At 49.4% G+C, this 115343-nt stretch carries 103 protein-coding genes and 1 pseudogene (2 of these 104 cut by a window edge); 73 read left to right on the forward strand and 31 right to left on the reverse strand.

Features of this window, described 5'->3' with window-relative positions:
* From AC15IQ_RS13440 to AC15IQ_RS13450, 3 genes are all read left to right on the forward strand, one after another.
* Positions 1–1157, forward strand: the 3' portion of a protein-coding gene (locus AC15IQ_RS13440) for an iron-sulfur cluster carrier protein MrpORP (protein WP_483179710.1). Its footprint begins 43 nt before the window's first position; 1157 of the gene's 1200 nt are visible here — the last part of the coding sequence; its start codon lies off the left edge, out of view; the stop codon is at positions 1155–1157.
* Between the two features lie 143 nt (positions 1158–1300).
* Positions 1301–1828, forward strand: coding sequence for a gamma carbonic anhydrase family protein (locus tag AC15IQ_RS13445; protein ID WP_483179712.1), 528 nt, complete (start codon positions 1301–1303; stop codon positions 1826–1828).
* Positions 1829–1870: 42 nt separating this feature from the next.
* On the forward strand, positions 1871–2560 hold the full coding sequence (locus AC15IQ_RS13450) for a nucleotide-binding protein (RefSeq protein ID WP_483179714.1): 690 nt from the start codon (positions 1871–1873) through the stop codon (positions 2558–2560).
* Between the two features lie 263 nt (positions 2561–2823).
* Here the strand turns inward: AC15IQ_RS13450 and AC15IQ_RS13455 are convergent.
* Positions 2824–3731 (reverse strand): annotated as a pseudogene (locus AC15IQ_RS13455) (IS256 family transposase); the annotation flags it as partial.
* 135 nt (positions 3732–3866) lie between these two features.
* Here AC15IQ_RS13455 and AC15IQ_RS13460 point away from each other — a divergent pair.
* The 3 genes from AC15IQ_RS13460 (at position 3867) to AC15IQ_RS13470 (ending at position 5457) form a co-directional block, all read left to right on the forward strand.
* Positions 3867–4322 carry a hypothetical protein gene (locus AC15IQ_RS13460; RefSeq protein WP_483179715.1) on the forward strand — a complete coding sequence of 152 codons (456 nt, stop codon included), beginning with the start codon at positions 3867–3869 and terminating at the stop codon, positions 4320–4322.
* Between the two features lie 99 nt (positions 4323–4421).
* Entirely contained in the window at positions 4422–4937 is a 516-nt protein-coding gene (locus AC15IQ_RS13465) for an IS1634 family transposase (protein ID WP_483179717.1), read from the forward strand.
* Between the two features lie 199 nt (positions 4938–5136).
* Positions 5137–5457 (forward strand): hypothetical protein, encoded by a 321-nt coding sequence (locus tag AC15IQ_RS13470; RefSeq protein WP_483179719.1) that lies wholly within the window; start codon positions 5137–5139, stop codon positions 5455–5457.
* A 59-nt stretch (positions 5458–5516) separates the two neighbouring features.
* On the opposite strand, the gene AC15IQ_RS13475 is transcribed toward AC15IQ_RS13470, so the two are convergent.
* From AC15IQ_RS13475 to AC15IQ_RS13495, 5 genes are all read right to left on the reverse strand, one after another.
* A complete protein-coding gene (locus tag AC15IQ_RS13475) occupies positions 5517–5924 on the reverse strand; it encodes a DUF4363 family protein (protein ID WP_483179721.1) in 408 nt (135 codons plus the stop codon).
* Between the two features lie 26 nt (positions 5925–5950).
* Positions 5951–6625, reverse strand: a complete 675-nt coding sequence (locus tag AC15IQ_RS13480) for a YetF domain-containing protein (RefSeq protein ID WP_483179722.1) — start codon at positions 6623–6625, stop codon at positions 5951–5953.
* Between the two features lie 142 nt (positions 6626–6767).
* Entirely contained in the window at positions 6768–8036 is a 1269-nt protein-coding gene (locus AC15IQ_RS13485; protein WP_483179724.1) for an MFS transporter, read from the reverse strand.
* Positions 8037–8252: 216 nt separating this feature from the next.
* Positions 8253–8561 carry a ferritin family protein gene (locus tag AC15IQ_RS13490; protein ID WP_483179725.1) on the reverse strand — a complete coding sequence of 103 codons (309 nt, stop codon included), beginning with the start codon at positions 8559–8561 and terminating at the stop codon, positions 8253–8255.
* 308 nt (positions 8562–8869) lie between these two features.
* On the reverse strand, positions 8870–9232 hold the full coding sequence (locus tag AC15IQ_RS13495) for a TSUP family transporter (protein WP_483179726.1): 363 nt from the start codon (positions 9230–9232) through the stop codon (positions 8870–8872).
* A gap of 442 nt (positions 9233–9674) precedes the next feature.
* Between AC15IQ_RS13495 and AC15IQ_RS13500 the strand changes: the two genes are divergently transcribed.
* Together AC15IQ_RS13500 and AC15IQ_RS13505 are read left to right on the forward strand one after the other, a co-directional pair.
* Complete coding sequence (locus AC15IQ_RS13500; protein WP_483179728.1) at positions 9675–11276, forward strand: ABC1 kinase family protein; 1602 nt, start codon at positions 9675–9677, stop codon at positions 11274–11276.
* A gap of 578 nt (positions 11277–11854) precedes the next feature.
* Positions 11855–12322, forward strand: coding sequence for a hypothetical protein (locus AC15IQ_RS13505; protein ID WP_483179729.1), 468 nt, complete (start codon positions 11855–11857; stop codon positions 12320–12322).
* A gap of 47 nt (positions 12323–12369) precedes the next feature.
* On the opposite strand, the gene AC15IQ_RS13510 is transcribed toward AC15IQ_RS13505, so the two are convergent.
* Both AC15IQ_RS13510 and AC15IQ_RS13515 read right to left on the reverse strand, forming a co-directional pair.
* Positions 12370–12963, reverse strand: a complete 594-nt coding sequence (locus AC15IQ_RS13510; RefSeq protein ID WP_483179731.1) for a TetR/AcrR family transcriptional regulator — start codon at positions 12961–12963, stop codon at positions 12370–12372.
* A gap of 80 nt (positions 12964–13043) precedes the next feature.
* Positions 13044–14558 carry a DEAD/DEAH box helicase gene (locus AC15IQ_RS13515; protein ID WP_483179733.1) on the reverse strand — a complete coding sequence of 505 codons (1515 nt, stop codon included), beginning with the start codon at positions 14556–14558 and terminating at the stop codon, positions 13044–13046.
* 416 nt (positions 14559–14974) lie between these two features.
* Here AC15IQ_RS13515 and AC15IQ_RS13520 point away from each other — a divergent pair, with 416 nt between their 5' ends.
* From AC15IQ_RS13520 to AC15IQ_RS13540, 5 genes are read left to right on the forward strand one after another with little or no spacing between them, the layout of a single operon-like run.
* Complete coding sequence (locus tag AC15IQ_RS13520) at positions 14975–16465, forward strand: ABC transporter substrate-binding protein (RefSeq protein ID WP_483179736.1); 1491 nt, start codon at positions 14975–14977, stop codon at positions 16463–16465.
* Between the two features lie 33 nt (positions 16466–16498).
* On the forward strand, positions 16499–17455 hold the full coding sequence (locus AC15IQ_RS13525) for an ABC transporter permease (RefSeq protein ID WP_483179737.1): 957 nt from the start codon (positions 16499–16501) through the stop codon (positions 17453–17455).
* 4 nt (positions 17456–17459) lie between these two features.
* Positions 17460–18296: an ABC transporter permease gene (locus AC15IQ_RS13530; protein ID WP_483179738.1), complete on the forward strand. Its 837-nt coding sequence runs from the start codon at positions 17460–17462 to the stop codon at positions 18294–18296.
* A gap of 6 nt (positions 18297–18302) precedes the next feature.
* The gene (locus tag AC15IQ_RS13535) at positions 18303–19262 is read left to right on the forward strand and encodes an ABC transporter ATP-binding protein (protein ID WP_483179740.1); all 960 of its coding nucleotides are present in this window, start codon (positions 18303–18305) and stop codon (positions 19260–19262) included.
* Between the two features lie 16 nt (positions 19263–19278).
* Positions 19279–20085: an ABC transporter ATP-binding protein gene (locus tag AC15IQ_RS13540; RefSeq protein ID WP_483179741.1), complete on the forward strand. Its 807-nt coding sequence runs from the start codon at positions 19279–19281 to the stop codon at positions 20083–20085.
* A gap of 40 nt (positions 20086–20125) precedes the next feature.
* On the opposite strand, the gene AC15IQ_RS13545 is transcribed toward AC15IQ_RS13540, so the two are convergent.
* Positions 20126–20464 carry a DUF6954 family protein gene (locus AC15IQ_RS13545; protein ID WP_483179742.1) on the reverse strand — a complete coding sequence of 113 codons (339 nt, stop codon included), beginning with the start codon at positions 20462–20464 and terminating at the stop codon, positions 20126–20128.
* Positions 20465–20695: 231 nt separating this feature from the next.
* Here AC15IQ_RS13545 and AC15IQ_RS13550 point away from each other — a divergent pair, with 231 nt between their 5' ends.
* The 5 genes from AC15IQ_RS13550 to ltrA all read left to right on the forward strand — a co-directional run bounded on the left by AC15IQ_RS13550 (position 20696) and on the right by ltrA (position 26041).
* Positions 20696–21994: a hypothetical protein gene (locus AC15IQ_RS13550; protein WP_483179744.1), complete on the forward strand. Its 1299-nt coding sequence runs from the start codon at positions 20696–20698 to the stop codon at positions 21992–21994.
* A gap of 293 nt (positions 21995–22287) precedes the next feature.
* A complete protein-coding gene (locus AC15IQ_RS13555) occupies positions 22288–22755 on the forward strand; it encodes a methylated-DNA--[protein]-cysteine S-methyltransferase (protein WP_483179746.1) in 468 nt (155 codons plus the stop codon).
* Between the two features lie 388 nt (positions 22756–23143).
* Positions 23144–23917 (forward strand): AzlC family ABC transporter permease, encoded by a 774-nt coding sequence (locus AC15IQ_RS13560; protein ID WP_483179747.1) that lies wholly within the window; start codon positions 23144–23146, stop codon positions 23915–23917.
* On the forward strand, positions 23914–24225 hold the full coding sequence (locus tag AC15IQ_RS13565; RefSeq protein WP_483179749.1) for an AzlD domain-containing protein: 312 nt from the start codon (positions 23914–23916) through the stop codon (positions 24223–24225). Before AC15IQ_RS13560 ends, AC15IQ_RS13565 begins: the two co-directional genes overlap by 4 nt.
* A gap of 493 nt (positions 24226–24718) precedes the next feature.
* On the forward strand, positions 24719–26041 hold the full coding sequence (ltrA, locus tag AC15IQ_RS13570) for a group II intron reverse transcriptase/maturase (protein WP_483177505.1): 1323 nt from the start codon (positions 24719–24721) through the stop codon (positions 26039–26041).
* 313 nt (positions 26042–26354) lie between these two features.
* Here ltrA and AC15IQ_RS13575 read toward each other — a convergent pair whose 3' ends face one another.
* Together AC15IQ_RS13575 and AC15IQ_RS13580 are read right to left on the reverse strand one after the other, a co-directional pair.
* A complete protein-coding gene (locus AC15IQ_RS13575; protein WP_483179751.1) occupies positions 26355–27041 on the reverse strand; it encodes a phosphoribosylaminoimidazolesuccinocarboxamide synthase in 687 nt (228 codons plus the stop codon).
* 107 nt (positions 27042–27148) lie between these two features.
* On the reverse strand, positions 27149–28381 hold the full coding sequence (locus AC15IQ_RS13580) for an alpha/beta fold hydrolase (RefSeq protein WP_483179753.1): 1233 nt from the start codon (positions 28379–28381) through the stop codon (positions 27149–27151).
* Between the two features lie 106 nt (positions 28382–28487).
* Here AC15IQ_RS13580 and AC15IQ_RS13585 point away from each other — a divergent pair, with 106 nt between their 5' ends.
* The 25 genes from AC15IQ_RS13585 (at position 28488) to glnA (ending at position 54876) form a co-directional block, all read left to right on the forward strand.
* Positions 28488–28847, forward strand: coding sequence for a metallopeptidase family protein (locus tag AC15IQ_RS13585; RefSeq protein WP_483179755.1), 360 nt, complete (start codon positions 28488–28490; stop codon positions 28845–28847).
* Positions 28848–29093: 246 nt separating this feature from the next.
* Complete coding sequence (locus AC15IQ_RS13590) at positions 29094–29987, forward strand: peptidylprolyl isomerase (RefSeq protein ID WP_483179758.1); 894 nt, start codon at positions 29094–29096, stop codon at positions 29985–29987.
* A gap of 544 nt (positions 29988–30531) precedes the next feature.
* Positions 30532–30882 (forward strand): PadR family transcriptional regulator, encoded by a 351-nt coding sequence (locus tag AC15IQ_RS13595; RefSeq protein WP_483179760.1) that lies wholly within the window; start codon positions 30532–30534, stop codon positions 30880–30882.
* Positions 30875–31531 (forward strand): permease prefix domain 1-containing protein, encoded by a 657-nt coding sequence (locus tag AC15IQ_RS13600; protein WP_483179955.1) that lies wholly within the window; start codon positions 30875–30877, stop codon positions 31529–31531. The genes AC15IQ_RS13595 and AC15IQ_RS13600 overlap by 8 nt, the downstream gene beginning before the upstream one ends.
* Before the next feature lie 78 nt (positions 31532–31609).
* The gene (locus tag AC15IQ_RS13605) at positions 31610–32209 is read left to right on the forward strand and encodes a DUF2269 domain-containing protein (RefSeq protein WP_483179762.1); all 600 of its coding nucleotides are present in this window, start codon (positions 31610–31612) and stop codon (positions 32207–32209) included.
* 238 nt (positions 32210–32447) lie between these two features.
* On the forward strand, positions 32448–33035 hold the full coding sequence (locus tag AC15IQ_RS13610) for an RNA polymerase sigma factor (RefSeq protein ID WP_483179763.1): 588 nt from the start codon (positions 32448–32450) through the stop codon (positions 33033–33035).
* Positions 33036–33051: 16 nt separating this feature from the next.
* Positions 33052–34626, forward strand: coding sequence for a LolA family protein (locus AC15IQ_RS13615; protein ID WP_483179765.1), 1575 nt, complete (start codon positions 33052–33054; stop codon positions 34624–34626).
* Positions 34627–35056: 430 nt separating this feature from the next.
* Positions 35057–36349 (forward strand): S-layer homology domain-containing protein, encoded by a 1293-nt coding sequence (locus AC15IQ_RS13620; protein WP_483179768.1) that lies wholly within the window; start codon positions 35057–35059, stop codon positions 36347–36349.
* A gap of 108 nt (positions 36350–36457) precedes the next feature.
* Entirely contained in the window at positions 36458–36916 is a 459-nt protein-coding gene (locus tag AC15IQ_RS13625; RefSeq protein ID WP_483179770.1) for a GyrI-like domain-containing protein, read from the forward strand.
* A gap of 267 nt (positions 36917–37183) precedes the next feature.
* A complete protein-coding gene (locus AC15IQ_RS13630; RefSeq protein WP_483179772.1) occupies positions 37184–37534 on the forward strand; it encodes a hypothetical protein in 351 nt (116 codons plus the stop codon).
* 62 nt (positions 37535–37596) lie between these two features.
* Positions 37597–38940: a tRNA (N6-isopentenyl adenosine(37)-C2)-methylthiotransferase MiaB gene (miaB, locus tag AC15IQ_RS13635; RefSeq protein ID WP_483179773.1), complete on the forward strand. Its 1344-nt coding sequence runs from the start codon at positions 37597–37599 to the stop codon at positions 38938–38940.
* Positions 38941–38969: 29 nt separating this feature from the next.
* Positions 38970–39353 (forward strand): YlbF/YmcA family competence regulator, encoded by a 384-nt coding sequence (locus tag AC15IQ_RS13640; RefSeq protein WP_483179775.1) that lies wholly within the window; start codon positions 38970–38972, stop codon positions 39351–39353.
* A 106-nt stretch (positions 39354–39459) separates the two neighbouring features.
* A complete protein-coding gene (mutS, locus tag AC15IQ_RS13645) occupies positions 39460–42036 on the forward strand; it encodes a DNA mismatch repair protein MutS (protein WP_483179776.1) in 2577 nt (858 codons plus the stop codon).
* 31 nt (positions 42037–42067) lie between these two features.
* Positions 42068–43750, forward strand: a complete 1683-nt coding sequence (locus AC15IQ_RS13650; RefSeq protein WP_483179778.1) for a hydantoinase/oxoprolinase family protein — start codon at positions 42068–42070, stop codon at positions 43748–43750.
* Positions 43747–45093, forward strand: a complete 1347-nt coding sequence (locus tag AC15IQ_RS13655) for a histone deacetylase family protein (RefSeq protein ID WP_483179780.1) — start codon at positions 43747–43749, stop codon at positions 45091–45093. Before AC15IQ_RS13650 ends, AC15IQ_RS13655 begins: the two co-directional genes overlap by 4 nt.
* Before the next feature lies 1 nt (position 45094).
* Positions 45095–46825 carry a DNA mismatch repair endonuclease MutL gene (gene mutL / locus AC15IQ_RS13660; protein WP_483179781.1) on the forward strand — a complete coding sequence of 577 codons (1731 nt, stop codon included), beginning with the start codon at positions 45095–45097 and terminating at the stop codon, positions 46823–46825.
* 8 nt (positions 46826–46833) lie between these two features.
* Positions 46834–47637, forward strand: a complete 804-nt coding sequence (locus AC15IQ_RS13665) for a class I SAM-dependent methyltransferase (RefSeq protein WP_483179782.1) — start codon at positions 46834–46836, stop codon at positions 47635–47637.
* A complete protein-coding gene (gene miaA / locus AC15IQ_RS13670; protein ID WP_483179784.1) occupies positions 47630–48553 on the forward strand; it encodes a tRNA (adenosine(37)-N6)-dimethylallyltransferase MiaA in 924 nt (307 codons plus the stop codon). The genes AC15IQ_RS13665 and miaA overlap by 8 nt, the downstream gene beginning before the upstream one ends.
* A gap of 72 nt (positions 48554–48625) precedes the next feature.
* The gene (gene hfq, locus AC15IQ_RS13675; RefSeq protein WP_483179786.1) at positions 48626–48877 is read left to right on the forward strand and encodes an RNA chaperone Hfq; all 252 of its coding nucleotides are present in this window, start codon (positions 48626–48628) and stop codon (positions 48875–48877) included.
* A 220-nt stretch (positions 48878–49097) separates the two neighbouring features.
* Positions 49098–49994 (forward strand): AAA family ATPase, encoded by an 897-nt coding sequence (locus AC15IQ_RS13680; RefSeq protein WP_483179789.1) that lies wholly within the window; start codon positions 49098–49100, stop codon positions 49992–49994.
* Between the two features lie 634 nt (positions 49995–50628).
* Positions 50629–51201, forward strand: coding sequence for a transposase (locus AC15IQ_RS13685; protein WP_483179791.1), 573 nt, complete (start codon positions 50629–50631; stop codon positions 51199–51201).
* 30 nt (positions 51202–51231) lie between these two features.
* Complete coding sequence (locus AC15IQ_RS13690) at positions 51232–51456, forward strand: hypothetical protein (RefSeq protein WP_483179792.1); 225 nt, start codon at positions 51232–51234, stop codon at positions 51454–51456.
* A 277-nt stretch (positions 51457–51733) separates the two neighbouring features.
* Complete coding sequence (locus tag AC15IQ_RS13695; protein WP_483179794.1) at positions 51734–52957, forward strand: methionine gamma-lyase family protein; 1224 nt, start codon at positions 51734–51736, stop codon at positions 52955–52957.
* A gap of 30 nt (positions 52958–52987) precedes the next feature.
* Positions 52988–53470 carry a DUF456 domain-containing protein gene (locus tag AC15IQ_RS13700; protein ID WP_483179796.1) on the forward strand — a complete coding sequence of 161 codons (483 nt, stop codon included), beginning with the start codon at positions 52988–52990 and terminating at the stop codon, positions 53468–53470.
* Positions 53471–53547: 77 nt separating this feature from the next.
* Positions 53548–54876 carry a type I glutamate--ammonia ligase gene (gene glnA / locus AC15IQ_RS13705; protein WP_483179798.1) on the forward strand — a complete coding sequence of 443 codons (1329 nt, stop codon included), beginning with the start codon at positions 53548–53550 and terminating at the stop codon, positions 54874–54876.
* A 165-nt stretch (positions 54877–55041) separates the two neighbouring features.
* Here the strand turns inward: glnA and lexA are convergent, their stop codons facing one another.
* The 4 genes from lexA to AC15IQ_RS13725 form a co-directional block, all read right to left on the reverse strand.
* Positions 55042–55653, reverse strand: coding sequence for a transcriptional repressor LexA (gene lexA, locus AC15IQ_RS13710; protein WP_483179799.1), 612 nt, complete (start codon positions 55651–55653; stop codon positions 55042–55044).
* A 389-nt stretch (positions 55654–56042) separates the two neighbouring features.
* A complete protein-coding gene (locus tag AC15IQ_RS13715; protein WP_483179801.1) occupies positions 56043–56768 on the reverse strand; it encodes a tRNA 2-thiocytidine biosynthesis TtcA family protein in 726 nt (241 codons plus the stop codon).
* A gap of 372 nt (positions 56769–57140) precedes the next feature.
* On the reverse strand, positions 57141–58430 hold the full coding sequence (locus AC15IQ_RS13720) for a (Fe-S)-binding protein (RefSeq protein ID WP_483179803.1): 1290 nt from the start codon (positions 58428–58430) through the stop codon (positions 57141–57143).
* A gap of 35 nt (positions 58431–58465) precedes the next feature.
* On the reverse strand, positions 58466–59866 hold the full coding sequence (locus AC15IQ_RS13725; protein ID WP_483179804.1) for an FAD-binding oxidoreductase: 1401 nt from the start codon (positions 59864–59866) through the stop codon (positions 58466–58468).
* A 272-nt stretch (positions 59867–60138) separates the two neighbouring features.
* Between AC15IQ_RS13725 and larAH6 the strand changes: the two genes are divergently transcribed.
* From larAH6 to AC15IQ_RS13750, 5 genes are all read left to right on the forward strand, one after another.
* Positions 60139–61416, forward strand: a complete 1278-nt coding sequence (larAH6, locus tag AC15IQ_RS13730; protein ID WP_483179806.1) for a nickel-dependent malate racemase, LarAH6 family — start codon at positions 60139–60141, stop codon at positions 61414–61416.
* A 74-nt stretch (positions 61417–61490) separates the two neighbouring features.
* Positions 61491–62390: a UDP-N-acetylmuramate dehydrogenase gene (gene murB / locus AC15IQ_RS13735; RefSeq protein ID WP_483179808.1), complete on the forward strand. Its 900-nt coding sequence runs from the start codon at positions 61491–61493 to the stop codon at positions 62388–62390.
* A gap of 67 nt (positions 62391–62457) precedes the next feature.
* Positions 62458–64185: a B12-binding domain-containing radical SAM protein gene (locus AC15IQ_RS13740; RefSeq protein ID WP_483179811.1), complete on the forward strand. Its 1728-nt coding sequence runs from the start codon at positions 62458–62460 to the stop codon at positions 64183–64185.
* Positions 64186–64344: 159 nt separating this feature from the next.
* The gene (locus AC15IQ_RS13745) at positions 64345–65250 is read left to right on the forward strand and encodes a diaminopimelate dehydrogenase (protein WP_483179814.1); all 906 of its coding nucleotides are present in this window, start codon (positions 64345–64347) and stop codon (positions 65248–65250) included.
* Positions 65251–65409: 159 nt separating this feature from the next.
* Positions 65410–66201: a S1C family serine protease gene (locus AC15IQ_RS13750; RefSeq protein WP_483179816.1), complete on the forward strand. Its 792-nt coding sequence runs from the start codon at positions 65410–65412 to the stop codon at positions 66199–66201.
* A 10-nt stretch (positions 66202–66211) separates the two neighbouring features.
* Here AC15IQ_RS13750 and AC15IQ_RS13755 read toward each other — a convergent pair whose 3' ends face one another.
* The gene (locus tag AC15IQ_RS13755) at positions 66212–66424 is read right to left on the reverse strand and encodes a TOBE domain-containing protein (RefSeq protein ID WP_483179818.1); all 213 of its coding nucleotides are present in this window, start codon (positions 66422–66424) and stop codon (positions 66212–66214) included.
* Positions 66425–66771: 347 nt separating this feature from the next.
* Here AC15IQ_RS13755 and AC15IQ_RS13760 point away from each other — a divergent pair, with 347 nt between their 5' ends.
* The 4 genes from AC15IQ_RS13760 (at position 66772) to AC15IQ_RS13775 (ending at position 72810) form a co-directional block, all read left to right on the forward strand.
* Complete coding sequence (locus tag AC15IQ_RS13760; RefSeq protein ID WP_483179820.1) at positions 66772–68454, forward strand: ABC1 kinase family protein; 1683 nt, start codon at positions 66772–66774, stop codon at positions 68452–68454.
* A 346-nt stretch (positions 68455–68800) separates the two neighbouring features.
* Positions 68801–70774, forward strand: a complete 1974-nt coding sequence (locus tag AC15IQ_RS13765; protein ID WP_483179821.1) for an oxidoreductase — start codon at positions 68801–68803, stop codon at positions 70772–70774.
* A gap of 39 nt (positions 70775–70813) precedes the next feature.
* Positions 70814–71467: a potassium channel family protein gene (locus AC15IQ_RS13770; protein ID WP_483179823.1), complete on the forward strand. Its 654-nt coding sequence runs from the start codon at positions 70814–70816 to the stop codon at positions 71465–71467.
* A gap of 23 nt (positions 71468–71490) precedes the next feature.
* Positions 71491–72810: a TrkH family potassium uptake protein gene (locus AC15IQ_RS13775; RefSeq protein ID WP_483179824.1), complete on the forward strand. Its 1320-nt coding sequence runs from the start codon at positions 71491–71493 to the stop codon at positions 72808–72810.
* Positions 72811–72848: 38 nt separating this feature from the next.
* Here the strand turns inward: AC15IQ_RS13775 and AC15IQ_RS13780 are convergent, their stop codons facing one another.
* From AC15IQ_RS13780 to AC15IQ_RS13790, 3 genes are all read right to left on the reverse strand, one after another.
* Positions 72849–73418, reverse strand: a complete 570-nt coding sequence (locus tag AC15IQ_RS13780; RefSeq protein ID WP_483179826.1) for a nitroreductase family protein — start codon at positions 73416–73418, stop codon at positions 72849–72851.
* Positions 73419–73496: 78 nt separating this feature from the next.
* Positions 73497–74399: an SMODS domain-containing nucleotidyltransferase gene (locus AC15IQ_RS13785; protein WP_483179828.1), complete on the reverse strand. Its 903-nt coding sequence runs from the start codon at positions 74397–74399 to the stop codon at positions 73497–73499.
* 123 nt (positions 74400–74522) lie between these two features.
* Positions 74523–75353, reverse strand: a complete 831-nt coding sequence (locus tag AC15IQ_RS13790; protein ID WP_483179830.1) for an SDH family Clp fold serine proteinase — start codon at positions 75351–75353, stop codon at positions 74523–74525.
* A 438-nt stretch (positions 75354–75791) separates the two neighbouring features.
* Here AC15IQ_RS13790 and AC15IQ_RS13795 point away from each other — a divergent pair, with 438 nt between their 5' ends.
* The 7 genes from AC15IQ_RS13795 (at position 75792) to AC15IQ_RS13825 (ending at position 85015) form a co-directional block, all read left to right on the forward strand.
* Entirely contained in the window at positions 75792–78230 is a 2439-nt protein-coding gene (locus AC15IQ_RS13795) for a sodium-translocating pyrophosphatase (RefSeq protein WP_483179831.1), read from the forward strand.
* A 195-nt stretch (positions 78231–78425) separates the two neighbouring features.
* Complete coding sequence (locus AC15IQ_RS13800; RefSeq protein WP_483179833.1) at positions 78426–80615, forward strand: nitrogenase component 1; 2190 nt, start codon at positions 78426–78428, stop codon at positions 80613–80615.
* The gene (locus AC15IQ_RS13805; RefSeq protein ID WP_483179834.1) at positions 80584–81888 is read left to right on the forward strand and encodes a nitrogenase component 1; all 1305 of its coding nucleotides are present in this window, start codon (positions 80584–80586) and stop codon (positions 81886–81888) included. The genes AC15IQ_RS13800 and AC15IQ_RS13805 overlap by 32 nt, the downstream gene beginning before the upstream one ends.
* A gap of 93 nt (positions 81889–81981) precedes the next feature.
* Complete coding sequence (locus AC15IQ_RS13810) at positions 81982–82419, forward strand: Fur family transcriptional regulator (protein WP_483179836.1); 438 nt, start codon at positions 81982–81984, stop codon at positions 82417–82419.
* A complete protein-coding gene (locus tag AC15IQ_RS13815) occupies positions 82416–83375 on the forward strand; it encodes a metal ABC transporter substrate-binding protein (RefSeq protein ID WP_483179837.1) in 960 nt (319 codons plus the stop codon). The genes AC15IQ_RS13810 and AC15IQ_RS13815 overlap by 4 nt, the downstream gene beginning before the upstream one ends.
* On the forward strand, positions 83372–84139 hold the full coding sequence (locus AC15IQ_RS13820; RefSeq protein ID WP_483179839.1) for a metal ABC transporter ATP-binding protein: 768 nt from the start codon (positions 83372–83374) through the stop codon (positions 84137–84139). The genes AC15IQ_RS13815 and AC15IQ_RS13820 overlap by 4 nt, the downstream gene beginning before the upstream one ends.
* A 36-nt stretch (positions 84140–84175) precedes the next feature.
* A complete protein-coding gene (locus tag AC15IQ_RS13825) occupies positions 84176–85015 on the forward strand; it encodes a metal ABC transporter permease (protein ID WP_483179840.1) in 840 nt (279 codons plus the stop codon).
* Between the two features lie 11 nt (positions 85016–85026).
* On the opposite strand, the gene AC15IQ_RS13830 is transcribed toward AC15IQ_RS13825, so the two are convergent.
* The gene (locus AC15IQ_RS13830; RefSeq protein ID WP_483179842.1) at positions 85027–85686 is read right to left on the reverse strand and encodes a PIG-L deacetylase family protein; all 660 of its coding nucleotides are present in this window, start codon (positions 85684–85686) and stop codon (positions 85027–85029) included.
* 331 nt (positions 85687–86017) lie between these two features.
* Here AC15IQ_RS13830 and larE point away from each other — a divergent pair, with 331 nt between their 5' ends.
* The 3 genes from larE (at position 86018) to larC (ending at position 89007) form a co-directional block, all read left to right on the forward strand.
* Positions 86018–86818, forward strand: coding sequence for an ATP-dependent sacrificial sulfur transferase LarE (gene larE / locus AC15IQ_RS13835; RefSeq protein WP_483179844.1), 801 nt, complete (start codon positions 86018–86020; stop codon positions 86816–86818).
* A 70-nt stretch (positions 86819–86888) separates the two neighbouring features.
* Positions 86889–87659: a nickel pincer cofactor biosynthesis protein LarB gene (gene larB, locus AC15IQ_RS13840; protein WP_483179845.1), complete on the forward strand. Its 771-nt coding sequence runs from the start codon at positions 86889–86891 to the stop codon at positions 87657–87659.
* Between the two features lie 13 nt (positions 87660–87672).
* A complete protein-coding gene (gene larC / locus AC15IQ_RS13845) occupies positions 87673–89007 on the forward strand; it encodes a nickel pincer cofactor biosynthesis protein LarC (RefSeq protein ID WP_483179847.1) in 1335 nt (444 codons plus the stop codon).
* A gap of 2 nt (positions 89008–89009) precedes the next feature.
* Here the strand turns inward: larC and AC15IQ_RS13850 are convergent, their stop codons facing one another.
* Positions 89010–89237, reverse strand: coding sequence for a hypothetical protein (locus AC15IQ_RS13850; RefSeq protein ID WP_483179849.1), 228 nt, complete (start codon positions 89235–89237; stop codon positions 89010–89012).
* Positions 89238–89572: 335 nt separating this feature from the next.
* Here AC15IQ_RS13850 and fusA point away from each other — a divergent pair, with 335 nt between their 5' ends.
* The gene (gene fusA, locus AC15IQ_RS13855) at positions 89573–91594 is read left to right on the forward strand and encodes an elongation factor G (protein ID WP_483179851.1); all 2022 of its coding nucleotides are present in this window, start codon (positions 89573–89575) and stop codon (positions 91592–91594) included.
* An 88-nt stretch (positions 91595–91682) separates the two neighbouring features.
* On the opposite strand, the gene htpX is transcribed toward fusA, so the two are convergent.
* Together htpX and AC15IQ_RS13865 are read right to left on the reverse strand one after the other, a co-directional pair.
* Positions 91683–92567 (reverse strand): protease HtpX, encoded by an 885-nt coding sequence (gene htpX, locus AC15IQ_RS13860; protein WP_483179852.1) that lies wholly within the window; start codon positions 92565–92567, stop codon positions 91683–91685.
* 161 nt (positions 92568–92728) lie between these two features.
* Complete coding sequence (locus AC15IQ_RS13865; RefSeq protein WP_483179854.1) at positions 92729–93901, reverse strand: DUF8173 domain-containing protein; 1173 nt, start codon at positions 93899–93901, stop codon at positions 92729–92731.
* 248 nt (positions 93902–94149) lie between these two features.
* On the opposite strand from AC15IQ_RS13865, the gene AC15IQ_RS13870 reads away from it, so the two are divergent.
* Entirely contained in the window at positions 94150–94893 is a 744-nt protein-coding gene (locus AC15IQ_RS13870) for a hypothetical protein (protein WP_483179857.1), read from the forward strand.
* Here AC15IQ_RS13870 and AC15IQ_RS13875 read toward each other — a convergent pair.
* The 3 genes from AC15IQ_RS13875 to AC15IQ_RS13885 all read right to left on the reverse strand — a co-directional run bounded on the left by AC15IQ_RS13875 (position 94879) and on the right by AC15IQ_RS13885 (position 99506).
* Complete coding sequence (locus AC15IQ_RS13875; protein ID WP_483179862.1) at positions 94879–96720, reverse strand: YgiQ family radical SAM protein; 1842 nt, start codon at positions 96718–96720, stop codon at positions 94879–94881. The genes AC15IQ_RS13870 and AC15IQ_RS13875 overlap by 15 nt on opposite strands.
* Positions 96721–96827: 107 nt before the next feature.
* Positions 96828–98261: a glycosyltransferase family 2 protein gene (locus tag AC15IQ_RS13880; protein ID WP_483179864.1), complete on the reverse strand. Its 1434-nt coding sequence runs from the start codon at positions 98259–98261 to the stop codon at positions 96828–96830.
* Positions 98262–99179: 918 nt separating this feature from the next.
* Positions 99180–99506: a hypothetical protein gene (locus tag AC15IQ_RS13885; RefSeq protein ID WP_483179866.1), complete on the reverse strand. Its 327-nt coding sequence runs from the start codon at positions 99504–99506 to the stop codon at positions 99180–99182.
* Positions 99507–99740: 234 nt separating this feature from the next.
* On the opposite strand from AC15IQ_RS13885, the gene typA reads away from it, so the two are divergent.
* The 4 genes from typA to AC15IQ_RS13905 all read left to right on the forward strand — a co-directional run bounded on the left by typA (position 99741) and on the right by AC15IQ_RS13905 (position 106310).
* Positions 99741–101552, forward strand: a complete 1812-nt coding sequence (gene typA / locus AC15IQ_RS13890) for a translational GTPase TypA (protein WP_483179956.1) — start codon at positions 99741–99743, stop codon at positions 101550–101552.
* Between the two features lie 159 nt (positions 101553–101711).
* On the forward strand, positions 101712–103613 hold the full coding sequence (locus AC15IQ_RS13895; protein ID WP_483179867.1) for a PAS domain S-box protein: 1902 nt from the start codon (positions 101712–101714) through the stop codon (positions 103611–103613).
* An 86-nt stretch (positions 103614–103699) separates the two neighbouring features.
* Entirely contained in the window at positions 103700–105493 is a 1794-nt protein-coding gene (locus AC15IQ_RS13900) for a DUF4153 domain-containing protein (RefSeq protein WP_483179868.1), read from the forward strand.
* A gap of 115 nt (positions 105494–105608) precedes the next feature.
* Entirely contained in the window at positions 105609–106310 is a 702-nt protein-coding gene (locus AC15IQ_RS13905) for a LiaF domain-containing protein (RefSeq protein WP_483179869.1), read from the forward strand.
* Between the two features lie 114 nt (positions 106311–106424).
* On the opposite strand, the gene AC15IQ_RS13910 is transcribed toward AC15IQ_RS13905, so the two are convergent.
* Positions 106425–106829: a hypothetical protein gene (locus tag AC15IQ_RS13910; RefSeq protein ID WP_483179871.1), complete on the reverse strand. Its 405-nt coding sequence runs from the start codon at positions 106827–106829 to the stop codon at positions 106425–106427.
* A gap of 407 nt (positions 106830–107236) precedes the next feature.
* On the opposite strand from AC15IQ_RS13910, the gene AC15IQ_RS13915 reads away from it, so the two are divergent.
* Positions 107237–107752, forward strand: a complete 516-nt coding sequence (locus tag AC15IQ_RS13915) for a hypothetical protein (protein ID WP_483179873.1) — start codon at positions 107237–107239, stop codon at positions 107750–107752.
* A 30-nt stretch (positions 107753–107782) separates the two neighbouring features.
* Here the strand turns inward: AC15IQ_RS13915 and AC15IQ_RS13920 are convergent, their stop codons facing one another.
* From AC15IQ_RS13920 to tlp, 3 genes are all read right to left on the reverse strand, one after another.
* Complete coding sequence (locus AC15IQ_RS13920; RefSeq protein WP_483179874.1) at positions 107783–108955, reverse strand: iron-containing alcohol dehydrogenase; 1173 nt, start codon at positions 108953–108955, stop codon at positions 107783–107785.
* Between the two features lie 109 nt (positions 108956–109064).
* Positions 109065–111302 carry a DUF4855 domain-containing protein gene (locus AC15IQ_RS13925; RefSeq protein ID WP_483179876.1) on the reverse strand — a complete coding sequence of 746 codons (2238 nt, stop codon included), beginning with the start codon at positions 111300–111302 and terminating at the stop codon, positions 109065–109067.
* A 311-nt stretch (positions 111303–111613) separates the two neighbouring features.
* Entirely contained in the window at positions 111614–111841 is a 228-nt protein-coding gene (tlp, locus tag AC15IQ_RS13930) for a small acid-soluble spore protein Tlp (RefSeq protein WP_483179877.1), read from the reverse strand.
* A 195-nt stretch (positions 111842–112036) separates the two neighbouring features.
* Between tlp and AC15IQ_RS13935 the strand changes: the two genes are divergently transcribed.
* The gene (locus AC15IQ_RS13935) at positions 112037–112645 is read left to right on the forward strand and encodes a TetR/AcrR family transcriptional regulator (RefSeq protein ID WP_483179878.1); all 609 of its coding nucleotides are present in this window, start codon (positions 112037–112039) and stop codon (positions 112643–112645) included.
* 96 nt (positions 112646–112741) lie between these two features.
* A complete protein-coding gene (locus AC15IQ_RS13940) occupies positions 112742–113227 on the forward strand; it encodes a PaaI family thioesterase (RefSeq protein WP_483179880.1) in 486 nt (161 codons plus the stop codon).
* A gap of 270 nt (positions 113228–113497) precedes the next feature.
* On the opposite strand, the gene AC15IQ_RS13945 is transcribed toward AC15IQ_RS13940, so the two are convergent.
* Positions 113498–114601 (reverse strand): lactonase family protein, encoded by a 1104-nt coding sequence (locus AC15IQ_RS13945; RefSeq protein ID WP_483179882.1) that lies wholly within the window; start codon positions 114599–114601, stop codon positions 113498–113500.
* Positions 114602–114758: 157 nt separating this feature from the next.
* Between AC15IQ_RS13945 and AC15IQ_RS13950 the strand changes: the two genes are divergently transcribed.
* Positions 114759–115127 (forward strand): YccF domain-containing protein, encoded by a 369-nt coding sequence (locus AC15IQ_RS13950; protein WP_483179958.1) that lies wholly within the window; start codon positions 114759–114761, stop codon positions 115125–115127.
* Positions 115128–115211: 84 nt separating this feature from the next.
* On the forward strand, positions 115212–115343 hold the 5' end (the start) of the coding sequence (locus AC15IQ_RS13955) for a PAS domain S-box protein (protein ID WP_483179884.1). 1917 nt of this gene lie beyond the right edge of the window; only the first 132 of its 2049 coding nucleotides appear in the window; the start codon lies at positions 115212–115214; its stop codon lies beyond the right edge, outside the window.

The raw sequence follows: 115343 nt of genomic DNA on the forward strand, positions 1-115343 counted from the left end.
ACTGTGCCGAGAGAAAAGAATCGAGAACCAATTTTTTAGAACAGCCCCACGAACTGAGCAGTATAAAAAAGGTTATCGGAGTAGTCAGCGGCAAAGGCGGGGTAGGCAAGTCATTAGTCACCTCCATGCTGGCGGCAAGCATAAACCGGAAGGGATATAATACCGCCATACTGGATGCTGATGTGACCGGTCCATCTATACCAAAGGCATTCGGAATAACGAGTAAAGCAGGTAGTAATGCGCTTGGCTTGTTGCCGACTAAAAGTAAAGCCGGGATCGAAATCATGTCCATCAATATGCTGTTGAATAACGAAACCGATCCTGTAGTATGGAGAGGGCCTATGCTGGCGGGAGCGGTCAAACAATTCTGGACCGATGTTATCTGGCATGATATCGACTTCATGTTTATCGATATGCCTCCAGGCACCAGCGATGTGCCTCTCACGGTATTCCAGTCCATAGCAGTCGATGGAATTATCATCGTTACTTCTCCCCAGGAGCTGGTTTCGATGATCGTGTCCAAAGCGGTCAAAATGGCCCAGATGATGAAAATCCCTATTATAGGTTTGGTGGAAAACATGTCATATTTCACCTGCCCTGATAATGGCAAAGATTATAAGATTTTTGGCGATAGCCACATCGACGAGATTGCCAGGCAGCACAATTTGAAAGTGCTAGCCAAGCTGCCAATTGATCCTGAAATTTCAGTTGCCTGCGACCGCGGTGATATTGAATTATACGACGCCAAATGGATTGAACCTGCGGCTAATGAGCTAACCAGACTGGGGGTAAGAAAGATGTTGAAAATCGCTGTTGCAAGTGAAAATGGCAAAGTAACGGAACACTTCGGCCATTGTGAGAGTTTTATGGTATTCGATACTGAGAACAACCAGATAATCAATTCTGAAACCATTGCCAACCCCGGACACCGGCCGGGATTTTTGCCCAACTTCCTATACGACAAAGGTGTCAACGTGATTATTTCCGGGGGAATGGGCAGTGGAGCTATAGATATTTTCAATGAGAAAGGGATACAGGTTATCGTAGGTGCGAGCGGCGATGCTCAAGCTGCGGTTACAGCGTATCTGCAAGGTGATTTGGTCTCCACCGGTTCAATATGCCAGCAACACCAGCATCATGGGGAATGCGGGCATTGATTCCCATTACCCGGAAAAATATCAAAAGTCCCTTGTAGAGCAATTTAAATAAGATGCGTTGTGAACGTATAATAAACTATCTAACTGCATGATTTTGTAAGAATGCAATTGATTAATTTTAGTGATACAGGCGGAGGTATTGAATGATTTATGCTTTTGATGGCAACACCCCCGAAATCGGGGAAGGTACTTATGTAAGTGAAACCGCGACCGTGATCGGAAATGTTAAAATAGGCGAGAGGTGTTATATCGGGCACGGGGCCATATTGCGCGGCGATTATGGTCGTATCGAGATCGGTTCGGAAACGGCGGTGGAAGAAGGGGTTATTATCCACGTTCCCCCGAATCTGATAAGCAGAATCGGAAACCGGGTTACATTTGGTCATGGTGCGATAGTCCATTCGGAAGAGATCGGTGATTGGGCTGTTATCGGCATGGGAGCCATAGTCAGTATCGGAACGCGTATAGGTATGGGAGCTATTGTGGCCGAAGGCGCGGTTGTTAAGATGAATCAGATGATCCCGGACAGGGTGATGGCAGCTGGCAACCCGGCCAGGGTCATAAGAGAAATTGGGGAAAAGGATCTTAAGTTTTGGACCTGGGGAAAACAACTCTATGTCGATCTGGCCGAAAAGTACTTGCGCATCGGGATGCAGAAAATATCCGATTAAAATCATAGTCCAATAATCATGTATTCGGGGGGAGCAGTGCCCATGAAATTGGTTGCGGTTTTATCCAATCATACGGGCTGTGGCATTACAACCATACTGGTTAATCTGGCTTACGGATTGACAAAACAAGGTTGTCGGATTTTGATAATGGATCTGGCAAGAGACGAAAAGCTTCCTAAATGGTTGAAAACTTACGCAGATGATCAGAAGACTAATAATCAAGCTTTGGACCGACACGGCAATGCCATATTCCATTCAAGGCTCGGTATCGATTTTATCAGTGGTGATATAGACTCTCTTGGGGAAGTGGCTTCTTCACAACTACAGGAGTACTCCGTATACGATTATATTTTTGCCAATTCCATATATTTGTTCGATAATCCGCTGTTTAGCCAGCGGGTGGATTATGTCATGGTATGTACCGATCTTAATCATGGCGATGAACTAGAGGAACTACAGGGTTTGGAAGAACATCTATCAGCATGGAGCGGGAAGTCTGATCTGATTAAGCTCTTAATCCCAAATAAAATCAACACCAAGGAATGGGAGCACAACAGTCAGTATTTATTCTCCATGGCAGATCGGTACGGCTTTGAAAAGATAGCAGATCCGATTCCACATTGTGAAAGAATACATGATTTGCCCCTGCAGGGGCATACCGTTTGGGACTTGAAACAAAAGAATCTACAGGAGGCGTTTAACCGGCTGGTTGAAACGGTGCAGCAGATTTGAGGAGCAAGTCGAGGGGAGCAGTTGTCAGAAGCTTCATCCGATAGTGGGGCGATGTCGCCTTAGGTTGTGAACATCCTTCAGTGTAAATGGAATAATCATCCTAAAATTTGACCATAATATTATTGCAGCATAAATCGGGCAACGCTGAGGAGCGACCTAACGCTCGCTGTGGCTTATACGGTGAGACGGCGGGCAATGAGTCTGCCGTTTTCACCACCGGTAAGCCCTGAGCGGGTAAACTCGGGAGTTTGAGGGCAGAGCCCTCAAACCGCCTTATCCACTAACCTGTCTGCAAAGAATATCATAATCTGGCTGTACGCCATTGCCCAGTCCCTTGAAACGCGGAACAGTCCATTTCGTGATTTCCTTAGTCGAAAGAAATACCACTTTCCGGATTGAGTCATCTGTGGGGAAGATGGATTTTGTCTTCGTAAATTTCCGCACCATCCTGGTGGCACGCTTCCACTGCATTTGTCGTATAAATCAAATGCCGGATTCAAAGTTCAGGATAATTGAAAAACGTGGATGAGTAGGTAGCCCAATTAGCATCCCAGGCCTAAAAATGGAGGAGTCTATCCCATTTTTCCCGGATTCTTCCTTGGCATACCATGCGTCGTCTAAATTTACTGCACCGTAGATTTTTTTTATGTCAGCGCAAAATGCTTTTTGGATCCTTATACTGCAAATTTAGTGGAATTGCGAATTGTGATGGACTATGCAAAGCTGTTGCTTTGTCCTTGGGAAAACATGGGGCATTTATGGCTTCGCCAAGTCCTCCATGGCCGGTTATGACAGGCGATAAAAATGTCTTGCACGCAATAATTTTTTCAGGTCGGAACAGATGGATGCGCAAAAAGCTTGATAGCCGGGCTCGCTGATCCAGATGCCCAGGATGTCTTTGGCCGCTCATAATGGCCAAGCACCGAGTAGACGCATTTGTTGATGATCTGACAGGATTGCGCTTTTGAATACGATCCCGTCAAATAGATGATCGGGTAACACGACTCCAGCGGCCGATTCTGCCCATGTTCACTTCCGGGGAGGATTTGGTTATCTTAGAAATCAAATGGCCCAGATATGCCACAAGCCCCGTAAAATCCGGTCAGATTAAGGCCAATGTCGCGCATCATTCCTTTGAATACATCGCCATGATTTTATGTTCGATTTCATCTAAGCTGAAAAGAATACCCGTGTAAATGCTGTAATATTAGTATTTATCGGGTATTTTTATATCCTCTACTGTATATCTAACGTATGTATGTTATAATATGGTTATACTATACTTGGTTCATACGAGGGTGCAGGCATGAGCAGTCTACAGGTATATAACAGCCGAGGGATCAAATATGTGAGAATCGTGGAGTCTTATCGGGATCCAGTTAATAAGAAGCCCAAGACCAGGGTACTTAAGGTATTAGGGCGTGCAGACGAATTGGAAGCGCAGGAGCCTGGAATTCTGAATCGTTTGCGCAGAGAATGCCGGGAGTCCAGGGCTTTCAACGAGAGTCTTAAACAAGAAGCAATATTTAAAGATATCCAGCATTACCTGGAAGGATCTGATAACGACGCTGCTAAAGGCTTTCCTATTCGTAATTACGGCGTTAAGGTATACGAGAGTATCTGGGATGAATTGAAACTTGATTACTTCTTCGATTATCGCCAGAAGCGTGATTCCAACCTTAAGTTCAAAGTCAAAGATACGACATCTATGCTCGTTTACTTCCGGTTGCTAAAACCGGCATCAAAGAAAAAGAGCTTTTGAACAAAAGGAGTTCTTTATCAACTCCAAGGAAATGAATTTAGAACAAATATACCGGAGTCTTTCTTTTCTTGCCAATGAAAAGAAATCTCTGAAAGGCACTTGAACAAGCAGCTATCACTTAAAATGACACGCAACCTTGGAGTTGCTTTCTACGATGTTACCACTTATTACTTTGAGTCAGTCAGAGCCGATGAACTTAAGAAGTTCGGTTATTCTAAAGACAACAAAGTAAATCAGGTCCAAGTCGTAATGGGGCTCTTAATTGACGATGAGGGCATCCCAATTAGCTATGAACTGTTCCCCGGAAATACCAATGATTTTAAGACGCTGGTGCCAGTTATGGAATACTTACGGGAAACCTATGGCATAAAGAAGATTATAATAACCGCTGATCGTGGGCTAAATTCTAAACAGAACCTGGCCTACCTCAGGTCAAAAGGTTTTGATTATGTCATGGCATACAAAATCCGATCTGCAAGTAAAGCAATTAAGAACCTAGTTCTTGGGGACGAGGGCTACACTGTGGAGAGCCCGCAATTTAAATGGAAGGTCTGCAATTTTCAGAACAGTGTTAAGATTAATGGCGAAAAGTCTTGCTCGATGACAATATGGTGATAACTTGGTCAGCTAAACGTGCTGAGAAAGACCGTAGAGACCGCGAACGATTGATAGAGAAGTCCCGGCGCCTTGTGGACTCCAAATCCAGTCTCAAAGCAGAAATGAAAAGGGTGGCAAAAAGTATGTGCAACTGGCCATTTTGATGACGATCACGTTTCATTCAACGAAAATCAGGTTGAAATGGATGCACAATTCGATGGATATTATGGAATTCAAAGCTCGGACAAAGCCTGTCAGCGGCGCAGGTGATAGGATCTATCAAGGCCTTTGGAAGATTGAGGAGAGCTTCAGGGTTATGAAAAGCAATTTAGAGGCCAGACCCATCTTTGTTTGGACAGAATCGAGTATTCGCGGCCATTTCGTAATGTGCTACCTGGCTTTGGTAATCCAGCGGTATCTAGAATACAAACTCAGAAAAGAAAACTTGAGTTGTCTACCGAAAAGATCCAAGATGCTCTTCGAAGTGCTAATCTTACTGTTATTGATGATGCAAAAAGCAACAGCTCATATTATCTAAAGAACCAATCAAATGAAGACTTTTCGGCAATCCTAAGTACTTTACAACTTCCTGAAATCTTACCGTATGGTAAACTGAAAGACATCCGCAAAGCTTAGATATACAATCCTACAATTAAAAAGGGGCAGGTGTTCGATCATTAGCTTGATTTCTGACAGTTGTCCCAAAGCTAGAGCGGTATTTTGGCATTCCACATATTCTTTAAATTTAGCCATGGAAAATTCAATATTATCCATCTCAGAATGCTCTATATATATCGGCCACCAACCGGATTGCTGCTCCCAAACCTGTTCTAGTCTATCGGTTTCCCCGGCCGCGACCGCCCAATCATTTTGACTTATTGCCCCGCTAACCAGTTCGATCTGCTCCAAGAGATGCTCGGAAGAAAGTTGCAGCTGCTGGTTGATGTACAGGCCACCTGAGATAATCAATGCCACTGTTACAATTATGCCTACCAATAATTTCATTTTCCGGTTCTCCTTGTTGCTGCCTGCTAACTGGATTTAAGCTGATAGTAAAACTTGCCTTTAGAATCGAGCATGGCGAATAATACCTGCCGGGGTGAATCAATTCCGGATTGGCGGAGCTCGTTTTCCAGCCAGTCCGAATCTATATTAGTCTTGGTCAGGTTCTGCTGCAGCACCTGGCCATCAATGATAAGGGTGGTGGGCAGTTGCTCCGCTTCAGGCTGAATATTTAGATCCTCTGGCCGCACCGCTCGTTTTTCTGATTTGAGGATAACGCTGATCTGGCCGCTGGTTTCCAAAATGGCATATTCGACGTCATCGATATCAGCTACGTCTTTCAGCCGCAACTGTTCCAAAAGGTCATTTATATTGTAGCGCGCCCTTCTGAGTTCGCTCTCCACAATTTTGGAATTCTGTATAAGGACGCTGGGCTTGCTGCTGATCAATTCACGAGCCCGGGCGCTCTTTAGTGACGCGAAGGAGAGTACCACTTCAGTAGCCACCAGTATAATGATCGGCACTATGCCGCTGTAGAGGGGAATTCCTGTATTCTGCATGGGTATGGCGGCCAGCTCTGAGATCATTATTATTACCACCAGTTCATAAGGCTGCAACTGTCCAATTTGCCTTTTACCCATAATGCGTAGTAACAGCATCACAACGAAATACAGAATTAAGGTACGGATGATGATCAGTATCAAGATGATTTCTCCTCATACAAAAAATATCCGTTTATTGTCCGGAGAGACGCAAAAAAAGGCACATTTTAGTGTGCCTTAGTCAGAGAGCTAATATTCTGCTGGGTCATCTCCTTATTATGACTCGGTCGCTAGGTCAATAAGGTCAAGCTTCGCCTTTTAGAGGACTTCTGCTCTCAGCATAGACATCTCTCATCAACCAGGCAGTGTAGCATACCGCCATGATGCCAACTATGCCGCTGATGATCAGACAATTCTGCACACCCGCATATTCTGCAATATTTCCTGCTATTAAACTGCCGATTGGAGTGACTCCCAGGAATACCAATGAAAACACGCTCATTACCCGACCCCGCATATGGTCGGCCGAATTGAGCTGAACCATGGAATTGACCAGGGCGGTAAAAAGTGTCATACAGAAACCCATTATCAGCAGGGTTATACAGACCAGTACATACTGATCTTCGAAACCGAGTACCAGGGTGAAAAATGATAGACCGAGCGCACCTCCCAGCAAATATTTAAGGCTTGGGCCGGCCTGACTGCGCACCGCAATGACGATCGCACCGGTAAACGAGCCTATGCCCATAGCGGTCATGAGCAAACCGTACCCGGCAGCGTTCTGTCCCAGGTCTTGCTGTGCCAATACCGGTATCAGTACATTTTGGTTCATCACAAAAGTGCTTATCAGAGCCAACAAAATGAGGGGCAGGCGGATCAGTTTTACCGAGCCTATATAACTCAGCCCCTGGCGTACATCTTGAAAGAGATCTGAAAACGAACCGGCTTTGTCCGCCACCCCCTCAGATCGAGTCTGTATCAGCCATAAGCCGGTGATAACCGCTAGATAACTTAACGCATTCAGATAAAAACAAATGGCTATACCAAAAATCCCAATTAAGAATCCGGCTAGCGCAGGTCCAACTATTCTGGCCAGATTAAAGATGCTTGAATTGAGTCCAATAGCATTCATTAAATCAGATTTTCCTACCAGCTCAATAAAAAAGGACTGCCGCGTCGGAATATCTAGCGTGTTGACCAATCCCAGCAGCGAGGCCAGTATCAAAATATGCCAGTACTGCACTACCTGGAAATAAGTCAAACTGCCCAGTATGGCCGCCAGAACCGCCAGGCTGGTTTGCGTGAAAATCAGCAGGTGGCGTTTGGGGAATCTGTCCACCAGGGTTCCGGCATAAAGCGATAACAGCATCAAGGGCAAAAACTGTACTGCGCTGACCAGACTGAGTTTAAGAGCTGAATGGGTAAGCTCCAGGACCAGCCAGGACTGACCAATAGTTTGCATCCAGGTTCCTATCAGAGATATGCATTGTCCAAAAAAGAAGAGCCGGTAATCACGGTGCCTGAGTGCCGGTAAACGAGAAAACATGTAATTGTGATCTGCGCTGGTTGTCATCTCATTATTACCGCCAGGTAAAATTCATAACCTGATTATAACCTTTTTCAGACCTGGTAATGGTCATAGAACTCACTCTTCTTTCGCATCAACAGCATTGATACACTGAGCCGCAAATATCAATTCATTGATTAATCAAAACAGGGCTGCCCCTTACGAGACAGCCCTTTATCATTAGATTCACGCCACTGAAAACAGGTTAAGCTTTGAAAAGAATTACCTTTGTTTCAGTTTCTCGATCTCTTCTTCAACTTCTTCAAACCCTTCTTTATAAAAGGACTCTTCATCTGGATCGAGTTCATACAATAGCCTGAGAAACTCCCCGGCATGTACTCGTTCCTCATCGGCGATGTCTTTCAATACGGCTATAGCAAGTTCATTGTCAGTCGACTCAGCCAATTGCATATAGATCTGAATAGCCTCATATTCCGCAGCTATCATGAAACGTATGGCCCTGATCAACTCTGCCTCAGTCAGTTTTCGGTCTTTGGCCAGACCGGAAAAAGAATTGCCAAAATCCGGCATTAAGATCCCTCCTTATAATCAAATCTTCTATTTGTGCGGCATACAACTGCCAGGAACAAACCTATTTCTATTATACCCATTCGAGCAGTCAGTTTCCAAAGCAGTGGAAGGCAACATATGACCTAACTAGAGCCTAAGGTTTAAATAGCGTAAGACCATAGTGATAAAAAGCCCCCTATCCCTGAATGACTTCCCCATCATACAGTATAAGCAAATATGTCGGTTTCAGGACGAATAGGCTTAAAATAATCTAATTATCTAGAATAATAAAACTAAATAAATGCTTAGGCATTCTGGTTCAGGGATATTCACCGGGAAAAAAACATCTTAATGGACACCATTAAAAGTGCCAGGGCAAAAACCTTTTGCAAAGTTGCGTTAGGCAAGCCTACAGCGATTTTTCCTCCTACCAGGCCTCCAACAAAAAATCCCAGGGCTATTAAACCGGCAATTCTCAGGTCGACCAGTCCCCGCTCATAATATGACCAGGCCGCTAACAGGCCAACCGGGAGCACCATCATGGCCAGGGTAGTGCCTTGGGCTTGTTGTTGCGTCATACTAAAAATGAAAACCAGGGCTGGCACTATGATGATTCCGCCGCCTATTCCGATAAGGCCGCTCAAGATTCCTGCTAATAGGCCTAGCAATATATAGGGCAGGAGGTCTGTCATGTTTATCACTCCCAATGCTATCAATGGTAGACTCAACAACTCGAGGCGGGATGCTGCAGATAACCGGCGAATCGGCGTCTATACACATTAAGTATTATACTTTACACCGAGATGTATCGTATACTGCAATTATTTTGTCCCACAGGAGTGGATTAGCAAACCAGAAAGTTTCAATCGGTTTGACAATGCCGAAATTTAGCACCTAAAATTGATATAATTCTTCTAAAGGCTGCCCCCTTGGTGCAAGTGAGGCTTCCCCATCAGCAGACCGTGGATCCTTGATTGTACAGCACTTTTGCATCTTTGGGACAGCCGAACAACGGTTTTATCAGTAAGTTTTTTTTGCCGGGTATGGCTTCGGGAAAGGACATTTAAAATGGGAAAAGGCACCTTACACCATTTAAAACACTTCAGGCGCTACCGTAATATACTCAGGGTACTGATGAAGAACAATTTAGGCTCGTTGATCAAGCGCGCCGGCCTGGATTTGCTGTTATCCCGCCGCCACCGTCAGGAGGTCACCATTACCGGCCCAGAATCTGATTATGCTATGGCTGAAGGCCTTTGCCGGGCCCTCACCGAGCTGGGTCCTACTTTTATCAAGCTCGGTCAGATTTTCAGCACCCGCACAGATATGTTCGCACCAGCCTTCATTGAGAATTTGGAAAAAATGCAGGATAAAGTAGAACCGTTTTCATATCAGGAAGTCCTCCAGCAGTTGATAACAGAGATTGGGCACCCTGACGAGATTTTTGCTGAGTTTGACCCTGATCCCCTGGCTGCCGCGTCTATCGGGCAGGTACACAAGGGACGACTGAAGAGTGGGGAACAGGTGATTATCAAGATTCAGAGGCCAGATATTGAGCAGTTGATCGAAGACGATCTGGAAATACTGGCTGAATTGGCCGCGCTTTCTGAGTGGAGGTCGGAGGAGGCCAGGCGCTTCGGGGTTGTGGAAATACTGCAGGAATATGGGAGAATATTGATGCGGGAGATCGACTATGACCGGGAGGCTCGCAATACCGAGAGGATGTATCAGAACTTCCGCAACGACCCCAGAGTAGTCATACCAAGAGTCTACTGGCAGTACACCACCCGCAAAATCCTTACCCAGGACTATATCGAAGGGGTCAAGATAAGCGATCTGGAAGAGATTAAAACCCGTGGATGGGACAGAGCCAAGATATCGCGGCTGGGAACGGAAGCTTTCTTGACCCAGATAATGCTGCATGGGCTGTTTCAGGCCGACCCCCATCCGGGCAATATACTGGTCATTGATGAGGAGCATATCTCTTTCATTGATTTCGGGCAAGTCAGCGCCTTAAGCCCCAGCAGGGTCGACCACCTGTGTCGGTTTATCCTGGCAGTGCAGCGCACTGACCTGGATATGGCCGTCGCAGCTCTCGAAGAAATAAAAATACTTACCCATGAGGTAGACATGGACGCTTTCCAGGAAGATCTGGCAGATTTGATGGAACTGATGACTGCCTCCAGCATTGGCAGTCTGGATATGAAGCGCATTCGCAAGGACTTGCTGGCATTCGCTTACCGGTACCAGATGCGTATTCCCAATTACCTTACGTCTCTGATGAAAGCCTTGATCACTGTGGAAGGAGTCGGCAAAAAATTGGACCCCCATTTCAATTTTGTTGAAGTTGCCGGGCCTATAACTAACAAGGCTATGCAAAGCCGGTTGAGCAGTGAGCATTTCATGGCCACCTTGCGCCGCTGGTACTACCGGGATTGGCGTCCACTGCGCTCCCTTCCCGCTAACATCAATCAAATGCTCATCGACACCAATCAAGGCCGACTGCATATGAACAATCAAATCGTATTCAGTCCCAGTGCTAAACGGACCATGGTTACCCTGGCAAACCGCATCAGTACAAGTCTTATCATTGCCGGAGGACTGGTTGGGTCTTCCCTTATCATACAATCCGGCCAGGGCGACTTTTCCGCCAGCCATACCCTGATCGGCACTATCGGTTTTTCCATTTCTCTTTTGGCAGTGGTGGTATTCATCATATCTTTTTTTAGATCATAGAGGTTTTTGATGTATTGGTAATATCAAGTCTCCACCAGACCCAACGCATATCACTCAGGCATGGAGTAATACTCTATGCGGGGAAGTATCTATCCCTGGGCCATCTTTGAAGAGAATATTGTTTAGACTAGCGGTATCTGCTCAAAGGGACGGTTCTTGAAGTGCGTAAAGACACAATTCGAGCAACCGTCTCTTGCTTACTTCATATCCATTTTGAACGTATAAGTCAGCCCTGTTTTATTCCAGGGTTACGTAATGGTAGGGGAACGGAGTGGATTTAATATGTGGGATTTACAATACCAGCAACAAGATGCGGCTATAGACTGGTATCAGCAACACGCAAGAGTATCAAAACAACGGATATTGGCAGTGTGGCTGAGAGATAATATAAAAAATGCGATGTTTTTTGAATCAAATGCCAGCAACCACTGGTTCTGAGAGAACTAAGCGAGACGACAGTTGCGCATAGCGCTCGCCTGACCGCCGCAGATTCTCGATCGAGAGGCATTGTCGCACTATCAACTTTAAGCCAGTTTGGGGCTTACTACCAGTTACTACAGTGGAAAGTTGGTTGTCCAGTGAAAATCAACCGCTCGCCAGCAGTGGCTTTGTTATGGTCGGTATGCATTCCTGGTTTTGGGCAGCTTTATAACCGGGACTACATAATTGGTCTGCTTTTGGTCGTCTTGGAAATAGCCATAAACGTTAAGGCCAGTCTAAATCTGGCTATATTGTATTCCTTTCGTGGAGAAATTTCGCTGGCTGCTCAGGTGGCTGACCATCAATGGCTGCTTTTCTATCCTTGTGTTTATGCCTATTCGATGTGGCAAGCTTATCATCAGGCGCAGATACTGAATCTGGAAACACAGAATGATAATTACACAGTCAGCCCACACAGCGGGCCGCTGATAGGAGCAGCCATGGGGGGGACACTGGGTATCATTTATTTAATTGTATTAGGGCCGATATTTGGAGGCATCCTGGGGATGTTACTGGGGACAGGGCTGGGTTGGGTGATTGAACAGTTGCTGGCAAGGAGCCGATAACACGTTCGGCTATATTAAAATGGACCAGCTCCAGCCTAAAGGCAGGGCTAGGGCCTTCTGATATCCAGGCCCAGAGTGCGCTCTATCATTTCATAAAGAGCCTGCAGGCATCTGGACTGCTCCTGCTGATTGCGCACAAAAAGATCAGAATCAAGCATAAACTGACTTGCGGCCAATAGGAATTGGCTGGTTTCCAAAGGCTGCGCAACCTGTAATATGCCCTCCGCCTGTCCCTCAGCAATCACTTCTGCCAATATGGGGGCAAGGCGGTTTATGGTTTCAACATTGATGCGTTCCTGAAGCTGGCGATTGTCGGGCAGGGATATACTGCCCGCAAAATTCCCCTGCTCCTGGTCGGGTCTGACCAGTATCTGCCACACCTTGGGCATAATCGCAACATCTCCCCGGATGGCGATATTCCGGCATTGCTGGCACCGCTTTGCTACCACCCGTTCTACCATGGCATCTAGAATGTCTTCCTTGGCTTTGAAATAATAATAAAAACTGCCCTTGGCAATACCAACCTCCTGCATAATGTTCTCGACCGAGGTGTTAGCGTAACCCTGAGATTTAAAGAGCTTTATTGCAGTGGTCATAATCTGTTTGCGCCTCAGGTTAGATGGTTTAACTTGATTTTTCACTATTTGTAACCCTCACCACAGCCCGACGATCAGCCTGGGTTAACTGACTGTCTGATATTCTGGTCAAAAAATTAACTGGCTTAATTATTGCCGCCCCTGCCGAAAAAACGATTCAACAGTCGTTTGAGCATTGGTACTTTCTGATCCTGCTGTAGGGCAGACGTTTCGTGAGCAGGCTGCACGGCTGCAGTTTCTACGCGCACAACTGTATCAATAACCGGTTGGGGAGTACCAGGTTCGGGTCTTTTTCTCTTGGGACGCTCGGTCTTGGTATTATTAGTGAAGTTTGGGGCCTCGCTGTTAGCGCTAACCGGAGCGGGCTTGCGTTTACGGCGGTGGCGTGGTGGCCTATTCTTGTTTGCAGTGGAGCGATTTGAAGATGGCACACTTTCCTCAGAAGCGGAACGCGGCTGCCTGATTTTTTGCTGATTAGCCTGTTTCCACTTCTCAGCCTCAGCTCGTTGTTCCCGCAGATCTCCATCTGAGGGCAGTTCCGCTTCGGGAATCATTACCCCGATGTGTTCTTCGATCTCATACAAGGTCATGATATCTTCCCCGGTTACCAGGGAGATGGCTTTACCGGAGTGTCCCGCCCGGCCGGTGCGACCGATGCGGTGCACATAACTGTCTTTCTCATTGGGCACATCATAGTTTATCACCAGGCTGAGCTCATCCACATGGATTCCGCGGGCTGCCACATCGGTGGCTACTAACAAAGGAAAGCCACCGCGCTTAAAGTTGTCTATAGTCTTCATCCGGCGGGTCTGAGGTATATCCCCATGCAGGGCCATCGAGGCGTAGCCTTTCCTGGCCAAAAACTTCTGTACTTGATCGACCTTGGCCCGGGTATTACAGAATATCATGCAGCTGTCAGGGCGTTCCATCAGCAGGATGCGGTTCAACTGAGTGTTTTTCTCGTTGTAATTGACCCGGTAATATACCTGTTCAGTGGTTTCCACCGTGCTGATGGGTGATTCGATCTCTATGGCAACCGGGTTTCTCATAAAATCGCGACAGATTCTGCCGACCTCAGGAGGTATAGTGGCGGAGAACAACAGGGTCACTCGCTCCCGGGGCACGGTTTTGATTATTCTTACCACCTGGTCCAAAAATCCCATGTCCAGCATGCGGTCGGCCTCATCCAAAACCAAAAAGCGGATATGTTTTGTGACTAAATTCCCTTGGCGGATATGGTCATATACCCGGCCCGGTGTACCGGTCACAATCGAGACCCCTTTGTTTAAAGCTTCAATTTCAGTGTTCATGTTGTGCTGCCCGTAGACCGCGGTGGTCTTATGCTTAACATACTTGGACATAAGTTTGATATCGCGATCAACTTGAACAGCCAGTTCACGGGTAGGGGTTAGGATAAGCCCTTGGGGCTGCTCAACCGCGGGTTCGGTCAACTGCAGCATGGTTACGCCAAAAACAGCCGTTTTGCCGCTGCCAGTCTTGGCTTTCACAATCAAATCTTCTTTGTTTAGAGCGTGGGGGATAGCCTGGCTCTGTATTTCGGTGGGCTCTTCAAAACCCATGGCTTCAAGCGCTTTTAGAAGGGGAGGGGAGATACCCAAATCCACAAAACTAGTTTTCATGCTCGATACTTCTTTCATTTTGGTGTTTTGAACAGGATTATTTCCTTGTCCGAAGAATAAAAACAGCATAGGATACAATTAGTAGCCGCTTTGGGCAATAATTGACATAGCGGGGTGTTTATAATAATTCTGGCAAATCACATAAAACCAGCACTTTATCTATATTGCCATACGACTGACCGTCAGTCAACATCCCCGGTTCGAGCCGGTTTGTACTGGGGAGCAGGAACGCTGTCATTATGATGGGTAAGGCATCGAAGGAGGCGACTACTGAGGAAAAAACACCGATTCCTGTCTAAATTATGTTTTCTTATGTGAGTTGGGCTATAATCATTGCATGGGACTGATAATTACAGCGAGATTGTCAGTAATCAGAAGGAGAATCATGGTATAACTGATCGAAAGGGGTAGAGGACTTGAGAAAGAGAATCGCTTTCTTGTTGATTGTGGTGCTAATGCTGGGTAACCTGACAGGTTGCACCAAGACTGAACCGGTTCAAGATGTTTTAAGAGTGGCTTATTCCACTGATCCACAAGGTCTTGACCCGCAAAAAACTGCAGCGGTGGCTACGTTTAATATTACTGGCAGTATTTATGACACACTGTTGGCCATAACCCCTGATTGGAAAATTGAAAACCGTCTAGCTGAAGACTATACCATTTCTCCGGACGGTATGGAAATAACCTTCAACCTGAAAAAAGGCGTAAAATTCCACAATGGCAGGGAAATGAAAGCTGAGGACGTCAAGTATAGTTTCGACCGTTTGAAGGGCGAGGGCAGTCCCAAGGCCGGAGACTACAAGAACATTACCAAGATCGAAGTAACCGGCGACTACAGCGTGAAATTCACCACCGCTAATCTGGATGTAGAACTGGTCAAGGCCTTTACCTATCCTTGGACAGCTATTGTCCCGGCTGAGGCGGCTGATACCTTGCAGACCAATCCGATAGGCACCGGGGCTTATAAATTCGTAGAGTGGATACCCCAGCAACAGGTGATTCTGACTAGAAACGATGACTACTTCGGAGAAAAAGCCAAGATCAAAGACCTGGGCTTCGTGCTCATCCCTGATGCTACTTCTCAGTTTGCCGCCCTGCAGGTTGGAGACATCCATATTACTGAAATAACCGGTAATCAGGTCAAGAGCCTGGAGCAGAGCGCCAACCTCAAGGTGTATACCGAGCCTATGAACGCAGTTCAGATTCTGGCATTGAATAACAATAATAAGGCATTATCCGACATCCGGGTGAGACAGGCCATTGCCAAGGCCATCAATAAGGATGCCTTGATTGAAACCGTGGTGTGGGGATACGGCGATAAGGTCGGAGCCCATCTGCCGATTAATTACCCGGATTATGTTGATACTAACAATGTAATGCCCTACGATCCCGAGGGGGCCAAAAACCTGCTGGCTGAAGCCGGTTACGCCAATGGCTTAAAATTGGAACTGATCCTGCCCAAGAGCTATCAGATACATGTTGATGCAGGACAGATCATAGCCGACCAACTGAGCAAGATAGGCATCACCACCGATATCAAAATCATCGAATGGGGGCAGTGGCTGGCTGATGTCTACAATGGTAAGCAATATGAAATGACCGTAGTGGCTCTGTCCGGACGTCTAGATTCTTACTACTTCTTGAAGCGTTATCATTCCCAGAGTAAGGATTTCATTAGCATTCCTACTGGTGATATCGACCAACTTCTGGAACAGTCGGTAAAAGAAAGGGATGCTGCCAAGAGGCAGGAAATCTTCAAACAGATCCAGCAGACCCTGGCGGAAAAGGTTCCGGTGGTGTATATCCAAACCCCTCATAAGACCTTTGGGCTGGCTAAAAATGTCGAGGGTTTCAGGATTTACCCCATAGACATTTACGAGTATAAGAATGTATACTTCGCTAAGTAATCAATCGGAATCTTAAGCTGCGAGGCAGAGCCGATGTTCGGATACATTTACAAAAGAACCTCCCATGCAATCGAAGTGCTGCTTATCGTGTCCATAATTACTTTTGCGGTGCTGCAGTGGATACCCGGGGACGCAGCTCAGCTTATACTGGGTGCTGAGGCCACCCCCGAGAAGGTAGCCGCCCTGCGCACCGCTATGGGGCTGGACCGGCCCTGGTATATTCAATACTGGGATTGGCTCAAGGGACTATTCCAACTTGATCTGGGCCGGTCATATCTATTCGGACAGGAAGTAGTAACACTGATTCAACAGAGACTGCCGGTGACTATGTCGCTGGCAGCTTTTTCCATGATTCTGGCTTCCGTTACGGCAATAATCCTAGGTTCAATGGCTGCCATTAAAAAGAACACCACAGTCGATTATATCTCTACCAGCCTGATGCAGTTGGGCTCGTCGGTTCCGGCCTTCTGGCTGGGCATGTTGTTCATAGTCTACTTTGGCCTGGAATTGAAATGGTTTCCGGTGGCCGGATATGTATCCCCAGACCACGGGCTGGGACCTTATTTACACAGTATCGCGTTGCCCAGCATCGTCCTCGCTATTGGAGAAGTTGGTATGCTGTTAAGAACGGTCAGGACTTCTATGCTGGATTCGCTGAGCCAGGACTTTATGGATATGGCCAAGGCTAAAGGTCTGGCCAGTTCAACCATGTATTTAAAATATGCACTGCGCAGTGCCATGATAGCCCCCATCAATGTAATGGGGCTGCAGTTTGCCAAGATGGTCGGCGGCACTGTGGTCGTGGAATCTGTTTTCGGCCTGCCAGGGGTGGGCCGATTGGTTTTGGTAGCGGTAGAGCAGAGGGATATATTTCTTTTTCAGGGATTGGTTATGTTCATAACCATGCTGGTCATTCTGATTTCGCTCTTGGTTGACATCGCGGTGATGTTTATCAACCCGCGTATCAGGATAGAAATGCAAGGCGAGTGATACTATGGCGGCTAACAGAAGGAGAATTCAAGAGCGATTCCAACTTATTGGGGGATCAGTGTTGACCGCCCTGGTGGTCTTACTCTGTCTTTTGTCCTTCGTGTGGGTCCCGCATGATCCGAATGCCATGCAGCTATCTATGAGGTTCATTGGACCCGGCGAGAATCCTCAATTTATATTGGGAACCGATTATTTCGGCCGGGACATATTGAGCCGCATTATATATGGTTCCCGCAGCATATTGCTGGTCTGTGTGCTGGCAGTGACGGCCGGCTCGGTTATCGGATCTCTTTTAGGGGCGATCGCCGGTATAGTCAAGAAGGGTCCCATATCAGGATTGATAATGCGTTCTATCGATGGTCTGATGGCTTTTCCCGGCATTCTATTGGCGATGATGATGGTGGCTGCGGTAGGTAAAGGCAGGGAGGGTGCCATTGTGGCAATCAGCGTCTTCATGATCCCCCCGTTTGCCAGGCTGGTCTATTCACTGATTTTGGACAGTGAGAATTCGCTTTTCATTAAGGCTGCCCGCAGCTATAACATCAGCAAGACACGTTTGTTGCGCAAGCATTATCTGCCCCTGCTCTTGCCCCGGCTGATAACCTTGTTTACTGCTTGTATCGGCTCAGCCATCATGATCGAAACCTCGCTGTCATTCCTGGGCCTGGGGATACAACCTCCTAATGCCAGTTGGGGACTTATGCTGAATGAGGCCAGGCAGCATTTCCTGCAGTTTCCTTATTTGGCCATGGCACCAGGCATCGCCATCGCGCTTTCGGTTCTGGGTTTCAACCTTTTAGGGGACGGGCTCAATGATGCCTTGAGCAGAAGGAGGTCCTGATATTCCATGTCCGCAGAAAAGGCCATCGATATTAAGAATCTTACCATCACAACTCAGGGGGGGCGCACCCTGGTGGATAACATCTCCCTGCATCTGAACAAAGGAGAAATTCTGGGGGTGGTGGGCGAATCGGGCAGCGGCAAAACCCTAACCGCGAAGACTATAATGAATCTGCTGCCGGAAAACCTGGTGTGCAAGGCCCAAAGTTTCTGCGTTCTGGGTGCTGATTATCTTACTATGGAAAAAAAGGCAAAAAAGGCCCTGGTAGGGTCCAAAGTTGGCTATGTGCCACAGAATACCGGCTCTTATCTGCACCCTATGATAAAAATCAAGGATCAGATCGCTGACGGTTACTTGCTATACACCAAAAACAACCTGGAGGAAGCCTTGCAAAGGGCCAGGCGTTTGGTAAGCGCGGTCGGCATCCGCGATACCGAGAGGCTTTTGAAATCATACCCCTGGCAGCTCAGCGGAGGCATGCGCCAGCGGGTAAACATCGCCATGTCACTGATGAACAAGCCCCGCCTTATTGTGGCCGATGAGCCCACCACCGCTTTAGACAGCACCGTACAGATGCAGGTGGTGGATTTATTAAAAGCGGTCAACGCCCAGCATGAGACCCCGGTTTTAATGATTTCCCACGATCTGGGCCTGGTCAAATATTACTGCCAGCGCATCGTAGTTATGTATGCCGGGCAGATAATGGAAGAGGCTCCGGTAGATGAGGTTTTCGCCAATCCTAAGCACCCTTATACCCGAGCACTAATAAAAGTGATACCCTCGCTGAATATGAAAAAAGGGGAACGACTAGCAGAGATACCTGGGCAGATCACAGCCAAGCGCAGTGCCGGCCCGGGCTGTGTTTTTAAAGAAAGATGCAGCTATTGCCAATCGGCCTGCGAACGTGATATTGAAGTGAAAAAGGTTAATGATAAACATTTTTACCGTTGCGCACTAGACTTATGAAAGTGAGAGAACGTCCATGGCTATTGAAACCCGCCATCACCTTCTGTACGGGGAGGACATAAGCAAGCAGTTCGTGGTGGAACGATGGCCTTTGATCGGCAAACCGAGAAAGCAATTCACTGCCTTAGAGAAGGTGTCGTTCTATATCGATGAGGCTGAGACCGTAGGTCTGGTAGGTGAATCAGGCAGCGGCAAGAGCACTCTGGGAGAGATCCTGGGAGGATTGCGTCTCTGCTCCGGAGGGTCGGTGTATTATAAGGGTTTAAATATCAGGGAAATGAACCCTACACAGTTTCAGGCTTTTCGTCGCAATGTGCAATTTATCTTTCAGGATCCCAAAGGTTCGATGCATCCCCATTTTAAAATCCGGGAAGTCATCGGCGAACCTCTGAAAACCCTGCGCCTCTGCTGTGACAGTAATGCAATGTCCCGGTTGGTAGAAGCAATGATCGCTCAGGTGGGTCTGGAGACGGATACCGCCGACAAATATCCCGGGCAGCTGAGTGGGGGCCAGTGCCAGCGGGTGGCCATCGCCCGTGCTCTGGTGGTTAATCCTCAGATAATAATATGTGACGAAGCGGTCTCTGCCCTGGATGTATCGGTACAAGCCCAGATTCTCAATCTGCTCAAGGATGTGCAGAAACAGCACCGTATCGCTTATATCTTCATTTCCCATGACATCGGGGTGGTCAACTATATGGCAGACCGCATAGTGGTCATGAATCGCGGCAAGATAGTAGAAACCGGCACAGCTCAACAGGTATTCATGAATCCGGTCGACCCCTATACTCAAAAATTGGTGGCCAGCTCATTCGCCAGTTAAAAGTAATAGCCGTATTCCGCTCGGGAATAGTCTCGGGCGTTTATTTTTTTCTGCGCCATTTGCTGATGGCGTAGGAACTGAAACATGCTGCAGTCACTATCAACAGGGCATAAATGATATTTAGATATTGGCTTTCATTGACCATGTATAGCATCAAAATAATTACACCGGGCAATCCCAAAATTATGCCCCACCAACCTGAATAGCGCGGCTGCCAGTAGCCCCACACTATACCCAGCACAGCATAAACCATCAAGATAATAAGAATTGTTACTAAACGTTCACCTAATGTACCATCAGCAAAAACCGACACAAAAACCCCGAATATTCCAATCATTACCCCTGTTGCCAGGGCCAGCCACAGGCTTAGGTTCTTCATTGTCCTCCCTCTATTCACACCTATTTTATAGAATAATATTAACATAGTAGACAAATGGGCATTAAGGACATTTATGAATTATCCCGCTGTTAAAGGACGCATTCAAGAGAAATAACGTTGTCATTAAGGGAAATTAGTCCTAATTTGAATAGTATAACAAAACTATGTACCAGATAGTCCTAATATGGTAAAATATTTTCAGCAAATTCGGATGCAGAGGAGGTTGAAGTGATGCCGGATGATATCGCTGCCTTCAATGAAGCAGAGATCAAAGCCAATAATGAAGAGGTAACCCCCCTGTATGATCAGGGCCCATCTGATCTGCTCCAGGTGGTGAGCCCGGACTTCGATCAGTTAAGGGCTAATGTAGAAGCCCTTACCATAGTATCAGAATTGCGCCGTCAAATAATCGGAGGCATCAGTGAAGATGATGTTAAACAGTGTATTAACACCATTCAACATCATTATCAGGGTGCTGAAAAAACCCTATTAGACAAGATAGAGGCACTCGAATCAAATAAACGCAAGCTTATCCGTGAACTCGAATTGCTCAGACAGGAATCTGATAGGGAAAAAGCGGTGCTTCAAGACCAACTCGATAAAGCCATGATGGACCTCAGTAAATACAAGAGCCGCTGTGATGAGGCGGAAGCAGAGTATTTGGCCATTGACGATAAATATGCGGCGGAAATCGAACGGTTGGATAGTGACAGAAACCACTTAAAGGTTCGATGCAGCGAATTGAGCCGGCAGGTGGAAGAGTTAGAAGAACACAGCAAACAACTCGCTGAAGAAAAGCTGGATTTAGAAAACAAGCACCGCACCCAGAAGTTTCGTATTGCGGTCCTGGAGCAAGAGATTAGCCTTTCAAAGAGCGAACTGGACGAACGCATTAAACAGTGTGAGGAATTAAAGCAACACAACAGCGAACTGGTACAGTCCCTGGAGGATTATGAAGGCAGAGCCGACAAGGAGATAAGAGCCAAGCGGATTGAACTGGCCAATAGTCTGGAAATGCGGGAAATGCTCGAGGCCAGGGTTGAAGACCTGCAGGAACAATTAGCGCTCAGTAAAAAAAGAGCAGACGAACTGTATCAAGCCTATCAGGAAATGGAACGCAAGGTTCAGCTTTTGGAAAGGCAGAATGCTGAACATACCAAACCGATAAGTTATAAGGTGGAAATTGAGGCCATATACAACCAACTCAACTCCCTGAATGAACAATTGATCGCAAATGAAACCCTGCAACGGGAACTGGATATCGAAAGAAAGCGGGCAGATGAAGCCGAACAAGATCTGGCTGAACTGGTCGAATGCGTGGCCGAATTAAAAAACCGGCTTTATGCTGATCAGATTCAACTAGAGGGATATTTCATGCATCTTGAAGAGAAACAAAAAGAAGTGCAAAACGATGTTGACGAATTCCGTTCCAATCTAAAGAAATTCTGCGGTGACACCGGAGAAGAAATAAACGGTTTGTATGAGACGGTTAAAACCCGCTATGATCTTTTGAAGAAAGCCAGCAGTTAGCAGCGTGGACCTGGTAAACCAAGCTAAGATGCCAATTGGGATGAATGGCAATAAGTTTATATTATATAAAAGTTGAATACCTAAAAAGTATGATAAGGCCTTTCGCTGGAGGGGCCTTTTCCATTTTTCGAAAAGTCCAATAAACAGACTCAGCTGTTGGGGTTGATGTATCAGCCGCTGCCAGTCCTATTATATAATGAGTAGTAGGTAAAAAGCGAAAACTCACTCCTTCCAATGCGTACTACAATAAGACTAATGAGCGGGAGGCCTTAGCTCACAGGAGATAAAAATTTATGAAGAGTGTGTATTATTATCAAACCGACCTCGGCATAATAGGCATCGCTGATGACGGTGAAGCTATAACCGAGGTTTTTTTTGCCAATGATGAGTCTCAGGACGATACGCCTCAAAAGGAAACCAGGCTGATACAACAGGCCGCAAGGCAGCTGATTGAATACCTAAAAGGCCAGCGGCGGAAATTTGACTTACCGCTGCGACTGATGGGCACAGAGATGCAGCAAGAAGTGTGGCAGGCGCTCTTAACCATCCCTTATGGGCAGACTCGTAGTTATAAACAGATCGCTGAACAAATCGGCAGGCCGAGAGCATACCGGGCAGTCGGCATGGCCAATAACCGCAATCCGGTCGCCATCATAGTGCCCTGCCATCGGGTAATTGGAGCTGATGGCAGCCTGGTCGGATATGGCGGCGGTCTGCATATTAAAGAACATCTGCTAAAATTGGAGCGGCATCACTTGTAAGGCTAAAGCGGTAGGTTTTCTGCAGCAGTTGACAAAAGCTCCAAACAGGCCATAGTGACAGAAATAGTATCAGCTAAAGCATCCATTATTTCATCTTGGACCTTGCTAAAAACCAGCATCTGATCTCGGAAAATACAGCAGCTAAAGCAATTATAAATTCTTCTTGGACGGTCTTCACTTGTAAGGCCTAAAGGCCGTGGTTTCATCAGACGATGTTTTTAAAGCATAACAGACCGAGGTTGCCGGTTGTGATTATTAGCAACCTGCAATAACTGCAGCTTAGGCATCGATTAGGTAATCAGCCGGATTCCTTTGTGAATCTATTATTTTATTCAAAGCACCTACATTTCTCATCCTGCGATTTTGTTAGTATGGTAGACTGTTATTTATGGACAAAAGCGAGACGACAATTAAAACAGCCGTAGAGCAGTGCGCTACTGCGTTGGCGGACAGTTCCGAAGAAAGCAGCACTTTCTTCCAAGGACTCAAAGCAGGCCTGCCCATAGCCATTGGTTATCTGCCGATCGCGGTGGCTTTCGGTCTTCTGGCCCGATCGGCAGGGCTTTCACTATTTATTGCAGTTTTGATGTCCTTGCTGGTATTTGCTGGAGCCAGCCAGTTTATTGCCGTAAATCTTATAGCCCTGGGAACACAGGCCTGGGAAATAGTACTGACCACTTTGGTGATCAACCTGCGCCATTTTCTGATGAGCGCTTCACTTTCGCAGCGCCTGGCGGTGAGTCTCGCCAAGCCCTGGCGTAGTCTCTTGGCCTTTGGCATAACTGATGAGACCTTTACGGTGGCATCGTTGCAATCCCAGTCGATACTGCGGGGCCCTTTCATATTAGGCCTCAATTTCATTGCCTACGCTTCCTGGGTGTTAGGGAGCGGTTTAGGGGTGCTCCTGGCAGGTGGACTGCCTGCGTCTCTTCAAGCCAGCATGGGAATAACCTTATATGCCATGTTTATCGGGCTGTTAGTGCCTTCGCTGCGAAAAGGCTGGCCGGTAGTAATAGTAGTGGTAGCGGCGGTCGTATTGCAGTCGGTAATGAACTGGGTGCCTGCTTTGAGTGCTCTGGCGACCGGGTGGAAACTGGTGTTGTCTGCCAGTCTGGCGGCCATGTTGGGTGCTGCGCTTTACCCACAGGGGGTGGAAAATTGAACCAGACCGAGCTGATTTTAATAGTGGTTTTTATGGCAGTGGTCACTTATCTGCCCCGCATGCTACCCCTGGTTCTGCTGCGCGACATCAATATGCCGCCTTTTCTCAAAACCTGCCTGCAGTTCGTCCCGTATGCCATACTGGGGGCATTGATCTTTCCAGGCGCATTGTATTCGACGGGGAGTATTCCGACTGCCATAGCCGGTATTTGCGGCTCAGCCTTATTGGCCTATCTGCGCCTCAACCTGGTGATCGTGGTGGTGGGAGGAATTCTCTGCGCTTACCTGTTCGGTTATACCGGGACGTGAGCGACCGAGCAAGGTCGTGACATATAGTGGGTGAGAAGCCCACCGAGAAAGGACTAGCCAACCACTCGTAGCCAGCCTTGGAGCGCAACTGGCAACAGAAGCGTTTAAGCGTAGGCAGGCGAGGTAATGGGCCGAAAGCCAGAGGCTGAAGGGAATGAGCCCCGAAATGTGTGTGGATGAGGAGGCCGATGCCGTACGTCCAGCAGAAGGCAACACCTCAGCGGTCGATAGGGCGAGAACGCTGAGGCTCCTCCGGGGTCAGAGACCTTGGCACGTTACACATTGTTAAGTCACGGTAACTCGGGAGACCCTGACAGTTCTTCCGCAGGGGAGTATGGCCGACAAGCAATACAAAGCAAGGGAGCCAAAAGTCTGTCAGGGAGTCGGATTGCTGCATAGTACTGATGAACAGGGTAATGCCTGGGGAGGAAAGGCGGCAACGTATTATAGCCCTTAGTCAAGGAAACATTGTCCTACTGGAGAGGAGAAGACAGTGGAAACGCAACTGGCAAGGATAGCCGAACGAGCAAGAGAAAATCCCAAGTACAAATTCATGACCCTAATCCATCTCATCAACGAGGATACGCTAAGTGCTGCACATAACCAGATGGCAGCACGAAAAGCACCAGGAGTGGATGGGGTAACCAGAAAAGACTACGGCGAAAACCTGGAAGAAAACATCAAAAACCTGGTGTCAAGAATGAAGAAACAAGCCTACAAACCGCAAGAGGTCAGGCGGGTTCGCATCCCCAAGCCAGGAACAGACAAAACGCGTCCGCTCGGAATACCCGCCTATGAAGACAAACTTGTACAGGCAGTAGCAGCACAGATACTAAACGCCATCTATGAACAGGACTTCATGGGTTTCTCCTATGGATTTCGACCCAAGCGGAGTGCGCACGATGCATTAAAGCACCTTAACAAGCTCATAGAGGATCATCGAGTAAACTACATCGTGGACGCTGACATCAAGGGATTCTTTGACCATGTGGATCACAAATGGGTAATGGAATTTCTAAAGGAACGCATAGCAGACACGAACATGCTACGACTCATCTACCGATTCCTCAGAGCAGGGGTGATAGAAGCCGGGGTAAGATATGATACCCCCGAGGGAACTCCCCAGGGCGGGGTAATATCACCAATACTGGCAAATGTGTACTTACACTATGTATTGGATCTATGGTTTCAGAAAGTAGTGCGAAAGCATTGCCGTGGTTCGGCCCATATGGTAAGGTACGCAGACGACTTTGTATGCTGTTTTGAATTTGAGGAAGACGCCCGAAGATTCTACGTCGCACTAGAGAAGAGACTGGCGAAATTCAACCTCGAGCTGGCCGCTGACAAAAGCCAGATCATAGCATTCGGAAAGAAGGCGGAGGCAGAGGCTAAAGCAAACGGGCTGCCCAAACCCGGGACTTTCGACTTTCTAGGTTTCACACACTATTGCGGAAAGAGCAGGCATGGTAAATTTCGTGTAAAGCGGAAAACCTGTCGCAAGAAATTCAAAATTAGTGTAGCCAAGGCAAAGGAATGGATAAAGTCACATCGACACATTCCGGTGCCGGATATTATGGAGGTGCTGAAGAGGAAGCTGCAGGGCTACTATCAGTACTATGCAGTGACGGATAACAGCGACGCGCTCTATCGGTACAAGGAACAGATAGAGAGACTCCTATTCAAGTGGCTAAACCGACGAAGTCAGAGGAAGAGTTTTGGATGGGACAAATTCCAGAAAATGCTAAGAAAGTACCCACTACCAAGGCCAAAGATAGCTGTAAACATATTTGACATGAGGTGGGAAATCTCTAGCTGAGAAGGCAAATGATAATACGAAGAGCCGTATGCGTTAATAGCGCACGTACGGTTCTGTGAGGGGTAAGGGTACAATCGTATGGAAATTAAGTACGGTTGAGCTAGTGAGACACTGCTAACCGAAAGGGGCAGAAACCGAGTAGGCTCAACCTAACCTTAATCATCTGGCGAGAGGCCCTGCCTACTCGACTCTTTCTGTAATCTTGATGGCTGGACACGCGTGGTAAGGGAATATGTCCAAGACATGAGTAGAAACGCCCTGAACACTAAAGGCTGCCCGATTATAGGGCAGCCTCTGGGGGCATCATCTTTCTTTAATCGTTGAGCATGATCTTTTCTAAATCCAAAGGCTGTATATGCTGGCCGTCCTTATAAGCCCTCATGTTGCCCCCGGAAATCTCATCCACCAGCGTTATCTGCTGCTCAGGCCCAACCCGCCCGAATTCAAATTTAATATCATACAGATCTACGCCTTTCCCGGCCAGTTCGTCTTTTACAATCGCAGTGATTTTTTGGGTCAGGTCCTTCAGTATCTGGTATTCGGTTTTGGATAGTATCCCCAGCATGTCCAGGGCATCCTCAGTGATGGGCGGATCTTCACGGGCATCATCTTTCAGGGTCACTTCCACAAAGTAGTCTAAGGGCTGAGCCTCCTGTACGTAGTCGCCATAACGCCGTAAAAAGCTGCCTACCGCACGCAGGCGGCAGATTACTTCCAGCCCTTTGCCGAACAGCGTAGCCGGCTTAACCGTCATGGTGGCGTTTTCTATATCTGCATCGATATAGTGGGTGGGAATGCCCTGCTTTTCGAGCACTTCAAAAAAATACTTGGTCAAACGCAATCCAGCCCGTCCTGCACCTTCAATAGTCAAACCGATAGTATTTGAACCCGGGTCGAAAACCCCATCCGCTCCGGTGGCATCATCTTTGAATTTCAACAGGTAATTGCCATCTTCCAGGCGGTATACATTTTTGGTTTTACCGGTATAAATCAACTCCACTGGCAACTTTCCTTTCCAACTCATTTTGGGCTTATTATAACCAAGTATCTATTGGGAAGCAATGTATACCTGCAGCAGGTCCAACTGCGAAGCTGCCTCAACTTGACTTAGCGCGGCGGGCTATTGACCAGGACCTGGTTGAGCAGCGCATCGCGGATTTCTTCAGGGCTGGCGCCATGGCCCGATTCAAGCCATATTAACTCTTTGTGGGGGGCTTCTAATACATCATAATAGCGTTCCACCAGCGAAGCCATAGCATTAACATCCTGACGTCCCACCAGGAAGTACATAGGAACCTCCATCTTGGCCGCCTGGGTGGTGAAGTCCAGGTTTTCTAGTTGTGGGTAGACCGTGCTGAAGGACTGCGCCAGGCCGCGGGCAAAATTGACCTTATCGACCAGGCCGTATTCATCGCTGAACTGCGGCACCAGGAAAGCCATCATCCCGATCTTAAGCGTCCCCATATGTTCGAACAGAACATCATTGTAAGTGGCATATTTGTAAGCCATTCCTTCCCCGAAATACGGAGGCTCACCATTCTCAATAAGTTTTTGCCTAAGTTTGGCATCACCACGTTCGGCAGCCAATTGCAAGCTCAACTGATATCCCAGACGGTCATTTTCAACTGTGTTGACCATCTGACCGTTGCCTATATAGGCGTAAAAGTGCTCCGGGTGCTGTTGCACCAGCTTGGTGCCCAATATAGTGCCCCAGGAAAGACCCATCACATAAATCTTGTCTTGACTAAACCTTTGACTCATTAATTCGGCCAACTCATGCGCGTCGGAGACAAAACGGTCCACGGTCAGGGTGGAGATGGGCACTGCACCATAGGATTTTCCCGTTCCGGGTTGATCCCAATTCACCACCACGAAGTGCTCCTCCAAGGGCTTTAAGGTCAGGGCATTGGCTGGGAACCCACCGGCGCCAGGGCCTCCGATGCCAAGATAGAGCAGCACTGGCTTGCTGGCATCTTGGCCCCGGATGGTTATCCACTGCTCAGTGCCGCCCAACTGAACTGTCTCCATCACTGCTATGCTGTTGTCACCAGCTATGGCCGGGGTTCTAGCATAATGTTGGGAGGCCGCCACAGCTAATAGGGTTAAGCTGATCATGCCGACAATTATCACCACCGCCAGTTTCAGACTGCGTTGCAAACGAAACCAGGCCATCAGCAGCAGGAATTGCAGTACAAACAATCCCAGCCAGATATAAAAAGGCACAGAGGTGCCAACCGGCAAGTCTGCCACCGGAATGATGGTCAACAGATACATCAACAATACTAATGTGGTTAATGCAACCGTACTGCGCCCGGTCGCTGATGGGGTATTGGTTTGCACAGCTAGCGCCTCCTCTTGTTTGTTGTTTAATAACTTTGTACCATAAAGTGGTGGAAATATATACAGGGAATCGATCCGCAGAGAAGACTGACAGGGAGGGAAATCCATGGCCAAACCATCGTATGATGAGTTCATTGTGATGCTGGATCAGGCTGTGACCCGCATACCGCCGTATTTCTGCCGCGAGCTGAACGGAGGTTTCAATGTGCAGCGTGGTAAAAAGGAGGAAGACGGCTTCTACATAATGGGGGAATATATAGAAGGTGGACACCTGGGCTGTTTTATAGTGTTTTACTACGGATCTTTTGCGGCATTGTTAAAGGGGGAGCCCCTTGAGGCATGGGAAGAGGAAATTATGGAAACAGTGCTGCATGAACTGCAGCATCATCTGGAGTCTTTGGCCGGATGCGAGGACCTAGCCCGGCGCGAGGTTGAAGAATTGGAGAAAATACTGCGTTCAGGTTAATCGGACCGAGGCCTTTATGGAATCGACAAATGGGAAACCGTGCTGGAGGATAGCCTACCCTAAGCCAGGGTTGATTAAGTCCAATGGAGAAAATTTTCGCCAGGACGGGAGTGAAAGGCTCCCTCATAGTAATTCTCAGTAGCCGCAATTACTTGAACGCGGTATTGACATTAAATACCGGCAGACTGAACACAAAAGCGACACATTGTTGTGCTAATATATTTGAGATGAAGGAGTGTGAATACAGTGAATGAAAACAAATCCAACCTAACCCGCACCATAGCACTGATTGTAGTTTTTACCCTGTTAGGAATCGGAGCAGGCTATGGCGCCGCCCAACTGAATCAGCCGGTTATCGCCAGTGTTAACGGCGAAAAGATCACCCAGCAAGAGTTTTACGATTCCCTGGTAAAAGCCAATGGCAATCAGGTTCTGGATTCGATGATTGCGTTGAAGATCGTAAAACTGGAAGCTGCCAAACAGAACATTGTAGTCGCTGAAGAGGAAGTGGCGGCTGAAATTCAAAAGTATTACGATTACTACGGCGGTGAACAGGCCTTTAAAGAGACCCTGCAAGCCAGCGGTCATACCATTGAGGATGTGAGAGAAGATACTACGGCAAATCTCCAGGTAAAAAAGATGTTATCGCAGAGGATCACCATCAGCGAAGAAGAGATCAAGGAGTATTACGAAGCCAATCAGGATTCATTTGCTCAACCAGAACAAGTAAAGGCCAGCCATATTCTGGTTGATAACCTGGAGGCGGCCAATGAAGTCAAGGCCAAACTGGATGGGGGCGCTGATTTCGCCCAACTGGCCAGTGAATACTCAACTGATGTCAGCAACAAAGACAATGGCGGAGACCTGGGGTATTTTGCCGAGGGACAGATGGTGCCCGAGTTTGACGAAGTGGCCTTTGCAATGCAAGCAGGTGAAATCAGCGGGCCAGTACAGACCGATTACGGCTTCCACATTATCAAAGTCACCGATAAGAAGGCGGCCCAGGAGCCTGATTACGAAGCCAGCAAAGAGGAGATCAGACAGACCCTGCTGGAGGAACGGATGGGTGATGAATATGCCGTGTGGATGGATGAACTTTTCCAGCAATATGAGGTTAAGAATAATCTAGTCAAGCAGTAGAGAGGCAAAATGCGGATTCCCCGCCGGGGTTTTACCCGACTGACAGGAAAAGCCTGGACATTGTCAAAAGAGCCCAAAGCCAGGAATCCGGATCGATAGCAATTGAGATGAGGACATGTTGTTATAATCAGCGCTGCAGCCAGGGATGTTGCCTCTAAACATTCCTGACTGCAGCAAGCAAGAAGCCCAGGGAAATACAAATAGCTTAACCAAGTGAGCAGCATCACCAACCGGAGCCCAGCTTCTCCAATATATTCAACCCGCTTTAATTACAAAACACCTGAAACCGTCTCGGTCGATGGGTTCAGCTCCATGCCCCAATAGAGTTGAAGCGGCCGTAATATTTAGTCAAGCGCTCAATCTATATATTATTCATATCTTACCTTCCACAAACAATGCTTACAATTTATTATCGGTATCAACTGGTACGAAATTGCCTTATTTCAGAAGTCACAGGGCAATCGATGTATTAACTACTCTCAGCCATAGTACCTTGACACGCATAGTAGTGTGTCATATAATATACTATAAGAGGTGATATTATATGGGTGGAAAAATTTCCACAGATCTGATACGCGGTCACACCGACACCATTATTTTAAACATCCTTCGGCAAGGCGACAGCTACGGATATGAGATTTATAAGACTGTGCTCACTTTGAGCGGGCAGCGCTATGAGCTTAAGGAAGCTACCCTGTATTCTGCTTTCAGGCGCTTAGAGCAGGATGAACTTATCGTTTCCTACTGGGGCGATGAGACTCAGGGAAGCAGGCGCAAATATTACCGCATCACCGCGAAGGGCAAAGATCATTATGAACAGAACCGCAAGGATTGGGTTTTTGCCAGGGAGGTCTTGGATAAATTGATACAAGGAGGCCTAAATAGTGATGAATAATGAGATATCCCAAAAAAATAAAATTGATGAATATATAAACCATTTATTTGCCGGGGTAGGGGCCAGCCAGCAGCTTTTCGAATTAAAAGAAGAGTTGGCTGTAAACCTGAGGGAAAAAATTCAGGATATCAAAGCCAGGGGACTGAATGATGAAGAGGCTTTCAGGGAAGCGGTTGCCTCCATGGGCGATTTGAGCGGACTGGTCGAAGATATGCGCAGGCTCGGTCAGGACACGGCCAGACAATCGGTTTATACATCCATGAAGGCCAGGATCTCTACTGCCGGTATAGTGATAGGTTCAATGCTTATCCTGTTCGGATTGTTTAGTGCGCTGATGCTCTACTTCATGGCTGGCTTCGGGGTGGCGTCGTTGGGCAATCTTATATTCTTGGTAGCCGGTGGAACGCTTTTGACATATAGCGTTCTTACCAGGGAAACCATGCATAAATACGCCATGAACACGATCCGGGCAGCCCTGTATGGTCTTTCAGTGGGGCTTTTGCTTTTCAGTATATTCACGGGATTTGTCACCCGCTATGCCACTGGCGAGATGTTTATAGCAGTAGCATCAGTGATGGTATTCTTTATAGCCGGTGTCGGCATTTTATTGACCCTGTTGCTAACAGGAAGCGATCGCAGTAAGCAGTAAGGAAAAGGGATACTTAAAGCGGTGTGAGGACTTCCTATAAAATCGCGGTTTCCATAGGCCACATGGAGGTATAACGTTATGATAGAACTTATCGGTACCGTATTCACCCTATTGGTTTTGATAATCGGTATGGTTCAGATTGCAAAGCTGTTTCCTGCTCGTTTGAGCACCAGACAGAAAAAATGCTGGCACCTGGCCCATGTTGTTTTTGTGATTATATACTTCTCCGGGGTGGTTGGGGCATTGCTTTTGACCAGTCTGGCTACTACTGTAGTGACTGATCATGAGCAGATCAGGGCGGCCCACATGTTTGCCAGGTATTTCGATTGGTTTTTGATCATCCCCGGTGCTATTGGGTGCATCATTTCGGGAGTATGGATATCGCTGCGGACTTCCTGGGGTTTGTTCAAGTATTATTGGATTATGATTAAGACACTGGGAAATATCACAGCGGTTCTTTTTGGCAGCACCCTGGTGAGAATATGGTTTGAAGAGCCCATAAACCTGACAGCCGCCGGGCAGATTAACCCCCTTGACAATCCCGCCTATTTACATAGCCATACCATGCTGTTAGTTGGAACAATAATCTCACTGGCTATTCTAATCTCATTATTGCTGATATCCTATATAAAACCTTGGGGAAAGCGCCTTTCAAAAGCAGCAGCAGCTGATTTGTAAGTGCCGCCTAATGACGATCTACATGGCATCTCAAAATGCCACAGTATTTTGTGCTGGGAGATTCTAAGCCCAACCTGGCAGTAATTTATAATGAGCACCAATAATTATAAGCTAATTCGCGCCGAGCGAGGTCTACTAAGCCTCGTTCGGCCTTTCTATTGTGATCCTTAAAATAGGGCAACATATCAATCTATAAAATATTGTAGGAGCAACCAATAATAATCTAACCGAATATGTTGTGACATTTGACAATGCTTATTCGTCTGTATTTATAAAGCCGATCGGTATAAAGAAGGTGAAAGTTATTAGGACTAACATACTCCTCAAGGCGGCGCAAGGTGATGCGTATTCGATTGAAGAGCTGTGTCTGGCACTCTGGGAGCCTGTTTATAGGTTTATTTACCACCGGGTTCAGAACCGGGAAGAAGCCGAAGATATAACTCAGGAGAGCTTTGCCAGAACCCTGGCATATTTCCGGAATCATGGTGAACCTCCGCATAATGTACTCGGATATCTGAAGACAGTAGGTGTTAATATTATCCGAGACTCCTGGCGGAAAAGACAACTTCAGGGCAAAGTAGTCAATTGGGAAGATGTGAAACCGCTAGTTGAGGATAACCAAACGGAACTGGTGCAGAGGCTGAGGATCGAAAGCGCCCTGGAAAGGCTCAAACCGGAACAGAAGACAGTCCTCCAACTCAGAATCCTAATGGGTTGCAGTGTTGCTGATACAGCCCGACAGATGGGGAAAAGCGAAGCAGCCGTACGCACTTGTCAATACCGCGCCTTGCAAACCCTGGCACGGTATCTGGATGACGTTGATTAAAAAGGAGGGTTGAAACATGGAGAGAAAAGAAAGCATCGTATCAGAATATATCGACGCCCTCAATAAAGAGGCCGCTCCCGGAAAGACCGGCAATGGCGTCAATGATCAGGAACTTGAACAGATATTTTCAGCCGTCAGAGCGGTCAAGAGCTTGAAAGAACCAGCCCTGCCGGATTCAGGATTCGCCCAGGGACTGGCTGAAAAGCTGACCACCAGGATACAGGAACGCGAAAGATCCGGCACGGTGAGGAATGCCTCCGGGGTGCTTGCTGGACAGTCAAGGCCCAAGCTTTCCCGGCCCAAATGGATGATTCCCGCAGCAGCCCTGGCGGCTTGTTTGCTCATCTTGGCGGTGATGGTCAGCAGTCCTAATATGTTTAGAAACGACGTAGCTTACGCCATGCAGCAGGCCGTCAGCAACCTCAGCAGTTATCATGGAGTCTTGGAAATGCGTTCTAATAACCAGGCTGGCGAGGAGTGGTTGGTGCGTCGGGCAGAGTTGTGGTCAGTAGGTGACAGATATGCTGTCAGGCAAGACGACGGGACTGTTACAGTTAACAATGGCGACAAGAAATGGCAAGTCCGTCCCCAGGAAAAAGCAGTAGCTATATTGCCAGTGCTTCCCGATCCTACCCGGCAGGGGTTCGATCTGCGCGATGAAGCCCAAAGGGCTTTGCAGTATCCCCATGAGGTGGTTGGTTCAGAGGTTATCGCCGGGCGTGACACCAGTAAACTGGAAATCCGTCCTCCTGGAGGTCTGGCCTACCATCTTTGGGTGGATAAACAAACCGATCTTCCTATACAAATCCGCACCCCGATGCAAAACTCACTGCAGACCACCTATACTTTTATCAGCCTGGAGGTGAACTCTCCGGTCGAAGACCATCTATTTGCGTACCAACCGCCGCAAGGTTATAAAATTGTGCAGGATGATCCTGGGCAGTTGGTGGCTACGGTGGAAGAAGCTGTTCTCATCAGCGGCTTTGCGCCTCTGCTTCCGGACGCCGCCCCGAAGCGAGTACTGGCATTTCAAGACCGCATGGTCCTGGATTATGGTGACACCACTATCACCGAAGTAAGCGCACAGGGCAGCTTTGCACCGGCTCCCAATTCGGCCTTGGGTCAGGCCGCCGGAGGCCCCTTGGAGGTTTGGTGGGAGGGCCTGCGCTGGCGGCAGAACGGCCTGGAGATCAAGGTAACCGGCCCACAACGCGTTGCTCTGGCAGCCGAAATCGCACCTGATCTGACTCTACCCCAAGTCAGCCACGACCTGGTCAGCCAGGCTCAGGTAAAAGTGTCTGTGGACATGGATATCGTTAGAGCTAATCAAATGCAGGTGGACCGGGGCAGCAGCCCCTGGCAGCTTGATCCGTTACATGTCGCTATGACCTTTGTCAATCTCAAAGTGTCGCCCCAGGGCATTATCGGAGAGCCTGAGATCGGGTCGGCATCATTCAAACTAGAGCTCAATACCGGTGCACAGGCAGCAATTACGGTCTCTGAAGGTCCGGTCAAAAAGGTGTATCTGCAGCGCCTGTTGCGCCAGGACGAGACCGGTATCTGGTCAGTGGTAGGCTATGACCCACGTTAAGTTAATAAGAGTTAGTACGAAAATGAACTGTACTGTTACTTGAACAACCCCCAAGGCAAATGCAGCCGTTATGCAACCACAGTACTCTGATGGGGAGGCTGCGGGGGAATTACTTGATAATCTGACACCGGCCATGGATGCACAGTCATACATGGCCTTATCTCTTGTAGTACGGTTTAATTCGCCACATTGATGCCCTGTCTCTGACCCAAACATTCTCCACATGTTATTTCATGGAGTAATAAGGATGAATGCAATATTGTAGGGGTTAGCTCCATAACCGGATATCGTGCAGCGATTCTTCCATGAATTAAAAATGACACAGATAAAACGTCCCCGCGTGTCATTACCACAATTTACATAAAGGGCTTGAAGATTAAGGTGGCAAATTTTAAAATTAACACCATTTTTCTTATAGAGGAGGTAAGTAATGCTAAGGAAGTTCATTATTGTCTGTTTGATAGGTTTATGGACGTTTGCTGCGGGCACCTCAGCCTGGGCGGCCAGCAGTACTGACAGCCGTGTAAAAAGATATAAGGACAACTATGCAGACTATTTAAAGCATGATAAGGTCATCGCCGATGCTTTTCTGGCAAATTATAATAACAGCGAAGCACAGGCCCTGGTAGCCAGAGCCATCTGGTATATGGAAAACGGCTATATGATATATGGTCACCATAAATACGAGACCACCGGATATATTGACTGTTCAATATTCACTGCGCTGGTTTACAGAGATTTCGGATACACCATAACCTCAGCTTCAAAAAAATACCCTGAGGTAGGCAAAAAGGTTGACGGGGTGTACTCTCGCCAAGTCCCGGGAAGCAGTACCTATGAACTGGTTGGCATCGAGAAGTTACAGCCGGGGGATATCTTCACCTTCTGGAAAAAAGACAGCACTGGCAGCGGGACTCACATCGGCCATGTAGCCCTTTATATTGGAAACATCAACGGTAAGCCAGCCATTATCCATACCATTTCAGGCCGCCCCACTGCCATTGGCATCACTAACAGCTTTAAGTATTGGTATGGGGAACACTTTGTTGAAGCCCGCCGGATTTTAGATAATGCCTCCTTTAGCCCGCAAAAACCTTGGCAGGTACCCCTGCCGGTTATCCCTGATAAATACCAACTCCCCCCTCAGAAGCCGATAATCCAGCCGGCACAAAAATTCCTGAGCAATAAAACCACATCTCAGTTCATGGATATTATCGGCCACTGGGCGGAGGAGGATATTCGTAAATTAATCAAAAGCGGGGTTTTTGATGGCTATCCGGACGGGACTTTCCGGCCTGAACAACCCATTAGCCGGGCCGAGTTCGCCACAGCCCTGGTAGCAGCCTTTGATATAAGCCCGAAAGGAGGCCAAATCTTCCGCGACACCTCATCACACTGGGCCAAAGACTATATTGCTGCGGCAGCTGCCCAGGACATTGTCAGTGGTTATACTACCTCCTACTTCGGCCCGGATGACCCCATAACCCGGGAACAAATGGCAGTCATGGTTATGAAAGCTGCACAAATCGATACAGAGGAGACCGACACCGTTAAAACCGTATATGCTGACCAGGCCTTCATCTCCCAATGGGCTCAAGGTGCAGTTCTGGCGGCTGAGCAAAAAGGCATAATAAAAGGCTACACTAATAATACCTATCAACCCAAGAGAGGAGCCAACCGGGCTGAGGCGGCCGCCGTTATATCCCGGGCTCTAGGTTTGTAGGTAAAGTTATCCAGGAGCACATTCCGTAAAGATTATCATTAAAAAATCTAACCATTAGCAGATATAAGCCTACTTTAGGTTACAATTATAAAAACAGGAGGTGTGTTTATGGATCAAAAATTCGAATTAATTGAAACCACATCACAGCCGGTGTTGTCCATAAGAAAGACCACTTCAGTGGGAAACCTACCGCAAGAACTGGGAGCAGCATATCAGTCAATTATGGCTTATCTTGAAGAACTTGGAAAACAACCAGCAGATGCACCGTTCACATGTTACTATAATATGGACATGGAAAACCTGGATGTTGAGATGGGGTTTCCGGTTTCTGAAGTTATCCCCGGAAAAGGCCACATTAATGCCAGCCAGATTCCGCCTGGCAAGAAAGCCACTGCTCTTTACAGCGGCCCTTACCAGGAGATGGGGCCTACCTATGAGGCCTTGACCCAATGGGTCATTGACAACGGACACGAACCGACCGGGGTAGTCTATGAACTGTATTACAACTCCCCTATGGAAGTACCTGAGAACGAACTATTGACCAAGATAGTATTTCTTCTGAAATAAAATGCAACAGTACCAGTCTGCCACATTACGTGTTAAATGCGATTGTAATCACACATGTTGCTTTCGTTTCCCTTAAGACTTGATGACGGCAGCTTAGAACCCCTGGATGAGTGCTTGCGGTACCAGAGCATCTCCAGGCGGCTCACTGTTGCGATCTGCATTGCTTGCGCCCGGGCTGAAATTGGGGTATGCTGGTAATCAAATTGATCTGATATACATATTAATGCATCATCCGGTGAAGAAAACTTCTGGATGAGGAGGATAGCAATGTCCGAGCAAGAGAAAATACTGATAGAGATACTGGTGGGCCCGCAGGGGGAGATCCGCAGTTGTGAAGGCTGCTCTGGAGGAGGTTGTTGCGGCACCGCAGATTATAGCTCTACCACTAAAATGGTGGCCGAGGTGTTGCAAGAGCATTTTGGAGAGCTGGTAGAGGTGCGCTACATCGATGTTGAGCAGACCGGACTGACGGATTATCCCAAGGTACCTAACGTACTATCTGTAGGCTACCGCTATCCGATAACATTGATCAACGGCAAACCCCGACTGGCCGGTGGAGTTAGTTTGGATCAGATCAGGAACCTGGTGGAAAAGGCTATCAAAGGTCCTCAGGACTAGATTTTAATCTGCACCGCCGGGCTGTGCCCGGCTTTATTATGTTGACTAGAGGAGCACTGAAGATGTCAGCAAAGTCGGATTATCAACAAGCCGAAAAACGCTACCATATATTGACCTACGGCTGCCAGATGAATGTTCGCGATTCTGAAGTCATAGCCGGCCTTTTGGAAGGGTGTGGATATCATTCTGTTGCAGACCCTAAAGAGGCTAACTTAATTATTTTTAACACCTGCAGTGTGAGGCATTCGGCAGAGAATAAGGTGTTCGGCAAGTTGGGCGAAATAACTGCCTGGAAACGTAAGGATCCTTCCAAAATTATAGCTTTTGGGGGCTGTATGGCCCAACTGCCCGAGGTTAGGCAGATACTGAAAAAGCAACCGGTAGATATCATATTCGGGACCTTAAACATACATGAATTGCCTGGACTGGTACGCCGCGCTGAGGAAGGACATGTTCCGGTGGTGCAGGTATGGGATAAAGAAGGTGCCATAATTGAGCCTCTGCCGTCAAAGCGCAGCGGCGGTTTCAGTGCTTTTGTCAACATTATGTTCGGCTGCAACAACTTTTGCAGCTATTGCATAGTGCCCTACACCCGGGGCAGAGAGCGCAGTCGCAATCCGCAAGAGATCAAGAAGGAGATTGAAGCCCTGGCAGCAGCAGGTTATAAAGAGGTCACTCTCCTAGGTCAAAATGTAAACTCTTACGGCCGGGGTCTGGAAGATAATATCGATTTCCCGGATCTGCTCAATATGGTCTCAGAGGTAAAAGGTATCGAGCGCATCCGCTTTACTACCTCTCACCCCAAGGATCTGTCTGATAAGCTGATCGGTACCATGGCCCAAAACCCCAAAGTCTGTGAACACATCCACGTGGCCATGCAATCCGGCAGTAACCGTATCCTAAAATTGATGAACCGCGGATACACCCGGGAGCACTATTTAAAAAGGGCATTGGAGTTGCGCGAGCGAATCCCCGGGGTGGCCATCAGCACCGATATTATTGTGGGGTTTCCCGGCGAGAGGGAAGAGGATTTTGCTGAAACCCTGGATATGGTAGAAAAAGTACGCTTTGATTCGGCCTTCACCTTTATGTATTCGCCCCGTTCCGGCACTAAAGCTGCTGCTATGGATGAGCAGTTGCCGGTGGAGATCAAGCGCAGGAGGTTGCACCAGCTCACCCAGCTGCAGTACGGTATTGCCCTGGAGATCAATCGCAGCCTGGAGGGCAAATGTGAAGAGGTATTGGTGGAAGGGCCCAGTAAAACCGATCCCAGTAAGCTGACCTCTCGCAGCAGGACTAATCGGATAATTATATTTTCTGGTCCGGACAATATCGCCGGCGAGACTATACGTGTTAAAATAACAGAAGCCAGAACGTTTTCGCTATTTGGAGAAATAGCCAGGTAAGCCTGGAATTTAATAAGGAGGTAGCTCTTTTGCATAGAGATGACATTATAAGACTAGCCATGGAACTGGGTTCATCCATCGCCTCATGCGATGAACTCATGGAGGTAAAAAGGCTGCAGGAACAGCTGCAAGCAGATGAAACCGCATTCGGATTGGTGATGAAGTACCAGGCCAGTCGCATGAATCTGGATAACAAGCAACAGGCTGGTCAGAATGTGACTTCTGAAGATGAAAACCATCTGCATATCCTGGAACAACAGATGCGCAACAATCCTCTGGTGATGCAGGTAATGGATGCACAGGACAGATTCAACAATCTGATGCAGGCAGTGTATTTTGCCATGAATCAGAGCCTTTCTGGCGGCTGCAGCCCTGATGGCTGCGGAGGTTCATGCAGCGGCTGCGGCATGTAAGGACTCATTTTCGGTGGGTATTTTATATCGAAGGGCCCTATCTGGGTCTTTCTTTTTGCCCGGATAGGCGAGAGGAGTTTTCTAGTAATGAGGAGGAGACTTAGTCTTGTCGAAGTTCACCCCCATGATTGAGCAATATCTGGACATAAAAGGCCAACACCAGGACGCCATTCTTTTTTTCCGCCTGGGGGATTTTTACGAAATGTTCTTTGAGGATGCCCAGATAGCTTCCCGGGAACTGGATATCGTTCTCACTGCTCGGGACGGTGGTCAGACCGAGCGCATCCCCATGTGCGGCATACCATATCATTCTGCCAACGGCTACATAGCTAAATTGATCTCTCAAGGATATAAAATCGCCATCTGTGAACAGGTGGAAGACCCCAAAGAAGCCAAAGGAATCGTTAAGCGAGAGGTAATCAGGGTAGTTACTCCTGGAACCGTTACCGATGAGAATCTCTTGCCTGAGGACCGCAACAATTACCTGGCTGCAGTAGTGGAGGCCAAAAACTGCCTGGGCCTGGCCTGGGTCGATGTATCGACCGGAGAGTTCCTGCTCACAGAATTTACCGGACCGTCCGCTCTGAACAGCCTTAGCGCTGAACTGCACCGCCTGGCACCGGCGGAATGCCTGATAGACAGCAGTGCCGGGCTTTATTCGCAATACTGGACCAAACCTGCCTGGTCTTTGAAAACCGCAGTAGCCGATATACCTGCTGAGGCCCTGGAGCACAGACAAGCTGCGGATATCCTAAAGAAAAATTTCCGCACCGCTACCCTGGATGGATTCGGTTTGAAAGATTTTACCGCCGGCCTTCAGGCAGCGGCCGCTATTGTACTATTCCTCCAGGAAACTCAGCAGCAGCATCTGCAGCATATCATGTCCCTCAAGATTTACCGCCCCGAGAATTACCTCTTTATAGACAGCGCTTCGCGGCGCAATTTGGAGATAACCGCCAACCTGCGTGAGGGGAGTAAAACCGGCACATTGTTCAGCATTCTGGACCGGTGTCATACCAGCATGGGCAAACGACTTTTGAGAAGGTGGCTGGAACTGCCCTTGCGGGAGGTCGCTGCCATCAATGAACGCCTGGAGGGGGTTGAAGAATTATACTCCCAGATAGGCCTGAGAGAAGAGTTGGCAGGCGTATTAGAGCGGGTCTATGACATGGAGCGACTCAGCGGCAAGCTGGGCAGCGGCAATGCCAATGCCCGCGATCTGTTGGCCTTAAAGTCATCCTGCCTGGCCTTGACCGATTTGAAAAGGGTGTTACGAAATTGTCACAATAGTCTGCTCAAGCAGGCAGCTTTGTTGGACAACCTGGAGGATCTGGCCGATCTTATCGAGCGTTCGATAGAAAATGACCCCCCTTTGGCCTTAAGAGAGGGCGGATTGATCAAGTCTGGTTATGATCCAGAGATCGATGCATTAAAAGCGCTTTCATGTGAAGGGTCCGCCTGGTTGGTGGAGTATGAGAATAAGGAAAAGGAGCGCACCGGTATTAAATATCTCAAGGTCGGCTTCAACAAGGTTTTCGGTTATTATCTGGAAATAAGCCGCTCCAACCTGCACCTGGTGCCAGTTGATTATGTACGCAAACAGACACTGGTCAATACCGAGCGTTTCATAACTGAGGAACTGAAGCAATATGAAGATAAAATCCTGGGTGCCCGAGAACGCCTCTTTAATCTGGAATACGAGGCTTTTGTCCAGGTGCGCGAAGCTCTTACCGTTCACTTAGAACGCATTCAAGACAGCGCCGCTAAAGCAGCCACGGTCGATGTACTGCTATCCCTGGCTGAGTGTGCTTTCCGCTATGATTATGTTCGTCCCCGGGTGGATGAAAGTGGTAGAATTGAGATCAAGGGGGGGCGCCACCCGGTAGTGGAGCATTTCTTGCCGGACAGCCATTTTGTGCCCAACGATATCCGTATGGATTCCGAAGCCTACCGTTTCCTGCTCATAACCGGACCCAATATGGGCGGCAAAAGCACCTATATGCGCCAGACTGCCCTAATTGTGATCATGGCCCAGATGGGCAGTTTTGTGCCCGCCCGTGAAGCCTATATCGGGGTAGCCGACCAGGTCTTCACCCGGGTAGGAGCAAGTGACGATCTGGCTTCTGGTCAGAGCACCTTCATGGTGGAAATGGTTGAGGTGGCCAACATATTGCGCAACGCCAGCTCAAACAGCCTGGTCATCCTTGATGAAATCGGCCGTGGCACCAGCACCTTTGACGGGCTGAGCATTGCCCGGGCGGTGAGCGAAGACCTGGCTAAGCGAATTAAAGCGCGCACCCTTTTTGCCACCCATTATCACGAACTGACTACACTGGCAGATGAGACCCAAGGGATAGTCAACCTTTCTGTATCAGTCAAAGAGAGTGGTGACACAGTGGTCTTTTTAAAAAAGGTCCTGCCGGGAAAAGCTGATAAGAGCTACGGTATTCATGTGGCCAAACTGGCCGGGTTGCCAGGGCCGGTGCTACAGCGCGCCGAAGAGGTCTTAAAAGGGCTGGAGAATAAGCCCGACAGTTCGCCGCCTGCACAAGTATTGACACAACCTGCTCTGTTTGGAGCTGATAATGCTTTGCTTACAGCACTGCTCCAATTGGAGGTTGACAACCTCAGCCCGCGTGAGGCTCTAAATATTCTATACCAGTGGAAAAGTGACTTTAAATGATCTGGTCCAAATAGGAGAAGGAGGTGCTGCCATGTTAATCGGCATCGACGTCGGTGGTACATTCACTGACGGGGTATTATTCGATGACGGCCGAATATTAGCCGCAGTTAAGAAACCTACTCAGACTGACAACCTGCAGGAGAGCCTTTTGGCGGTTCTGGATGAGCTGTTAGCAGCAGCCCATGGGACTGACATCAACAGGGTGGTGTTGAGCACCACTCTGGTAACCAACCTGCTGGCCACCGGGCAAGGGGAGCCTACCGCACTTTTCATGGTGCCCGGTTATGGGCTGCCTCACCGGGCATATGACCTGACTGCAAACATCTATTTTTTGCAGGGAGCGGTTGATTTCCGCGGTCGGATCATTGAAAAGATCGATACCAATCAGCTCTTTGTAGCCCTGCAGGATGTACAGCACAAAGGCATCAAGAGGATCGCGGTGGCCTGTAAATTCTCCAACCGCAACCAGTCCTTGGAACAGCAAATCAGGGATGAGATTATGAAAATTGACCCAGAGATGCAAGTTACCATAAGTGCCGAGGTTTCCGGAAAGCTGAACTTTCCGCGCCGTGCCGCCACCACTTATTTCACAGCCATGACTATGCCAGAGTGGAAGCGCTTCGCCAACCGCATCGAACAAGCCCTGGAAGCCCGCAATTTGGATGCGGAGATTCACATACTCAAGGCCGATGGGGGCACCATGCCTCTGGCGGCCTCGCTCTCCAATCCCTGTGAAACCATATTCTCCGGCCCTGCCGCCAGCACTATGGGTGCTACTGCACTGAGCCGGGATAGACTGAACTCGGTGGTGGTAGATATCGGCGGTACCACTACCGATATATCGCTGTTGATTTCCGGAGAACCCCTCTATGCATCCAAGGGAGCGCGGATTGATAAACACTTCACCCATATCAATGCCTTCGCGGTACGCTCGATTGCCCTAGGCGGCGATAGCGTGATCCGCTGCCGGGACAATAGCATCAGGGTAGGTCCGATGCGCATCGGGGCAGCGGCCTGTTTCGGGGGGGATGAACCCACCGTTACCGATGTTTTCAATGTGTACCATGAATTGAAAGTAGGAGATTGGAATCGCTCCAGAGAACTGCTGACTACTTTGGCTGAATCTTCCCAAATGTCGCTGCAGAGTCTCTGTTTCTTTGTAGTGGAAACCGTTATGGAACGCTTGAAACGGTCGATATCTGATATGTTCACTGAATGGGAGAATGAACCGGCTTATAAAGTGTGGGAAGTAGTGCACCGCCGTAAATTCCAATTGGACCGGATCATCGGCATAGGGGCGGCAGCCCATGCTATAGTCCCGATCCTGGCCGCAGAAATAGGTGTGCCGGGCTTTGTACACCATTATGCTCCGGTGGCCAACGCCCTGGGGGCAGCGGTAGTTCGTCCCACCCTGGCCCTGCAACTGCATGTCGACACCGCCAGCAATCTCTATACAGTGGATTCCGGAGGGCTGACCGGCACTCTGCCAGATCCACGAAAATTTCAACTCACCGATGCCAAAGTTCTGGCCATAAGCTGCTTGGAAGAAGTCAGCCGGGCCAGGGGCATAGATAAATACACCGTAAACGCCAGTTTTTTTATGGAGGAGCAGTTCAATATGATCCGCGGCTGGGACCGGGTAGGCAAGATCTTTGAGGTTGGGATACAGGTCGCACCCGGATTTATTGAAGAATATCAGGGGGTGAGTGAATGAAGCCGACCGGAATTCTATTTTTTCCGGCCTTTGACTGGGCCATTTCTCCGACCCACCCGGAGCGCGAGGAACGCCTCTTATATACCCGTGATCAGATTTTCGAAGAAGGCATAATGGATATGCCTCAGATCCGCGAATACCAGCCGGGTCTGGCCACCTTCAAAGACATCGCCAGGGTGCATTTCTGCGTACCGGATATAGAATCGCAGATCACCGAAGCACATCTGGTCTCTGCCGGTTCAGCTTTGCGTATGGCTGATGCGGTGGTCACCGGCGAGGTTAAGAACGGCTTTGCCATCATTCGCCCTCCAGGGCATCACTCCATGACCGTGGTCCATGGCAACCGCGGCTTCTGCAATATCAATAATGAGGCCATTATGGTGGAGTACCTGCGCCACAAGTACGGCTTAAAGCGCATCGCCATTGTGGATACTGATGTGCACCACGGAGACGGTACACAGGAGATCTTTTGGGATGACCCTGATGTGCTTTTTATCTCTTTCCATCAGGATGGCCGCACTCTGTATCCGGGCAGCGGTTTCATGGACGAGAACGGTGGTCCGATGGCCTATGGGACTACTATTAATATCCCACTGTCGCCGCGCACTACCGACGAAGGTATTCTGTTCATACTGGATAACCTGGTGATGCCCCTTTTGGAGGAATTTAAGCCCGATCTGGTAGTGAATTCAGCCGGGCAGGACAACCATTACAGCGACCCCCTGGCCAATATGTGCTTTACCGCTCAGGGCTATGCCCGCCTCAATCAGCGCCTCAAACCTGATATTGCGGTCCTGGAAGGGGGCTATTCAGTGGAGTCAGCCCTGCCTTATATCAACATGGGTCTGATAATGGCCATGGCGGGAATAGATTTTTCCAATCTCAAGGAACCGGACTATTCGCCCAACAAATTTAAAGAACCCGCTGGCAACCGGGAAGCCCTGCAGCGCATCGTCGACACCCAGCTCAGGGTGTTCCGTGAAAGGGAGGAAGTAATAGCCCGGACCAGAGCAAAGAGCGACCGTCCTTTCCGCATGGAACTGCGCAATATATTCTACGACACCGATTATATACACGAACAGCAGCGGGTCGAGGTACGCCTCTGCCCGACATGTGCCGGGTTCAGAACTATAGTTTCATCAGCCCGCCATCCTTCCGGCAGGGAATATACGGTAGGCTGTGTCTCCATTCCCTTCCGGGCTTGTACTCACTGCCGGGAAGAAGGTCAGGCAGCGTATCAGACGCTGCAGCGGTCCAATAATCAACTGGTATACCTGCAGAACAAGATCGACGATGACTACCGGGTAACCGATACCCGGACCCAACAGGAGATAAAGCTGTAACATGTCCATCAGGCTTTTGCGCGATGAGCTGATAAATAAAATCGCCGCCGGGGAGGTCATTGAAAGGCCGGCTTCGGTAGTCAAGGAACTGCTGGAAAACGCCATCGATGCCGGAGCTTCACGTATCGCAGTGCGTATCAGCGGCGGAGGGAGCAGGAGCATTGAGGTGGAGGACGATGGCCAGGGCATCCCGCTGGCCGAGGTCCCGTTGGCCTTCCAGCGCCATGCCACCAGCAAGTTGAGTTCAGAGAGCGACCTGCAGCAGATTTTGACCATGGGATTTCGCGGTGAGGCCTTGCCCAGTATCGCGGCAGTGGCGAAGGTGCAGGTATACAGCCGTCATGCTGATGAGGCCGGAATGTATTTTCGCATCGAGGGCGGAAAAACCCTGGCATGCGAAGAGCGGCAGTCTCTGCCCGGTACCCGTATGCTGGTTGAAGACCTTTTCTATAACACTCCGGCACGCAAACACTTTCAAAAGTCCCCGGTCAGCGAAGGGATTTTCATCAACGAGCTGGTGGGGCGTTACGCTTTAGCCCGTCCCGATATATCCATTTCCTTCAGCAGCGAAGGGCGTCTATATTATAAGACCCCGGGCAATGGTGAGCTAAAAGATGCTATCATCGCAGTGCATGGTTCCAGCTTGATGGAGCAGCTCCTGGCCTTCACTTATGAAGGCGATAAAATCTCGTTAAGTGGTTATATTTCCCGGCCGGAACTGAAGAAGTCCAACCGTAAACTGCAGTTGTTCTATATAAACCACCGTCCCATTCGCAGTCCGCTTTTATACCGGGCTGTGGATCAGGCCTATCAGGGCGTATTAGTATCGCGGGAGTTCCCGGTGGCTATAGTCAACCTCTCTATCGATCCAGAAGCGGTAGATGTAAATGTGCATCCCCAGAAAATTGAAGTCCGCTTTCGTCGTGACCAGGAGGTATTTCGAGCCGTTAATGAGGTGTTAAAAAACCGCCTCGGGGAATATCAGGTCAGCTTCAACGGCTATAAACATTCCCGTGATGAAAGCGCTGCTGGAACTGACCTGGCTGAGGCCATAGCCAAGCACTGGATCTCTGGGAGTCTACCCAGTTTTCAAAACCATAGGCAGTACCCCATGCCCCCGCCTAAAACCATACAGGCTGAATCGCAACCAGGACCGGAGCATAATGATGCCAGGAGCCTGGATATCATAGGGCAGTTTCATGATGCCTACATACTGGCAGAAATAGACCAGTCTCTATTTATCGTGGACCAGCATGCCGCCCATGAGCGGATTATTTTCAGCCGCCTGTTAGAAGGTCAGAATGAAAAAGATCAAGCCCGCCAGGAGCTTATGTTTCCCATCGTGCTAGAACTATCTGTAGCACAGACCGACCTGTTGCAGGAACAGCTGGCTTTCTTTGCCGGGCTGGGTTTCGACATTGATCTGCTAGGGCATAATACCATAATAATTCGTGCCGTGCCTGCAGGTTTGAACGGCCAGGAAGAACGGACGGTGGTAGAAATGCTGGATGCCGCTCATTTGGAGGCCGGGGATCAATGGCGCCGCAACGCCCTGATCAGCATGGCCTGTCATCAGGCTGTCAAAGCCGGCCAATCCCTAAGCAGGGCGGAAATGTTGAATTTGATGGCGGATTTGCTGGATACCCCGGATTACAAATACTGTCCCCATGGACGACCGACTTTGATCAGGATATCTTCTCAGGATATGGAACGGATGTTCAAGCGTTATTGAGGACCAAAATGAAGATCGTAGCTACCACCACTCAGTCCAGGCCGGAACCGGACTGCTTATTCCGGTATTTCTTAAAGGACAGTGGCTTTGATTACATACCCCGTAAGGGTAGAGGACTGAAAACAATTCAGCATGACAGCCAGGCTGATGCCGTCGTGGTATGGCAGGATAGCGGACCGGTGATGTATATCGGGGATAACAAGTTTTTCTTCCATCCCAGCATGGCCAAGGTGCGCCTCAGTGCCTACCGTAAAAAGGGACAGCTCGACCCGCTCATCGAAGCAGCTGGTGTGAATCCCGGAGATAGTATATTGGACTGTACCCTGGGGTTAGGGGCAGATAGCATTGTCCTGGCTTACTTTTGTAAAGGCCCGGTGGTGGCTCTGGAATCCTCTCCGGCTATAGCATATACCGTTAAATGGGGCATGCGGCTTTACAAATCCCCGCTGCTCTGGCTCAGTGAAGCCATTCAGCGCGTTAATGTGCTGGCTGCGGACCATCTTTGCCATTTGGCAAGCCTTCCGGACGATTGTTATGATCTGGTTTATTTTGATCCTATGTTCAGAAGGCCTCTGTTAAAAAGTGAGACTTTGAGCCCAGTGCGCCTGCTGGGCGATCTCCAACCGTTGAGTGAGGAAGCGGTGCGCGAAGCCTGCAGGGTAGCTAAAAAACGGGTCTTGATCAAAGAGCGGGCGGGCAGCCCCGAATTTGAACGCCTGGGATGCCATCGCACCGTGGGAAGTATTCATAATAGCATACACTTCGGAATAATCGATATTGAGCATGAAAAGGGTGGTGGCACCCATGAATAAACTGCTCGCCATAGTTGGACCGACTGCCAGCGGTAAAACCAGCCTGGCTGTTGAACTGGCTGAAATATTGCACGGGGAGATCCTTTCCTGTGACTCTATGCAGGTTTATCGGGGCATGGATATCGGTACTGCCAAAGCCAGCGCCGTGGAGCAGGCCAGGGTGAAGCATCATCTCATCGACATAGTGGAACCTACCGAAGAATTCAGCGTAGCTCAGTACCAGCAGTTAGCCAAGGCTGCTATTGAAGAACTGAATCGATCCGGTATCATACCTATACTAACCGGGGGAACCGGTTTGTATTATCAAGCCGTGGTCGATGATTATCAGTTTTACCCCATGGCCAAACGGCAGGTTATCAGGGACTATTGGAACAAGATGGTGTCAATCTATGGGCTGGATTTTGCCTATGAGCGCCTCAGAACAGTCGATCCAGAATATGCGGCTAAGATCGGTGCAAAAGACCAAAAGCGTATGGTAAGAGCCCTGGAGGTTTTCGAATTGACTGGAAAACCATTTTCTCGGTATCAGGTTCGTCAACGCGACACCTATCAGTTGATAGCGATCGGTCTCAGTATGGAACGCGACCAACTGTATGCCCGCATTGATCAACGCGTCGATACAATGTTGGAAGCGGGGTTGGTGGAGGAAGTCATTAAACTGCGCCAGCAGGGATGCACCCTGGAACATACTTCCATGCAGGCCTTAGGGTACAAACAGGTCATGTACTATTTGGAAGGGTTTGTTACCAGGCCAGTGATGATAGAGGAAATCAAAAGGGAAACCCGGCATTTCGCCAAACGTCAGATGACCTGGTTTAGAAAGGATCGGCGCGTCAAATGGCTGCAACCTGACGATATTAATGATACCGAACTGTTAGCAAAAAATATTTCTCTGCATCTGGCAGGACAAATTTAGGACTTGTAGAAATCTCTACTGAGAGAGATAATAAAGATTACATGAGTTTTCATTTAATGGAGGGGTTAGTAAATGTCGAAGAGCCAAGTCAACTTGCAGGATACATTCTTAAATTTGGTTAGAAAAGATAAGACCCCGGTCACCATCTACCTTATAAATGGCTTCCAGATCAAAGGGTTGGTGAAGGGCTTTGATAATTTTACCGTGATCGTTGAACTGGACAATAAGCAGCAATTGGTATACAAACACGCCATTTCCACTGTTGCCCCGATGCGTCCCTTAAGCATGTTCAATCTTGATTTCAGGAATGAGGAAGATAAATAAGCTTGAAAGTTCAAAATAGCGGCTATTAACCCTGTTCTGTGAACAGGGTTTTTAAATGGACTCATTGGGGACGGCAGACGGTAGACCCATTATATGTGGGCTGCCTATACATAATTGGGACTGTCTGGCGGTAAGCACAAAATGTATCAGCTGATATAAGTAGCACCACTTTTGTCTGCCTGTCATATGATAGGGTACAACAGATAGGAGTAGTGATGCTGTGCAAATATCAAAAAAATTCAACCATCCCGGACCGGTGCATTCACAGGAATCGAGCAGTTTTTGCCCGGAGCTATATGATCGCCCATCATTCAAAGAACTGCAAAAGCTGATCGGGCTAACCGATGTGAAAAAGATGCTGGCTGAGATAACCGCTTACAGTTTGATTCAGGTCAAACGTTCCGAGCAGAATCTGAAGTCGCAGCCGGTGTCACTGCACATGATCTTCAAGGGTAATCCCGGCACCGGTAAGACCACAGTAGCCCGCATTCTGGGCAGAATATTCAAGGATATCGGGCTCTTAAACAAAGGCCACCTGGTAGAGGTGGAGAGAGCCGACCTGGTAGGGGAATATATCGGACACACCGCACAAAAAGCCAAAGAAAGCGTTCAAAAGGCTTTAGGTGGTATATTATTTGTAGATGAGGCCTATACCCTGGCTCAAGGAGGCGAAAAGGATTTCGGCAAAGAGGCCATCGCCACCATTGTCAAGCAAATGGAGGACCACCGTGATAATCTGGTAGTGATATTGGCCGGTTACTGCAATGAAATGGACCATTTCGTTCGATCTAATCCGGGCCTGAGATCGAGATTTCCCATACACATTCATTTCAATGATTATTCCTGTGATGAACTATTCCAAATCGCTCTGCATCTGTACAGTGAGAGGGATTATGTATTGAGCAGCGCCGGACGCTGGCGATTGAAGCATATTCTGACCGATTTCACCAGCCATCGCCACCCCCACAGCGGCAATGCGCGTTTTGTTCGCAACCTTACTGAAAAATCGATCCGCCGTCAGGCACTGCGCCTGATTGACAAGACCAACTTGACTCGTAAAGATCTCACCACCATTGAGGATGTAGATATGCCGGAACTGTCTGACCTCAAGGTCTGATCATAGACTTGGCATGGCCTGCAGTTTTTCATCGTTTTCAATGATTATAATGACCTTCATTTTTGGGGGTCGTTTTCTATTTTGGTGAGCCTGCAGTAATACAGCGAGGACACCGCCGTACGGGCGGGGCTCTGCTTCGCCCGAAAAACCATTTTGCAGACATATCCGTAGGGGCGGGGCTCTGCTCCGCCTGAAGAACCATTTTGCAGACATATCTGTAGGGGCGGGGCTCTGCTCCGCCCGAAGAACCATTTTGCAGGATATCCGTAGGGGCGGGGCTCTGCTTCGCCCGAAGAATCATTTTGCAGACATATCCGTAGGGGCGGGGCTCTGCTCCGCCCGCCTGAACATATAACCCAACATTTGGTAATAAAAACATGCTACAATGAACATTACTAGAGTTACGACATCAGGACATAGAAACAGCGTATCGTACGGCAAGGGCTCTGCTCTTGCCGTTCAATGATTGTTTATTCAAGGCGGTGATAATTTGGAATTGCCGAAGAGGAAACGAATACGTTTAAAGGATTATGATTATTCACAGGCAGGTTTTTATTTTATCACCATATGTTGTAAAGATAAGCAACACTATTTAGGAAAAATGTCGGGTCCTGAGAGGCGCTCTGCCCCAACCGTGTGCACACATGACACCGACATCCGTAGGGGCGGGGCTCTGCTCCACCCGTCGGTAGAATTGTCCGATGTTGGGCAAATCGTGTCAGAGCAATGGTTTGAACTAAAAAACCGCTATCCCCGAATAGAGTTAGATCAATTTATAGTAATGCCAAACCATATCCACGGAATAATCATAATTAATGCTGAGCAGGCGGAGCAGAGCCCCGCCCCTACCACTGAATGCACCCGGTGCACTAATACCCGGGCGGAGCAGAGCCCCGCCCCTACAACCGAATGCAACCGGGGCACTGATACCCGGGCGGAGCAGAGCCCCACCCCTACCACCGAATGCACCCGGGGCACTGATACCCAGGTGGAGCAGAGCCCCGCCCCAACTATCGGCGCTATTATTTGTGCGTATAAATCCATCACCACTAGACTAGCAAATAAAAAGCATAATGCACCAGGTCGTATTATTTGGCAGAGGAATTATTATGATCATGTCATTAGGGACGAAAGTGATTTGTTAAATATTAGACAATACATACAGGATAACCCATTTAAATGGGAAGAAGATAAATATTATTTTTAATCACGAGTGTCCACGGAATAATCATAATTAATGCTGAGCGGGCGGAGCAGAGCCCCGCCCCTACACGTGTGCACCCGGGGCACTGATACCCGGGCGGAGCAGAGCCCCGCCCCTACAACCGAATGCAACCGGGGCACTGATAACCAGGCGGAGCAGAGCCCCGCCCCTACAACCGAATGCACCCGGGGCACTGATACCCAGGCGGAGCAGAGCCCCGCCCCTACTATCGAATGCACCCGGTGCACTGATACCTAGGCGGAGCAGAGCCCCGCCCCTACACGTGTGCACCCGGGGCACTGATACCCGGGCGGAGCAGAGCCCCGCCCCTACCACTGAATGCAACCGGGGCACTGATAACCAGGCGGAGCAGAGCCCCGCCCCTACACGTGTGCACATAATTAAGAATGACCTCTGCAGACAAGGCCCGCCATTCGCCATGATAGCGGCGAAAACGAATTGTGGTTCTTTGCCAGGCATGTGTATAATATCTATGGTATGCTATACCACTATGCTTGAAAGTGAGGCCCAATTATTGCGTAATGTAATGCAGGCGGTACGGGAAGCCGAACGCTTGATATCACCACAGTTTCAGATAATCGAAGATATTGCCTATGCGAATGGGGAACGGGTCTTAAATGCCTTTCGCCGGGCGCGGGTAAGGGAGCACCATTTCTATGGCTCCACCGGTTATGGTTATGGAGACATGGGCAGAGCGGTACTGGAAAGCATTTATGCCGAAGTATTCCAGGCCGAGGAGGCTCTGGTCAGGCCTCAGATAGTATCCGGCACCCATGCCATCACGGCCTGTCTATTTGCCCTGCTTAAGTCTGGTGATGGCCTGCTCAGCATCAGCGGGCGACCTTACGACACCTTGATCAATATAATCGACGGGGGACCCCTTCGTCCCAATACTCTAATAAAGAAGGGCATCGACTATAAAGAGGTGCCGCTTACCCCTGATGGTCTGCCTGATGAGCCAGCCATTGCAGCGGCCTTGGACGAACATATTAAAATGGTTATGATACAGCGTTCCCGGGGGTATACCCTGCGCCCGGCTATCCCGGTTGACAGCATAAGAAGGTTGATCAAGACGGTGAAAGGGCGCAATCCGGATTGCATCGTCATGGTAGATAATTGCTACGGCGAATTTGTGGAAAACATGGAACCGTGCCAGGTAGGGGCTGATCTGGTGGCAGGCTCCCTGATCAAGAATCCCGGCGGCGGCCTGGCCCCTGGAGGGGGATACATAGTCGGACGGGGCGACCTTATTGAGGCCATCTCCTATTACCTGACCGCGCCCGGGCTGGGCAAAGAGATGGGCTCCAGCCTGGTTGACAAGCGTTGGTTTTACCAGGGTCTGTTTATGGCTCCGCATACTGTGTTACAGGCCTTAAAGGGAGCAGTCTTGCTGGCCGCCCTATTTGAAACGGCCGGATACCTGACTGAACCTGTCTGGAATGCACATCGAGCCGACATCATACAGGCCGTCAGTTTGAATAGTAGCGACCAACTGCTCCGCTTTTGCCAGGTAGTGCAGAGCTGTTCCCCGCTGGACAGCGACGTAACACTGGAGTTTGGACAGTTGCCCGGCTATGATGTGCCGGTAGTCATGGCTGCCGGAACGTTCGTACAGGGATCATCCATTGAGTTGTCCTGCGACGCCCCGTGCCGGGAGCCTTATTGTGCTTTCCTGCAGGGGGGCTTAACCTATGAACATTGCCGTTTTGTGATCGCTAATCTGCTCATGGCGATGTAGGCCTAGAAAAAACCGGAGGAGGCGTTTTAAATGACTGATACCCTGGTTCTGGTTGTGGCAGTACTGCTTATGCTGGTGGGGTTGGTGGGGGTGATCATCCCCTTAATACCTGGTATCCCGATGATTCTGGTTATTATTGTGGCCTACGGCTGGTACGAAGGATTCGAGGTTATCAACATTTCGTTTATCGCCATGATGGCCGGAATAACACTGCTCTCAGTTATAGTGGACTATCTCTCCACAACCCTGGGTGCGAAATATTCAGGCTCGACTCGGGCCGGAGTGTGGGGAGCATTCATCGGCACCTTTGTGGGCTTGTTCCTGTTGCCCCCTTTAGGACTCTTAATAGGACCCTGGGTCGGTGCCATGCTGGGGGAATACCTCAGCGTAAATGATATCAATAAAGCGGTCAAAGCTGGATTCGGCACAGTGATCGGATTGTTCTCAGGCCTGTTTTTCAACCTGTTATTGGGACTCATTATGGTGATTACCTTCCTCATAAGAGTCATCTAGCATACATTTCCCTGTAGTTTACTGGCTTATTAAGGTGTGGTAAGCTATGACTTTGAAGGTTAAATAGGAGGCTTATTATGGATAAGAGCACCATAATGAAAATCGCTGCTGAACAAAATGTCAAGTTCATTCGTCTGCAATTTACCGATATCTTGGGGGTAATGAAGGCTATCTCCATCACTGAAGAACAGTTGGAAAAGGCCTTAAATGGCGAACTGATGTTTGACGGTTCTTCTATTGAGGGGTTTGTGCGTATCGAAGAATCTGATATGTACCTAAAGCCGGACCTGGATACCTTTCTTATTTTACCTTGGAACAATCCTAGTTCCGATGCCAAGACGGCACGTTTGATCTGCGACATCTATGACTCGGACAATCAGCCTTTCCACGGTTCACCCCGCCAGGCCTTAAAACAGATGCTGCAGGAAGCGGCCGAATTGGGGTATTCCATGCAGGTCGGTCCGGAACCTGAATTTTTTATGTTCCAACTGGATGAGACCGGTGCTCCCACACTAAAGACCAATGATAAGGCCGGTTATTTCGACCTGCCTCCGGTAGATAAAGGGGAGAACGCCCGCCGTGATATGGTGGAGACCTTGCAGCGCATCGGTTTTGAGATCGAGGCAGCTCATCACGAGGCAGCCCCGGGACAGCATGAGATCGACTTCAAATATCAGGATGCCTTAAAAACAGCCGATAATATAGTGACATTTCGCATTGTGGTGCGCACCGTAGCCCAACAGCACGGCCTGCATGCCACTTTCATGCCCAAGCCACTCTTTGGCATCGCCGGCTCGGGTATGCACCTGCACATTTCACTTTTTAAGGATGGGCAGAATGCCTTCTATGATGCCCATGACCCTTCCGGTCTTAGCGACACTTGCCGTTTCTTTATCGCCGGGGTACTTAAACATGCCCGGGCCATAACCGCCATCACCAATCCTACTGTAAACTCTTACAAGAGATTGGTGCCGGGATATGAAGCTCCGGTGTATATAGCCTGGTCTTACCGCAACCGCAGTCCCTTGATCCGCATCCCCGCTAGAAGGGGGATAGGCACCCGCATCGAAGTACGTAGTCCGGACCCCACCTGTAATCCCTATCTGGGGCTGGCGGTGATTTTGAAGGCCGGTTTGGAAGGCATCAAGAACCAGGAACAGCCTCTGCCGCCGGTTGATAAGAATATTTATGAAATGGATCTGGCGGACCGCAAATTAAACAACATAGAGTCGTTGCCGGAGAATTTATATGAAGCCATTTCAGAGCTGAATCGCGACGAGGTCATCCAACAGGCCCTGGGCCGTCATATCCACTCACGCTTCTGCTACGCAAAAATCAAAGAGTGGGAAAATTACAGTTCGCGGGTCTACGAGTGGGAGATAGAAGAGTATCTGGAGAAATTCTAAAACCACAGAGCCGGGCACAAAGCCCGGCTCTTTGGCGTCCGTATACAAAATAATCCACGAATATAACCTATTTATATTTATAGTAGACTGCTGAATTAAACCTAATTAAAGAAAGCAACTCGAGGTTAGACCGCCAGGTTGGCATGGTCCCCCGGTACTACCGCTTTACATGCGCCGCAGCAAGCCCGCCACTTTGCCTGCGATTGAGGCATGGGGGACGATGATAGGCTGCATAGCCTGGTTCTCGGGACGCAGTTCCACATAGCCGTCGTGCTTGAACAGCCTTTTCACGGTGGCCTCATCTTCTATGACCGCCACTACTATTTCGCCATTATTAGCGTCGGCTTGCTGGCGCACTATCAGATAATCGCCCTCAAAAATCCCCGCCTCTATCATGCTGTCACCTCTGACCTGCAGCATAAAATGACTGCCGCCACCGATCAACTCTTGAGGCACCGGTATGAAGGCTTCTATATTCTGCTCCGCCAGAATCGGCACCCCGGCTGCTACCTGTCCTACCAGGGGGAGGGATATGATTTGGGTCAAACTCTGTTCTTCCTGGGTAGGTACTGGTATAATGGCACGCGGTTTAGTAGGATCTTTGCGCAGATAGCCTTTTTCCTCCAACTGTACCAAATGGGCGTGCACAGTGGAACTGGATTTCAATCCGACCGCATGGCCTATCTCGCGCACTGAAGGGGGATAACCGGTGGTTTTGATCTGGTTTTTGATATAACTCAGGATCTGCTCCTGACGGGCTGTTAAATCCTCATTCATTGGGAAAACCTCCCATAATGTTTGTTAACATTATAGCATACCCGAGGAGACAAAAACACATGTTCGCATATTAAAATCTCATTGTCAGAAACAAATACCGTCATCCTGATTCGATTACCGGGCGAAGCGGAATCGCCACCCCTAAGCTGGTGCAGAATTAAAATCAGCCCGATCCTGTACATGCAAATACATACCAAAAGGGATTGAGACAACGCTTAATAGTTGTATGAATTGTTATAAGCATGATCATTTACAGGGTATATTGCTCTACAAAGTTGAGCCGCGGCCGAAAATCACGTCGTTACACCGGTTGGTTTTTATACGTCATGCTGCAATGAAGTCTGTTATGCCGACAAGCACGGATAGGTATGGTCTCATGGAGAAAAGCCTTATAAAGACCAGAAGGTATCGGGGGCGGCGTTTTCCAGACTGGACAGGAAGCGCTGCCTGGCTCCCGGGAAGCGGGCTTCGATGATTTCCAGGACTTCTTTGACCTCATCCCGTTTAGTCTGTCCGCTGGCCGGGCAGAGAGAGGTCATAACCGGCATCTGCAGGGAAGCAGACAGCTTTTCTATATCAGACTCAGCTACGTAGACCAGGGGACGGATCATGGTGATATCCATACGGTCCAGATAAGTGCTGGGCTTGAACACATGAAAACGCCCCTCAAAGAGCATGGAAAGGAAGAAGGTGTGCACCGCGTCATCCCTATGATGCCCGAGAGCCACCTTGTTACAGCCCAGATCCTTGGCGATGCGGTTTAAAGCTCCCCGGCGCAGATTGGAACAGAGTGCGCAGGGGTTTTTTTCACGGCGGTTTTCGAACACTATTCTACCAATGCTGGTGTGTTCTACCCGGAGGTCCAAACCCAACTGCTTACAGAAATCGGTTACACCCTGATGGTCTTCTTCCCAGCCCATATCTAGTAACACCGCTTCGATGGAGAATTGGACCGGAGTATATTTTTGCACCAGGGTGAGGAAGTAGAGCATGGTCAGACTGTCCTTGCCGCCGGATACTGCGGCCAGGATGCGATCACCGTCTTCGATCAGATGGTATTTCAGGCTGGCATCGCGCACCTGTTTAAAGATGTGTTTTATGCGTCGCTGGCTCAATGATCGCACTCCTTTTAAGAATTAAATTCCGCAAGCTGGTGACCACTCTGTCCACCTTAAAGAGGGTCTAAGTCAATTCTACAGAGCGCTGGGATGGGTCAGCTCATCCTCAGCTTATCGGCAATTGCTGCGTACGAAGCTACCACCGCAGCAACATTTGTCTAATTCCCCACTTGCTCCTGCAGTCAAGCCATGGGGGGGATGGGGTCATCTCTCGGCCTCCTGCGGGTGGGGCGTTCCGATTGGCAGGTGGCCAATATTATTCCCCATAGCTTGGCTAGAGTATTGTTACATTAATATTTCAATTATATCCTAATATTACCAAAACTAAAGCCCGGTTGGTTTTACCACCGGGCCGAATAACTGCTGTTTCTATACAGTGGTCAGGGCCTCCTGGTAAACCCGGTCCAATAAGACCACCGGATGTACTACTTCGGCATTCCAATTGCTGCGCCGACAGCCGTGATTGAGCTGCATGATGCAACTGGGACAACAGGTGGCCAGAACATCAGCCCCGGTTGATGCCGCGTTGGACATTTTTTTGTCCAGGATCTGCATGGATACCTGATGATGAGTAACCGAATAGGTTCCAGAACCACCGCAGCAGCTGGCGGCATTGGGCATCTCGATCAGCTCAACCCCGGGGATGCGGCGCAGTAATTCACGAGGCTGGGCGGTGATGCCCTGCGCGTTTACCAAATGGCAGGGGTCATGATAAGTTACTTTCCATTTCTGGCCGGTGTGCACATCGACTCGAATATCCAGCACATCGATCAAGAATACGGTCAGATCCATGACCCGAGCTGCAAAGGCGGCGGCATCTTCCTGATAGGGGGTGCCCTGCAGCACAAAACGCAGATTCTTCTCGGTCAGAGTGGCCGAACAGGAGCCACAATCGGTGATTATATAGTCCACATTCAGCTTCTGGAACAAATTGATATTGTGTATAGTCAACTGCCGGGCCACATCCAATTTGCCGTTGGCTATATGGGGCAGGCCGCAGCATTTCAGACCTTCAGGGATATATACCTCACAGCCGTTGCGGCTCAAAACGTTGACCGTAGCCTGGGCAATTTCCGGACTTAAGAAATCCGTACCACAACCCAAAAAATAGCCGACCCGATATCTGGTATCACCCTGTGCCGGGGTGAAAGCAGGCAGGGTACTGCGTGCCGAGCGCGGCGGAATATGGTCAAGTATCTTCTCGGCATCTTTGAGGTCGCCGGGCAAGATTCGGGTCAGGCCGATATTGCGGGCCAGTTTCTGCAAGCCCAGGCGCTGGGCCAGGCTGGCCAGTTTAATTGACTGCTTCATTAAATCGGGTTTAGTCCAGAAGTTGCCGAACAGCAAGTCTTTACCCCAATTGGGGTTGGTCTGGCTCAGATAAGCCCGTGCAGCAGCGTTCAATTCATGCACATCTATGCCTGAAGGGCAATTGGCTGAACAGGTCTCACACATCAAGCACTGTCCCAGCCGGTCATATACTTCAGGGGTGGGCTCAACCTTGCCGTCGCGGAGCATCTGTACCATGAATACGTGGCCACGTGGGGCTGCGCTCTCAACACCGATCTCTTTGAAGACAGGGCACAGTTCCCGGCATTTGCCGCAGCGCACGCATTTCATAAGCTGTTCTTTGACCGGCGGCAATTCTCTAAAATCCATGTCTATCCTTCCTTTAAACTATGATCCGGCAATATTCAGAAAAGCTTGCCAGGATTCATTATGCCTTTGGGATCAAAAGCATTTTTAACCTTTTTCATATATTCCACTGCAGAGCCGTGCTCCAGAACTGCATAGCCGCGCCGGGCTGCGCCGACCCCGTGTTCGCCAGTGGTGGACCCATTCATTTCTATAGCCAGGAGATGGATTTCGTCCACCAGCTTCTGCACCAGTTCGACCTCATGAGGATCTTCGGGGTTGATCACCGGAGCACAGTGCACATTGCCGTCCCCGATATGCCCGTAATTGACCACTTTGATGCCGTATTTATCGCCTAGCGCGCGAATAGCCCGTAATACCTCGGCCACTTTGGATATAGGCACACTGATATCCTCACCAGCAAAAATCCTGCTGCCGTCGGGTCTCACCCGGGCAGCGGCAGCAGCGGTTATGCTGCGGCCTTCCCACAGCTCCGCCATGCGTTGCTTGTCCGTGGACCATTCTACCTGGCGGGCCCGGCGTCCGGCCACTTCCTTGATGATTTGCCCTTCATATTCGACCCCGGGTGGATTGCCGTCTACCTCGAACAACAGAATGGCTTCAGCGTCTGGTAGATTGATCTGTGGTTTAAAGTCATTGACCGCTTTGATAGCGGAACCGTCTAAGATCTCAATCCCCGACGGCAAGACCCCGGCTTGATATACTTCTAGGACCGTAGCGGGGGCGTCATCCAAATGATCAAATACTGCCATAGCTATGCCTCTCGCCTTGGGGCGGGGAAAACAACGCAGCCGTATCTGTGTAACTATTCCCAGTACACCTTCAGAACCGACCATCAATTTGGTCAGATTCAAACCGGATACATTTTTTATACAGCGGGCCTGCTGGCCGCCGGTGATGATTACCTCACCGGTGGGGGTAACAACTTCCAGTCCCAGTACATAGGGCTCAGTAGTCCAGTATTTTACTGCCCTCAGACCGGAAGCATTGTTGGCCACCATGCCGCCCACAGTGCACATTTTGCTGCTGCCCGGATCGGGCGGGAAAAACAGGTTGAATTTGGCTAACTCATCGTTCAAGTCAGCATGTATGACCCCAGGACGGACTACTACTTGCATATTGTTGACATCGATCTCCACGATTTCTCGCCAGCGGGACAAATCTATTACGATTCCGCCCTCGGTGGCTACACAACCACCGGTCTCGCCGGTTCCGGCTCCACGGGGGATGATGTTGATGCCATGCTCATAAGCCAGCCTGACCACTGCTTGCACTTCGGCGGTAGATGTAGGTAAAACCACTGCATTAGGGGTGACCGGCTGCAGTTTGGTAAGAAAGGAACTATCGTATGAGTAGTACATCAGGTCCAGCTCATCGGTCAGCACTTTGTCCGGCCCCAGCATTTTGATTAACTCTTTTTTTATATCAACATGATTCATAAAATTCCTCCTAAAGCGCCATCACCTGATGACGAATTTCCAGCCTATTATATCACAAAGGTCCTTTCGCAAGGGGACTTTTTAGCCGTTTTACCGCCCCGGTTTGCATGTATACAAAGCCGTTCAAGGATGAAATTGGGAGTGCTGGCATTAAGCCCAAGGTCTTCATTAACTTGATTTTCCACTGTTGCAAGCATAAACTAATACCTATATACAATGGCTTGAGTAGCGCCCGGCAGTTTTGAATACATCGGATCCCAGGAGGATGGACGGTGCAGCATCGACTGGCTTATGGTACAGGGTACCTGGAAGTGAACATTCCGGAGAAAAACCTCTTAGGGGTATTAGAGGCCGGAGTGGCAAAGGCAGATACTTTCGGCATAACGAATAACTCTGCCATGATTCGCCACGCTCTGGATAATCCCATCGGCAGCCTGACCATCAAAGAGATCGCCATGCGTAAACAGGCCCGCCGTGCGGTCATCATTGTAAATGATATAACCCGTCCCACACCGTACAAGTGGATGTTGCCACCGCTGCTGGCATCTGTTGAAGCCGCTGGGATCACCCCCGCTAATATCAAACTGATAATCGCCCTGGGTATACACCGACCCCATACCCCGGAAGAGAACCGGCGAATATTTGGTGAGGAAATCTGTAGTCGCTATGAGGTCTTAAATCACGACTGTGATCATGACCTGCACAGTGCGGGACGGTTATCCAATGGCTGGGATCTCTTGATCAACCGCCATGTAGCCGAAGCCGATCTTTTGATTTCGACCGGGGTGGTGGAACTGCACTATTTTGCTGGTTGGTCGGGAGGACGAAAATCGATTCTGCCCGGGGTGGCGGCACGCTCGTTGATAGAAGCCAATCACCGCATGATGGATAATCCCAAGGCGTGTCTGGGCAATTACAAAGATAACCCGGTCAATGACTTGATGCTGGAGGCAGCCCGTACTGTTGGCCTGGATTTCATACTCAATGTGGTCACAGCAGGTAAAGAACAGATCGTTTTTGCTGCCGCCGGGGACTTGTACCAGGCCTGGATGGAAGCCGTGAAATTTGCCGAGGCCAGTAACATCGTCACTATAGCAAGAGCGGCTGATGTGGTTATCGCCGCCTGTGGAGGTTTTCCCAAAGACATCAATGTCTATCAGTCACAGAAAGCGCTTGACGCTGCCGTACAGGCGGTTAAACCGGGCGGAACTATCATTTGGGTGGCCGAGTGTTCGGAAGGGATGGGGGAGGAAACCTTCGCCAAATGGATTACCGCCGCACAATGTCCAGAAGATATCGAGAAGCGCTTTTTCACCAGGTTTGAACTGGGAGGGCACAAAGCCTTTGCCATATGCCGCATCCTGAAAAATGCCGATATCATTATGGTCAGTGCCCTGCCTGAGGATACGGTTAAAGCTATGTTTATCACCCCTTGCGCTGATATTAAAGAAGCCTTGATTATGGCCCAGCAGAAACATGGCGAAAACATGACGGTGCTTATTATGCCGCAGGCGCCACGTCTGGCGGTGCGGCTGAGCGGGGCGGAATAATCAAAGGCGCAGGAAAATAATATGTATAAATCGTCGAGCCCAGACGCTGTGACATTAAATATGAGGGGATAACGATGTATCAAGGTATATGTGATATCATCCCGATCGACCGGGTTAAATTCGATGAACCCATGTCCAGGCACACCACCTTTCAGATCGGCGGGCCGGCGGATATTCTGGTAGTTCCTAACTCTGTGGAAGAAATCATCAAAGTGTTACGCTATTGCCAGGAAATGAAATTGATGCTGTTCGTATTCGGATTGGGCAGCAATATTCTGGTCCGGGACAAGGGCATACGCGGAGTAGTCCTGAAACTGGGCGAAGGTTTAAAAACCATCAGCATCAAGGGAAATCAGGTGGAGGCGGAAGCCGGAGTGCGCGTTTCCCAACTATGCCGGGTGGTGGCCCGCGAAGGTTTAAGCGGACTGGAGTTCGCCGAGGGTATACCGGGGAGCCTGGGCGGGGCAGTGGTTATGAATGCCGGAGCCTACGAAGGGGAGATGAAAGATGTATTGAGTTCGGTGCAGGCGGTAAACCTGAAAGGGGAGTTGTTTGAATTCAACCCCGAACAAATGCAATTCGGTTACCGCAGCAGCATCTTTCAGACGTGCGAGTATATCGTACTTTCTGCCCGGCTCGATCTGAAAACCGCCGACCCTGAGGATATATTTGCCACCATGAAAGATTACGCCTGGCGCCGCAGGGAAAAACAGCCCCTGGATATGCCCAGCGCAGGCAGCACTTTTAAGCGCCCCAGCGGCTTTTTCGTCGGCCCGCTCTTAGAGCAACTGGGCCTGAAAGGCTTTCAAATCGGCGGTGCCCAGGTATCCACCAAGCATGCCGGATTCATAGTGAATGCTGGCAAGGCCACAGCTGATGATGTCTTACGCCTGATCGCGTACATACAGGAGAAGGCACGTCAAAACATGGGAGTAGAATTACACCCTGAAGTCAAACTGGTGGGCGAGGAATAAAGCATTAATATTTGAATACCTTATTGGCGATTGATATATCGCCATTTTACTTTAGGAGCTTTATCGCATGCGGGTATTGTTATGTGCAGTCAATGCTAAATACATCCACTCTAATCTGGCCGTTTTATATCTGCGCGAGGCCGCACTGGCTGATGGCCGGGAATGCATGGTACGCGAATTCAGCATCAATGAACCGCCGGGGTACATGCTTTCCGAATTGCATCAATATCGTCCTCAGGTAGCAGGCTTCTCCTGCTATATATGGAACATCGAATTGGTGCTTAAACTGTGCGCCGATCTCAAGAAGACCGACCCGAAATGCATAGTGGTACTAGGCGGCCCTGAAGTCAGCTACTCAGCTGAAAAAACCCTGGCCGGCAACCCTTGCGTAGATTATATTGTCAGTGGGGAAGGGGAGGAGGTCTGGCCTCAGTTGCTAACCGCCCTGGAGGCCGACGGGACTGACCCGGTTCTGCCCGGTGTTTATAGCCGGGCTGTATTAAAACCACACAGTATGACCAAATCTTTAAGTGTTGGCAACCTGGATCAGCTTCCGTTTCCATATCGGGGCGTAACCGAAATGAAAAACCGTATCGTGTATTATGAGAGTTCGCGGGGGTGCCCCTTCAAATGTAGTTATTGTATCTCATCCTTAGACAACGGAGTCCGTTTCCTGCCCTTATCCAGGGTAGAAAGCGAATTGCAGCATCTCAATGGACTGCAGCCCAAGGAGATCAAATTCGTTGACCGCACCTTCAATTGCGATCAATCGCGGGCTCGGGCGATAATGGAATTCATAGCTCAATTACCCGGAACGACCCGCTATCATATGGAAATCTCTCCGCAGTTATTGAATGAAGCTTTTCTGGAATTCCTGGAGGGCCTGCCGCCAGACCGCTTCGCCTTCGAGATCGGGGTGCAGTCCACCCATGAGCCAACTTTAAAGGCGATCAGGCGCCCCGGTGCCTGGGACAAGATCTCCGCCTCGATCCTCAGGATTGCCCAGGCCGGCAACATACATCTCCATTTGGATCTGATCGCAGGACTCCCTGAAGAGGATTATGCCACTTTCAAGATCTCCTTTAATAAGACTTACGGCTTGAAGCCTGACCACCTGCAGCTAGGTTTTCTTAAGATGCTGCCCGGAACCGAGGTGCGCCGGGAGGCTGAATCTGGGCGATATTGCTTTCAGCAACATCCGCCTTATGAGGTGCTGTCAAACTGCTGGCTTAGTTACGAAGAATTAGTACGGCTGCACCACATCGAAGACGTCCTGGAAAGGTACTATAATGCGGGTTTGGCAGAACATACTGTGGAGGAGGCTGTGAACGCCTACTATGACGGCAATGCCTTTGCATTTTGGGAAGCACTGGCCGACTACTGGCATGAACACGGCTATTATGGAATAGGAGTAGGCCGAACTGAACGTATCAGCATACTGAAACATCACCTTGACCAAGTCAAGCCGTCAAATCGGCATTGGCATCATGAACTGCTGAAATATGATGTTCTCAAGGACCAGGCTGCCTACACTCTGCCGGAGGGCCTGGAAAACACTCCGGGAACCGCAGAGACCTTACACAATCTGCTCAGGCGGGACGGGTTTCTGGAACAGTATTTGGCTGAATACAGATCGCATTCCATGCAGAATATCAAGAAACGGATCATATTGGAACGGTTTGAATATTTGCCGCATACCCAGGAAAGAAAAAATGCTTGGGTTTTGTTCGTTTACGCGTCAAAGGGCCGTCCAGCCTCCCGAGTTATAGAGATCGATCCGTCCTGGCTGGAATAAATTACCGGTAATGACCGAATAATGCAACGGTGTGGCGAGGAAGTGTAAACAACTGCTCCAATAGTATGTATACAATGTATTTTTACTGCAAATCTTGACTATATACGCATTTCAGATAGTCTATATAAATAGGATTAAATCTGATTGGGGAGGCAGCTAATGCAGAAGACGCGTATAGGAATAGTAGGCTATGGGAACATTGGCCGTGCCGCGGCAGAAACCATCAAGACCACGCCGGACATGGAGTTGGCCGTGGTGGTGGTCGAATCTCAATTCCTCAATGAACCAATACCGCCGGCACTGGCAGGTGTGACGGTGATCGACGATATCGCGCGGTTGGATGGGGTCAAGGTTGCCTTACTGTGTACCCCTAGCAGGTCGATGCCTGAATTAGCCAGTGAAATCCTGAAAATGGGCATTAACACCGTCGACTGCTACGATATCCATGGTCAATTGGCCGGTCTGCGCCGGGATCTGGATGTGGTTGCCAAAACCCATGGCACAGTAGCGGTAGTTTCGGCAGGTTGGGATCCGGGAACCGATTCGATGGTACGCTGTATGTTTGAAATAATGGCGCCCCGCGGAATCACCTACACCAATTTTGGCCCGGGGATGAGTATGGGCCATTCGGTGGCCGTAAAGGCCTTACCCGGCGTCGTAAACGCCCTATCTATGACTATACCGCTGGGGACCGGGGTGCATCGGCGCATGGTATATGTTCAACCTGTTCCCGGGCAGGACTTCAAAGTCATAGAACAGACTATTAAAAACGACCCTTACTTTATAAAAGATGATACCCATGTGATCGAGGTGGAAAATGTCCTTGACCTGATCGATATGGGTCATGGTGTGGAGATGGAGCGCAAAGGCGTTTCCGGACAGGCTCACAATCAGATGTTGAAATTCTCCATGCGCATCAATAATCCAGCTTTGACCGCACAGGTGATGGTGGCTTCAGCCCGGGCAACATTGAAGCAGCACCCCGGCGCCTATACCATGATACAAATACCTATTATAGATTACATGTACGGCGATCAGGAAGATATCATCAATCGATTGGTGTAACACCTCGGGGTTTACTGATGTCGGCACGCTGCTGTTAACAGGACAATTGAACGGTGTGAACAGATTGTGGACCGGGGCAATAACGCCCCGGTTTGTGTCCTGCGCATAGCACGATTTCTGTTATAATTAGTCTTAAATTGATGACAGGGTGACCAGTCCGTGAACAATGATCAGCAAGAACTACCCATAATGACGCAGCACTCGGATGAAGATTACGCCACCTATCGTCAGCGCTCGCCCTTCTTTAAAGCGCTGGCGGTGTTATTGCTGATCGGTTTTCTGTTCCTGGCTCTGCCTCAAGTGGTGCAATTTTGGGGTTCCAAACCGCAGTTGATTCAGGACCCTGCTCTAACCCATGATCCGGTAGCAGCTTTAGGGCGGGCGGCAATTGTGGTGGTAGAGGCGCAAAGCCAAGATGGCCTGGGGATGCAAATCAAAAAGGGTACTGGATTCAATGTAGACGTAGACGGGATGATAATTACTAATCAGCATGTTTTGTCCGGAGCTGATGCCGTCAGCATCTCATTTATAGATGGCAGGAGATACTTCAGCAATCGCTGGAAGCAGGCTGGCGGGGCCGATATAGCTGTGATCGATATTAAAGGCAGGGAACTGCCAGCATTGAAGTTGGATTACATGGCAATTCCTCATTCCGGTCAAGAGGTGACCGTAATTGGCAATCCCCTAAATATGGAACGGCTGATACAAAAAGGCACCATTTTTGATGTCACTCCTCCAGCCCGGGGCAGTAACCTGTCATATATCGAAGTTCAGGTCACAGCCGCTCCGGGCCTGAGCGGCAGTCCGGTAATAAATGAACATGGTCGGGTGATCGCGGTGGTCTATGCTGCCAGAAAAAAGTCGGAACAAAGCAGCACCGCCCTGGCCATCCCTGTCACTTCAGTTTATCAGGAATTAGAGCAGACTATAGCCCAACTGGGTGATCGCTGAGCTCTCATTGCTAAGGTTGGTCGCGGATGATGGTCACCGAAGTGGAGTCAAACATGGCAAACACCTCATCACCCTTGCGCAGATTCATATCTTTGGCAGCTTCGGCGGTGATAGTGGCGGTAACCAACTGGTCTCCAATATCCACCTGCACTTCAGTCATGTCATGGCCCTTTTTTACCTTCATAATTTTGCCCACCAGTTTATTGGCATCACTTATGCGCATCTATTAATCCTCCTAAATGGTCTTTGTTTTTGCTTAGTATGTGCAAATTCAGTCCAATTAACGATGCAGATATAGTGAAGCGATTTCAGCTTTGCGTAAGATACAATAAGCTGTTGTTTACTGTAGATTTACCATATATAATGATGATTCGTATCCATAAACAGTTTATCTAAATACATGTTTAGTGCATTTTCTACCGGTTTTGACCACATTTAGGCAGCTTGTTAACAAGCATAAACAGTCTGTGTTGATAACTTTACCTCTGTTTGCGGACAATATGTTAAACTGCAGATAGTGTGTAATAACAGAATATTCCTCAATTTTCATTAATGTATTAGGTGATAGCTTTGAAAAAGAAAACTGCTTATTGGGCCGGAATACAGCGCTCATATATCGTCGTAAAATTATTCCTTGATATCTTCTGGGCCTTTTATGCCTTACGTTTCCGCAAGATAGGTCACCGCCCTGAGTGGATCGAACAACAGAAGCAAAAATTGTATATCTCCCAGGCCCACTATTTTAGAGTGACCGCTGTTAAGCTGGGCGGGTTATTGATAAAACTGGGGCAATTTCTCAGCACCCGGGTGGACATCCTGCCACAGTCGTCGATTAAGGAACTTGCCGGGCTTCAGGATGAAGTGGCTGAGGTGCCTTTCGAGGAAATCAAACTCTTGGCGGAGGACGAATTGGGACAGCCGTTGAACGAGGTTTTTGCTCACTTCGAACCTCAGCCTCTGGCAGCGGCATCGTTGGGACAGGTCCATACCGCCTATCTACTAGACGGGAGAAAAGCAGCGGTCAAAATACAGCGCCCCGGCATTGATGAACTGGTGGAAATCGACCTTAAATCAATTCGTAAAGTTGTCGCCTTTATAAAGAGGTTTACCGATTGGCAAAGATTTATCGACCTGGATGCCATCTATGAGGAATTTGCCGAAACCTTAAGAGAAGAGTTGGACTATATTCAGGAAGGGCACAATGCTGAAACCATTGCTGCCAACAGTCGTGAGGACGAGTTGTTTGCTTCGCCCTCTATCTATTGGGAATACACCACCAGGCGAGTATTGACCATGGAATTCATGGAAGGCATCAAGATTACCGATCATGAACAAATAGCTGCCGCGGGCTTAGACAGAAAGAAAATCGCCTCTCATTTGCTGGGTATATATGTGCGCCAAATACTGATTGACGGTTTCTATCATGCCGATCCACATCCTGGCAACCTTTTTGTCACCACTGAGGGTGTGGTGATAATGGTCGATTTTGGTATGATAGGCTCAGTTGCAAACGAGATGCGTCCCTTGTTGATCGACCTGGTGCTGGCTTTAACACAGCGGGACTACTTCGCTGTGGTAGAGCAGCTGAAGCGGCTGGGATTTTTGCGAAGAGATGCCGACAACCTCCTCCTGGTGAGAGCGGTCTCCATATTTCTGGAGCACACTCTTGGCAGCGGGACGGATATTAACAGCACCGACCTGCAGGTTTTCCTCAAAGACCTGGAGCGACTTCTTTACGAGCAACCCTTTCAGATTCCGGCCCGTTTCACCTTCCTGGGCCGTGCCCTGGGCACCCTGTATGGCATCTGTGTTGATCTGGATGCGGAAATAAATTTTATCGAGGTTTCTCGTCCTTATGTGGACAAATTCCTGGGCAGCAAAAACAGCGCTTATACCATTGCCCTGGAAAAAGCCCGCGGATTGGGCAAGGCCTTGATAGATATCCCCGGCCTTCTGGAACGGGTGCTGGTCAAAGCTGAGCGGGGCGATCTGCATCTCAAGATGGATGCACCCGATTTTAAGGAGGCCATGGCAGATAATACCCGAGCTTTGCTGTCCCTGGGGTGGGCGCTAGTATTCGGTTTCGTTCTGCTGGCCTCAGTATTTTTATTAACTGAAGGTCATTTGCTGGAGGCTCGCATCGGGGCCGGGCTTTGTATACTGACCTTGCTCATGATGGCGCGCAGCCGCCGCAGACCTATGCGAAGAAAGGCTCCACACCCGCCCATAATGGTGCGCCGCGGTCCGGATTGAATGAGGTGGAAAAAGGAACGATGCAGTCATTGGATGCGGAAGCTCTGCCGCCTTTGCTTGGGGCAAGCTATACTAAACAATGGCCTGTGCAGAGCTTATGAAAGTGGTGCCAGTGAGGGTAGTGGCATCACCACGCGGGCAGAGGTGGCCATATGGAACCCTTATTAGGAGGTTCGGCAGGTATTTTTTTTATTATAGTTGGAGATTCTTCGCATCCGGATCCTAGAAAGGCGTTATTAATTGTCTCTTAATGCACTACAATTAGTATAATTTCATTTAAAAGGTTGTTCGAGCTTTATCTGAGTGGCAGCATTGATCAAATGCCCACGAGCGAGGAGGAAGTAATATGCTGTTTGACCCTATACAAATTCATAATCTTGAGGTACGCAACCGCATAGTGATGCCTGGATTCCATCTCAATTACGCTCACCAAGGGGCCATCACCGATAAGTTGGTCAATTTCTACGAGGCTCGTGCTAAGGGTGGAACCGGACTGCTTGTGGTTGGTGGAGCGGCTATCGAACCTAATGGGGTTTTCTCAGGCTGGATCTCCATGCACGATGACAGTCTTATTAACAGTCATCAGCGCCTGACCACAGCGGTTAAATCAAAGGGAGCCAGGATAGGATTGCAGTTGATGCAGCAAGGGCGATATTCGGCTGCTTTCCGTGAAGGCTTTGAGGTATTGGCACCTTCACCGGTGCGCTCCCGTCTGACCGGGTTTATGCCTCGTGAGTTATCCATTGACGAAATACATAAAATGGTTGCATATTTTGGCGCTGCTGCCCGTCGGGCTCGCGAGGCCGGCTACGACCTGGTTGAGATCAGCAGTTCAGCAGGGTACCTGGTCAATCAATTCCTTTCACCGTTCACTAATCTGCGCCAGGATGAATACGGCGGTTCCCTGGAGAACCGAATGCGCTTCGGACTTGAGGTCATAGCCGAGGTGCGCCGCCAGGTAGGCCCTGACTATCCCATCAGCGTAAGATTGGGAGGAAAGGACTTTATGCCTGGTGGCACTAATTGGAAAGATGTGCTGGATTTTGCGGTGGAGCTGGAAAAAGCCGGGGTAAACATGTTTAACGTCACCGGGGGATGGCACGAAACCCCGATCCCCCAGCTTAATGGTGAGGTGCCGGCAGGGGCCTTCAGCTATCTGGCCAGCAGGATTAAGAACCGAGTTTCAGTTCCGGTGGTCGCCAGCAATCGCATCTCTTCTCCGCAGGTTGCTGAACAGATACTATTATCCGGCCAGGCCGATATGGTCTCCGTCGCTCGCGGTAATCTGGCTGATCCTAGTTGGGCGCTAAAGGCTCAACAAGGCGGGACCATTAGAAAATGCATCGCCTGCATGGTGTGTCTGGATCAAATCTTTAAAGGCAATTCGGTCATCTGTTCAGTTAACCCACTGTGCGGCAATGAAAACCTGGATATAGCCGCGGCACAGCCTAAAAAGAAGATACTTGTGGTGGGGGCAGGACCTGCCGGTCTGGAAGCAGCGACAACCCTGGCGGAAAGGGGGCATCAGGTAACTGTATGGGAGAAGCAGGCTGCTATTGGGGGACAATGGCGGATAGCTGCAGTCCCACCCGGTAAAGGTGACTTTTTGCCGCTATTGAGTTATTATGAAGAACGCATAGCCCATACTGGAGTAGATTTGATACTGGGCAAGAACGCAACCGCGGAGGAAATCCGTGCCTGGGGAGCAGATGCTGTAATCATAGCTAGCGGGGCTGTACCCGAGAGTCGGGTGCCATTCTCATGTGAAAATGTTGAGGTGGTGCAAGCATGGGATGTTCTGGCCGGAAAACCTGTAAAAGGTCGCCATATAGTCATTGTCGGCGGGGGCTCGGTAGGATGTGAGACCGCCCTGTACCTGGCTGAAAAGGGCACCCTGGATGCTGATACTGCCAGGTTTATGCTCATTCATGAAGTAGAGACGCCTGAAGAGATCCGCAGACTGCTGTTGAACGGGTGTTACCATATCTCTATAGTTGAACAGCAGAAAACCCTGGCCCGCGATATGAACAACGCCACGCGCTGGCTATTGATTAAAAACCTGAATATGGCCGGTATCAATGTCTTTAATCGAACTATGGTTGAAGGCATCACTGCTGCGGGGGCGGTATTGAAAAACGATGATGGTCTGCAAAATATTGAAGTGGACACGGTGGTCTTAGCCCTTGGTTCAAGAGCCGACAATTCCTTATATGAGGCTTTGTCTGACCAGCCTGAGGTCTACCTGCTGGGCGACGCGCGCCAGCCGGGCAAGATCCATGAAGCTATACATGAAGCCTTTAAACTGGCTTGCAGTCTCTGATGGCAGCAAAATTCTGATAAGTGGACAGGGGAATGCAGCATGAAAAATATGCAATTTGCAGTATTAGGGCTGGGGCGCTTCGGCATCAGTCTGGTCAGGGAATTGAGCCGCATGGGTCTGGATGTCCTGGGAGTCGATTCCGATCCTAATAAAGTCAATTTGGTGAAAGATATTGCCACCTATGCGGTAGAGGCGGACAGCACTGACGAGCAGGTCTTAAAAACCCTGGGTATAAGGAATTTCGATGTGGTAGTGGTAGCCATCGGCGAGAATGTGCAGTCCAACATCTTAACCACTATTCTGCTTAAGGACATGGGTGTTCCGATGGTGGTTGCGAAAGCGCAGAATAATCTGCACGGACGGGTGCTGGAAAAAATAGGCACTGATCTGGTCATATACCCGGAGCGGGACATGGCCATCCGGGTGGCCCAGTCATTGGTAACCAAAAGTGTGCTCGATCACATCAACCTATCCAGTGAATACAGCATTGTTGAGATGATCACCCCGGATCTATTTGTCGGCAAGACCTTAAGAGAGAGCAATATCCGTGAAAGACACCAGGTCAGCATCATTGCCCTTAAACGCGGGGATGAAATCATCGTCAATCCCACCCCTGACCAGTCCATCCTGGCCAAAGACATACTGGTGGTGTTGGGCAAAATCAAACACCTCGATAAACTCAGCGATTTGTAATCGAGGCAATGCGGAGGCTAGGGATGGATCGTTTTCGTTTAAATCCTCCCCAGGTGGTTGCGGGCGGTTTTCTACTCCTGATAATTTTGGGCAGCCTGCTGTTGGCTGCACCCTGGGCGACCGCCAGCGGACAGGGCGACTGGCTGACGGCGGTCTTTACCTCCACTTCAGCGGTATGTGTGACCGGTCTGGTAGTTGAGGATACCGCTGCCTATTGGAGCCCGTTCGGGCAGGTCGTTATCATGCTGCTGATGCAGCTGGGTGGTCTAAGCATCATGGCTATGGCCACGTTTTATGCACTGCTGTTTCACAAGCGCATTGCCTTAAAGCAGAGGATGTTCATGCAGGCTACGGTTAACAAATCCTCACCGGGGGGTATTGTCAGTCTGTTCCGTTATCTGCTGATATTCAGCCTGGGTCTGGAGTTGCTTGGGGCGCTGATCCTTACCGTGCACTGGAGTTCACAGTTAGGCTTTCCCAGGGCTCTGTACTTCGGCATGTTTCACTCCGTTTCCGCCTTCAACAATGGCGGGTTCGACCTGTTCGGCAATTTTACCAGCCTCAGTCACTTCAGAATCGATGCTCTGACCAATCTGGTCATCTCGGTGCTTATAATTTCCGGGGGATTGGGTTTTGTTGTAATAGCCGAAATAATCAATTTTAAAAACCAGCGTCGGTTCTCCTTACACACCAAGATCGTCTTGTCTACTACTGCCATATTACTGGTGTTGGGAACTATCTTCATACTTACAGCCGAATTCCATCACTCCCTGGCGGGTTTGACCTTGCCCGGGAAAATGCTGACCGCCTTCTTTCATTCTGTTACCCGAACCGCTGGATTCGTAACCGTTGATATTACCAACTTCTTTCAAGGTACACAGTTTTTTATAATTCTTTTAATGTTTATCGGGGGATCGCCAGGTTCAACCGCCGGGGGGATCAAGACGGTTACTTTCGCAGTCGTATGGGCCGCCATTATCAGTCAGATGCAGGGTAAGAAAGACGTAGAGATTTTCAGGAGGCGTATTCCACAGCGGGATGTTATCCGGGCATTGGCCATAATAGCCTTGTCGGGATTCTATGTTTGCGCCACCATCCTGCTCTTAACCTTTATACAGGGAGCGGACAGTCTTGACAAAATCGTATTTGAGGTGGTTTCAGCCTTTGCTACCGTAGGGCTTTCTCTTAATTTTACCCCTGAACTCAATACCCTGGGCCGCTGGCTGATCATTCTGACCATGTTCATAGGCCGAGTAGGACCTTTGACCCTGGCGGTGGCCTTTGCACAACAGGAGCGGCAGGTTGACATCCGCTATGCCGAGGAGGAGGTCATGATAGGCTAAGCAAGGGGAAGGCAATGCCTTCCCCGCTAGGTTTCCTTCTATTTAAACCAGGTGACTTTTTGTTTAAGATCCGGATCCAGGCGAGGCGGGGCTTTGGGTATGAATTCGGGATAACCGATGGGGGTCACGGCTACAATCTCTTTGTCCTCCCCAATAGAAAGCAGTTCCCGCAAAAAGGCTTCTTCCTGCAGCGGTCCTGTCATCCAGCAACTCCCCAGGCCTTCGGCACAGGCTGCCAGGAGCAGATTCTCAAAAGCTGCACATACTCCCTCCAGATGCATTTTGCGCATCACCTCGTTTTTCTGTGCTGGAGCCAGAGCCAATATAACCACCGGTGCACCAAAGAAATTGCGGATATTATCCATGTAAGGTCCGCGTTTGTCGGGATCCATATTTTCTGCCAGAGGAGCATAGATCCTGGCCAGGCTTTCTCCCATGTCCTCTAATTTGTCGCCTGTGACCACCACGAATTCCCAGGACTGAGTGTTCATGCCTGAAGGAGCCCAATTGGCAGCATCAAGGATTTTGTAGATGATCTCCTCAGGAACCATGTCCGGCTTGTACTTGCGCACCGCCCGGCGTGCGCGGATCACATCGTAGAACTCCATCTTCTAAAACCTCCTTACAGCATAATGATTTAAAAAGATGATGCCATCAGCATCAACTATTGTGAAACCCCCGTCCGCCTATAGTATCTGTTTTATGTCCGGGAACAAAGGGCCATAAATCTGTTTCCAGATCTGGTTGGCTTCATAATGGTTCTCGTTTTGCTCATGCTCCACCGCCTGGGAGGCCAATTTGAAGTCTTCGTTAGCATAGGCACCAAAATCCTCAGTGGAAGGCAATTCGCGGTTGCTGCCCTGCGCATAATACATGGCCTGGTTCTTTCTGCGGCCTGCTAGGTATTCCAAGAAATCCCGTCCCATGATGCCGTAATACCCAAAAGCGGTATCATTATTCTCCCATTCATCCATAAAGGTCACCACCAGGGTATCCAGGAGCATCCCGGAGATAGGTACCTGGTGCTCAGCCCTCCAGGCTCGCATCATTCTGGCCAGATGTTTGGTTTTACCGCTGTAGCGGTAGTTGGAATTTTCCATTACCTCGATTTCCCGGAGCGGGTGAAAAGTAGACCATCCAGTTATATTTTTGAGGTCAGGGTAGATGTGACTCTTCTTCAGCGGGAATGCTGGTATGATTTCGAATTGCAGCTTATGCAGCGATGGTATGATAATGTGGCAATGGTCAGACAATTGCACCATGGGAAAGATATCCTCGATCAATTCCCGGACTTCCTCTATCAAGACCCGGGGAGCCTTTTGATGCCATACCTCAAGCCGTTTCTGCACCCGCGGCGGTAATTCAAAAAGGATGTTGATATTGGATACCCCTTTGATAGCTGTGCCCCGGCCATAAGAACCGATAAAACTAGCATTTTTGCTATCCGAACGGTACCCCCAATAATTGTTGTTCATATGTCTGGTGATGGCCCGAAAGGTGTCAACAATGAAATCGTTGTGTTCAACAGTCAAATTCTCAAGAAATGCCTGGAATTTCTCTGCAACCTTGAATGCACCTTTTTTATCCATCTTAGATTCCAGCCCCTTCGGTTTTTGTTACCATTTTATCATATCAAAGCACCTAAATGTACATTCAGCCCCGCCGCAAGGCGAGGCTGTTGATAACCAGTATATTTAGTATTTAAGGCAACATCATTCCTTTGGAGTACGACGGTAAGGTATGGGCACATACTCCACTGATGGGATCTGGCGGGCAGGTTGGGGAAAGAGGTCCATCAATTCATAAATATACTCGGGCAGATTGCAGTTGACCGGCAATCCCATGTCTGACAGCGTGGAGCACACCAGGGCAAAATCATGGGTCCAGCGGCCTTCACTCAATATCTGGGCTACATGGCGGGCAGCTTCTTCTTCCAGACGCGGCATCATGACATCTACGGCAGTCTCGAAAATCTGCTGTGTAGCCTTTTCTGCCACATCAGCCAGGATTATGGTCTGGTCATCGATTTCCGCCACCGGCTTTTCGCGCAGAACACGAATAATGGAACTGGCCGGGTACTGAGCAATCTGAGGGTCTATGGGACCCAACACCGCATTTTCATCCAGAAGGATCTCATCAGCCGCCAGGGCAATCAGGGTCCCGCCTGACATGGCATAATGGGGGATAATAGCGGTAACCCGCGCAGGGTGCCTTTTTAAGGCCCGGGCGATCTGTTCGGCTGCCAGGGCGATTCCGCCCGGGGTATGCAGAATAATGTCTATGGGCATGTCGTCAGGAGTCAGGCGAATGGCCCGCAAGACTTTCTCGGAATCCTCCATGTCGATAAAGCGCCTTAAGGGGATTCCTAAAAAACTGAGTGATTCCTGGCGGTGGATCAGCGTTATGACGCGACTCTTGCGCTCCATCTCAATGCGGCGCAAAAAGGCCAGCCGCGAGGACATGATGCGTCTCTGTTTAAGCACCGGCATAAAGGCCATAAAAATAAATATCAGCCAGAACAGAGAACCTATGTCGAATTGCATGATATCATCCTCCTATTTATGAAAAAAGCCGGCAAGACATCCTCCGGCAATATAATTGTACACTGTGGTTATGACAAGTCAAGCCTAAGCCCCAGATTCGGCGAGATTCTACAAGATAATCAGGCATTTTTCGGTGAATGCTCATCATCATTGCAAAGTCCTCAGTATCGTTCTATACTGATGTTTGCAGTTTCTGGTTAAAATAATAATATAAGAATACTGTGATACCTTTGCTTTATAACATTTCCACTAACCCTTACCTATTTGTACTAATCGCAGCCAAATGGGACAAGGGTATTACTATTATTGGGGCAGCCTCATTGCGTGGTTAGGCCGGAGGAGGGAGACAACGGGATTTAAGATAATCAAAGATTTGATTAGCATTTACATCTGATTTACAATGTTGTTCAGTATTACTTCGAAGGAAGGGGTGTCGTCTTGAAAAACCTGATCCAAAGGGGCCTGTGGGGTTCCCTGCTTAGTTTGCCGGTGATACTCTCACAACCGGTCATGGCCCTGGCCAGTGAAGCCGACCTGATTTTGCCAGATTTCGCAGCCAACCATCACAACCTGCTGGTTTATGGCATACTTATCTGTGTTTTAGGCATGGCCTTCGGCTATTATCAATTCGTTAAAGTTAAAGGCCTTAAGGCCCATCAATCCATGCTGGATGTGGCCAACATCATCTATGAGACCTGTAAAACCTACTTGATTCAGCAAGGCAAACTGCTGTTCATTTTGTTCCTGTTCATCGCCTTTTGTATAGCTTTCTATTTCGGTTATCTGGGCGAGATGCACATCGGTTCAGTGCTCTTGATCCTGGGATGGACGGTCATAGGCATCCTGGGTTCCTATAGTGTAGCCTGGTACGGCATCCGCATGAACACTCTGGCTAACAGCCGGACTGCTTTCTCCTCACTGGAGACCAAGCCGCTTAAACTTTTGAACATAGCTCTGGATGCCGGTATGAGCATCGGGGTCTTATTAGTGTGCGTTGAATTGATCATGATGCTGATCATTCTTCTGTGGGTTCCCAAAGAACTGGCCGGCGCCAGCCTGATAGGTTTCGCCATCGGTGAATCACTGGGAGCCAGCGCCTTGCGTATCGCCGGGGGAATATTCACTAAGATCGCTGACATCGGTTCAGACCTTATGAAAATCGTCTTCGGCATCAAAGAAGACGACCCCAGAAATCCTGGTGTCATCGCCGACTGCACCGGAGACAATGCCGGTGACAGCGTAGGCCCGACCGCAGACGGCTTTGAGACCTACGGGGTAACCGGGGTGGCCCTGGTGACCTTCATCGTCCTGGCGGTACTGCCGGCCCTTTCGGCCACCTTGATCGCCTGGATCTTCATATTGCGCATACTGATGATTATCACCTCCATAGCTGCTTTCTACATCAACCGGGCTTACAGCCAGAGCCGCTTTGGAGCCAAAGACGATTTCGACTTCGAACAGCCCTTGACCAGCCTGGTATGGATCACCTCTATACTGTCCATCGCAGCTACCTTTGTGGCCAGCTACTTCCTGTTAGGGCCGAATTCAGGAGTTCCTGAAGAATTGTCCCAGCTGTGGGTAGTGCTCTCCGTGATCATCAGCATAGGCACTTTAGGAGCAGCCTTGATCCCTGAATTCACCAAGATATTCACCAGCCCCAACTCCAGTCATGTGGCTGAAGTGGTAAAAGCCTCCCGGGAAGGCGGGCCTTCATTAAACATCCTCTCCGGTATGGTTGCCGGCAACTTCAGCGCCTTCTGGATCGGCATGGTGTTCTTCGCCTTGATGTTTGGGGCCTATTATGCCAGCGGCTATGGCCTTAGTGACATCATGATCTATCCCTCCATCTTCGCCTTCGGTCTGGTGGCCTTCGGTATGCTAGGGATGGGGCCGGTCACCATCGCTGTAGACAGCTATGGTCCAGTTACCGACAATGCGCAGTCCATCTATGAACTGTCCCTGATCGAGGAGATCAAAGATGTAGATAAAGAAATCGAAGGCAAATACGGTTTCAAACCCGATTTCGAAAAGGCTAAGCATTACCTGGAAGCCAATGACGGAGCCGGCAACACCTTTAAGGCCACTGCCAAACCGGTGTTGATCGGTACTGCCGTAGTCGGCGCCACCACCATGATCTTCTCATTGATCCTGGTTATCGAGAAGGTTTTGGGAGTGAAGCCTGAAACCATTCTTACTATCTTGAACCCCTTCACCATCTTCGGCTTTATCGCCGGCGGATGTATTATCTACTGGTTTACCGGGGCTTCCACCCAGGCGGTCACCACCGGGGCTTATCGGGCGGTGGAATACATCAAAAAGAACATCCGTTTAGATGAGGATGCTGATCAGAAGGCATCAATCGAAAAATCCAAAGAAGTGGTAAAGATCTGTACTCAGTATGCTCAGCAGGGCATGTTCAATATCTTCATCGCCATCTTCTCCTTCACCATCGCCTTTGCCTGCCTGGCAGCGCCAAGATCTGGGGAAGAGGGCAACTTCGCGGTTTCACTGTTCGTGTCCTACTTGATCTCCATAGCCGTATTCGGCCTGTTCCAGGCGGTATTCATGGCCAATGCGGGCGGATGCTGGGACAACGCCAAAAAGGTGGTAGAAGTTGACCTGCAGGAAAAAGGCACCCCGTTGCATGAAGCAACCGTGGTAGGTGACACTGTGGGCGACCCCTTCAAAGACACCTCCTCGGTGGCGATGAACCCGATCATCAAATTCACTACCTTATTCGGACTCTTGGCCATGGAAATAGCCATCACCGAAGCCTTCAGAAATATCGCTCCTTCAGTGGGGCTGGTCTTCCTGTTAGTGGCGTTATTCTTTGTTTGGCGTTCTTTCTATGGAATGAGAATTCCGACGAAAGAGTAACTCACAAGCAAATAACCAACAAGGGGACTGTCAGCCTGGCAGTCCCTTTTTAATCCCCAAAAGCGCGGCCTGCGGCCAGGGCTTTGGATTTCATTGTGCTGCCCAGGGAAGGAAACCACCGGTCCATCTAGAATGGTACTATTAGTCCACGCGAGAGTTGGTTCGAAATTGGAAAAACTATAGTGAAGGGAACTGATGATGAAACAGATTGCTATTTACGGCAAGGGCGGTATCGGTAAATCAACCGTAGCCGCCCATATTTCCGCAGCACTGGCCAATAGGGGTCTGAAAGTGATGCAGGTGGGGTGTGATCCCAAACATGACTCCACCCGTCTTTTAACCTGCGGTCGTGCTGTTGTTACCGTTCTGGATTACCTTCAGAAAACATCCCCAGATCAGCGCCAACGGGAGGACATTATAGATGTGGGCTATGGCGGAGTATGGTGTGTAGAAGCGGGCGGTCCCAAACCGGGTGTGGGCTGTGCGGGGAGAGGAATACTGACCACCTTCGACCTGATCAAGAAACTGGGAGTCATGGACAGTGGGCTGGATGTGGTGATATACGATGTGCTGGGTGATGTGGTGTGCGGTGGTTTCGCCGTGCCCTTGCGCTATGAGTATGCTGACGAGGTGTATATCGTCACCTCCGGCGAGTTTATGTCACTATACGCAGCCAACAACATACTTAAAGGTGTACACAATTATGATATTCAGCCTCGCCTGGGAGGGTTGATCTTCAACCATAAAGGTCTAGCCGAAGAAGAACTACGGGTGCAGCGTTTCGCGGCAGCGGTCGGCCTCCCCATATGTGCAGTAATTCCGCGTAGTGAGGATTTCGCCATAGCGGAGCAAATGGCCTGTACCTTGTTCCAGAGCAGTCACAGTAAGCTGCACTCCCTGTTTGAAGACCTGGCTGCACAGATGGCAGCAGAGCATCAGTTATATCCGGCCCACCCCCTGGATCCGGAGCAGCTCGAGGAGTTGATCCTGAATCGTTATGTCATGCCCAGCAGTAAGGATATTGCTTATGAAGACAAGGCTTCTAAATTAACCCCAGATGCTCCAGCTGAAAAGGCCACGACATTGCTGTCCCTTAATGTGCGGAGGCGCGAGCCGCTGCACGGCTGCGCCTTTAATGGCGCTGTTAACGTAGCCATACAGGTACAGGATGCAGTGACCATAGCCCACGGCCCCAGGAGTTGTGCCCACGCCTCCTATCAGACCATCACCTCGGCGGGGCGCAAATCACAGTTTGAAAGAGGGGTATCCATGCCTGCCCATATATTGCCGCCTTTGATCAGTTCCGACCTTAATGAAGGACGTTTAATATTCGGAGGCATCTCAGAACTGCGCAAGAGGATCATAGAAGTGCAGGCTTGTCAGCCTCGGGCTATTTTTGTGGTCACAACCTGCCCGACGGGTATCATTGGCGATAATTTGGAGGAGATCATGGATCTGGATGACCATCATAAAACCCGGTTGATTGCCCTGGAGGCCGATGGCAATATAAGTGGTGATTATTTGCAGGGGATGATCACCGCCTATGTAGAGACCGCCCGGGCCTTGATCGACCCGCACATCACCCCTGCAGGAGAATTGGTCAACATCATCGGAGAAAAGACTATCGCCAGCGTGACTGAACCTAATCTAAAGATTATAAAAGAACTTTTAAGGCAAATCGGGGTGGGGATTAACTGCCGCTTCATCTGCCAGACCACGGTAGGGGAGATAGCAGGCTTTAAGAAAGCCCCCCTCAACCTGCTGGCTTATGATGATTACATGGGCCGCTTAATGCGCGATCACCTCGGTCTGAACTATGGGGCTGAATTTTATTCAAGACCGTTTCCGCGTGGATTTGAAGAAACCTCGCGATGGCTCGCGGAAATCGCTGCTTTCTTCGGCAAATCAGATCTGGTAAATGGAATTATAAATGCCTATGAGGAGCTTTATCGCCTGCAGATAGCGGGCCTGCGCCCGGCTTTGGAAGGCAAGCGTCTCATGGTGGTGACCTATAACCACGACATCGATTGGATTCTGGAACCGGCCCTGGATCTGGGGATGGAGGTTTGTCTGGTAGGAATCCTCAATTACTCACAGGACAACCATTTCCGCTCCCGTTTCAAGGGACAGTTCCCCTTAATCGAACCATATCCTCAGGACAGACGCCTGGAGGATGTAGCCCGACTTAAGCCCGACATATTCCTGTCTAACCATGCCCTGTCAGCATATGATAGTGGGGTGTTTACAGATGTGATTCCACTGTGCCCGCAGGTCGGTTTCCTCAGCGGGGTGGACCTGGCGCAGCGTTGGACTCAAATATTTCGCCATAATATCAACGAAGGGTGGAAAAGGGATGCGGCCTTGTACAGAAAATATCTGGCCTGATGCATTCAGCGGGGCTATATTCGCATTGGAGGGCATTAGGGATGTGGTGGTAATTTTGAACGGTCCTACCGGGTGCAAATTCTATCACAGCGCGATATCCGATTATCAGTACCCCCGCGACTTGTCTTTCGATCCGCTCAATTATCCCGAGATCTATTACTTCGGCCAGCCCAGAGTGCCTGCCACCTTTCTGGACGGTAATGATTATATCTATGGAGCGGCGTCAAAACTGGAGAAAATCTTGCAGCGGGTGGGAGGCAAACCCCAATACAAGTTGGTCACAGTGGTAAACTCCCCAGGAGCTGCCTTGATCGGTGATGACCTGCAGCGCCTGGCTAGAACCCACATCCCCCAGGTACCTTGTATCTGCATCGAAAACACAGGATTTTCGGGCGTATTCGCTGAGGGCTTTCAAAATGCACTTTTGCAATTGCTGTCCCACCTAAACCCACCCGGCCATCAAGGCGTAGAACCATACGTCAACCTGGTGGGACTGTCCATATACCACAAGCATTACCGTGGTTCCATTAAAGAGTTGCAACGGCTCTTATCTTTATGCGGTGTCAAAGTGCAAACCACCATGTGCTGTGGCAACAGCCTGGAGGAACTACGAAACTTTACCCGAGCCCGCTTAAACGTAGTGCTCGATCCCGATTATGGTTTAGAGGTATGCCAATGGATGAAGAGCCATCACCACATGCCTTATTTGCTCCCAGCCTCAGGTCTGCCGCTGGGCTTTGAAGCCACAGAAAGGTGGATAACCCAGGTGTGTTCCGCCTTAGGGGTCAACCCGCTTCCCGCCTTGGAAGACATCGAATCCTGCCGGGCCAGGGCTTTTCTGCATCTGTCCCGCTACAACTCAGTTACCGGATTGCCCCGAGGGGCAAGTTTTGCTGTAAAGACCGAACCGGCTCTGGCTGCAGCGGTGACGATATGGCTGCACAGTTACCTGGGCATGTTGCCTGCCGCAATTGAGTTGCTACCCTCCATACACCATTGCACGGCGCAGAAGCTGGAGGATTACCTGCGCTGTTACGGGCTCCACCAGGCATTTCACAGTAAGTTCATGGACTGCGGCGCAGATGTGTTGTTGTCGGACGGAAATACTCTGGGGCAGGCGCAACTGCTTCAAAAGCAGCCTTTCTGCGGCATAGAAATATCCCTCCCGTCTCTGGGGTACCTGGATGTGGTTGACAAATCCCTTCTGGGAGCTTCAGGAGCTATGTTGTTAATTGAGCAAATACTTAACGGTTTGCGCTTTGTATATAGTTGACGTTTTTTAAAAAAGATAATTCCTCGGTATAGCCTGTCTCTAAATGGTGTATAATAAATGCGAATCATTCCTATTCTTATTGGAGGGTTAAATTTGGACGCTATTGATTGGGATCAGACTATAAGAAAACTGGGGAAGAAATCGACCCCGCAACGCAGAGCCATTCTCACCGCGCTCTCCAGGATGAATCGACCAGCTACCGTTGAGGAGATTTTTGTAGCCGTTAGGGAGCATCACGAAACCAGTATTTCCACGGTTTACCGTAACCTGGAGTTGTTATTTTCAGAGGGACTGACAACTAAGCAGGGATTTCCCGGTGAAAAAACCCGCTACTGTCTGAAGCGAGAGCACCACGAACATACCCTGGTGTGCATCGATTGCCAGAAGATCGTGACTATCACCGGGTGCCCCCTGGAAAGTTATGCTATTGAAGTGGGCCGGCGCGAGAATTTTGTTGTAGTGGATCATCGCATGGAAATGTACGGTTATTGCCAGCAATGCAACCATCTCAGAGGGAGGTTGTCAAAGTGAGAAAAATCACCGTCAGCCTGTTGCTGCTGGGATTCATGTTGCTAACCGGTTGCGGGCTTGTCCCGCTGTCGGCTCATAAAACCAGCAGCCAGGGGCCAGCATCAGATGATTTTCACATCGTCACCTCTTTTTATCCCTTATATATTATGCTGTTAAATATCAGCGCTGACATTGACGGGGTCACAGTCACCAACCTGACTCGCAACGAGACCGGCTGCCTGCATGATTATCAACTGACTCCCGGCGATTTGCAGAAACTGCAAGAGGCTGATGTTTTGGTAATCAATGGAGCCGGCATGGAGTCTTTTATGGACAAGATCATGGCTCAGTTTCCTGATATCGCTGTGGTGGATGCCACCCGAGGCTTGGAGTTGATCGAACACCATGAAGAATTCGATCACCACGATGAAGTTAAACACCATGAAGAAGATAATCACCACGAAGAAGCCAATCCACATCTATGGGTGAGTGTTGCAGGGGCAGCTCAGCAAGTTGATAATATCAGCCGACAATTAGCAGTTCTGGACCCTGAACACGGTGAGGCTTACCTGGGGAATAGCCAGGTCTATATAGATAAACTGCGACAATTAGGGGCGGAGATGCATGAGGCTCTGGATACCGCACCCAGGCGCCATATCGTTACTTTTCATGAGGCCTTCGACTATTTTGCCAATGAATTCAACCTGGATGTAGTGGCGGTAGTTGAGCGGGAACCAGGATCTGAGCCCAGTGCCGGCGAACTGGCGCAAATAATTGAAGATATTAAGCAGCAGCAAGCCGTGGCGGTATTCACCGAACCACAGTATCCTCCCCAGGCTGCCGAAACCATCGCCCGTGAGAGCGGAGTGGCGGTATATGCCCTCGACCCGGGAGTGAGCGGCCCTGAAGATGCGGACGCCTATCTGCGCTTGATGAGGCAGAACATGGAAGTGTTGAAGAGGGCGTTATACCGATGAAAACAGATACTGCTTGCCAATCCTGCGGTTCAGCCTGCGGGTTGTGCGTCACTCAAATCAGCCATTTCAGTGTCAATATGCGTGGCAAATGTATTCTGGAGGATATAAATCTGCAGATCCACTGCGGACAGCTGACCGCTCTGGTGGGGCCTAATGGCGCCGGCAAATCGACCCTTTTTAAAGCCATACTGGGTGAAGTGCCACATGAAGGACAGCTGCAGTTTCTGAACAGTGAGGGCAAACGAAGTGCCAGGCCGAGAATAGGTTATGTGCCTCAGCGGCTCAACTTCGACCCCAATTCACCAATAACCGTCAGCGATCTGTTTGTCAGCGCCCTGGGGCGATTGCCGGCTTTATTAGGGGGATCCCGCCGCACCATCAGTATTGCCAGGCAGGCTTTAGACCGGGTCGAGGCCCAACACCTAATCAACCGCCGCCTGGGAGCCTTATCTGGAGGAGAACTGCAGCGCGTCCTCCTGGCCCTGGCATTAGAACCGGTTCCCGACCTTCTGCTCCTGGATGAACCTATTTCCGGTGTAGATTTTAAAGGTATGCAGTGTTTTTATCAAATCGTGGCTGAACTGCGAAAACAGTACGACCTATCGGTGCTACTGGTCTCCCATGACTTGAACGCAGTGGCTGACTATGCTGATAGGGTAATACTCTTGAACCGGGTAATACTCTGCGACGGGACACCGCTGCAAGTGATGAAACACCCTTTGTTTGAGTCTACCATGGGTATAGTGGAACACCGGGCGGTTTAAGGGTTGGGATCGATAGCGGTATGGAAGGAATAAGAGATGTACGAAGCCGTTACTGCCTTAGTGAGTTTATTGCCTTTTTCCTGGGCCAAATATGCCTTTATGCAGAATGCCTTGTTGGCCATACTTGTGGTGGTGCCCCTGTTTGCTCTGCTAGGGGCCATGGTGGTCAATAATCAGATGGCCTTTTTTTCCGACACCCTGGGACATTCAGCCTTGACTGGCATCGCCATTGGGGTCATCGTCGGGGTAAATGATCCCACCTGGTCGATGTTGATTTTCGCAGTTTTCATCGCCATAGCAGTCACGATAATAAAAGAACGGACGGGGACCTCGGCCGACACCATTATAGGCGCGGTTTCAGCTACCGCTGTCGCACTGGGGATCGTGATCCTGTCCAAAGGGGGCGGTTTCGCTCGCTACAGCCGCTATCTGGTGGGCGATCTGTTGAGCATCAGTCCTCAGGAAGTAACGGCTCTGGGACTGGTGCTGATCGCAGTCTTGGTGCTATGGTACATAATATTTAATCAACTGCTGCTTTTAAGCATCAATCCCTCTCTGGCAGGAAGCCGCGGCTTTCGGGTCAGACTGGTGGAAACCTGCTTTGCCGTCTCCCTGGCCATGGTGGTCACCTTCAGCATACAGTGGATAGGAATACTGATTATCAACGCGCTGCTGGTCCTGCCGGCTGCCGCAGCACGCAATGTGGCAGCGGGGATGAAGTCGTACCATCTATGGACCTTTTTAATAACCGCAGTATGCGGGGTCAGCGGTTTGATACTGTCTTATTACTGGGATACCGCCACTGGTGCCACTATCGTTCTTTTGGCAGCTTTATGCTATGTATTCACATTAATTCTCCGCCAGCCCGGGCGTTGACATTGAAAAAGTTACCGACCTTTTTTGAGGATTTCGAAGCATTCACAATATAAGCCTTTGCTGGTCATAACCCCACGGTACCGATTTAAGCCCTCAATAGCCTCATGATAATCGCGGTTTTCGATCTGTGATTGATGCACGGCCAGAGCTTGAAGTTTTATATGCATCTGCTGGCCTATGTCTTCCACATAGGTGATGTTTTGCAGCGGGGTCCAAACCTCATAGCACAGCACGTCCTTGACCAGCCAGGGTTTACCAGTGATATCCTGAAGGTAGCCGCTGTTAGCCCTTTCGATGGCTTCCAGGACGATCTCGTGGGTGGCCATATGGTCCTTGTGGCCGTCGTTTTTGTGGGGAATATAGACTATGTCAGGCTGTTGGGAACGGATCAAATTGATCACCGGAATGAGGGTGTCTTTGTTATAAGCCAGATAACCATCTTCGTTGCGCAAGAAGACCACCTCTTTTGTCCCCAGCAAAGCAGACGCCTGCCTGGCCTCATTCTCCCGTATCCGCGCCAGTTCGGCTTTTGAATAGCGGATATTGCCGGCTTCTCCCGAGGTGAGATAAACCACCGTCACCCGGTGGTCCATCTGAGCGTGTTTTATGATGCTGCCGCCGCATCCCAGCACATCATCATCGGGATGCGGAGAGAAGACCAGTATATTCATGTCCTGCCTCCTGACAATATGCTGATACCTTTAAGCCAGCTCATAGTTGTTTTGGCCGGGCTGAGAATAGACTAAGCAACGGTCAATTCCAGAGATGTATTGATTATTCTGCAGAAACGGGGCACAGAGATAGGTTCGGCCCCTGGCCTTTTATAGTGTATGGATACAACTTATCCGAAAGACCTGCTAATTTGTGGTTTTATCCCCAAAAAGCTTCATGTTTTTAGCGTCTGAATGTCATTTCTCGCACAACCTCTGGTTTTAGCCGGGCAGGTTATGGGATAATATGAAGGATAAATCCAAGCCTTGGCAGAGGCGGAGGATCAAGTATATGTACTGCGGAGCTGCTATCCAAGAAAAACTGCACACACTTAGGTCCATAATACAACCATACCGCAGCGCCTTGGTGGCCTTTTCGGGCGGGGTCGACAGCACTCTTCTCTTGACGGTGACCAAACAGGTGCTAGGTTCGGCAGTGACCGCGGTAACCGTAAGACATATGGCCCACTCTGAAGAGGAGATGCTTGCAGCCGTGGAAATTGCCCATGGTCTGGGGGTAAGGCATCATATTCTAGACGTTACCACTGTCAGTCGGCGGATTTTCGAAACAAATCCAATTGACCGTTGTTATCACTGCAAGCGTCTCATTTTTGAAATGTTGCTGGCAGAGGCCAGAGAGCATGATATGCAAACCGTTTTGGACGGATCCCATGCCGGGGACTTGGAGCAAGACCGCCCCGGACTGAGAGCACTGAAGGAACTAGGCATATCCATGCCACTGCAAGAGGCCGGCCTTAACAAAGCGGATATCCGCTTAATTTCCAGGCACCTGGGTCTGTCCACTCATGACAAGCCGGCCCGGCCATGTCTAGCCACCCGTTTTCTGCCCGGGGAGACTATAGACCAGCAAAAGCTGGGCATGATACAAAAGGCCGAATCCTACCTGGCAGGACTGGGATTATACGATTGCCGGGTCAGATTCCGCAACGGTGAAGCCCGCATTGAGACTACCCGGGAGGGAATGGACCTGCTCCTCAACCTGGAGGTGGTTGACGCAGTGAATGATGTGTTTTCTAAGCTGGGTTTTTCAGGAATACTTCTTGATTTCCACTGCTACCCGTCCCGGGAATGAGACCGTGTCAGCTCAGTAAGTAATGGGGCCAAATGTTCGGATCGCCCAGGCAGATAGAGGAGGAAAAAGATTGGATCAGGACCGCATCACGCAGCTCCTACAGGATTTCAAACAGGACCGGGTATCGCTTGAACAAGCCTTGGAAAAACTGCGCCAGCTTCCTTTTGAAGATCTGCATTATGCCAAGGTAGACCACCACCGCAGCATACGCCAGGGCTTTCCAGAGGTTGTATTTGCCGAGGGAAAATCAGAGGCACAGATCGAGGGTATCATTGAAGCCCTGCTTAAACAAGGCCATAATATTCTCACCACCCGCCTCAGTGCGGATAAATACAAATCTTTAGAAGGGCGCTGGGCAGGTATGGAATATCACCCCTTGGCCAGAGTTATGCTGATCCGCCACAAGGAAATCAAGCCTCTTCATGGCTTGGTTCTGGTGGCTACCGCCGGCACCTCTGACATCGGGGTAGCAGAGGAGGCCGCTCTGACCGCTGAGATGATGGGCAGCAAGGTACAGCGCCTTTACGATGTAGGGGTGGCAGGCATCCATCGCCTGCTGGCGTATCGGAGCTGTTTGGAGCAGGCTGATGTAATAATTGCGGTGGCCGGTATGGAAGGCGCCTTGCCCAGCATAGCAGCCGGCCTGACGGATAAACCGGTCCTGGCGGTCCCCACCAGCATCGGTTATGGGGCCAGCTTTGAAGGATTGAGCGCGCTTCTGGCCATGCTCAACAGCTGTGCCAACGGGGTGGCGGTATTTAATATAGACAATGGCTTCGGGGCAGGGTATTTTGCCAGCCGATTGATTAAACAGATGAACAGGTTTTCTGACAATAGATAAAGGCAGGTTGGACATGACAAAAGTATTGTATTTCGATTGTTTTGCCGGAATCTCAGGTGATATGACCCTGGGGGCGTTGCTGGATGTGGGAGCTGACCTGGACTATTTGCGTAGTGAACTGGTCAAACTGGATTTGGGCAATTTTAATATCACGGCGGGTAAAACCACCAAAAATGGCATCTCGTGTACTGATGTTGAGGTTGATTGGCCAGGCAAGGCCAAATCTTCCCACCATCTTAGTACATCCACAAGCGATTCTCAGCATTCTCATGAGGAAGACATCATCCCTTGCCATCATTGCCGCCAAACCCCCAAGCCAGAACCCCCTGAAGAAGTGCCGGTTCACTTAAATACTCAACATGGTCACTCTGCCCATCGAAATTTACAGGAGATTGAGGGGTTGATCAGCAGAAGCAGCTTGAACGACCGGGTCAAAACCCTTAGCCAGCAGATTTTTCAACGCCTGGCGCAGGCTGAGGCTCGTGTTCATGGCAAGAGCATTACCGAGGTTCATTTTCATGAAGTGGGTGCTGTCGATTCCATTGTTGATATTGTTGGCACCATGGTATGTCTGGATTATCTGGGGATTGAGCGCATCTATGCCTCGCCTCTGCATCTGGGCAGCGGTTTTCTGCAGTGCGCCCATGGCACCCTGCCGGTGGAAGCACCTGCCACTATGGCTTTGTTGGAAGGGGTGCCAGTGTATTCGACCGGAATAAAACATGAATTGGTTACCCCCACCGGAGCAGCCATCATCACCACACTGGCTCAGGGCTATGTGCCTTTACCGGAGATGGTGGTAAACCGTGTAGGTTATGGGGCCGGAGATAGCGAGTTGGAGATTCCCAACCTGTTGCGGGTGATTTTAGCAGAGGAAATTCCTTCTACACTGCTGATGCTGGAAACCAATATAGATGATATGAACCCTCAGATCTATTCCCACCTCTTTCCACTGTTATTGGAGGCGGGAGCCCTGGATGTGTATCTCACCCCGATCATAATGAAGAAGAACCGCCCTGGGGCGATTCTCAGCGTTTTATGTCCGCAGCCCCTGACAAGCCGCTTGGAGGAGATTATCTTTGCAGAGACCACCACCCTGGGTATACGCCGGGTGCCGGTCAGCCGCAGCAGCCTGCAGCGGGAGATCAGGCAGGTAGAGACCCCTTGGGGACAGGTCAGGGTCAAGACGGCTCTCCGTGAGGGGCGGGTGATAAGAGCTGCAGCGGAGTATGAGGATTGCAGCCGCATAGCCCGCGAGCAGCAGATTCCACTCCAGGTGGTTCTCGGAGTAGCAGGACGGGCCGCAGAAGATGCCTTTCTTGAGCCGGTGGCTTCGCGCCTGGACTAAGCTCAGCGCAAATAGAGGTAAATGGCCGCAGCAGTGAGGTAGATGGCGACCACCACAATGTAGGTCCATTTGCGGATCTTCTCCATCCTGGCCGTCTTTTTAATGGCCTTATCGATACGGGCTTCATCACGACGCCGTTTCAGTTCCTGCTCCTCCGGAGTCAAACCCTGCATGGCTATGGCCTGTTTTTCTCTTTCCCAGGCTTCCTTCTGCTCGGGTGAAAGTGTCATGTTCCATCCCCCCATCTGAGTGCATATCAATATGAAATATGCTTCTTATTATTTTAACCGTTTCCTCCAGCCGTGCTCAAGTCAGCTAATGTAAATCCACCCTGCTGCTCCAGGCAAGCATGAGTGAAGCACGAAATCCCGCCATATCGGTCTTGCACGCTTTTTAATAAGTCACCTGGTTTCATTGAAAAAATATTGACAACTGCTCAACGACCCCATATACTTAGTATTTGGGTGCATAAATTGGTATCAACCTAAGTAAACTAAGCAGTACAATTTCGGCATCACCTGGTGTAGTGCCGTTAATTTTTTTATTATGAAGGAGCATAAGTTCAATGCTGGAGAAACTCAGAAATATCGGCATCATAGCTCATATAGACGCCGGCAAAACCACCACCACGGAGAGAATATTATACTATACCGGGCTAACTCATAAATTGGGCGAGACTCACAACGGTGATAGCGTAATGGATTACCTTCCCGCCGAGAAAGAGCGGGGCATAACTGTTACTTCGGCTGCGGTGCGCTGTTTGTGGAAAGGCTGCCATATAAACATAATAGACACACCCGGGCACGTGGACTTCACGGCCGAGGTGGAGCGGAGCCTGCGAATCCTGGATGGCGCTGTAGTATTGTTTTGTGCCAAAGGCGGGGTAGAACCGCAATCAGAAACCGTTTGGAGGCAGGCTGACAAGTATCAGGTGCCTAGAATCGCTTACATCAATAAGATGGATGCCGTCGGAGCCGATTTCTGTTCAGTGGTCGATCAGATCAAACAGCGCCTGGGGGCCAACCCTCTGGTAATCAACCTGCCAGTTATTCAAAACGACACCTTCACCGGGGTCATAGATCTAATTGAAATGAGATATTATACATTCTGCGGTCCCAGCGGGGATCAAATAGAGTGCCAGGAAATACCCAAAGACAGCATAGAATTTGCTCTGCACTGGCAGAACCTGATGCTGGAGAGTCTGGCCGAGACCGATGAAACCCTTTTTGATCTTTATGTGGCCAACGAGGTCCTTCCGGTTAACCTGTTGCTCCAGGTTATTCGCCGCAATACCATCAGTGGAGATATGGTGCCAGTATTGTGCGGCAGTTCTTACCGCAATATCGGGGTTCAGAAACTCTTAGACGCAGTGGTTGATTTTCTGCCTTCACCGGTGGATGTGCCCCCGGTTAGAACGGTAGGCCAGGATAACGAAAATGTAATGGATATAGTTCCCAATTGTCAGGGTGAGCTGGCAGCATTGGTGTTCAAAATCGTGAGCGACCGGCACGTTGGCAAATTGGCCTTTGCCAGGATTTATTCAGGCTGCATACAGTCCGGCAGCTATATTTATAACAGCAGCCGTGGCAGCAAAGAGCGGGTAGGGCGCCTGGTGCGTATGCATGCCAACCACCGCGAAGAGATTGAACGGGTCGAAGCCGGGGACATAGTGGCATTGATTGGCTTAAAAGATGTAAACACCGGTGATACGCTGTGCCGTGAAGGGCAGAGTTTTCTGCTGGAATCCATCGAATTCCCGGAACCGGTCATCCAGATTGCCATTGAGCCTAAGAAGCAGACCGATCAGAGCCGTATCATGGAAGCACTGATGAGAATAGCGGCGGAAGATCCGACATTTAAGCTTTCCTATAATAAGGAAACCGGACAGACATTGATCGCCGGCATGGGAGAATTGCATCTGGAGATCATTGCTGACCGCCTGTCCAATGAGTTCAAGGTCAACTTCAATATTGGCAAACCTGAAGTGGCCTACAAAGAGACCATCACCCAAGCGGCCGAACAGACCACCCGTTATGTGAAACAGACCGGGGGCAAAGGGCAGTTCGCCCACCTGGTGTTGCGCCTCGAGCCTGCTGAGGGATTTGAATTTGTCAATAAGATCGTGGGCGGAGCTATACCGCGTGAGTATATCCCGGCGGTAGAAGCCGGCATCAAGCAGGCCCTGGAAGAAGGCGTGTTAAAGGGTTATCCAGTAGTCAATGTCAAGGCCACCTTACTTGACGGGTCGTTCCACGAAGTTGACTCTTCGGAGATGGCATTTAGAACTGCGGCCATGATCGCCACAAAAGACTGCATGCGCAAAGCGGGGCCGCAGCTGCTGGAACCGATGATGCGTTTAGAAATCACCGCGCCGGAGGAGTTTACCGGAAATATAATCAGCAATATTAGCAATCACCGTGGTCGTCTGCAATCAATGGACAGCGTCAACAATACTCAGATCATTCGCGGCTGTGTACCATTAGCGGAAATGTTCGGATATTCCACAACCTTGCGCTCTTTGACCCAGGGCCGGGCCGGTTTCTCTATGGAGTTCTCCCATTACGAGGACTTTCACATCGCATCTTAAGTAAAGATATGCAAACTTATATAAAAAACCAAGGAGCGGGATCAACCCGCTCCTTATCATTGATGCCATCATACTCATTGATGCAATCTTAAAATCCTTGTTCCAGGCGCTGAATACGCTCTTCCAACCCGGGATGACTGGCAAGAAGTTGTGCCAATCCAGATTTCTTTTCCCCGCTGATTTTAAAGGTAGCAAAGGCCTCCTGGCGATTATCTACCAGGTTGACCGACGCCTGGAGAGACCGTAAGGCCCGGACCATCTTGTGCTTGCCGGCGAGCATGGCGCCCCCTTGATCGGCGGCGAACTCCCGATGACGGGAAAAGGCCATCACCGCGATACTGCCCAGGATGGAGAATAGGATCTGAAAGACGATAATGCTGAGAAAGTGGACAATACCCCGGGCTTCTTCTTTAACAAACATAGAAACCGTATAAGCGATAATGCGGGACAAGAAAACTACAAAGGTATTGATAACTCCCTGTACTAAAGTCATCGTAACCATGTCCCCGTTGGTGATATGAGCAATTTCATGGGCCAATACGCCTTCTACCGCATCCGTGTCCATGCGATTCAATAAGCCCTGTGACACTGCAATCAGGGAATTATTCTTAGAAGGCCCGGTCGCAAAAGCATTCACTTCGTTAGACGGATAAATACCGACCTCAGGCATTTTTTGCAGTCCGGCTTTGCGGGCCAGACTATAAACCGTGCTGAGCAACTGCCGTTCCTGAGCACTATGATATTTGTCCGGGTCTATTACTTGCACATTCATCATCTGTTTGGCTATCCACTTGGATAAAAAGAGGGAGATGAATGCTCCGGAAAAACCGATCACAGCCGCAAAGACCAACAGACTGTAATAATCGATACCACTAGCGTTGACGTAATGATTAACCCCTAAAACTGATGTGACAATGACTATGGTGGTCAATACCAAGAGGTTAACCAGAAGGAAAATTCCGATTCTCTTCATATTTGGCCCCCCTTTTATTTATATAGGTAACAGTTTATCACGATTCTCCTTAGTGAAGAAGTGTATTTGCTATTTTTCAGTAAGTATCAATCAATAATAGCTAGCCAATGCCCTCCTGCAGTGTGTTCAAGGTGGGGACAGTAGTCTTCAGCAGCACTGCCTCAGGGAAGTGGGTCGGGGTTGGCGGGTGCAGGAGCGGGCCGCCCGCTGTTATAGATACTTAAGGCGATGGTGCCCATGGCGATACAGGCAGCCGCCAAAGATACCACCACCCCCACAATGGGGATCTCGGATAACAGCAGTACCAGTGCAAAGCCCAGCATGAAACCGAGCCACATCGACACCCGACCGTCCCATCCAAAACTGCGTAAGAGGTATCTGCCCAGGATGTCACCGAGTATGATTTTGGCCAGGAGGAGCACCAGTATATAGGCACAAAGCAATATCAAGGCCAGCGGGATGCCTATAACCGTGACGATGAAGATAAGCATGATAATAGGTATGGTCACCAGCAGCAACAAGCCCCATCCGATAGAGGCGCCGGGTGCCTCCTGCATGGTTAGAGCCAGACGCTGCCACAAGGCTGGGAAGAGCAGGAAGAAGAAACCCCATAGGACCAGGCCGGTAGCAAACCATATCAGCATACTTGCCCAAGAAAAAGCAACCGGTTTGGAAGCTGGGGCCTTATCGATGGCCCTCTGTTCCCAGCGGGTATCGCCGCTCACCTTGGCCCCACTGGCGATCTGGGCTTGCTGCGGCGATTTATAAATCAGGTTGCCGCCAACTATTGCTGAAGATGCCAGGGTAAGCTGGCCTACTTCCCATAGTTGCAGGTCGCTGCCGATGCTGCCGCTTAGGCGAACGCCCTTAGCTGCGCCCATCACCTGGCCTTCGGCCTTGCCCAGCAGGTCCAGGTTATTGCCGAACAAAAGGGCATCCCGGCCAATAGTTGAGGCGGACTCCAGACGTATGCTATTGCCAGCTGCAGTGATACTGCCGGATATGGGAGACTGAATGCTGATATCGTTGCCCGCCCCGCGCACGTCTCCGTTAACCGCATTGTTGATACGCAGCGACTGCCCGGCCACAAGCACATCCCCATCCACTTTGCCATTGATAACTATGCTCTGTCCGGCGGCAAACAGGTCTCCTTCCACGTCAGCATCGACTACGATGTTGTTGCCGGATACCAACAAAGGTCCTTTTACTAGTCCCGATGGGATATAGACCGAATCGCCCTGACGGGTCTCAAACGCCATTGCTGCCGGGGGCATAACTACTGCCATGATCAGCAGTGCCAATAGCAGCCATCCTGTTTGCCTTCTTGAAACCATATTCCTTACCTCCAATACATAATATTTGCGTCAACTCCTATCCAGCCCTTTAGAAGCATTATAACCTATCGCTGCAGGGGGCACAGAAAAAAACCGGAATTGGTGGTATTGTCCCGGGAACTGGCTTCAGATATACGAAAGCCAAATAAAATGTAAACAGGTAGGTTATGGTACTCAATACCACGAGCTTGATTTATAATGAGAACATATTACTCAGGCATAATAGATAAGTAAAGGATGTGCTTGTATTGCCCTTCAAAGACAAGGAAATCAGCCCTGACAATGAATTCCGCTTGTTGCAGTTGGAGAGTCAATTGGGAAAGGTGCAGTACCAGACCGGCGCGGAGTTCCCATCAGGGTTTCCCGGGTTTACGCTGCTTGATGATAAATGCATTGTCCACCTGTCAGAACATCTGAAGGGTGAACCTCTGGCTTGCCAAACCGCCCATCAGCTTATATACGCAATTCTGACCAAAGACGGCTATCCGGTCAGCCGCCCGGCAGATCCGGAATTGGAATGGCAGAAGGTATTGTCAACTTCCGTAAATACCCTCATCCTGGAATTGAAGGCCACCGACCTGGCTCAGGTTCTCGGCTTCGACCACAACTACTTCTTCAACCAACGCTATAAGGAAATAAAGAATTTCGCCTCTATACATAAGGGCAAATCCCTGGATAGCTTTCAGTCGCGTTGGTTCGCGCTTGACCTGGCCCTGGCCTTGATTTTTCTGCCTGCGGACAGAATCAACTTTCTGCTCTCATCTCTGAGGAATAAAGAGGATGAGGCGATAGGTCTGGCCTTATCTATTATCAAGCTCATTGAGAGTATCGGCTATAATACCTCCGGAAAGGCCTTTCTTTCGATGGCCGAGATAATCACCTTGATTGATAGCTGGAATTATTGTCCGATCTATTATGCTAATCAAACGGTAGCTTCAGTCCAACAGTACCACAGTGGATTTGCCAACCTGCGTTCCTTACTGCTTTCTTGACCGCTGCTTGCTGCCCCGACGAGCTGGTTTGTTTTTGTGAGCACGACCCGATTGGTCGGCAGCTTTTTGCAGAGGCTGGGTAAACTTCGCCTGGCTATCGGGGCTAAAATTGGGTTTCCCGCTATCCCGCACCTTGGTATCCTGCTTTTGCAGCATGGCTCGTTGTTGGAGACGCTCTTTTTCACTTCTGGGGACATATACCTTTTCCAGGGTAAACGGGTTGAACCCGGTGTAGTACATGCTGGCGGAGACCGTCATTGGCAAGGGGGTATAATTCTGCACCTGTTCGGGCTGATGCTGCATCTGCTGGTCTACATAGCGGGCCAATTCCTGACTCTCTGACAAGCCGCTGCCGGGATGAGCGCTTATCAGATAGGGGATGAGGTATTGCTGCTTGCCCAGCTGGCGGTTCACCCGGGCAAAGCATTCCACAAACTTCAGATAAGTGGCATGATTCGGTTTTCCCATCAAGGTAGTGACCAGGTTAGAAACATGCTCCGGGGCAACTTTCAATTGGCCGCCCACATGATGCTTGCACAGACCATACAAATATGAGCCGGAACTGTCCTGGAGGATCAGGTCGTAGCGCACCCCGGAAGCCACCCGGATGTTTTTCAAGCCCTGAATCCGGCGCAACTCGCGCCACAGCTTCACCGAAGGCGAGTGGTCAGTGTCCAGTTTAGGGCAGGGAGAAGGGACCAGGCAACTGTTCCTCTTGCAACGCTGGCACCGCTCTTCATCTTTGCCTGCCAGACCGTACATATTGGCCGAAGGCCCGCCCACATCAGGTACGCTGCCCTTGAAATCAGGGTGTTTAATAAATGAACGAGCTTCATTGAGCAATGACTCCTGGCTTCGGCTCTGTATATATTTGCCCTGATGCAGTCCGATGGAGCAGAAGTGGCACCCGCCGAAGCATCCGCGATGAGTCAGCATTGAGAATTGCACCGATCGCAGGGCCGGGATTCCGCCCTGGGCAGCATAAATTGGGTGGCTGCGGCGTTGATAAGGAAGATCATAGATCTCATCCATCTCTGCGCTCTTCAGGGGATATGCGGGTGGATTGACGATCACCCAGCGGTCACCATGCTTTTGGGCTAGAGCGGGTGATAGGAAAGGATTGCTGTTTTGCATGATCATTTTGGTGAGCTGTGAGAATTTGACCGCATCAGCAGAGGCTTCTTCAAAGCTGGGCAATATCAAAGCATCCTCTGGGATCTCGGAGGCAACATGACAGCTTCCCCTGACCCCGTGCAGTGCCTGCTTGCCACGTCCTTCTGCTAAGATTTGGGCCGACTCTAATAAGGCCTTTTCTCCCATTCCATAAATGAGCAGGTCAGCTTTGCTGTCCAGCAATATCGAGCGCCGCACTCGATCGCTCCAATAATCATAATGAGCCAGGCGGCGCATGCTAGCCTCAACCCCACCTATAATTACCGGCACTCCGGGAAAAGCTTCGCGCAGGCGATTGGTGTACACGATGGTAGCCCGGTCAGGACGTAATCCGGCCCTTCCTCCGGGTGAGTACACATCTTGGCGACGCCGTTTTTTTTCTGCGGTATAGTGATTTACCATCGAGTCCAGATTGCCGGCCGAAACTCCGAAAAATAGGCGCGGGGCACCGAGGCGCAGGAAGTCATCCTGGCTTTTCCAATCGGGTTGGGCGATTATACCCACCCGGTAGCCATGGTGTTCCAGTAACCTGCCTAATAGTGACGCCGCCCAAGCGGGATGGTCTACGTAGGCATCCCCGCTAACCAGTATTATATCTAGTTCGTCCCAGCCCCGGGCTGCCATGTCGTCCCGGTTGATAGGTAAAAAATCCATCATTATTCCACCCTGATCTTACCGTGGTATTATACCTCCACACTGAAAGGAGCAGGCAGCAATCATAGATCGCTGCCTTACTGTGTTCTTATGTAATTCTGATCCGGCTATTTCTTTACTACCGCCTTTTCCAGGTCAAGACTATCTTTCACAGGAACATATTTCTTGCCTGATTTACTGCGCCGTTTGGAACTGCGCCGGGGCCGGGGCTCGCGCGCTGATAGATTTACCACATCATCGCTCTCTTCAGTGACTGCCACTTCCATGGGGGCTTGATTGACCGAAGATTCGATACTGCTGATGGATATGCCGCGCATATGCTTGGTATGAGCCCATTCGGTTTGATTGCTGTGCTTAAGAAGACCCCAGATGGTCACCGGGAACCAGGTGAATCCGTAAATGGGATAAGTAAGATAATAGAAGTACGCCTTACGCGGCGCTTTCTCCAGAACCAAACCGAGCATGGGATAACAATAGCCCAGTATACCAAAGGTCCACCAGAACCAATTCGGAGCCATGGCGGTGATGGGGGAGGCATAGATAGGCTGCGGGGCTATCCAATAAACTCCACCCATGATCAGATTAAACAACATTACAGTGATAGCTACCGGTTGGAAGAGATATATGGCGGCATCTATAGGATACCATTTTCTTTCTTTAATGCCTTTTTTCAGCAGGGGAATGGCATAGCGGAAACAGACATCCCAGTGTCCCTGCAGCCAGCGGGTGCGCTGCCGCCAGGTCTGTGAGAAGTAAACCGGTTTTTCGTCGTATACATGAGCATCATGTGCCCAGGAGGTTTTAATGCCATTGAGCAGGAGTTTCATGGTAAACTCCAGGTCTTCAGTCAGGCAGGTGGCACCCCAGCCATATTCCTTCAATAGGTTGTACTCCAAACATACCCCGGTACCTCCCATAGCATTGGAGAGACCGCGGTTGTAGCGAGCCAACTGCCACATGCGATTCATGGACCAGTAGGCGGTGGCATAACAGGCGGTAACCCAGGAGTCATTGGGGTTCTTAGTATCCAGATAACCCTGTATGGAACGGTAACCCTTCTTGAGTTTGGAGTTCATTTCCAGTAAAAAATTGGAAGATACTACATTGTCGGCGTCAAAGAGGCAGATCGCATCATAGCTGTTCTCTTTCTCCATATCGAAGAGCTGCTTGAACATCCACTCCAGAGCATAACCTTTGCCACGCTGATTGGAGAACCGTTCGTAAACCCGAGCACCTTCCTGGCGGGCGATTGCTGCGGTTGTATCCGTGCAATTATCGGCTATAACGTAAATATCGAAGAGATCCTTGGGGTAGTTGATCTGTTTAAGGCTTTCCAAGTGAAATTTGATAACTGCTTCCTCATTATGGGCTGCGGTGATCAAGGCAAACCTTTTAACGGGTACATAATCCTTTTCCTCCGGATGCTTGCGCCATCCGGCTACGGATACATAGTAATAATACAATAATACCAACAAAACCACTGCTTCAGTTACGGCAACCAGAGCCGTTAATAAATAAAACAGCCAGCCTTCAAAAAACAAAGCGTAAGACTCCTCCCTATATGTCATTAACAGTTTGTCTCGCAGGGAAGCATTTTATTGATGACAGTCAATAAAATGCTGAAAAACACCAATGTAACAGCCTTGAAACAGACCTACTCCCATCAACCTACCAGAAATCTTTTCCGTTTACAACAATAATTAGTTACCACAAACTAAATTGTTCTCCAAAAAGATGGAAAAACCCTGCCTGGCTATACGAACAAAAATTAATCTTTAAGCATCGCGCCTTTAAAATCATCGATCGTTATGCGAGGCTGGTCCCTACCGTATGGTTATTACATAAACAGATTTATTATACCAGAGGAACCAACCAAGTCAATGTACTTGTACCAACTTGAACCTGTATTGATAATATTTACTGTTAGTATGCCAGTTTTCTTTCAGGCATACTCAAATCCTCATATCCACCTCAAGGCAGGCATTATTTATAGGTATGCCCTATTTTAAGGATATACATAAATATCTGCCAGCTAATAACCTGCAAGACATTGAGCCCTGGTACGTATTTATGCATATACAGCGGAAATGGAGGCAGAGGGAATAAAGGCTTTCTTCTCCCTCATGTGGCAATGAGCAGGAGGAAACTGGCTCAGGTGTTGCTCAATACCCACCTGAAAAATCCTACCTCAGAGGGGAGACGACAGCTTCGGAACGGTCAGTATAAACAGCACAGCCGCATTTCCGCAGCTTTGAATTCCCTTGAGTAATCTGAATGAGGGGTTAAATGCGCCCTTCATATAACCGCATAGCCAGCCGGGCCACGCATCCCAATCCCCCGGCTGGCACCATTTTAATGAGAGGGGACCGATGTTAAGTCGGTCCCTGACAATGAATATATTAAGTTGTTCATGTCAATCGTTCGAGTTGATTGCTGGTTCAAACTGCTGAGACCGATTCTCAGCCTTTCAGTTGGTAATCATACCCGCCAGTGTGTTCCAGATAACCATCTTGACACAGACGGTCACAGATTCTTAGGATAGTCAGGTAATTCTGAAATCCCAGTTCTTCCTGCACCTCGCACAGGCTGCAGTTATTTTTGCGCATTGATTCTAATACCGCCTGTTTGTGGTATTCAATATATTTATTGATGAAATCCTCTCCTTTAGGCGTCACACAACAGAAACTGATCATATAGCCTTCGTCGGTTAGTTCATCGGTTTCGCGCCCGTAGACCTCGAAGGCTAATGATAGGGTTATGAACCGGTCCTCATCCGCTCTAGTCATCCATACCAACCCCCTTACCGTGTGCTGTATCTTTTATCTATTTAAGTATTAAGGATAAATATTCCTGCTTCTGGATTGATTCCCACCAACAGGTCGCTCTTTTTTTCTAACCATGGTTACAACCAAAGGGCTACTTGGGGGACGGTTTAAAGTGTCTTTTAGGGATGACTGTGCTATAATTGGACTGTTGTGCAAAGAGATTAGGCAGAAAGGTCGTTTTTGATTGTGAAGCCCATTAATTTGAGAAATATCGCTATTATAGCTCATGTTGACCATGGCAAAACCACCCTGGTGGATAAACTGCTGAGATTTGCGGGCTGTTTCCGCCACAATCAAGCTGTTGACAGAGTCATGGACAACAATGATCTGGAGCGGGAGCGCGGAATTACTATATTATCCAAGAATACCAGTATAGTGTACGATGATACACGGATAAACATTATCGACACCCCCGGACATGCCGATTTTGGTGGTGAAGTGGAACGGATTGTGAAGATGGTCGACGGGGTTCTGCTGTTGGTCGATGCCTTTGAAGGTTCCATGCCACAGACCCGCTTCGTACTCAGAAAGGCTCTGGAAGAAGGTCTGAAACCGATAGTGGTGATAAACAAAATCGATCGTCCCGGCACTCGTCCTTTGGAAGTAGTTGATTCCATTCTGGACCTGTTCATAGATTTAGGCGCTGATGAAGAACAACTTGATTTCCCGGTAATATATGCCTCAGCCAAAGAAGGTTATGCAAAGTTCGGCCTCGATGACGAGGCTGTGGATATGAAACCCCTTTTGGACATGATCATTGCCCAAATCCCGGCACCACAAGGAGAACGGGAGGGAAGTCTGCAAATGATGATATCCTCCATAGACTATGACAATTATGTGGGCCGCATCGGGGTGGGTAAAATCAGCCGCGGGATTATAAACAAAGGCCAGGAGGCGGTGTTGTGCAACCCGAGCGGCAAAGAGCAACGGGTCAAGATTAACACCTTGTATACCTTTGAAGGACTGAAGAAAGTGGAGACTACCCTGGCCGGGGCGGGCGAAATCGTTGCTGTATCAGGCATCGAGGATATAACCATCGGGGATACCATCTGCAGCCCGGGTTGTATTGATGCGGTCCCATTCGTGGATATTGATGAACCCACGATTGCTATGAACTTTGTTATCAACAACAGCCCTATGGCTGGCATAGAAGGCAATTATATCACCAGCCGCCATGTTCGTGACCGTCTGCAGCGCGAATTATTATCCAATGTTTCTTTGAGAGTGGAGGAACTCAGCCCGGACTGTTTCAAGGTGTCGGGCCGCGGTGAACTGCACCTTTCCATCCTTATCGAATCTATGCGCCGTGAAGGCTACGAATTTGCAGTTACCCGCCCTGAGGTCATACTCAAGACCTTACAGGGGGTGATTTATGAACCGGTGGAAAGAGTATTTATCGAGGTTCCCGATGAACAGGTGGGTACGGTGATCGAAGGCCTGGGCCGCCGCAAAGGGGAACTCTTGACCATGAACAACGGTACCGGCAGCATCGTGAAGCTGGAATTTCTGATTCCCGCACGGGGGTTGATCGGTTATCGCTCAGAGTTTCTTACCGATACTAAGGGAAACGGCATACTCAACCATTGTTTTGAGTCTTATGAACCTTTTAAAGGGAATATTGCCACCCGTAGCCGCGGTTCGCTGGTGGCCTCTGAAAGCGGTACCACGGTGGCTTACGGTTTGTATAACGCGCAAGAACGGGGCACGCTGTTTGTAGACGTCGGGGTAAACGTCTACGCCGGGATGATAGTGGGAGAGAATTCCCGCAGCCAGGACATCACTGTGAATGTATGCAAGAAAAAGCAGCTCACCAATACACGGGCCTCGGGGAGTGATGAGGCTTTGCGTCTGGTTCCGCCCCTGCTAATGACCCTGGAGAGGTGCCTGGAATTCATCAATGATGATGAACTACTGGAGGTAACTCCAAAATCCCTGCGGCTCAGAAAGATGATTCTGGATAAAACCGAACGGGAGCGTTCTGCCAAACGGAAAGATCAAGCCAGTTAGGTACTTTCACTATTAAATATAACATTTGAAAATACCAATGTTTTGGTGGGGAGCAGTGAATACTGTTCCCCATTATTATTTAGTCAGGGCACTTTCAGCAATTCTAAGGAAAACATGCTAAAATAACGACAAAAGCTTATACTACCACGGAGGAAAGTAATGTCATATCCCCCAGATCATGAGGATGCCATTGACAGGTATATACATAGAATAGAAGAGCTCGAACGATTATTGGAAAAAGAACGCCGCCTGCGCTATCAGGCTGAAAAACAGTTGGAGGAGTTGTTCAATCTTTCCTCCGACTGGTTTGTAATCGCCGATACCAGAGGCAGGATCAAACGGGTAAACTCCAACTTCATTCTCGCCACCGGCTATTCCGGGCGGGAGTCTATTGGTACACTGATTAAAAGGAATATCCATCCTGATGACATAGCCATCACCCTGGAGGGATTGCGCAGGCTGGTTAAAGGCAGCGATCAAAACCTGGTGTTTCGCTGCCGAGATATTAGTGGTTCATACTCCTGGTGGTCGTGCAATGTGGCAGTTTCGGACCATGATGACACTGTGGTGGGAGTGGTCCGCAATATAAGCGATCTTAAAGAATCGGAACGGCGTCAGGCAGATATCATAGATTTCCTGCCTGACGCCACTTTTGTTATTGACCAGAACGGCCGGGTCATAGCCTGGAATAGAGCCATTGAAATGATGACCGGAGTCAAGGCAGAAGACATGCTGGGCCGCGGTGATTACGAATATAGCCTGCCTTTTTACGGGGAGAAGAGGCCCATTCTGATCGACCTGGTAAACCTTATCGACACCGGGATAGAGGATTCTTACCTGAGTATGGACCGCGATGGGCCCCGTATATCCGCGGAGAGTTTTTGCCCTCTGGTGGGCGAACAAGGGGCTTTTCTCTATGGCACCGCATCTCCTCTGTTAGACTCCAGGGGAAACCCGGTAGGGGCTATCGAGTCCATCCGTGATGTCAGTTTTCGCCGTGTAACTGAAGCCGCCCTGCGCCAATCGGAAGAGAAGTTTTCCAAGGCCTTTCACGGAAGTCCTATTATGATGTGCCTGGCCACCCTGGACGGGGGTACTTTCATCGATGTGAACGAGGCCTTTTGCCGCAGTATTGGATATACCCGCCAGGAGATGATAGGCCGAACCAGTTCGGAACTCCAATTCTATACCGAAGATGATGGTCGATCATTCTCTGCGCTGATTATGAAAAAGGGTAGAATCGAGCATTTTCCCCTCAGCTTTCACAATAAAGCCGGGGAAATACGGCAAGGCATATTATGGAGCCAGCTCTTGGATATAGATGGGCTTGCCTGCCACATTGCCTGTATTATAGATATTACCGAGCAGAACCGCCTGGAGAAGCAGATGGCCCGGCTGGATCGCCTCAAACTGGTGGGGGAGATGGCGGCCAGTATAGGCCATGAAATCCGTAATCCCATGACCACCATTCGCGGCTTTCTGCAGCTCTTGATCGATAAACATACTTATCAGGACGACCTGGATTATTTTGAGCTGATGATAGAGGAACTGGATCGGGCCAATGAAATCATAAGCGAATACCTGGGCATGGCACAGGACAAGTTGGTCGATTTACAGCCGCGTTACCTTGATCAAGCGGTAAAATCGATCTATCCTATGATCCAGGCTGATGCCAATATCCGCGAAATGAAGCTGTGTTTGGAGCTTACCAAACCCCCGATTCCCTTGATCGATGAGAAGGAGATCCGACAGCTGGTTCTTAATTTGGCTCGAAACGGACTTGAGGCCATGTCGCCGGGGGGAACGTTGACTATCGGCACCCGCACCGAACCTGAAGAGATCGTTCTTTACGTTCAAGATGAAGGGCCGGGATTGGATCCCTCAATTATCGATAGGATAGGCACCCCTTTTTTAACCACCAAGGAAAAGGGCACTGGACTTGGACTGGCGGTATGCTATAGCATTGCCGCCCGACATAATGCCAGCATAGATTTTGAAACCGGCCCCTCAGGAACGACTTTCTATGTGCGCTTCCCGTATCCACAGCAAGACCAGGATTGAAACTGCTAGCTGCAAGTATTATCACGGTTTTTATGTAATAAGGTATATTATGCCCCATGTTAATTGATCAACAAGGAGGAAATGATGTGAACCGAGTTGTGGCCGTCCTGCGAAACACCATGCTCAGACTTTTCGAAGCAGTATCACGTTTTCCGCTCACGGTAGTATGTCTTGTCGGTGCCACCGCATTATTATGTTACATGGTTTCATTACATAGGCAGCCGGAGTTGTTTTTAAATAAACTGGCTTTTACTTTTCTGCTAGGTTCGTTCCTGGGTGTAGCAGCGCAGTTTGCCTGTGAACGTTTCCAAGGCCTGAAGCATAAGCGGCTTGTGGTGTACCTGTTTTCCTCCTTGCTCATCGTCGGTTATTATCTTATCCTCATGCCCGCGCAAAGCATTAGTCAGGAAATAACCGTGCGCACCTTTGTGGCCGTAGCGGCCTTATTCTGTGCTTTTATCTGGGTGCCATCTCACCGCCAAGCGGCTGATTTCAATGAGATCTCCCTGGTGCATTTCAAATCGGCATTCATATCGGTGCTTTATTCGGGGGTGCTGACTGCGGGATGTGCCAGTATAATCGCGGCGGTAGATGTCCTGCTATTCAAGGTCAATCAGGATTCCTATTCCTACATGATGATTATTATCTGGGTGCTTTTTGCCACCCTCTACTATTTGTCTCTCCTGCCCAACTTCAATTCTGATGATCCTGCAGATCGTGAATTTGCTCGATACTCGGCCCAATACCCGCGCTTTCTGGAAATCCTGGTTTCATATATTGCCATTCCTCTGGTGGCAGTGTTTACTCTGGTACTGGCCGCCTACTTCATCAAGATTCTCTTCACCTTGAGATGGCCGTCAGGACAACTGGGGGCTATGGTCTTATCCTATTCTGCCGCCGGTCTGATAATCTATATCCTGGCCAGTCTGGCAGAAAACCGTTTAGCCCAATGGTATCTCAAGATTTTCCCCATAGTGCTGGCTCCGGTAGTTATCATGCAGCTCATCTCAGTGGGGATACGTCTGGATGCCTATGGGATTACTGAATCACGTTACTATATTGCGCTGTTCGGCTTGTTTTCGCTATTGTGCGCAGGCTGGCTGAGTGTTCGACCGGTTTCCAAGAATGGGCTGATTGCCGTTCTCGCAGCGGCTTTGGCCATTCTCTCGGTTGTACCCCCGGTAGATGCCTTTACTGTATCCCGCTACAGTCAGATAAACCGATTGGAAAACATGCTGGAGGCTGAGGGAATTCTCCAAAACGGACAAATTACCCCCAAAGCTGAAGTGAGCATGGACCTACGCCTTGAAGCCACCAGTATTCTGAATTACCTCCAGAACCGCGGCTATACTGTTTACGTGTCCTGGCTGCCGGAAGATTTTAACTCCTATAATAATATGAAGAAGGTGCTCGGGTTTGAGCCAGCCTATTCCTACATGATGCAAGAAAGCAATTACTTCTTCGCCATGCTGGATCCCCAGCATACCATCGACATAAGCGGTTACCACATTATGATCAAGGCCAACTCGCATCGGGGCGAAGTGAAAAACCAAATGTTCCCGGTCGATTTCCAGGTCGACGGGGCACAATATCAACTGGCTCTGGAACGCTTGTCTGCACAGGAGGTAAATCTTGTGGTGTTGAACGCGGCAGGCCAAGAGGTGATTGCTACTGGCCTGTACGATCACGCTCAGACCATTTCCCGGGTGGGAAATGCGCCTAAGGAAGCCCGGCCCCCTGAACAGATGACATTTGATGTGGAAAACAATGGGTACAAAATGCGGGTAATATTTGAAAACCTGAGTATCACTTCTGGCGATACCGCGGAGGCGGGGGTTGACTACGGATTGATTGTATTGTTCGGGGGTCCTGCGCAATAACCATGTCTGCAATGATGTTATATTCGGTGCCGGGGATCGGCCTGTATATGAAATGCAGTCTGCGTCATACTATGTGCAGAAATTTCATCTATAGGGCAACATAGGAGTGATCTAAATGGAAAAATCAAACGGTCGTTACCTGGCAGGAATACTTATCATCGCTTTTGGGGTCATCGCTCTCTTAAACAATTTCGGGTTTACATCCATCAGTCTCGGTTATGTCTTCAGCCTGGTGTGGCCGCTGCTTTTTGTTATCGCGGGAATCAACCTCATCACTCGTAAAGACCTGGTAGCATTGGTGACCGGGGCGGTCTTAATAAGCCTGGGGGTTTTATGGTTCGGGCGCAATGCAGGCTTTTTCGATGTAAATATGTCGCTGTTCTGGAAAGGTTTCTGGCCGGTGGTGCTTATTGTCATTGGTCTGAACATACTTTTTAAGAGCGGTCGCGATAGTACAGGTAATACGGCGATCATGGGTTCTGTGGAAAAAACCCGAGAACACTGGGAACTCAAAGATGCTGAATATACTGCCCTAATGGGGGGCATCGACCTCGATATTCGCCAGGCGATATTTACAAAAAAGGAGATAACCCTAACCCTGACAGCTATCATGGGAGGCATAACCGTGATAGTTCCGGAGGATGCAGCCGTAACCTGCGCCGGTACCGCCATTTTGGGAGGAGTAGACTTATTCGGCCGGGGCACCGGAGGTATAGTGGGCAGCACTAGCATGCAGAGCGGTGACCTGCACAACAGCGAGAAAATTTTGCACTTGAAATGCACTACCATCATGGGCGGGATTGAAATCAAACGATAATGCAATTCCGTCCGAGCTGATTTTCAACATCGAGTAAGTGTCAGGGGGACGGGGGTTGTTGACAACAATTTTAAAATTGTTGTCAGCAACCCCCGTCCCCCTGACACCTCTGCGTTATATCTGCCGCACTGACATGTTGACTTGAAAAACCGTATCTGAATTGTAGGTGTCGGTAATGGATTCCAGTATGGTTGTGACCACTTTAGTAGAACCCTGTATGGAGATATCAAAGGCAACCTTTTCGTCACCGGACGATACCATCTTGCGGATTGTTTTCTTTACCTTCGGCTCGGCATCTGTCTCCGCCTTTACCGGAGCAGCCTTCTTGGATGTCTTGCTCTTCTTCTTGTTATCTTCGTTGAGATTCCTTTTCTTCACCATATAATAGTATTTGTTTCTGCTCAAATCCCATGCTTCCAATATGCCGTTGATACCCAGGGAGTTTTTCATCTCCCGGTGAACCGCGACCTGTTCCTTATGGGGCAGTTGATTAAATTCCTCCAGCGAAATCATATCCATATTGTCATCCTCCTGAAGTTGAATTAATCCCATTATTGCCTAAATCAACACTTAATATAACTTCCCAACCAGGCGTTTTTTTAGCTATATCAAAGATGTGCTGGTTGTGGCTTTGATGAGTAAATATGCATGCAACTGCAACCAGATGTTGAAAGGCCGTTTACAGTATGGGTGTTGAAAAGCAATTGGTTTCTGTCAGGGGGACGGGGTTGTTGACACCTTTTTCGAAAGGTGTCAACAACCCCGTCCCCCTGACACCCGGCTGCATGGCAGTTGGTGGTTATCCGCTGCCTTGCAGAGCCTGAATATTTCCCTTTAGATTTGGCAAGCTAATGGCATAAAAATTACAATCACTAACCCCGTCTGACCAGGGGTGGCGATACATTATTTGTGGAGGTTGAGCGATAATGAGTAATCAATGGATATTATGGTCGATGTTGGTCCTCCCCTGGGTTACCCTGCTCTTCTTTGATAAAAAAGATCTGCGACGTTTCATGCCGGTGGCTTTATTGGCCGTAATCACTACCTCGATCGTGATGGAAACGGGCATCACCCTGGGGTGGTGGAAAATAAAACAGACCGTCTACCCGCTTAACCAGACCATACCTTATATATATGGCCTGGCCCCGGTTGTAACACTGTGGGTTTTCAAGTATACTTTTCGGCGCTTCTGGTTTTATTTGGCCTTAGATAGCGCTTTCAACCTGGGATTTGCATTTCTCTTTACACCCTGGCTGGTAAGGCTGGGCATAAAGGAATTCACTACCACTGGTCTGACCTTGTTCCTGCTTATTACCGCTATTTCACTATTGTTATATCTTTATCAAATGTGGCAGGAGGAAAGCCTGCTAGAGAGAGGCCTGGCTTATCCCCGGCTGCAGGCGGTTAACAAACCCGACCACCAACGTGACGACCGGAATTAAAAGTCCCAACCAATTTAATCCAGAGACAGATCACATAGCCTTTTCATAAATTGCTATAACATCTTCCAGGGTGCCTTTGCGGGGATTGGTTAAACATACTATATCCTTAAGGGCATTCTGTGCCATAGTCTCTATGTCACCGGGTTGTACCCCCATTTCACCCAGGCATCCGGGAAGGCCGACACTTAAAGCCAGTTCTGTAAACGAATCGATCAGCACTGCCAGTGCCTCTGACCTGCTATGAGCCTCTTTTTTCAAGGGCTCACATATTTTTATCAGGCGCGGTTCGGAGATCGATGCGGCATTGAATTCCAGCACATAGGGCATTAAGACAGCATTGTTGCTGCCATGGGCATTGCTGTAGTGTCCTCCCAGCTGGTGCGCCAGGGCATGCACATATCCCAACCCCGCACTGTTAAAAGCCGACCCGGCCATAAAGTTGGCATACATCATCTTCTCCCGGGCTTCCAGGTCATAGCCATTCTCAAAGGCCCGGGGCAGGTATTCAAACACTATTTCCAGAGCCCCCAGACACAGAGCGTCAGTAGTTGGAGAGGCTTCAGTCGCAAAGAAAGCCTCGATGGCATGTGAAGCCACATCTATTCCGGAAGTGGCCGTCACTTCCTTGGGCATGGAGCCCATAAAAAGGGGATCATTGACTGAAATCCAAGGGGTCATAAACGGCGAGGTGATGGTCATCTTGACCTTGCGGGTAGTGTCAGCGATGATGGCCGTCATGGTCAATTCGGCACCAGAACCGGCCGTAGTATTGATGCAAATCAAGGGAATAGGAGGCTTGGTAACTTTGTTCCAGCCTTCATAATCGATTATAGAACCCCCGTTGGTAGCAACAGTGGCGATCGCCTTGGCGCAGTCATGGTTGCTGCCGCCTCCCATAGAGATTATCATGCTGTAGTCCCGGGTGAAATCCAGGACCCCTTGATCGCAATAACTCAGACCATCTTCCACAAAAGCAACTGTGGGATTGGGGTGCAGTATGCCGTCGAAAATATCATGTGATATAAAAAGGTTATCAAGGATTTTTTCCACCTGTTCCACATAGCCCAAACTTATAATATTTTTGTCGGTCACTATCAAGGCTTTCCCCAATTTCATGGGCAGAAGCTCATTGGGCAGGTCCTTGATTACGCCCACACCGACCAGATTGGTTCTAGGCAGGTAGAAATTGTGATTGTTTTGCATAATCCTCACTCCAGTTCTATTCTGGAGTTAGTTTGCCATATTAAGCAAGTCGGATATTCCTGCCAGAGCGTTAAGTAATGTTTTTGACAACAGCCAGCGGGTGGATTATTCAAGACCTGGCAGATATGGACAGCTTCTGCAGCTGGAACCTTCCCCGATGTCCTTCAACATTAAGGCGATACTTTGTATTATGTGGGCTACAATCAAACGAGGCCTGGCAATTATAAGCCACGCTTTTATTGGTCAGTATGTCGGGGGCCATACGCTGCCGCGACAGGCGGGTGAATTGAAAAAGCTCAGCATACAACTGGCGGCATTCTGGCACCTGGCTTTCACACAGACTTTTGATGAGGTTGTAACTCTGAAAATAGGCGGTAAAGGCTCCGGCCCAACCTTGAATAGCTGCCATGTGCAGGTAGTCCCGCAGTTTCTGGTGCCCCTCAGGTTCCAGTACTGCGTAGGGCAGTTCCACCTCTATGCCCATCCCGTATTCGCGGGCAATTCGCCCCGCAGATTTCAAAAGGTGGTACCAGGGACGCATGGGCGGCTGTGAGAAGGAATGAGATGGCTGCAGGGTGACAGCGTCAAAACCTGCGCGATTGAATTCGGTGATCCAGCTGGAGGTTATGCCGGGAATAGCAAATGAACGCAGACCGAATCCTGTGCACATGTCGGGGAAGTTATGCAAGACCCTGTCATCATAAAGACCCTGTTCAGTCATATAGAAAAAACCGGCCAGGCGCAGATGACGAAAACCGGCCTGATGCCAGCGTTTCATCACTTCCTGCATGGCCCACCGGGTAACCTCCAAGCGGTGATGTTCCTCGGCCAGTGAATAACCGGCATTGTCCCAGTTCAAGCAGCGCGGATCGGCTGTAGGGATGGCACATACCACCTTGGCCATTCCGGAGCTGCCCGGACCCAATCGAAGACGGATCTCCTCCAGGCATTGATCCATGGCCGCTAGGTTAGCCTGAGGGTGGAAATACTCATCAACCAAGGCCAGCCAATCTTCCCGGCGCGACGGCGGGCCGGGAAGGTCCAGCGCAAAGCTGCGCCCATTGAGCAGGGGAGAATACTGGGCCAGCATTAAGAAGCCGTCCATGAAGTAGTCCTTGATCTCACCTTGCGGACTCAGGTAGCCGAGCAGGGGCAGCAGTTTATCACGGTCATAGCGGTGAATGCTTTGCGAACCTTCTGCACCCACGTAGAGCAAGCACATTTCATGCATCCCGGCAGTTCGCGGGCTGCCTGCGGGGAGATAGCCGGGGTGGCAGAGAGTTGCAGGCTGAAAAGCAGCGGTGGGCTGCATGGTGTCAGCCAGGTGATACAGGTGCAAGCGCCGATGGTCTCGGTCCAGTATGAGCAGGTTGTTGTGACAGTAACTCAGGGAGCAGATCGAAACTGCCGCATGGCAACGGAAAGTACGTATCAAGGTCCCATTCGGTTCATGCAACCTCAGCAGCTGCTTACTATCGCGGGAAAAAGACCAGAAATGACGGCCATCATAAGCAAAACCTGAACATTTCCCGGTTTTGAAGCGAAGTTGAGACCAGGAAAAGCTTCTCACCCGGGCGGCCTGACACAGTTCTTTGACCACGTTCGATATGCTGGCAACCCAGCTTCTTGTAGCCAGCCTGCCATGTTTTTGGGCAAATTCCATGCGCTCCTGCCAGGCTTTATCTGCCAATGACAGACGGTATAGTTCCCCGCCAGCACTTATCCCCCAGGCCGAGCTATGGTCATCTTCGGCCAGCGCGATAAGGTCAAAGGGTACTTCCAGGGTCTGAATCAGCTGCAAATGGCCGGATGGAGACGGACTGCCGTCGATAGCTATTAAATGCAGCATGCAGACAGAAGGGGACACGGGTTGTAGGCCCAAGAGGTTTGTACCGCAGCATATCAGTGCAACAAGCGGTCTGGGCAAGGGTTGCCGACAGATAATTTTGAGATTGGCCAAGATATGGGAATCAAGCCATAACAGCTCGCCAGCGGCGCTCACAGCCAAAATATAAGCTGCACTGCTGGGATGACGGCAAATGCAAATTATGTCCTCACCGGGCAGGGGACGGGTACCTACCAGGTAGAGGTCTTCTACAGTTGGCTCCTCATCACCGGGAAAGGTCTCCAGCTCTATCCAGCCCGGTCGGGGCATGGCCTCGTCCTGAGCCAGCAGTTTGCCTTGAACCTTCATCAAACACGGCTTTTCAGACCTGACGGAGTGGATGTCTCCAAACAGGGAAAAATCGGTGCCCATCCAGACCACATCACCGCTATCCATCACTTTGTCCAGGCAATGGCGCCCTTGTCGTGGGGCAATATCACTGTTGACAATATTGATTCTCATATATCGTCCTGGTTAGGTTTTCTTCTATCTTACTATATACCGCCTCAGTCCTGGACATACCACATGTATCAGATAACCCTGCGAAGCCGTGTCAGTCTTCCAAGCAGCAAGGCACTGCCCTCAAAGCGAATCGGCAGGAGGTTATTTCTTAGTGGGCGGCCGACTTCCCACACCACATTACGCCACTTGCCCTGGTTAGGTGTCTGGTGCTGTCAACCCGCAATAGGGACTTTCACCCATTAGACTGCGCCCACGCCGGGGGCACCAAATAAAAGCGCCGCAGTAATACTGCAGCGCTCTGATTAGAACGGTTATTGGTAGTCGTGTTCTTTGGCTTCGGCTTCGTCCTTGATCTCGTTCCTGAACCCTTGCAGAGCATCTTTGCGGCGGCGATTCTTTTCTTTAATAGCCTGCTTCTGGATAGGGTCGTCGGTTAATTCCATAGTTTCCTTGGCCTTTTCCATATTCTCTATAGTTTGGTTGATATTGAATTGAAGTTTGTCAACATTGTCACGGCGGTCGTCGGGGTTGGGTTTCATGTTGGGCAACACTCCTTTACTATCAAAATAAATACTCGATGACACCCATATTTTTCGAAAATAGACCGGGTTTTATGCGGGCCTATCCACATATGCAAGCATAATGTTCATGTAAATTGACCTGGCCGATATTGACATTTAATGCACTGCTAATTATACTATAGGTGAACGAACGTACACTCAGAGGTTAGAATTATGCCTATACCTAAAGAAAAACAGAGTCAGGAACGGCGGCAGAGACTACTGCATTGCGCCCAGGAGCTTTTTGTGGAAAAAGGCTATGCGGACACCCCGGTGCGCGAGATAATCATGAGATCCGGCTACGGCACCGGTACATTCTACAATTACTTTACTGATAAGGAGGAAATTCTCAAGGTTTTATTGGAGGAGTTTGCCGAAGAGATCATCTCCACTATCAGCAATTATTATTCCACCGAAGCCGATCTGTACCGCAGGTTTATCGAGACCAAACGTATAACCATGGAGGTCTTTACCCGCAATGAAGCCCTGTCCGAGATTTACAGTCGAGCCACAGGGGTGAGCGATGCTATTGACCGCTGTCTGCAACAGTTTGAAGATAAACTGCTCGGTTTCTACAGCCGCAACATAGAATATGGCATCTCCCGGGGTTCATTCCGCAACGTTCCCGTAGCGCCGGTGGCTCATTCCATTTTGGCGGTGGAGAAATACCTGTTGTATAAATGGATCATACTTAAGGCCATCACTAAAGAAGAAATGATTGAAATGGTCATATCATTCCATGAGACATTGGCCCACGGCCTGTTGAAAACACAACCCTCCTGACTGTATAAAACCCGCTTTCACCGCAACCATGATTACATTATTTCATCGCTACTATTGGTGTACGTTCATCATTATCTGAGAAAGCGGTGATCAATAATGAAAAACCTTAATCCGGACCACCTAAAAGAAGTTATGGGACTGATCAACCAGAGTCCCTATTTCATGCTTTTGGCAATGTCTGTGGTAGACCTGGGAGTGGGATATTCCCGAGTAGAGGTAGACCTGAGCAAGCGGCATCTCAATCCATTTGGAGGCGTGCACGGTGGGGTCTACACCTCCCTGATCGACACCGCCGCCTACTGGGCGGTGTATTGCGAAATCGCTGAAGATGCCGGTTTCATATCTCTGGACGTAAATGTCACCATGTTATCAGCAATTAAAGAAGGGCACCTACTAGTCCAAGGTAAACGCATCAAGACTGGAAGGACTGTATGCATCGCCGAAGCGGCAGTATTCGATGAAAGAGAGCGGTGCCTGGCCCATGGAGTGTCTAAACAACTGGTCACTCCGGGTCTGCAGACTATATCCCAGGCTTTACGGTCGCTGGGACATAAAGAGCTGCCTCCCAAGTTCATACCTTGACTTATGTGGCAATTGGCGAAAGTGGGGACAAGAACCGTCCGAGACCACTGAAAAGGTATCATGTCATTCTGAGGCCTGGCCGAAGAGTCTTCTTCTTACGGTAGTGTCCAGATCCTTTACTGAAGTTCAAGGTGACAAAACTAACGTTCAGGATGACAAAACAGGACTTTTTCTGTGACCTCGAACCATCCCTTTGACCCTTGCCCTAAAGAAAACAGCCCTTCCGCCTGGGAGGGCTGCGGTTTTTATGGCATCATATGCTTTAGTCGGTTACAGTACCGCCAGGCCCTGGGAACCGAGCCTGGGCAGGCCGGTATCTTTTTTTACATTGATACGCCTCAGGCGTCCGTCGTTGCCAATTCTGAAAACAGTGATTGAACCACGATTGCCATTAAGGGCATACAGATGGCGTTTGCTCACCCCGATATCGATAGGGTTTACAGCGGCTCCAAAGCTGGTGGTGGCCACGCTTTCACCCAAGACTAAGGCACCATTGGTATTTATGCGGTAACGAGTTATGGTGCCACTGGCTGAGTTAGAGGTGTAGGCATAAAGCTGGTTTTTACTCACCGCCACCCAACAAGTTGCCAACTGCCCATTACGCACCGAGCCGCTGATGACGATAAGGGAACCGCCGGGAGCGATTCGGTAGGACGACAGGGCATTAGTTCCGGCTTCAGCAACCAATAAGACACCGCTGTCAAGGAATACGGCGCCAAAAGGACCAGCACCATGGGACGGAGTGACTACTGGACCACAAACGCATCCGCTGCACCAATCTACGAAGAATACACTGATGTTGTTAGTGGTCAGCTCGGTAACCACTAGAAATCTGCCGCCAGGGCTGAAGACGATGCAGGCCGGTTGAGCATGGGGAGTGCTAAGTTGATGGGTTGAACCCCCAATGGGCTGCATTCTTCCGTCAGCACTGACCCGGAAGCCGCTGATATTGGAATGAAAATCATTAGCGCGACTACCCACATTGGCAACATAGAGTATGTCATGAAATACCGCCAGGGTGTTGGGCTGCAGTCCGCCGGAAGGCTCAACATCGACAAGATCCAGTCTGCCATCCTTTTTAACCCTAAAACTGCTAATACTGTGACTGCCGGCATTTACAGCGAATAAAAGTGTACCATCATAATTTAAAACCAGGGACCCCTGCGATGCCAGGGGATCAATGCCATCCTGCGGGGTGGCCATCGACACCTCGCCGGTACCGGTGCCCCTACCGCCGGTGGGAAAGGTGCCGATAGGTATAAGACTGCCGTTTTCACGCCGGAAAGCGACTACTGCATTGCCTGCCGCTGAATTGGTCATGGCGTATACCACGCCAACCGACCGACTCCAGGTTTGATTATCAGAATTTGTCATCGGTTTTCCTCCTCTTATCAGGATGCTGCGGGATTATGCAATATCATATTCAAACCCCGCACATTTTGGCACTATATGTATATTGAGGGTTGTATAGGAGTTTTTGATATAATAAAGGAAGATACTGATTAATTTGTTGAGAAAGGATATAGATTCCATGAATCTCATAGGAAATGTTATCTGGCTGTTGCTGGGAGGCCTGATAGCAGCAGTAGCATGGACCTTGTCCGGCCTTATCCTATGTGTGACCATCATTGGCATCCCATTTGGGGTGCAGTGTTTTAAGATCGCCTCTTTTGTACTGTGGCCTTTCGGTAAATCTATCGAACTGGGTCATTTCGGAGCCGGGGGCCTGATTTTCAACATCATTTGGGTGCTTGTCTTCGGCTGGGAATTCGCCATTACCCATCTCGTCATAGGTTTGATATTCTGCGCTACCATAATTGGCATACCTTTTGGAGTACAGCATTTCAAGTTCGCCCAACTGGGTTTAATACCTTTTGGTGCAATAATAAAACCTGCTTAAGTCATGGTGTTTGTTGACTGATATAGGCTCAAGAGAGTCCATGAGGTGCCTTTCGGGTATAAAAGGGAAGGATAGTGGACAAATTTGATTTTTGGTTCCCCCGACATAGAAGATATTGAGAACCGATTGCTTCTTCTCCAGAAGCGCGTTAAAGAACTGGAATTAGAAAACCAGATTCTAAGGTCTGCCTATAAAACCAAGGCCAGTCAGCGGACG

The sequence above is a fragment of the Syntrophomonas sp. DTU019 genome (assembly GCA_913757435.1).
Lineage (GTDB): Bacteria > Bacillota > Syntrophomonadia > Syntrophomonadales > Syntrophomonadaceae > DTU019.

Coding starts and splice junctions, on each gene's coding strand:
- AC15IQ_RS13515 (WP_483179733.1), bottom strand. CDS start 14,558: ATGAAAACTAGTTTTGTGGATTTGGGTATCTCCCCTCCCCTTCTAAAA.
- AC15IQ_RS13770 (WP_483179823.1), top strand. CDS start 70,814: ATGAAAAATATGCAATTTGCAGTATTAGGGCTGGGGCGCTTCGGCATC.
- AC15IQ_RS13470 (WP_483179719.1), top strand. CDS start 5,137: ATGGATATTATGGAATTCAAAGCTCGGACAAAGCCTGTCAGCGGCGCA.
- AC15IQ_RS13485 (WP_483179724.1), bottom strand. CDS start 8,036: ATGACAACCAGCGCAGATCACAATTACATGTTTTCTCGTTTACCGGCA.
- AC15IQ_RS13450 (WP_483179714.1), top strand. CDS start 1,871: ATGAAATTGGTTGCGGTTTTATCCAATCATACGGGCTGTGGCATTACA.
- AC15IQ_RS13850 (WP_483179849.1), bottom strand. CDS start 89,237: ATGACACTTTCACCCGAGCAGAAGGAAGCCTGGGAAAGAGAAAAACAG.
- AC15IQ_RS13460 (WP_483179715.1), top strand. CDS start 3,867: ATGAGCAGTCTACAGGTATATAACAGCCGAGGGATCAAATATGTGAGA.
- hfq (WP_483179786.1), top strand. CDS start 48,626: ATGTCGAAGAGCCAAGTCAACTTGCAGGATACATTCTTAAATTTGGTT.
- AC15IQ_RS13935 (WP_483179878.1), top strand. CDS start 112,037: ATGCCTATACCTAAAGAAAAACAGAGTCAGGAACGGCGGCAGAGACTA.
- AC15IQ_RS13915 (WP_483179873.1), top strand. CDS start 107,237: ATGAGTAATCAATGGATATTATGGTCGATGTTGGTCCTCCCCTGGGTT.
- AC15IQ_RS13790 (WP_483179830.1), bottom strand. CDS start 75,353: ATGCAATTCGACATAGGTTCTCTGTTCTGGCTGATATTTATTTTTATG.
- AC15IQ_RS13820 (WP_483179839.1), top strand. CDS start 83,372: ATGAAAACAGATACTGCTTGCCAATCCTGCGGTTCAGCCTGCGGGTTG.
- htpX (WP_483179852.1), bottom strand. CDS start 92,567: ATGAAGAGAATCGGAATTTTCCTTCTGGTTAACCTCTTGGTATTGACC.
- AC15IQ_RS13825 (WP_483179840.1), top strand. CDS start 84,176: ATGTACGAAGCCGTTACTGCCTTAGTGAGTTTATTGCCTTTTTCCTGG.
- AC15IQ_RS13865 (WP_483179854.1), bottom strand. CDS start 93,901: ATGGTTTCAAGAAGGCAAACAGGATGGCTGCTATTGGCACTGCTGATC.
- miaA (WP_483179784.1), top strand. CDS start 47,630: ATGAATAAACTGCTCGCCATAGTTGGACCGACTGCCAGCGGTAAAACC.
- AC15IQ_RS13805 (WP_483179834.1), top strand. CDS start 80,584: ATGCGGCCTTGTACAGAAAATATCTGGCCTGATGCATTCAGCGGGGCT.
- AC15IQ_RS13655 (WP_483179780.1), top strand. CDS start 43,747: ATGAAGCCGACCGGAATTCTATTTTTTCCGGCCTTTGACTGGGCCATT.
- AC15IQ_RS13920 (WP_483179874.1), bottom strand. CDS start 108,955: ATGCAAAACAATCACAATTTCTACCTGCCTAGAACCAATCTGGTCGGT.
- AC15IQ_RS13725 (WP_483179804.1), bottom strand. CDS start 59,866: ATGAATCATGTTGATATAAAAAAAGAGTTAATCAAAATGCTGGGGCCG.
- glnA (WP_483179798.1), top strand. CDS start 53,548: ATGGATAAGAGCACCATAATGAAAATCGCTGCTGAACAAAATGTCAAG.
- AC15IQ_RS13525 (WP_483179737.1), top strand. CDS start 16,499: ATGTTCGGATACATTTACAAAAGAACCTCCCATGCAATCGAAGTGCTG.
- AC15IQ_RS13490 (WP_483179725.1), bottom strand. CDS start 8,561: ATGCCGGATTTTGGCAATTCTTTTTCCGGTCTGGCCAAAGACCGAAAA.
- AC15IQ_RS13785 (WP_483179828.1), bottom strand. CDS start 74,399: ATGGATAAAAAAGGTGCATTCAAGGTTGCAGAGAAATTCCAGGCATTT.
- tlp (WP_483179877.1), bottom strand. CDS start 111,841: ATGAAACCCAACCCCGACGACCGCCGTGACAATGTTGACAAACTTCAA.
- AC15IQ_RS13665 (WP_483179782.1), top strand. CDS start 46,834: ATGAAGATCGTAGCTACCACCACTCAGTCCAGGCCGGAACCGGACTGC.
- AC15IQ_RS13905 (WP_483179869.1), top strand. CDS start 105,609: ATGGAAAAATCAAACGGTCGTTACCTGGCAGGAATACTTATCATCGCT.
- larC (WP_483179847.1), top strand. CDS start 87,673: ATGACAAAAGTATTGTATTTCGATTGTTTTGCCGGAATCTCAGGTGAT.
- AC15IQ_RS13535 (WP_483179740.1), top strand. CDS start 18,303: ATGTCCGCAGAAAAGGCCATCGATATTAAGAATCTTACCATCACAACT.
- AC15IQ_RS13895 (WP_483179867.1), top strand. CDS start 101,712: ATGTCATATCCCCCAGATCATGAGGATGCCATTGACAGGTATATACAT.
- AC15IQ_RS13500 (WP_483179728.1), top strand. CDS start 9,675: ATGAAGAACAATTTAGGCTCGTTGATCAAGCGCGCCGGCCTGGATTTG.
- mutL (WP_483179781.1), top strand. CDS start 45,095: ATGTCCATCAGGCTTTTGCGCGATGAGCTGATAAATAAAATCGCCGCC.
- AC15IQ_RS13475 (WP_483179721.1), bottom strand. CDS start 5,924: ATGAAATTATTGGTAGGCATAATTGTAACAGTGGCATTGATTATCTCA.
- AC15IQ_RS13910 (WP_483179871.1), bottom strand. CDS start 106,829: ATGGATATGATTTCGCTGGAGGAATTTAATCAACTGCCCCATAAGGAA.
- miaB (WP_483179773.1), top strand. CDS start 37,597: ATGTCAGCAAAGTCGGATTATCAACAAGCCGAAAAACGCTACCATATA.
- fusA (WP_483179851.1), top strand. CDS start 89,573: ATGCTGGAGAAACTCAGAAATATCGGCATCATAGCTCATATAGACGCC.
- AC15IQ_RS13600 (WP_483179955.1), top strand. CDS start 30,875: ATGAATAATGAGATATCCCAAAAAAATAAAATTGATGAATATATAAAC.
- AC15IQ_RS13550 (WP_483179744.1), top strand. CDS start 20,696: ATGCCGGATGATATCGCTGCCTTCAATGAAGCAGAGATCAAAGCCAAT.
- AC15IQ_RS13595 (WP_483179760.1), top strand. CDS start 30,532: ATGGGTGGAAAAATTTCCACAGATCTGATACGCGGTCACACCGACACC.
- AC15IQ_RS13740 (WP_483179811.1), top strand. CDS start 62,458: ATGCGGGTATTGTTATGTGCAGTCAATGCTAAATACATCCACTCTAAT.
- AC15IQ_RS13775 (WP_483179824.1), top strand. CDS start 71,491: ATGGATCGTTTTCGTTTAAATCCTCCCCAGGTGGTTGCGGGCGGTTTT.
- murB (WP_483179808.1), top strand. CDS start 61,491: ATGTATCAAGGTATATGTGATATCATCCCGATCGACCGGGTTAAATTC.
- larE (WP_483179844.1), top strand. CDS start 86,018: ATGTACTGCGGAGCTGCTATCCAAGAAAAACTGCACACACTTAGGTCC.
- AC15IQ_RS13625 (WP_483179770.1), top strand. CDS start 36,458: ATGGATCAAAAATTCGAATTAATTGAAACCACATCACAGCCGGTGTTG.
- AC15IQ_RS13925 (WP_483179876.1), bottom strand. CDS start 111,302: ATGAGAATCAATATTGTCAACAGTGATATTGCCCCACGACAAGGGCGC.
- AC15IQ_RS13545 (WP_483179742.1), bottom strand. CDS start 20,464: ATGAAGAACCTAAGCCTGTGGCTGGCCCTGGCAACAGGGGTAATGATT.
- AC15IQ_RS13540 (WP_483179741.1), top strand. CDS start 19,279: ATGGCTATTGAAACCCGCCATCACCTTCTGTACGGGGAGGACATAAGC.
- AC15IQ_RS13605 (WP_483179762.1), top strand. CDS start 31,610: ATGATAGAACTTATCGGTACCGTATTCACCCTATTGGTTTTGATAATC.
- AC15IQ_RS13445 (WP_483179712.1), top strand. CDS start 1,301: ATGATTTATGCTTTTGATGGCAACACCCCCGAAATCGGGGAAGGTACT.
- AC15IQ_RS13940 (WP_483179880.1), top strand. CDS start 112,742: ATGAAAAACCTTAATCCGGACCACCTAAAAGAAGTTATGGGACTGATC.
- AC15IQ_RS13745 (WP_483179814.1), top strand. CDS start 64,345: ATGCAGAAGACGCGTATAGGAATAGTAGGCTATGGGAACATTGGCCGT.
- AC15IQ_RS13560 (WP_483179747.1), top strand. CDS start 23,144: ATGGACAAAAGCGAGACGACAATTAAAACAGCCGTAGAGCAGTGCGCT.
- AC15IQ_RS13620 (WP_483179768.1), top strand. CDS start 35,057: ATGCTAAGGAAGTTCATTATTGTCTGTTTGATAGGTTTATGGACGTTT.
- AC15IQ_RS13755 (WP_483179818.1), bottom strand. CDS start 66,424: ATGCGCATAAGTGATGCCAATAAACTGGTGGGCAAAATTATGAAGGTA.
- AC15IQ_RS13495 (WP_483179726.1), bottom strand. CDS start 9,232: ATGACAGACCTCCTGCCCTATATATTGCTAGGCCTATTAGCAGGAATC.
- AC15IQ_RS13630 (WP_483179772.1), top strand. CDS start 37,184: ATGTCCGAGCAAGAGAAAATACTGATAGAGATACTGGTGGGCCCGCAG.
- AC15IQ_RS13720 (WP_483179803.1), bottom strand. CDS start 58,430: ATGGATTTTAGAGAATTGCCGCCGGTCAAAGAACAGCTTATGAAATGC.
- AC15IQ_RS13530 (WP_483179738.1), top strand. CDS start 17,460: ATGGCGGCTAACAGAAGGAGAATTCAAGAGCGATTCCAACTTATTGGG.
- AC15IQ_RS13700 (WP_483179796.1), top strand. CDS start 52,988: ATGACTGATACCCTGGTTCTGGTTGTGGCAGTACTGCTTATGCTGGTG.
- AC15IQ_RS13800 (WP_483179833.1), top strand. CDS start 78,426: ATGATGAAACAGATTGCTATTTACGGCAAGGGCGGTATCGGTAAATCA.
- AC15IQ_RS13885 (WP_483179866.1), bottom strand. CDS start 99,506: ATGACTAGAGCGGATGAGGACCGGTTCATAACCCTATCATTAGCCTTC.
- AC15IQ_RS13555 (WP_483179746.1), top strand. CDS start 22,288: ATGAAGAGTGTGTATTATTATCAAACCGACCTCGGCATAATAGGCATC.
- AC15IQ_RS13945 (WP_483179882.1), bottom strand. CDS start 114,601: ATGACAAATTCTGATAATCAAACCTGGAGTCGGTCGGTTGGCGTGGTA.
- AC15IQ_RS13765 (WP_483179821.1), top strand. CDS start 68,801: ATGCTGTTTGACCCTATACAAATTCATAATCTTGAGGTACGCAACCGC.
- AC15IQ_RS13585 (WP_483179755.1), top strand. CDS start 28,488: ATGGCCAAACCATCGTATGATGAGTTCATTGTGATGCTGGATCAGGCT.
- AC15IQ_RS13615 (WP_483179765.1), top strand. CDS start 33,052: ATGGAGAGAAAAGAAAGCATCGTATCAGAATATATCGACGCCCTCAAT.
- AC15IQ_RS13650 (WP_483179778.1), top strand. CDS start 42,068: ATGTTAATCGGCATCGACGTCGGTGGTACATTCACTGACGGGGTATTA.
- lexA (WP_483179799.1), bottom strand. CDS start 55,653: ATGAATGAGGATTTAACAGCCCGTCAGGAGCAGATCCTGAGTTATATC.
- AC15IQ_RS13950 (WP_483179958.1), top strand. CDS start 114,759: ATGAATCTCATAGGAAATGTTATCTGGCTGTTGCTGGGAGGCCTGATA.
- AC15IQ_RS13875 (WP_483179862.1), bottom strand. CDS start 96,720: ATGGATTTTTTACCTATCAACCGGGACGACATGGCAGCCCGGGGCTGG.
- AC15IQ_RS13780 (WP_483179826.1), bottom strand. CDS start 73,418: ATGGAGTTCTACGATGTGATCCGCGCACGCCGGGCGGTGCGCAAGTAC.
- AC15IQ_RS13830 (WP_483179842.1), bottom strand. CDS start 85,686: ATGAATATACTGGTCTTCTCTCCGCATCCCGATGATGATGTGCTGGGA.
- AC15IQ_RS13690 (WP_483179792.1), top strand. CDS start 51,232: ATGCTGAGCGGGCGGAGCAGAGCCCCGCCCCTACACGTGTGCACCCGG.